The sequence below is a fragment of the Jannaschia donghaensis genome, from assembly GCF_001403795.1.
In the GTDB taxonomy this organism is placed as follows: Bacteria; Pseudomonadota; Alphaproteobacteria; order Rhodobacterales; family Rhodobacteraceae; genus Jannaschia; species Jannaschia donghaensis.
Genome location: NZ_CXSU01000011.1, coordinates 735351 through 818276, shown reverse-complemented (window position 1 = coordinate 818276; position 82926 = coordinate 735351). Strand labels below are relative to the sequence as shown.

General features: G+C 64.7%; 86 protein-coding genes, 2 tRNA genes and 1 pseudogene. 26 read left to right on the top strand and 63 right to left on the bottom strand.

From position 1 onward, the window contains the following. The 6 genes from JDO7802_RS18240 to JDO7802_RS08445 form a co-directional block, all read right to left on the bottom strand. A partial coding sequence (locus tag JDO7802_RS18240; RefSeq protein ID WP_055084463.1) for a hypothetical protein occupies positions 1–201 on the bottom strand: 201 nt, incomplete at its 3' end. Continuing rightward, positions 198–851: an ABC transporter ATP-binding protein gene (locus tag JDO7802_RS08465; protein WP_055084461.1), complete on the bottom strand. Its 654-nt coding sequence runs from the start codon at positions 849–851 to the stop codon at positions 198–200. The genes JDO7802_RS08465 and JDO7802_RS18240, both read right to left, overlap by 4 nt. A gap of 47 nt (positions 852–898) precedes the next feature. Then, positions 899–1651 (bottom strand): proteasome-type protease, encoded by a 753-nt coding sequence (locus tag JDO7802_RS08460; RefSeq protein ID WP_055084459.1) that lies wholly within the window; start codon positions 1649–1651, stop codon positions 899–901. A gap of 139 nt (positions 1652–1790) precedes the next feature. After that, the gene (locus JDO7802_RS08455) at positions 1791–2618 is read right to left on the bottom strand and encodes a transglutaminase family protein (RefSeq protein WP_055084458.1); all 828 of its coding nucleotides are present in this window, start codon (positions 2616–2618) and stop codon (positions 1791–1793) included. Then, the gene (locus JDO7802_RS08450; protein ID WP_055084457.1) at positions 2615–3556 is read right to left on the bottom strand and encodes an alpha-E domain-containing protein; all 942 of its coding nucleotides are present in this window, start codon (positions 3554–3556) and stop codon (positions 2615–2617) included. Before JDO7802_RS08450 ends, JDO7802_RS08455 begins: the two co-directional genes overlap by 4 nt. 55 nt (positions 3557–3611) lie before the next feature. Continuing rightward, entirely contained in the window at positions 3612–5039 is a 1428-nt protein-coding gene (locus tag JDO7802_RS08445; RefSeq protein ID WP_055084456.1) for a circularly permuted type 2 ATP-grasp protein, read from the bottom strand. 342 nt (positions 5040–5381) lie between these two features. Between JDO7802_RS08445 and JDO7802_RS08440 the strand changes: the two genes are divergently transcribed. The 7 genes from JDO7802_RS08440 (at position 5382) to JDO7802_RS08410 (ending at position 17149) form a co-directional block, all read left to right on the top strand. Next, positions 5382–7166 carry an autotransporter assembly complex protein TamA gene (locus JDO7802_RS08440; protein ID WP_055084454.1) on the top strand — a complete coding sequence of 595 codons (1785 nt, stop codon included), beginning with the start codon at positions 5382–5384 and terminating at the stop codon, positions 7164–7166. After that, the gene (locus JDO7802_RS08435) at positions 7166–11722 is read left to right on the top strand and encodes a translocation/assembly module TamB domain-containing protein (protein WP_055084452.1); all 4557 of its coding nucleotides are present in this window, start codon (positions 7166–7168) and stop codon (positions 11720–11722) included. The genes JDO7802_RS08440 and JDO7802_RS08435 overlap by 1 nt, the downstream gene beginning before the upstream one ends. Positions 11723–11724: 2 nt before the next feature. Beyond that, positions 11725–12342 (top strand): paraquat-inducible protein A, encoded by a 618-nt coding sequence (locus JDO7802_RS08430; RefSeq protein ID WP_055084451.1) that lies wholly within the window; start codon positions 11725–11727, stop codon positions 12340–12342. Between the two features lie 62 nt (positions 12343–12404). After that, positions 12405–12965, top strand: a complete 561-nt coding sequence (locus JDO7802_RS08425) for a paraquat-inducible protein A (RefSeq protein WP_245624147.1) — start codon at positions 12405–12407, stop codon at positions 12963–12965. After that, positions 12962–15706, top strand: coding sequence for an MlaD family protein (locus JDO7802_RS08420; protein ID WP_083481085.1), 2745 nt, complete (start codon positions 12962–12964; stop codon positions 15704–15706). Before JDO7802_RS08425 ends, JDO7802_RS08420 begins: the two co-directional genes overlap by 4 nt. A 2-nt stretch (positions 15707–15708) precedes the next feature. Continuing rightward, complete coding sequence (locus JDO7802_RS08415) at positions 15709–16260, top strand: PqiC family protein (protein WP_055084445.1); 552 nt, start codon at positions 15709–15711, stop codon at positions 16258–16260. A gap of 103 nt (positions 16261–16363) precedes the next feature. Next, a complete protein-coding gene (locus JDO7802_RS08410; RefSeq protein WP_055084442.1) occupies positions 16364–17149 on the top strand; it encodes a histidine phosphatase family protein in 786 nt (261 codons plus the stop codon). Positions 17150–17389: 240 nt separating this feature from the next. Here the strand turns inward: JDO7802_RS08410 and JDO7802_RS08405 are convergent. From JDO7802_RS08405 to JDO7802_RS08390, 4 genes are all read right to left on the bottom strand, one after another. Further along, a tRNA-Thr gene (locus JDO7802_RS08405) sits at positions 17390–17462 on the bottom strand. Between the two features lie 55 nt (positions 17463–17517). Next, positions 17518–19131 carry a heme biosynthesis protein HemY gene (locus JDO7802_RS08400; RefSeq protein ID WP_083481084.1) on the bottom strand — a complete coding sequence of 538 codons (1614 nt, stop codon included), beginning with the start codon at positions 19129–19131 and terminating at the stop codon, positions 17518–17520. Positions 19132–19139: 8 nt separating this feature from the next. Beyond that, positions 19140–20408 (bottom strand): COG4223 family protein, encoded by a 1269-nt coding sequence (locus JDO7802_RS08395; RefSeq protein WP_144430560.1) that lies wholly within the window; start codon positions 20406–20408, stop codon positions 19140–19142. A 53-nt stretch (positions 20409–20461) separates the two neighbouring features. Continuing rightward, entirely contained in the window at positions 20462–21148 is a 687-nt protein-coding gene (locus tag JDO7802_RS08390) for a uroporphyrinogen-III synthase (protein ID WP_055084438.1), read from the bottom strand. A 55-nt stretch (positions 21149–21203) separates the two neighbouring features. On the opposite strand from JDO7802_RS08390, the gene tsaD reads away from it, so the two are divergent. The 5 genes from tsaD to pyrF all read left to right on the top strand — a co-directional run bounded on the left by tsaD (position 21204) and on the right by pyrF (position 24718). Then, positions 21204–22280 carry a tRNA (adenosine(37)-N6)-threonylcarbamoyltransferase complex transferase subunit TsaD gene (gene tsaD / locus JDO7802_RS08385; protein WP_055084435.1) on the top strand — a complete coding sequence of 359 codons (1077 nt, stop codon included), beginning with the start codon at positions 21204–21206 and terminating at the stop codon, positions 22278–22280. Next, positions 22277–23227, top strand: coding sequence for an NAD(P)H-dependent glycerol-3-phosphate dehydrogenase (locus tag JDO7802_RS08380; protein ID WP_055084432.1), 951 nt, complete (start codon positions 22277–22279; stop codon positions 23225–23227). Before tsaD ends, JDO7802_RS08380 begins: the two co-directional genes overlap by 4 nt. A 25-nt stretch (positions 23228–23252) precedes the next feature. Next, complete coding sequence (locus JDO7802_RS08375; RefSeq protein ID WP_055084431.1) at positions 23253–23528, top strand: YciI family protein; 276 nt, start codon at positions 23253–23255, stop codon at positions 23526–23528. Beyond that, positions 23525–23944, top strand: coding sequence for an EVE domain-containing protein (locus JDO7802_RS08370; RefSeq protein ID WP_055084429.1), 420 nt, complete (start codon positions 23525–23527; stop codon positions 23942–23944). Before JDO7802_RS08375 ends, JDO7802_RS08370 begins: the two co-directional genes overlap by 4 nt. Before the next feature lie 75 nt (positions 23945–24019). Continuing rightward, the gene (gene pyrF / locus JDO7802_RS08365; protein WP_055084427.1) at positions 24020–24718 is read left to right on the top strand and encodes an orotidine-5'-phosphate decarboxylase; all 699 of its coding nucleotides are present in this window, start codon (positions 24020–24022) and stop codon (positions 24716–24718) included. Here pyrF and JDO7802_RS08360 read toward each other — a convergent pair. The 4 genes from JDO7802_RS08360 to JDO7802_RS08345 form a co-directional block, all read right to left on the bottom strand. After that, positions 24715–24969, bottom strand: coding sequence for a hypothetical protein (locus JDO7802_RS08360; protein WP_055084425.1), 255 nt, complete (start codon positions 24967–24969; stop codon positions 24715–24717). The genes pyrF and JDO7802_RS08360 overlap by 4 nt on opposite strands. A 91-nt stretch (positions 24970–25060) precedes the next feature. Further along, on the bottom strand, positions 25061–25345 hold the full coding sequence (locus tag JDO7802_RS08355; RefSeq protein ID WP_055084421.1) for an NfeD family protein: 285 nt from the start codon (positions 25343–25345) through the stop codon (positions 25061–25063). Further along, positions 25345–26238, bottom strand: a complete 894-nt coding sequence (locus tag JDO7802_RS08350; protein ID WP_055084419.1) for an SPFH domain-containing protein — start codon at positions 26236–26238, stop codon at positions 25345–25347. The genes JDO7802_RS08355 and JDO7802_RS08350 overlap by 1 nt, the downstream gene beginning before the upstream one ends. Before the next feature lie 161 nt (positions 26239–26399). After that, a complete protein-coding gene (locus JDO7802_RS08345; RefSeq protein ID WP_055084417.1) occupies positions 26400–26708 on the bottom strand; it encodes a hypothetical protein in 309 nt (102 codons plus the stop codon). A 100-nt stretch (positions 26709–26808) separates the two neighbouring features. On the opposite strand from JDO7802_RS08345, the gene JDO7802_RS08340 reads away from it, so the two are divergent. Further along, positions 26809–28062 (top strand): DNA polymerase IV, encoded by a 1254-nt coding sequence (locus tag JDO7802_RS08340; protein WP_055084416.1) that lies wholly within the window; start codon positions 26809–26811, stop codon positions 28060–28062. Positions 28063–28065: 3 nt separating this feature from the next. Here JDO7802_RS08340 and JDO7802_RS08335 read toward each other — a convergent pair whose 3' ends face one another. Beyond that, positions 28066–28923, bottom strand: a complete 858-nt coding sequence (locus tag JDO7802_RS08335; RefSeq protein ID WP_055084415.1) for an N-formylglutamate amidohydrolase — start codon at positions 28921–28923, stop codon at positions 28066–28068. Positions 28924–29055: 132 nt separating this feature from the next. On the opposite strand from JDO7802_RS08335, the gene JDO7802_RS08330 reads away from it, so the two are divergent. The 4 genes and pseudogenes from JDO7802_RS08330 (at position 29056) to JDO7802_RS08315 (ending at position 30555) form a co-directional block, all read left to right on the top strand. After that, positions 29056–29130: transfer RNA gene (locus JDO7802_RS08330), tRNA-Val, on the top strand. 67 nt (positions 29131–29197) lie between these two features. Next, positions 29198–29323, top strand: coding sequence for a type B 50S ribosomal protein L36 (ykgO, locus tag JDO7802_RS08325; protein WP_008282420.1), 126 nt, complete (start codon positions 29198–29200; stop codon positions 29321–29323). Between the two features lie 361 nt (positions 29324–29684). After that, positions 29685–30071: pseudogene (locus JDO7802_RS08320) on the top strand (phytanoyl-CoA dioxygenase family protein); the annotation flags it as partial. 67 nt (positions 30072–30138) lie between these two features. Next, positions 30139–30555: a MarR family winged helix-turn-helix transcriptional regulator gene (locus JDO7802_RS08315; RefSeq protein WP_055084411.1), complete on the top strand. Its 417-nt coding sequence runs from the start codon at positions 30139–30141 to the stop codon at positions 30553–30555. Positions 30556–30557: 2 nt separating this feature from the next. On the opposite strand, the gene JDO7802_RS08310 is transcribed toward JDO7802_RS08315, so the two are convergent. After that, the gene (locus JDO7802_RS08310; RefSeq protein WP_055084409.1) at positions 30558–31214 is read right to left on the bottom strand and encodes a peroxiredoxin; all 657 of its coding nucleotides are present in this window, start codon (positions 31212–31214) and stop codon (positions 30558–30560) included. A 201-nt stretch (positions 31215–31415) separates the two neighbouring features. Between JDO7802_RS08310 and JDO7802_RS18695 the strand changes: the two genes are divergently transcribed. Next, positions 31416–31538: a hypothetical protein gene (locus JDO7802_RS18695; RefSeq protein ID WP_275934852.1), complete on the top strand. Its 123-nt coding sequence runs from the start codon at positions 31416–31418 to the stop codon at positions 31536–31538. A gap of 6 nt (positions 31539–31544) precedes the next feature. Here JDO7802_RS18695 and JDO7802_RS08305 read toward each other — a convergent pair whose 3' ends face one another. Genes JDO7802_RS08305 through yghX form a run of 3 tightly spaced genes read right to left on the bottom strand, consistent with a single transcriptional unit; the run spans position 31545 to position 33413 of the window. After that, positions 31545–32198, bottom strand: coding sequence for an RluA family pseudouridine synthase (locus tag JDO7802_RS08305; protein ID WP_055084406.1), 654 nt, complete (start codon positions 32196–32198; stop codon positions 31545–31547). 36 nt (positions 32199–32234) lie between these two features. After that, positions 32235–32483, bottom strand: a complete 249-nt coding sequence (locus tag JDO7802_RS08300; RefSeq protein ID WP_055084404.1) for a hypothetical protein — start codon at positions 32481–32483, stop codon at positions 32235–32237. A 42-nt stretch (positions 32484–32525) separates the two neighbouring features. Then, complete coding sequence (gene yghX / locus JDO7802_RS08295) at positions 32526–33413, bottom strand: YghX family hydrolase (RefSeq protein WP_055084847.1); 888 nt, start codon at positions 33411–33413, stop codon at positions 32526–32528. An 89-nt stretch (positions 33414–33502) separates the two neighbouring features. Here yghX and JDO7802_RS08290 point away from each other — a divergent pair, with 89 nt between their 5' ends. Beyond that, the gene (locus JDO7802_RS08290; RefSeq protein WP_055084402.1) at positions 33503–33973 is read left to right on the top strand and encodes a CreA family protein; all 471 of its coding nucleotides are present in this window, start codon (positions 33503–33505) and stop codon (positions 33971–33973) included. 501 nt (positions 33974–34474) lie between these two features. Here JDO7802_RS08290 and JDO7802_RS08280 read toward each other — a convergent pair. Then, positions 34475–35119 carry a ChrR family anti-sigma-E factor gene (locus tag JDO7802_RS08280; protein ID WP_055084400.1) on the bottom strand — a complete coding sequence of 215 codons (645 nt, stop codon included), beginning with the start codon at positions 35117–35119 and terminating at the stop codon, positions 34475–34477. Position 35120: 1 nt separating this feature from the next. After that, complete coding sequence (locus tag JDO7802_RS08275) at positions 35121–35732, bottom strand: sigma-70 family RNA polymerase sigma factor (protein ID WP_083481078.1); 612 nt, start codon at positions 35730–35732, stop codon at positions 35121–35123. A 237-nt stretch (positions 35733–35969) separates the two neighbouring features. On the opposite strand from JDO7802_RS08275, the gene JDO7802_RS08270 reads away from it, so the two are divergent. From JDO7802_RS08270 to fdhF, 6 genes are all read left to right on the top strand, one after another. Then, entirely contained in the window at positions 35970–37265 is a 1296-nt protein-coding gene (locus tag JDO7802_RS08270) for an NAD(P)/FAD-dependent oxidoreductase (RefSeq protein WP_055084399.1), read from the top strand. After that, positions 37262–38035: a DUF1365 domain-containing protein gene (locus JDO7802_RS08265; protein WP_055084397.1), complete on the top strand. Its 774-nt coding sequence runs from the start codon at positions 37262–37264 to the stop codon at positions 38033–38035. The genes JDO7802_RS08270 and JDO7802_RS08265 overlap by 4 nt, the downstream gene beginning before the upstream one ends. Continuing rightward, a complete protein-coding gene (locus JDO7802_RS08260; protein ID WP_055084395.1) occupies positions 38032–39252 on the top strand; it encodes an MFS transporter in 1221 nt (406 codons plus the stop codon). The genes JDO7802_RS08265 and JDO7802_RS08260 overlap by 4 nt, the downstream gene beginning before the upstream one ends. Next, positions 39252–39818 (top strand): DUF3833 family protein, encoded by a 567-nt coding sequence (locus JDO7802_RS08255; protein ID WP_055084845.1) that lies wholly within the window; start codon positions 39252–39254, stop codon positions 39816–39818. Before JDO7802_RS08260 ends, JDO7802_RS08255 begins: the two co-directional genes overlap by 1 nt. Then, positions 39811–40551: an SDR family NAD(P)-dependent oxidoreductase gene (locus JDO7802_RS08250; RefSeq protein WP_055084390.1), complete on the top strand. Its 741-nt coding sequence runs from the start codon at positions 39811–39813 to the stop codon at positions 40549–40551. Before JDO7802_RS08255 ends, JDO7802_RS08250 begins: the two co-directional genes overlap by 8 nt. A 160-nt stretch (positions 40552–40711) precedes the next feature. Further along, the gene (gene fdhF / locus JDO7802_RS08245; RefSeq protein ID WP_055084389.1) at positions 40712–43489 is read left to right on the top strand and encodes a formate dehydrogenase subunit alpha; all 2778 of its coding nucleotides are present in this window, start codon (positions 40712–40714) and stop codon (positions 43487–43489) included. Between the two features lie 153 nt (positions 43490–43642). Here fdhF and JDO7802_RS08240 read toward each other — a convergent pair whose 3' ends face one another. From JDO7802_RS08240 to JDO7802_RS08050, 39 genes are all read right to left on the bottom strand, one after another. After that, on the bottom strand, positions 43643–45319 hold the full coding sequence (locus JDO7802_RS08240) for a ribonuclease J (protein WP_055084388.1): 1677 nt from the start codon (positions 45317–45319) through the stop codon (positions 43643–43645). Beyond that, a complete protein-coding gene (locus JDO7802_RS08235) occupies positions 45316–46089 on the bottom strand; it encodes a type III pantothenate kinase (protein WP_055084386.1) in 774 nt (257 codons plus the stop codon). Before JDO7802_RS08235 ends, JDO7802_RS08240 begins: the two co-directional genes overlap by 4 nt. After that, a complete protein-coding gene (locus tag JDO7802_RS08230; RefSeq protein WP_055084385.1) occupies positions 46080–46856 on the bottom strand; it encodes a biotin--[acetyl-CoA-carboxylase] ligase in 777 nt (258 codons plus the stop codon). The genes JDO7802_RS08235 and JDO7802_RS08230 overlap by 10 nt, the downstream gene beginning before the upstream one ends. Next, the gene (gene nuoN, locus JDO7802_RS08225; protein WP_055084383.1) at positions 46856–48286 is read right to left on the bottom strand and encodes an NADH-quinone oxidoreductase subunit NuoN; all 1431 of its coding nucleotides are present in this window, start codon (positions 48284–48286) and stop codon (positions 46856–46858) included. Before nuoN ends, JDO7802_RS08230 begins: the two co-directional genes overlap by 1 nt. Positions 48287–48295: 9 nt before the next feature. After that, positions 48296–49843, bottom strand: a complete 1548-nt coding sequence (locus JDO7802_RS08220; RefSeq protein WP_055084381.1) for an NADH-quinone oxidoreductase subunit M — start codon at positions 49841–49843, stop codon at positions 48296–48298. A gap of 6 nt (positions 49844–49849) precedes the next feature. Continuing rightward, positions 49850–51952, bottom strand: a complete 2103-nt coding sequence (nuoL, locus tag JDO7802_RS08215; RefSeq protein ID WP_055084379.1) for an NADH-quinone oxidoreductase subunit L — start codon at positions 51950–51952, stop codon at positions 49850–49852. A 4-nt stretch (positions 51953–51956) separates the two neighbouring features. Then, the gene (nuoK, locus tag JDO7802_RS08210; protein WP_055084843.1) at positions 51957–52262 is read right to left on the bottom strand and encodes an NADH-quinone oxidoreductase subunit NuoK; all 306 of its coding nucleotides are present in this window, start codon (positions 52260–52262) and stop codon (positions 51957–51959) included. Between the two features lie 175 nt (positions 52263–52437). After that, entirely contained in the window at positions 52438–53052 is a 615-nt protein-coding gene (locus JDO7802_RS08205; protein ID WP_055084377.1) for an NADH-quinone oxidoreductase subunit J, read from the bottom strand. Beyond that, positions 53049–53444, bottom strand: coding sequence for a carboxymuconolactone decarboxylase family protein (locus tag JDO7802_RS08200; protein WP_055084375.1), 396 nt, complete (start codon positions 53442–53444; stop codon positions 53049–53051). The genes JDO7802_RS08205 and JDO7802_RS08200 overlap by 4 nt, the downstream gene beginning before the upstream one ends. Then, positions 53441–53947 carry an NADH-quinone oxidoreductase subunit NuoI gene (nuoI, locus tag JDO7802_RS08195; RefSeq protein ID WP_055084373.1) on the bottom strand — a complete coding sequence of 169 codons (507 nt, stop codon included), beginning with the start codon at positions 53945–53947 and terminating at the stop codon, positions 53441–53443. Before nuoI ends, JDO7802_RS08200 begins: the two co-directional genes overlap by 4 nt. A 1-nt stretch (position 53948) precedes the next feature. Further along, a complete protein-coding gene (nuoH, locus tag JDO7802_RS08190; protein WP_055084371.1) occupies positions 53949–54986 on the bottom strand; it encodes an NADH-quinone oxidoreductase subunit NuoH in 1038 nt (345 codons plus the stop codon). 9 nt (positions 54987–54995) lie between these two features. Then, a complete protein-coding gene (locus tag JDO7802_RS08185) occupies positions 54996–55382 on the bottom strand; it encodes a YNQ4 family lipoprotein (RefSeq protein WP_083481076.1) in 387 nt (128 codons plus the stop codon). A gap of 5 nt (positions 55383–55387) precedes the next feature. Continuing rightward, positions 55388–57406: an NADH-quinone oxidoreductase subunit NuoG gene (gene nuoG / locus JDO7802_RS08180; RefSeq protein ID WP_055084370.1), complete on the bottom strand. Its 2019-nt coding sequence runs from the start codon at positions 57404–57406 to the stop codon at positions 55388–55390. Between the two features lie 117 nt (positions 57407–57523). Then, complete coding sequence (locus tag JDO7802_RS08175) at positions 57524–57928, bottom strand: DUF5333 domain-containing protein (RefSeq protein WP_055084369.1); 405 nt, start codon at positions 57926–57928, stop codon at positions 57524–57526. 90 nt (positions 57929–58018) lie between these two features. Continuing rightward, positions 58019–58408 (bottom strand): hypothetical protein, encoded by a 390-nt coding sequence (locus JDO7802_RS08170; RefSeq protein ID WP_055084364.1) that lies wholly within the window; start codon positions 58406–58408, stop codon positions 58019–58021. Beyond that, positions 58405–58797 carry a DUF5333 family protein gene (locus tag JDO7802_RS08165; RefSeq protein WP_055084362.1) on the bottom strand — a complete coding sequence of 131 codons (393 nt, stop codon included), beginning with the start codon at positions 58795–58797 and terminating at the stop codon, positions 58405–58407. Before JDO7802_RS08165 ends, JDO7802_RS08170 begins: the two co-directional genes overlap by 4 nt. Next, a complete protein-coding gene (locus JDO7802_RS08160; RefSeq protein ID WP_055084839.1) occupies positions 58794–59204 on the bottom strand; it encodes an MAPEG family protein in 411 nt (136 codons plus the stop codon). The genes JDO7802_RS08165 and JDO7802_RS08160 overlap by 4 nt, the downstream gene beginning before the upstream one ends. Positions 59205–59288: 84 nt before the next feature. After that, positions 59289–59735 carry a DUF5333 family protein gene (locus tag JDO7802_RS08155; RefSeq protein WP_144430558.1) on the bottom strand — a complete coding sequence of 149 codons (447 nt, stop codon included), beginning with the start codon at positions 59733–59735 and terminating at the stop codon, positions 59289–59291. A 5-nt stretch (positions 59736–59740) separates the two neighbouring features. Continuing rightward, positions 59741–61036, bottom strand: coding sequence for an NADH-quinone oxidoreductase subunit NuoF (nuoF, locus tag JDO7802_RS08150; protein ID WP_055084358.1), 1296 nt, complete (start codon positions 61034–61036; stop codon positions 59741–59743). A gap of 4 nt (positions 61037–61040) precedes the next feature. Next, a complete protein-coding gene (locus JDO7802_RS08145; protein WP_055084356.1) occupies positions 61041–61268 on the bottom strand; it encodes a DUF5337 family protein in 228 nt (75 codons plus the stop codon). 56 nt (positions 61269–61324) lie between these two features. Then, positions 61325–62218, bottom strand: coding sequence for a helix-hairpin-helix domain-containing protein (locus JDO7802_RS18485; protein WP_245624145.1), 894 nt, complete (start codon positions 62216–62218; stop codon positions 61325–61327). A 70-nt stretch (positions 62219–62288) separates the two neighbouring features. Then, entirely contained in the window at positions 62289–63518 is a 1230-nt protein-coding gene (locus JDO7802_RS08135; RefSeq protein ID WP_055084354.1) for an NADH-quinone oxidoreductase subunit E, read from the bottom strand. A gap of 370 nt (positions 63519–63888) precedes the next feature. Further along, the gene (locus tag JDO7802_RS08130; RefSeq protein ID WP_055084352.1) at positions 63889–65133 is read right to left on the bottom strand and encodes an NADH-quinone oxidoreductase subunit D; all 1245 of its coding nucleotides are present in this window, start codon (positions 65131–65133) and stop codon (positions 63889–63891) included. Positions 65134–65323: 190 nt separating this feature from the next. Further along, a complete protein-coding gene (locus JDO7802_RS08125) occupies positions 65324–65929 on the bottom strand; it encodes an NADH-quinone oxidoreductase subunit C (protein ID WP_055084350.1) in 606 nt (201 codons plus the stop codon). Next, positions 65926–66459 (bottom strand): NuoB/complex I 20 kDa subunit family protein, encoded by a 534-nt coding sequence (locus JDO7802_RS08120; protein ID WP_055084349.1) that lies wholly within the window; start codon positions 66457–66459, stop codon positions 65926–65928. The genes JDO7802_RS08125 and JDO7802_RS08120 overlap by 4 nt, the downstream gene beginning before the upstream one ends. 153 nt (positions 66460–66612) lie before the next feature. Beyond that, positions 66613–67521, bottom strand: a complete 909-nt coding sequence (locus JDO7802_RS08115; protein ID WP_055084348.1) for a hypothetical protein — start codon at positions 67519–67521, stop codon at positions 66613–66615. A gap of 76 nt (positions 67522–67597) precedes the next feature. Beyond that, the gene (locus tag JDO7802_RS08110; RefSeq protein WP_055084346.1) at positions 67598–67963 is read right to left on the bottom strand and encodes an NADH-quinone oxidoreductase subunit A; all 366 of its coding nucleotides are present in this window, start codon (positions 67961–67963) and stop codon (positions 67598–67600) included. Positions 67964–68014: 51 nt separating this feature from the next. After that, positions 68015–68713 (bottom strand): SH3 domain-containing protein, encoded by a 699-nt coding sequence (locus JDO7802_RS08105; RefSeq protein ID WP_055084344.1) that lies wholly within the window; start codon positions 68711–68713, stop codon positions 68015–68017. Between the two features lie 92 nt (positions 68714–68805). Beyond that, positions 68806–69927 carry a lytic murein transglycosylase gene (locus JDO7802_RS08100; RefSeq protein WP_055084343.1) on the bottom strand — a complete coding sequence of 374 codons (1122 nt, stop codon included), beginning with the start codon at positions 69925–69927 and terminating at the stop codon, positions 68806–68808. 108 nt (positions 69928–70035) lie between these two features. Continuing rightward, positions 70036–70818, bottom strand: coding sequence for a crotonase/enoyl-CoA hydratase family protein (locus JDO7802_RS08095; protein ID WP_055084342.1), 783 nt, complete (start codon positions 70816–70818; stop codon positions 70036–70038). Between the two features lie 63 nt (positions 70819–70881). Further along, positions 70882–71736: a hydroxymethylglutaryl-CoA lyase gene (locus JDO7802_RS08090; protein WP_055084340.1), complete on the bottom strand. Its 855-nt coding sequence runs from the start codon at positions 71734–71736 to the stop codon at positions 70882–70884. Continuing rightward, positions 71729–72370, bottom strand: a complete 642-nt coding sequence (locus tag JDO7802_RS08085; RefSeq protein WP_055084338.1) for a glutathione S-transferase family protein — start codon at positions 72368–72370, stop codon at positions 71729–71731. Before JDO7802_RS08085 ends, JDO7802_RS08090 begins: the two co-directional genes overlap by 8 nt. Positions 72371–72434: 64 nt before the next feature. Then, the gene (locus JDO7802_RS08080; protein ID WP_055084336.1) at positions 72435–74366 is read right to left on the bottom strand and encodes an acetyl-CoA carboxylase biotin carboxylase subunit; all 1932 of its coding nucleotides are present in this window, start codon (positions 74364–74366) and stop codon (positions 72435–72437) included. Continuing rightward, on the bottom strand, positions 74366–75040 hold the full coding sequence (locus JDO7802_RS08075; protein WP_144430557.1) for a hypothetical protein: 675 nt from the start codon (positions 75038–75040) through the stop codon (positions 74366–74368). The genes JDO7802_RS08080 and JDO7802_RS08075 overlap by 1 nt, the downstream gene beginning before the upstream one ends. After that, a complete protein-coding gene (locus JDO7802_RS08070) occupies positions 75037–75465 on the bottom strand; it encodes an ASCH domain-containing protein (RefSeq protein ID WP_055084332.1) in 429 nt (142 codons plus the stop codon). Before JDO7802_RS08070 ends, JDO7802_RS08075 begins: the two co-directional genes overlap by 4 nt. After that, positions 75465–77069 carry a carboxyl transferase domain-containing protein gene (locus JDO7802_RS08065; protein ID WP_055084328.1) on the bottom strand — a complete coding sequence of 535 codons (1605 nt, stop codon included), beginning with the start codon at positions 77067–77069 and terminating at the stop codon, positions 75465–75467. The genes JDO7802_RS08070 and JDO7802_RS08065 overlap by 1 nt, the downstream gene beginning before the upstream one ends. A gap of 123 nt (positions 77070–77192) precedes the next feature. Continuing rightward, a complete protein-coding gene (locus tag JDO7802_RS08060) occupies positions 77193–77603 on the bottom strand; it encodes a DUF1622 domain-containing protein (protein WP_055084326.1) in 411 nt (136 codons plus the stop codon). Further along, positions 77603–78127: a hypothetical protein gene (locus tag JDO7802_RS08055; RefSeq protein ID WP_144430556.1), complete on the bottom strand. Its 525-nt coding sequence runs from the start codon at positions 78125–78127 to the stop codon at positions 77603–77605. The genes JDO7802_RS08060 and JDO7802_RS08055 overlap by 1 nt, the downstream gene beginning before the upstream one ends. Then, positions 78124–79287 carry an isovaleryl-CoA dehydrogenase gene (locus JDO7802_RS08050; protein WP_055084324.1) on the bottom strand — a complete coding sequence of 388 codons (1164 nt, stop codon included), beginning with the start codon at positions 79285–79287 and terminating at the stop codon, positions 78124–78126. The genes JDO7802_RS08055 and JDO7802_RS08050 overlap by 4 nt, the downstream gene beginning before the upstream one ends. 164 nt (positions 79288–79451) lie before the next feature. On the opposite strand from JDO7802_RS08050, the gene JDO7802_RS08045 reads away from it, so the two are divergent. Continuing rightward, positions 79452–80000: a hypothetical protein gene (locus tag JDO7802_RS08045; RefSeq protein ID WP_055084322.1), complete on the top strand. Its 549-nt coding sequence runs from the start codon at positions 79452–79454 to the stop codon at positions 79998–80000. 75 nt (positions 80001–80075) lie between these two features. Here the strand turns inward: JDO7802_RS08045 and JDO7802_RS08040 are convergent, their stop codons facing one another. The 3 genes from JDO7802_RS08040 to JDO7802_RS08030 form a co-directional block, all read right to left on the bottom strand. Next, a complete protein-coding gene (locus JDO7802_RS08040; RefSeq protein ID WP_055084321.1) occupies positions 80076–80897 on the bottom strand; it encodes a DUF481 domain-containing protein in 822 nt (273 codons plus the stop codon). A gap of 140 nt (positions 80898–81037) precedes the next feature. Next, positions 81038–82207: a DegT/DnrJ/EryC1/StrS family aminotransferase gene (locus tag JDO7802_RS08035; RefSeq protein ID WP_055084320.1), complete on the bottom strand. Its 1170-nt coding sequence runs from the start codon at positions 82205–82207 to the stop codon at positions 81038–81040. Positions 82208–82254: 47 nt separating this feature from the next. Continuing rightward, positions 82255–82926, bottom strand: coding sequence for an HAD-IA family hydrolase (locus JDO7802_RS08030; RefSeq protein WP_055084319.1), 672 nt, complete (start codon positions 82924–82926; stop codon positions 82255–82257).

Sequence of the window (82926 nt, the reverse complement as noted above, 5' to 3'; positions counted from 1 at the left end):
CAGCACGCCTTCCAGACGCGGAAGCGCATCCTGCCCCAGCGTGGCCGCGGCATTGTCGTAGGACAGCCGCGCCTGCGCATTGATCGCCTGTACCCCGACCCAAAGTCCCGTCGCCAAAGCCAGTCCGACGACCAAAGTCAGAAGCTGAACCGGATGCCGCCGCCAATGCGCCAGAAGCGCGCCGAGTGCGGCGCGGTTCACGCCACCTGCCCCGCGCGCAGATGCAGACGCGCGTCCAGCATCCCCGCCAGCCGTTCGGAATGCGTCACCATCAGCAGTCCCGCGCCGGTTTCGGCGACCATGTCGCGCATGAGGCCCATCATCGCGTCGCCCGTCGCCTCGTCCAGGTTGCCCGTCGGCTCATCCGCCAGCACCAGTCGCGGGCGCGCCACCAGCGTTCGCCCGATGGCGACCCGCTGTTGCTGACCGCCCGACAGCTGTTCGGGAAACCGGTGCAGATGGTCGGCAAGGCCCAACCGATCCGCCAATCCCCGAACATCACCGGGATCGCGGTCCGCCAAGCGCGCATGGAATGTCAGGTTGTCGATCACCGAAAGCGACGGGATCAGGTTGAACTGCTGGAAAATCAGGCCGACGGCGTTGCGACGCAGGGCCGCGCGGGTGGCGTCGGACATCTGCGCGATGTCCCATCCCTCGACCTCGATCATGCCGGCATCGGGCACGTCGAGGCCGGCGACCAGATGCAGGAGCGTCGACTTGCCCGACCCGCTTTCGCCAGTCAGCGCCAGCGTACGCCCGCCGTCCAGATCGAAGGAAATGCCGCGCAGCACCGGCTGCGGTCCTTCGCTGGTTTCAAAGGATTTCTCGACGGCGCGCACGGATAGAAGCATGGGCGGACGGTAGCGGTCCGCCCCCCGACTTCAACCGGCAAATCGCCTCAGTCGCGGCCTTCGTCCAAGGTGACGTCGGGCAGGCTGTCGAAGGCGGTGCGCAGCGCGTCGGACCATCCGTCGGACACGGCCCGCCAATCGGCGTCCGTATCCTCCACCCGGCGGGTAAGACCCAGCTTGAGGCTGTCGGTCTCATAGACCTGCAGGTCCAGCGGAGTGCTGACCGACAGGTTGGCGCGGATCGTCGAATCGAAGCTGACCATCAGCAGCTTGATCGCGCGCGCGAAATCCATGTCCGGATCATAGGCCCGCACAAGGATCGGGCGGCCGTATTTCGTCTCGCCGATCTGGAAGAAGGGCGTGTCGCGCTGCGCCTCGACGAAGTTGCCCTCGGGATAAACCATGTAAAGCCGCGTCGGCCCGCCCTTGATCTGACCCCCGAAGATCATCGTGGCGTTGAACGTGGTCGGTGCCGCAGCCTCCGGTCCGCCGCCGCGCTGCTGCTGGATGACGTCCTTCAACGTCTGCCCCACCAGACGCGCAGCCTGGAACATGGTCGGCGCACTCAGGATCGTGGGATCGCGGTCGGAGGGATGCAGGTTCCGCTCCTCCAGAAGGCTGACAACGGATTGCGTCGTGGCAAGGTTGCCGGCGGTCATGAGCATCATGGTCCGCTCGCCCGGCACCTCCCAGGTGTGCATCTTGCGATAGGTCGAGATGTTGTCGACGCCCGCGTTCGTGCGGGTGTCCGACAGGAAGACGAGGCCGCGGTCGAGTTGCAGGCCAACGCAGTAGGTCATGGAAAAGTCCGATCTGAGATTCGCGCCTACAGTTACGTCGGATCGCGCAGTGTCAATGAAAAGGGCGGGCTTTCACCAATCGACAGACGTGCCGCAACGTCCATGGCACCAGTCGCGGGTGCGACGCCGGGCGACCGCCTTATTGCTGCGCCTGAGATACGGTGACGCTGACGTCCATGGCCTCCAGACCCGCGCCGGCCCGGATGCCGGAGATCGGCGCGGCATCGGAATAATCCAGGCCGGTCGCCACCCGGACATAGCGGTCGTCGGGTGAGATCCCGTTCGAGACGTCGAACCCGACCCATCCCAGATCGTCGATATAGGCTTCGGCCCAGGCGTGGGTCGCGTCCTGCTCGTCGCGGTCGGTGACCCGAAGGTAGCCCGAGACGTAGCGGGCGGGCAGGTCCAGAAGGCGCGCGCAGGTGACGAAGATGTGTGCGTGATCCTGGCAGACGCCGCTGCCGGTGGCGATCGCGTCCTCGGCGGTCTGGGTGACGTCCATTGTGCCCGTGTCGTATTTCACCGTGTCCCGGATCGTCCGGCTCAGCGCGTGCAAACGCTCCAACGGGGCTTCGATGTCGCGCAGATCGCGTACCAGGCCCAGCGTGCCGCTGCCGCGTCGGGTCAGGTCCGTCGCGCGCAAAAACATCCACAGCGGCATATAGCCCTGCTGCTGTCCGATGACGCCCAACTGATCCTCGACCATGACCGTGCCCTTCGCGGTGATCGTGATCTCTTTCTGGCCCTCGTCCGCGGCCACGAGTTGCGTGCGGTTGTGGTGGCTGTCTTCGAACTCCAGCTCGACCTGCCCGCCCTGAATTTCGGTTGACCAGTTCAGAACCGTCTGGCCCGAACGGCTCTTGGGGGTCAGGCGCAACTGCTGGAGCGCGTAGAACACCGGATCGGTCCAGCGGTAGGTGGTGGAGTGTCGGATATCGAGCGTGGTCGTCTTCGGTTTGTCGGTCATTGGCTGAACCTGTAATCCCGTTCGATTTGCGCGGCGAGTTGGCTGTTCTGGCTCAGGAACCGTTGCAGGAATTGATGCAGGCCCGTCTCGAAGATCGTTTCGATCGTGGTATGCTCAAGATCCTTACATATCGTATCGGCCAGATCGTGGCTGGGCAGACGGATACCATAGTCGGACTCCAGATACCGCAGATTGTCGCCGATCTTGGCGTAGCAGAACGCAAGGCTGCGCGGCAGACGGCCGTCCAGCATCAAAAATCGCGCGATGTCCGTCGGGCGCCGCGTGCGCCCGTGCAACGCGCGAAACGCGCCTTCGGCGGCAACCGACCGCAGGATCATCTCCCACTGCGCATTATCGAGGGGAGAGCCGACGCCGGCGGCCGACGGCAACAGCACGTAATACTTCACATCCAGCAGACGGGCGGTCGCATCCGCCCGTTCGATGAAGGTGCCCAGGCGGGCGAAGTCATACACGTCGCGCCGCAGCATCGTGCCATGCAGCGCGCCGCGCACGAATGCGGACCGCTGCTTGATGATGCCCAGAACGCGCGGCAAATCCTTGGAGGCCACCTTGCGCGCGAGTTCGTCCTTCAACGTCATCCAGCATTCGTTGACCGCTTCCCAGACTTCGCGGGTCAGGCCGGTCCGCACCAGACGCGCGTTGGTGCGCGCGTTTTCGATGCAGTTGAGCACGCAGGACGAATTGTCTTTGTTGCGCAGCAGCCAGTCGACGACCTGATCGCCGGTAATCTCGTCGTGCGATGCCATATAGGCGTCGTAGGCCGACGCGGTCTTGAGCACGCTGGCCCATTCCCCCTCGGCCCGGTCGGGGCGGGTGAGTGCGATGCGCTGGCCAGTTTCGACCAGACGCGCGATATTCTCGGACCGTTCCATATAGCGGAACATCCACATCAAACCGCCAGCCGTCTTGCCCAACATCAGACGTGTCCTCCGCCGGATCGGATCGCGGCTGGATCGTTCGCGACATGCGCCATCATTCTTCCTCCAGCACCCAAGTGTCTTTGGTGCCCCCGCCCTGGCTGGAGTTCACGACCAGCGACCCTTTCTTGAGCGCCACACGTGTCAGACCGCCGGGCGTGATGTCGATGCCGTTGGGCGACACCAGCACGAAAGGGCGCAGATCGACGTGGCGCGGCGTCAGACCCGCCTTGGCGAAGATCGGACAGGTCGACAGCGACAGGGTCGGTTGTGCGATATAATTGCCGGGCCGGTTTTGCAGCTTTTTGCGGAACTCGGCGATTTCCTTCTTGGACGATGTCGGCCCGATCAACATGCCGTATCCGCCCGATCCGTGGACTTCCTTGACCACCAGATCCTCCAGATTGTCGAGGACATGGCCCAAGCTGTCGGCGTCCGAACACCGCCACGTCGGCACATTCTCCAGCTGCGCCTTCTCGCCGGTGTAGAACTCTACGATCTCGGGCATGTAGCTGTAGATCGCCTTGTCGTCGCTGACGCCGGTGCCCGGCGCGTTCGCGATGGTGATGCCGCCCGCGCGGTACACGTCGAAGATGCCCGGCACGCCCAGTTGGCTGTCGGGGCGAAAATTCATCGGGTCCAGATAGTCATCGTCGACCCGGCGGTAGAGCACGTCGATCGTGCGGTAGCCTTGCGTGGTGCGCATCGCGATGCGTCCGTCCACGACGCGCAGGTCGTGCCCCTGCACCAGTTCGACCCCCATCTGATCGGCCAGGAAACTATGCTCGTAATAGGCGGAGTTGTGGATGCCCGGCGTCAGAACGGCCACGACGGGATCCTGGTCGCATTTGCGCGGGGCGCAGGCCGCCAACGAGGAATGCAGGTTCTGCGGATAGCTGCTGACGCGGCGCACCTTGTTCTTGGCGAACAGCTCCGGGAACATGTGCAACATGGTCTCGCGGTTTTCGAGCATGTAGCTGACGCCCGACGGCGTGCGCGCATTGTCCTCCAGAACATAGAACTGATCCGGCCCCGTACGCACCAGATCGACACCGACGATATGAGTATAGATGCCGCCCGGCGGCTCCACCCCGATCATCTGTTGCAGGAATGCATCGTTGCGGGCGATCATGTCGACCGGCAGAATGCCGGCGCGGACGATTTCCTGACGGTGGTGGATGTCGTGCAGGAAAGCGTTGAGCGCGCGCACCCGCTGCTCGATCCCCTTGGACACCTTCGTCCATTCGCGCGCGGCGATAATGCGCGGCACGATGTCGAAGGGGATCAGACGCTCCGCGGCTTCGGCCTTGCCATAGACGTTGAAGGTGATCCCGGTCAGGCGAAAGACGGCCTCCGCCTCTCGCGCCTTGGCCCTCAGGTGGGCCGGATCTTCCGATGAGAACCAACTCTCGAAGGCCTGATAGGCTTCGCGCACGGACGTATCGGGGCGCAGCATCTCGTCGAACGGTGTATCGTTATCCATCGGGTGACCCTGCGGGCTGCCGCGACAGAAGGCAACCGCACGTTCGAACGGTCCCTGTGAACTCAACCCAAGCGCGTAAAATTTCTGCACTCCGTCCATGTGGCGATCAACGGCTGCTCCTCCGCCCGACCGATGGCATCGCGGCCCTGTCCGGCGGCCGCAGTCGCGTCCACCCCGGTGCCGGCGAACCGCAGATCGGCCCAGTGGCGCGATGTCGCCCTCCAAAGCGGGCACGAACGCTTTCCCCCGAGGCACACCGATGATAACACGGCCAGAACGTTATAGGGACTGACCTTCGAACGGCTCACGTTTCGCCGGCCTGCTACCGAGTTGGACATACAGTTGAGACTGATTGCCGCCGCAGGGATCGCCCTGTCCGTTTTGACCGCGTCCGCGTCCGCCGCTGACCTGTCCTTTACCCTGCCGCCCCAAGACGATCTGCGCGACAGCCTGCGCGCCGCATCCCTGACGAAGACCGCGGTCGACGACGGCGAGACCGAACGGCGCAATTTGGTGGCCGCAGCGCAGGCTGACTACCGCAGGTTGTTGGCCGTCCTGTTCGAAGCGGGCTATTTCGGCCCCGTCATCACGATCGAGATCGACGGCGTCGAAGCGGCGGCCCTTCCGGCGGTCGGGTCGGACGCGCCGGTCGGACGGATCGACATCAACGTGCAATCCGGCCCCCGCTTCCTGTTCCGCCAGGCTGAAATCGCCCCCATTGCCCGCGGCACCGAACTGCCCGACGATTTCGCCCCCGGAGCGGTCGCCGGCACCGCACCGATCCGCCAAGCCGCGCGCGCCGGCGTCGAAGGCTGGCGCGCGGTCGGTCATGCCAAGGCCGACGTCGCGGGTCAGGACATCGTCGCCGACCACCCGGCCGAACGGCTGGACGCGCGCATCACACTCGCCCCCGGACCGAAGCTGCAATACGGTCCGGTCTTCGTCGAGGGAGCCGAAGACGTGCGCCCCGGTCACATCCAGCGGATCGCCGATCTGCGGCAAGGCCAGGTGTTCGACCCCGATCAGGTTCAGGCCGCCGCCCGCCGCCTGCAGCGCACCGGGGCCTTCAGCAGCGTCGCGATCATTGAAAGCGACACCATCGGTCCAGCCTCCACCCTTCCGCTGACGATACAGGTCGTCGAACGCCTGCCCCGTCGCTTCGGCTTCGGTGCCGAGGTTTCGACGGACGAGGGATTTTCCACCAGCGCGTTCTGGCTGCACCGGAATCTGACCGGCTATGCCGACAGTCTCCGGGTTGAGGGCGATATCACAGGCGTTGGCGGCAGTTCGGGCGGGGCGGACTACGGCATCGGTTTTGCCTACAACCGCCCGTCCACCTTCAATCCCGAAACGGACCTGTTCGTGAACGGCCGCGTCGAAAGCCTGGACGAGCCGAACTTCAAGTCCGACAGCGCCTTTCTGGAAGTCGGGGCCCGCCGCATCGTGTCGGATGAATTCCAGTACGAATACGGCATCAGCTACGAATATTCCAAGGACGTCGATGCCTTCGGCGAGCGCACGTTCTCGACCCTGTCCTTGCCGCTGGAGGCGACCTACGACCGGCGCAACGAGGCGCTTAGCCCGTCCGACGGCTATTACGTCGAAGCCGGGCTGCGCCCCTTCGTCGGGTTCGAGGATGCGGGATCGGGCCTCGCCTTCGACGCGGATCTGCGGGGCTATCAGGGGTTCGGCGGCGAAGACCGCGACCGGACCGTGATCGCGGCCCGTCTGCAACTGGGCAGTATCGTCGGCCCGGCACTGGACGAAGTGCCGTCGAATACCCTGTTCTTTTCGGGTGGCGGCGGAAGCGTGCGGGGGCAGGAGTTCCAGTCCCTCGGCGTTGAGCTGGACTCCGGAGAGGTCGTCGGCGGCCGGTCCTTCGTCAACTTTTCGACCGAAGTGCGCCAGCAGGTCACCGAAAACATCGGCGTCGTCGGTTTCGTCGATTTCAGCCTGGTCAGCCCGGATGCAGATTTCGGCGATGGCGACACTCATTCGGGGGCTGGCCTTGGCGTGCGCTACGATACCGGCATCGGGCCGATCCGCTTCGACATCGGCGTGCCGCTGACGGGTCCGGGGGATCCGTCGGGCGTCGAGGTCTATATCGGAATCGGGCAGGCCTTCTGATGAAACGACACCTCCTCCCCCTCGCGCTGCTTGCCGCCGCCTCGCCCGTCTTCGCGCAGGACGAGGAGGACCGCGATCGCGGCTTCATCGTCGGCCTGATCGAGGACAATCTGAATTCGCCGGGCCTGACCGTCCGGTTGAACGGGTTCGAGGGCGCGCTGTCATCCACCGCCTCGATCGAGAGTTTGACGGTCGCCGACGAAGAAGGTGTCTGGCTGCGACTCGAGGACGTCGTTCTTGACTGGAACCGCTCGGCGCTGTTGCGGGGCCGGCTGGAGGTGGAGGAGCTTTCGGCCGCACTGATCGCGGTGGAACGCGCGCCCCTTCCCGCCGAAGGGGTCGACGCCCTGCCGGATGCCGGTGCCTCAGGCTTTTCACTGCCGGATCTGCCCGTCTCCGTGGAGATCGAGGCCCTGCGCGCCGAACGCATCGAACTGGGCGCGCCGTTGATCGGCCAGGACCTTGCCCTGACGCTCGAGGCATCGGCGCGGCTGGTCGACGGGTCGGGTGCCGCGACGATCGAGGCGCAGCGGCTTGACGGCGTGAACGGCACCTTCTCCATCGCCGCCTCCTACGAGGCCGATGGTCAGGTGCTGTCACTCGACCTCGACATCTCGGAAGCCGAGGGCGGCGTCGCGGCGTCCTTGCTTCAACTTCCCGGCGCGCCGGCGATCGATTTGTCGGTACAGGGCGATGGCCCGCTCGACGATTTCGCCGCCGACATCGTCGTGGCATCCGACGGGGCGGAGCGTCTGGCCGGCGATGTCACGCTGACCGGTGTGGACAGCGGACGACAGTTCGAGGTCGATCTGGGCGGGGACGTAACATCGCTTTTCGCGCCCCGCTATCAGGCGTTCTTCGGCGACGACGTCGCGTTGGTCGCGCGGGGCATTCAGCAGGCGGAAGGTGGCCTGGTCCTCGACACGCTGGATTTGCGCACACAGGCGCTGAGTTTGACCGGGGCCGCACGCCTGGGCGCGAACGGATGGCCCGAATTTCTGGACATCGCCGGCGTGATCGAGGCGGAGGACGGCACCACGGTCCTTTTGCCGACGTCCGACAACAGCCAATTACGCCGCGCGGACTTGACCCTGCGCCACGACGCATCCGTGTCCGACACCTGGGCACTGGACCTGTCGGTCCTCGATTACCGGTCGCCCGCCGTGACGCTGGGCGACGGGGAGATCGAGGCGACCGGCGTGCTGAGCCGCGATGCGGACGGCGTGGTCGAAACGGCGACCGCCGGGATCGGGGCGGTGCTCAACGCGCTCGACTTCACCGACCCGGCCATCGCGCAGGCCGCGGGGCCGCGCATCTCGCTCGAGAGCGACATCGCATGGACCGCCGGTCAGCCCGTCAGACTGACCGATCTGATCCTTCGCGGCCCAGGCTATGCCCTGACCGGCGGTGTGGACGTGGACGGCACCGACCCCGAACAACCGCTGACCCTCCGTGTCGACCTGGGGGCCGCGATCGAAGATCTTGCGCGATTGGTTGCCCTGTCGGGGCAGAACCTTTCGGGCGCGGCGAATGCCGGCGTGACGGGCGCGATCGAACCGGTCGCGGGGACGTTCGATTTGAACCTGCAGGCCGTCACGCAGGACCTTGCGCTCGACATCGCGCAGGCCGATGCCCTGCTGGAAGGGGAAACGACGCTGGCGATCGCGACCCGCCGGACCGTCGACGGGACATTCGTAGATTCGCTTCGCCTGTCGAACGACCACCTGACGACGTCAGGGTCCGTCCGGCTTTTGTCCGAAGACTCGCCGCCCTACCTGCAGGGCGAACGCTCGAACGCGGATCTGACAGTCCGGATCGAGGACGGCACGCGCATCGATCCGCGCCTGGACGGCGCGATCGATCTGGCGGTCCAGGCCGATCAGACGGAAGACGGGATCTGGCAAGGTACACTCGACGCGCTGGCCCCCGAAGGCATTACCGTCTCGGCCAGCGGAACTCTGACGGGAGAAACGCCGGACGTGCAGTTTTCGGCCACGGTCCCGCAGATCGAACCCTTCGCCTCCGGCATACCGGGCGGCGTCGCCGTTTCGGGGCGCGCGTTTTCGACGGGCGGTGTCTGGTCGCTCGACGCCGACGCCTCGGGCCCTTACGACCTGACCGCGACGGTCAATGGACCCGTCACTGGCCCCGCGCCGAAAATCGACTTCACCGCCGATCTGCCCGATCTGACCGCCCCCGTCCCCGCCCTTGCCGATATCGAAGCGATGAACGGCCCGGTCGCGCTTCGCGGCACGCTTGCCCAGATCGGTGGTCAGTGGGACATCGATGCCGCCGTGGACGCGCCCGCCGGCATCACCCTGCGCACCAAGGGCCCCCTGACCGGCGCGGACGCGCGGATCGAATTCGCGGGCACGGTCCCGCAGGTGTCGGATTTCGTGGCCGGGATCGAGGGCCGACTGGACCTGGACGGGGCCGTCGCGAAGCAGGGAGAGGACTGGACCGCCGATGTGGACCTGCGCGGCCCCTACAATGCACGGGTCACGGCACAGAGCGTCCTGACACAATCGCCCTTGGCCGTCGATTTCACGGCTGACATCGATGATCTCAGCCCCCTTGCCCCCGTGCCGGGCGGTCTGTCGGTGACCGGACGGGCGGTGCAGACCGACACCGGAGTGACAATCGACGTGGACGGAACCGGGCCCTACGCCGCGACCATCGACGCGACCGTCGATCTGGTGGACGGCGCGCCGACCATCGTGGCGCGTGGTCAGATCCCCGATGCGGGACGATTGGCCCCGCAATTGCGGGGTCCGCTCAACTATGACGTTACCGCGCGGCAGGTCGACGGCCAGTTCGAGGTTTCGGCGGACGTGGACGGGGCCCAGGCGATTTCGGCCAGCGTCGATGGTGTGGCGACCGGACCGGACGCCGATCTGGATTTCCGGCTGAACGTTGGCAACGTCGCGCCCTTCGCGCCCGGCCTGTCCGGGGCGTTGCGCGCCACTGGCCGCGTGTTCCAGCAAGGCGGCAATTGGGCCGTGGACGTGGACGCGGGCGGACCGCTGGGTGCCACGCTGGTCGCGAACGGCGTTCTGACCGGCCCGGCACCGCAGGCGGAGTTCACGCTGGCCGTGCCGGATATCGGACCGCTTGTGCCCGACATCTCGGGGCCCCTGCGGGTCGCGGGCACGGCGCAGCAACGCGGCGAGGCCTGGGCCATCGACATCGATCTGGGCGGACCCGCAGGCACGACGGCCACCGTGGTCGGCGATGTCCGCACCGATGGCACGCTGAACCTGTCGGTCGACGGCTCCGCCCCGCTGGGGTTGGCGAACGGGGCGCTGGCCCCGCGCCGCCTGGCCGGTGTCGCCCGGTTCGACCTGGACGTGAACGGCGCGCCGGGGCTGGATGCCGTCACGGGAACGATCACGACATCGGACGCGGCCCTGTCGATCCCGTCGATTCAGAATGGCTTGGAAAACATCGATGCCACGGTTCAGCTTCGGGGTGGGACCGCGCAGGTCGCGCTGACGGCATCCCCGCAATCCGGCGGGCGGATCGCCGTCGAGGGGCCGGTGGCCCTGTCGGACGGTTTCGATGCAAACCTCGGGGTGGATTTCGACATCGAGCTGGAAGATCCGTCTCTCTATACCGCAGACGTGGACGGGACCCTGCGCATCGCCGGGCCGCTGACCGGCGGGGCGAACATTTCCGGGGCAATTACCATCGACGGCGCGGAAATCTCGGTCCCATCGTCGGGCCTGACGGCCATCGGCGACCTGCCCTCCATCGAACACATCCGCAGCCCACGCCCGGTGCAGCGCACCCTGGCCCGCGCGGGCCAGACGGTGGACGGAAGCGAAGCGGTCGCGGATGAAAACGGCGGGGGCGGTGGACCGGTCTACGGGCTGGATCTGACGATCAACGCGCCGGGCCGCATCTTCATCCGCGGGCGCGGTCTGGATGCCGAATTGGGCGGGACTTTGCGCCTTTCGGGGACGACGGCCAATCCGATCACCGCGGGCGGGTTCGAACTTGTCCGTGGGCGCCTGGATATTCTGGAGCAGCGGTTCGACCTGGACGAAGGACGGGTCAGCTTCCAGGGGGGGCTGACCCCGTACATCCGCCTTGTGGCCGTGACGCAGACCGACACCATCGAGGCCGCCATCGTCGTCGAAGGCCCCGCCGACGCCATCGAGGTCACGTTCGAATCCACGCCCGATGTCCCGCAGGAAGAGATCGTCGCGCAGATCTTCTTTGGCCGGGGCCTGGATCAACTCTCGCCGCTTCAGGCGCTTCAGCTGGCCAATTCCATCGCCGTCCTGGCCGGTCGCGGCAGCGGCGGTCTGTTGGACAACCTGCGCGGAAGTGCCGGATTGGACGACCTTGACGTGACGACCGACGAAAACGGCAACGTCGCGCTGCGGGCGGGCAAATACGTCTCCGACAATGTCTATACGGACGTGCAGATCAATCAGGATGGCGAGGCGACGATCAGTCTGAACCTCGACGTGACGCCCAACCTGACGGTGCGCGGCTCCGCCGGGGCCGAGGGCAGCGGATCGCTCGGCCTGTTCTACGAAAAGGATTATTGAGGATGGAGGCATCGGAAGATCTGGTCTGCTGCCCCGTCTGCGATGCCCTGCACGAGATCGGGGACGTCGAGGTCGATACCCGCCTGCGCTGCGTCCGCTGTGCCACCGTGATCGCCGTCGGGCGGCCCGAAGCCATCGTGCGGATCGTCGTCCTGGCGGCGACGGCCCTGATCCTGATGACGATCGTGGTGTTCTATCCGTTCCTGCAGTTGCGCAACGGCGTCTTCACCAGCCGCGCGTCGGTCTTCGAGACGGTGATGAGCTTTTCACAGGGCGTCATGGCCCCCCTGTCGATCGCGGTCGCATTCTTCGTCATCATCCTGCCGGTCGCCCGGCTGGGCACGATCCTATGGGCCTTGGGGCCGCTGTCGATCGACCGCGCCCCCCTGCCCGGTGCCGCCTTTGCCCTGCGATGGGCGGAAATCCTTAAACCCTGGGCCATGGCCGAGATCTTCATGGTCGGCGTGGCCGTGGCCCTGGTCAAGTTGGCGGACCTCGCCACCCTGTCGATGGGACCGGCGTTCTGGTCGTTCGCCCTTATCGTCTTCATAACGGCCCTCAAAGACACACAGATGAGCAAGCATTCGATATGGTCGGCACTGGACAGCGCGAAAAGCTGAACGCCCTCACGGCGCGGGATGCGGGGCTTGTGGGCTGCCGTCACTGTACCCGCGTCTGGCCGATGGAAACGGAGATCTGCGCGCGGTGCGGCGGCGCGCTTGAAAGCCGGGACCGGACATCGCTTCAGCGGGTCTGGGCCTGGGCGCTGGTTGGGATGTTGTTCTATATCCCTGCCAATCTTTATCCGATGCTGATCACCAAGACCGTCGGCCGCGCGTCCGAGGCGACGATCGTCGGCGGGGTCATCGAACTGATCCACCACCATGCCTATGCGGTGGCAGGGATCGTCTTCTTTGCATCGGTCGTCATTCCGGTCGGAAAATTCGTCGCGATCGGCTATCTGGCCTATGCCGTCAGAAAGCCGCATGGTATCAAACCCAAGCGCCTTCTGCATCTGTATGAAGCCGTCGAATGGATCGGACGGTGGTCGATGATCGACGTGTTCGTCGTTGCCATCCTGGTCGCGCTGGTACAATTCAACCTTCTCGCCACGATCAATCCGGGCATCGCCGCGGTTTGCTTTGCCCTTTCGGTCGTGTTCACGATGCTTTCAGCGCTGAGTTTCGACAGCCGCCGCATCTGGGACGAGATCGAGACCCTTTCCGATGAGACCCCGTCATGAGCGATAGTTCCAATCCAACGACCCCTGCCAAGCCGGTGGCCGAACCCAAAGGCCGCAAACGCCGGGGCATGATCAGTGCCGTCTGGCTTGTCCCGATCCTCGCCATCGTTATCGCCCTAGGCATTGCCTATCAGTCCTGGTCCGAACGCGGGATCCTGATCGAGATCGCCTTTCCGGATGCGTCGGGCGTCACGGCCGGTCAGACCACGCTGCGTTACCGCGAAGTCACCGTCGGCGTGGTGGAGGACATCGGCTTCACCAGCGATTTGAAGCAGGTGAACGTCTATATCCGCGTCAACAAGGAGATCGCGCCCTATCTCGACGGCGACGCATCGTTCTGGGTGGTCCAGCCCGAAGTCAGCGCGCGCGGCGTTCAGGGGCTGAATACGATCCTGTCGGGGACCTACATCGAAGGAACGTGGGACAATCAACTGGGCAACGCGCGGACGGTTTTCGCCGGTGACGAACGCGCGCCCGTCGTGCCGCCGGGGGTCGACGGAACGGCGATCGTCCTGCGCGCCAAGGACAGCAGTCGCTTGGGTCCTGGCGCCCCGATCCTGTACCGCGGGATCGAAGTGGGCGAAGTTGCGGCCCCGCGCCTGACCACCGACGGCACCGAGGTCCGGGTGGATGCCTTCGTCCGCGCGCCCTACGACCGGCAATTGTCCACCGCGACGCGGTTCTGGGATGCGTCGGGCGTGTCCGCCACGATCGGGGCCGGCGGCGTCGACCTGAGGATCGGGTCGATCGCGTCGATCCTGGAGGGTGGGGTAAATTTCGACACGCTGATCTCGGGCGGGGAGGCGATCGGAACCGGCTATGTCTACAATATCTTCGAGGACGAGGATTCAGCCCGCGTCTCGACGTTCGAGACGCCGACGAACCGAACCGTTCGTCTGTCCGCCATCTTTCCGACGGCGGCTTCCGGTTTGGTCCAAGGCGCGCTCGTCCGCTATCAGGGCGTGACCGTCGGGACCGTTGCGGAAATCACAGGCTTCATCCGGCCCGACAGCCCCAATGGCCAGGTCGAACTGCTGGCCGTCATGGCGCTTCAACCGGCGAAGATGGGTCTGGACCAGGTCGGAAACGACCTGACCGCGATCGACTTCATCGACTCCCTGGTTGTGGCGGGCATGCGGGCCAAGCTCGTATCGACGTCGCTTCTGGGGGGCGATCTTGCCATCGATCTGGTGAACGATCCTGACGCCGTGGGCGAACAGCGTCTGCAAATCGGGATCGCCGCCAACCCGCTGATCCCCACCGTCGATTCGGACATCGAGGGGCTGACAAGCAGTGCGGAATCGGTCCTGACACGGATCAACGATCTGCCGATCGAGGAGCTGCTGGCGGCAGCCACCGACCTGCTGAACAACGTGAACCGGATCGCCGGGGACGACGCCACGCGCGCAATTCCGGGCGAGGTTCTGGCCCTTCTGGAAGACGGGCGCGGCCTGGTCCGGGACGGGCGCAGCATCATCTCCTCGCCGCAGGTGGCTTCGGTCCTCCTCGACATCGAAACGATCACCGGCGATTTGCGCGGCATCACCCAGTCCATCGCCGAGCGAGAGATGATCCAGACGCTGGACGCGGCCCTGGTCGCGGCGACGGCCGCCGCAGACAATATCGCAGCAGGCACGCAAAACCTGGGCGCGTTGACCGCCGCCGCCCAGACCACGCTGGAGGGGACGAGCACGCTTCTCAACGATCCCGCCACGCAAGAGATCCCCGGCCTTGCACGCGACACGCTATCGGGGGCCGCCGACCTGGTGAACGGGCCGGAACTGGATGCGATCCTGGCGGACGTTGCGCGGGTCACGGCGGACGTGCGCGCCCTTGTCGCCCCGTTTGAGGGCACCGCCATCGCCGAGACGGTGACCCGTGCGTTGACCTCGATCGAGGCGACGGCCGACAACGTCGCCGCCGGCACTGCAGATTTGGAAAGCCTGCGCCGCCAGATCGACGGTGTGGTCGCCGCGGCCGACGCGCTTTTGGCCTCCGCCGACACGCAGGCATTGCCCGGCGCGGCGCGCGGCCTTCTGGAAGGCGGCCGCGACCTTATCACCTCTCCGGAGGTCGAGACGATGCTTTCCAACCTCAGCGAAGTCACCGGCGAAGTGCGGACCATCACCGCCGAGATTACGCGCCAGGGGGCCGTCGCAGCGCTGACCGTCGCGCTGGAGGCGGCATCGCAGGCGGCGACCAGCATCGCGGCGGGCACCGAGAACCTGCCCCGCATCACCGCCGCGACCGAGCGTGTCCTGACCCAAGCCGAGACGCTGGGCGCGAACCTGAATGTGTTGTCGGGCAAGGCCAACGAGCTGGCGCTGGACGAACTGGTGAATGCTGCCACGGACCTGATGACCACGGCGGATGCGTTCCTGTCCTCGGACGAAGCGGGCGATGTGCCCGTCGTGCTGGCCGACACGCTAGAGGAGCTTCGCCTGACGATCGAGACGGTGCGGACGGGTGGAACGCTCGATACCCTTAATTCCACGCTGCGCTCCGCCTCCGGAGCAGCCGACAGCATCCGCGCGTCGGCGCAGGATCTGCCGGCACTGGTGAACCGCCTTCAGGCCCTGACCCGTGAGGCCACCGGCGTGCTGAGCACCTATGGCGAGGGCAGTCGGGTGAACACCGAACTCTACCAGGCGCTGCGGGCCGCCACGCGCGCAGCCGACGACGTCTCATCACTGTCGCGGACAATCGAACGCAACCCGAACTCCCTGCTGCTAGGACGTTGATCATGACTTCTCTGCCCGCCCGCCTCGCCCCGCTGCTTCTGATCCTGGCTGCCTGCGGGCAGACCCAGTATTTCGCCCCGCCGGCCACGCAATCCGAAGTGCGCGTGAACGTCCGCGCACAGACCGTGCAGGTCAACGAGATCTCGATCCCGGAATACGCGATCAACCAGGAAATTCCGATCCAGCAGCCCGACGGAAGCCTGACGACCGACACCGACAAGCTTTGGGCCGATCTGCCAGACCGGGCGATGCAAGGCGCGTTGACGCGTCATCTCAACACCATCACCGATGCCCGCGTCGCCGCCGAGCCTTGGCCGCTTTCCGGGTTTCCGGAAGTCGAGGTCTCGATCTTCGTCGACGACATGATCGTGCAGTCAAACAGCATCCTTCTTCTGACCGGAACATATGCGATGAAATCCGAGGTCGGGCGCGACAGCGTGGGCAATTTCGCCATCAGCGCGCCGGTGATCGATCTGGACAGCTATACGGCGATCATCGCCGCGCACGAAGCGGCCTGGCAGCAGCTGGCTGAGGTTCTGGCCCGCGATCTTTGATCCGGCCGAACACCCCGCGAAAACGTGATCGCACGCTGCTTTCCCCCGACGGGACTTTCGATGCGGCGATGCTAGGTTCGCTTGAGTTATAAAGGACCACCAGATGCTAAGACACCTTCTCCTGGCAGCGACTTTCGTCGTCGGGCCGTTCACCGCAACCGCTCAGAACCTGGAGGGGCGATTGGTTGGCGACATGACCGGGGCAATCGTGCGCACCACCGGCCTGACCGGCGAGATGTCGGTCACGATGCCCGCCGAAACGCAGGACAGAACGGTAACCGAAGTCCTGCGCTTCGAGCCGTGGCAGATGCTGGATGAATTGTTCCGCGACGATATCGTCCTTGTGATGCGCCATGGGCCCACGGATTGGTCGATGCGCGATGCGTCCGACGTGGCCCCGACGGATTGCGACGATCAGCGCGTGATGACCGAGGACGGGAAAGAGCGCATGCGCCAACTCGGCGTGCTGCTCGTGGCCAATGGCCTCGTCCCGGGGCGGATCATGGTCAGCGAATGGTGCCGCAATCAGGAGACGTTGGCCGCCCTGTCCGAAGGGATGCTGGAGATCGACGACGCCGCGCTCCTGGGTAAACCGATCGAGACCGTGCCCGCGCTGAACCTTCTGCTCTCGCTTCAGGGCGCGCCCAACGTCACCGAAATGCGGCAGATCATCACCAATTGGGACGGGAGCGACGGGACGGGCCCCCTCCTCCTCATCTCCCATTACACCAACATCGAGGAATTGACCGAGTTCCGGGTGTACGAAGGTGAGCTTCTGGTGGTTGATCCCAAGCGCGACAACCGTGTTCTGGGCTATCTGCGGCTGAAGTCGGCCGGACCGGATGCCGGACATTTCCCGGACGACGTGGTCAAGACTGCGGCCGACTGAGCCGCTTCGGAGATACGACCATCATGGCCGCCGCCCGACGCATTCGGACGGCGGCTTTTTTATGGTGACGGCGCGCCCGACATCAAATCGGAGGTCGTCCTGAACTGCATGCGCAATGTGGCGTGGACAAGCGGGTGCCCGCAGGTCCTAAGACGAGTGATCGGGAGCCGCGATGCGCGCCAGTCCAGCCCACTGCGGACGCCCGCATTGGCTGCTCGATGTATCTTCGGGAATCTACGGTGCCGCTGAAGGGATTCGAACCCCCGACCCCATCATTACGAATGATGTGCTCTACCAGCTGAGCTACAGCGGCGACCGTGGCGGCGTCCTAGCAGGGGTCCGGGGCCGTTTCCAGCCCCGAATTGCGATCAATTTCTGGGGGGTGTCGCTGTGGACCCGACGTCGCGCGTCGTGCCCACGTCATCGATCGAAACACCGGGCGCATCCCCCACCGACATGGCCGGCGCGTCGCCGACCTTCTCGTCCAGTTCGACGACAACGACCGAGTCGTCATGCGGTCGCGGCGTCTGCGGTTTGGTGTCTTCGACCAAGGCGATATCCTCGGCCAGAACCTCCGGCACTTCGGCCTCGGGGACGTCCGCGCGAGTCGGGCCCATCAACAGCGGCATCATCTCGGACGGCAGGCTGGCGGGCGTCGCACCCACGGGGGCAGCCGTCCAGGACAGACTGTCGAAGGCTTCGCAGCTTGTGCAGACCGGCAGCCAATCGGCGTGGACCGTGCCGCATGTATCGCAAATCCACTGCGGTCCGCGCGGTGCGCTGATGGCCTTGGCCAGCCAGCCGCGCACGACCGCTTCCGATCCGCCCTCGCCCCGCTCGATCGCGGCCATCAGGGTCAGCGACCGGGTCGTCGGTTCCGTCTCGTAGAGTTTGCCCAGGGCACGCCGCGCGCCGGGAAAGTCTTCGGCCGCAAGATACAGTTCCGTTTCCAGAAGCTTCGACTCGCTGGCCTGCGGAGCCACTTTCAGAAAGGGCTGGAACCGCTTGATCCGGGCGTCCGGGGTCTCGCCGGGTTCGATCTCGGCAAAGGCGGCGGCCAGATCCGGGTGCGGCGTCTTCAGGCGCGCGGCCTTCAGCACCTTGGCGGCCCTGCGCTTCTCGCCGCTTTCGATGTGCAGACGCGCGGCCATGACGGCGGCCGGCACCAGCTCGGGGGACAGACGGTTCGCCTCCAGGATTTCGGCGCGGGCTTTGTCGGCGTTGCCGTCGGCCAGTTGGTTGCGCGCGTCCGCCAGCGACAGGACCGCCTCGCGGCGCTTGTAGACGTCCTTGGGCATATCGCCGGACTTCAGCTTGGCGGACAGGACGCGTCGCGCACCATCCCAATTTTCGTCGCGGGCTTGCAGGCGCAGCAGGGTGTCCTGCGTCTCGACGTGGCGCGGCTTGAGGGCGAAGGCCTTCTCGGCCAGTTTCATCGCCGTTTCGGTATCCCCCGCCTCCAGTTTCTGGCGCATCAGGCCGCGCACGCCGACGAACCGGGTCCGGTCGTGCGTCACGAGGGTTTTCCAGGCTTCCGTGGCGCGGGCCGTCTCTCCGGCCGCTTCGGACGCCTGCGCCACGATCAGCGTCGTGACTTCGGGGCGGTTGAGATATTTCTCGGCTTTCTGGGCTTTCGCAGCGGCTTCCCGCGCCTCACCCGAAGCCAGCGCGATCAAGCTGTCGGACAGGGCGGCGTAACCCTTTCGTTCGCGGTTGCGATCGAAATATGCGCCCAAGGCCGTGTCGTCACCGTTGATGAACTTCAGCGTCGCGATCAAAAGACCGGTCAGCTTGAAAATCACCCACAGCACCAGCATGAGTGCCAGCGCTCCGACGATCAGGACCAGCGGCGGCAGAACGTATTCGACATCGTTGAACCGGATCGTGGCGTCCGCCGACAGGGACAAGACCCACTGCACACCGTAAGCGAGCGCCGCGACGAGCGCGACGAACAAGAGGATCTTGAAAAGCGACCAGAGCATCTAAATCCTCACCCGTCCTGAAGGTAGTCATCGGCGGCGGCAAGCGCCGTCGCGCGGGCATTTGCCCTTTGAATCCAATCGTCGAGAACGGCGCGCGCATCATCTGGCAGCGCCTCGATCTCGGTCAATGCGGCGTCCAGATCGCCGTTCCGGACGGCGGCTTCGGCCCGGCTGAGAACCGCGTCGGGATCATCGCCTTCGCGGGGCTGCAGGCTGCGCGGGTTGAACGCGTTCTGGAACAGCGATCCGACGCCCGCCGCCGGTTCCGACGCGCGGGCCGCCCGCAGGGCATCGCGCGACAGATCCGGGAAGTTGGACATCAGGTCCGCCTGCGACGGTACACCTGTTTCGGCGGACGCCGCCAAAGCCTCTGGCGCATCACCGCCCAGGACCGACAGCGGCTCGGCGTAGGGCGCGCCCGATTGCAGCGCCAGCCTGACCTGGTTGCGCGCCGCCTCCCGCGCGAGGGCTTCGGCCTCGGATTCGACGGAAACGGCAAGGGAATTGGCTTCGGCCAGACCGTCCTCGACGGTTGTGACACGCGCCGTCAGATCGTCGCGCAGCGTCGCAAGTTCGTCGCCCAGGGCCGCGATCCGCGATTGGAGATCCGCCACTGCGGGACCATCTGCACCCGCTTGTTGGCCATTCGCATCGGTCCCGATCGCATCCACGCGGGCGGCCAGTGCGTCAAGCCTTTCTGACAGCGCAGCCTGCGCCGCCTCGACACCGGAAAGATCGACGTTCGGCGCATCTGCGGCTTTCAGCGCGTCGACTTCTGCCGCCAGCGATTCCAGCCGGGTCGGGTCAAAGGACGTCGTCTCTTCGGGGTTTCCCGCCATCAGGGTGGCGATGATGAATCCGATCGCCCCGGCCAGAACGCCCCCAAGCAGGAGCGGGACAAACCCTGCACCGCTGCGTGTCGGCTCCTCGGGGGCGGACGTTGTGGGGGACGTCGGTGCCGCGTCCGACCGTGCGGGACGGGCCAGCGTTTCCTTGACCGGCGGGACCGACGATTTCGACATGGTGGACGGTTGCTCTTTCGACACCGGCGCAGATGTGACCGTTTCGGTCACCGCCGCGGCAGCCGGGGCAGTCGAGTCGGTCGATGTCGCAGCCGCCGGTGGCGTGCCGGGTGTCACCGCGCGCGCGCCTGCCGGATCGGCGCGACGCGACGATGCTGAGCTACTGGTCGTAGAAGCCGGGGCCTTGCCTTTGGAGGCAGAGGCGCGTTTGGCGGTTCCGGTGGTCTTCGAGGGTGTCTTCGTGGTGCGCGCCAAGGCGTGCCCTCCTGGCAGATTCTTTCAATACCTAGACCTTAGGCCCGCCCCCCTCAACCGCCGATCTGCGTTAGCCGCCGTTTGAGGAGCGCGTACATTCCAGCACCGTCAGGCGTTTCACAGATACCGACGGGGCGCACGGGACATTCGGCCGCGACAGCATCGCTAAGGGCCAGCAACCGCAGGTTCGGAACGGCGTCATGCGGACAGGCCATCGCAAAGAGCCGGGCGCTGCGCGGCGAGAAAAGTGGCACAAGGACCGGCCCGTCCCGCAGCAAGGCACGTGCGGATGCTGTCAGATCCAGCGGAGTTTGCCGATAGACGACCCTTTCATCGGCGACGATTCCGCGGCGCGTCAGTCGCCCGACGATATCACCGCGCGACACCTCGCCCCGCAGGTGCGTCAGGTGGGGCGCATCGTTGGGGATAAGGTCGACCAGCGTATCCGCCTGCGCCGCAACCCCCTTCACGTTCAGGCCGATGTCTTCGGCCAATCGTGCCGTGCGCGGGCCGACGACCCACGCGGGACATCCGCGCAGATCCGACCGCCCTGCCAGCACCGCGACCGCATTGGCGGACGTCAGGATAACGCCGCCCGCGATCTCGGGCGGCGGCCCCGTCGGATCGATCCGGAGAAGCGGGGAAACCTCGACCCGTTGCGCGCCCATTTCGCGCAGCGTCCCGACCATGCGCTGCGCATCCGCTTGGGGACGGGTCAGCAGGACGGGACAGGGGTGCATTGTTCCTCCGCAAGCCAGGGCATAGATGACGCCAAGGATTGGACCGGCGGACACCATGGCACAAGAGCTTACCATTCTGGGCCTCGAAAGCTCTTGCGACGACACCGGGGCGGCCGTCGTGCGCATGGCCGGGGGGCGCGGTGACATCCTGTCGAACGTTGTTCTGGGCCAAGATCACCTTCATGCGGCCTTTGGCGGTGTGGTCCCCGAGATCGCCGCCCGTGCCCACGCCGAGAAGATGGATCTGGCGGTAGAGGCCGCCTTGGCCCAGGCGGGTCTGACGCTTAAGGGTATCGACGGCATCGCAGTGACCGCCGGGCCCGGCCTGATCGGCGGGGTGCTGGCGGGCGTGATGTGCGCCAAGGGTCTTTCCGCCGCCACGGGCAAGCCGCTGATCGGTGTGAACCATCTGGCCGGTCACGCGCTGACGCCGCGCCTAACCGACGGACTGTCGTTTCCTTATCTGATGCTGCTGGTGTCGGGGGGGCATTGCCTGTTTCTGCAGGTCGATGGCCCGAATGACTTCATCCGGTTGGGTGGCACGATCGACGACGCCCCCGGAGAGGCGTTCGACAAGGTCGCGCGCCTTCTAGGCCTGCCGCAGCCCGGTGGTCCGGCGGTCGAAGCCTGCGCGAAAGGCATCACGCCCACGATCCGCCTGCCGCGCCCGTTGCTGGACCGGCCGGGCTGCGACATGTCGTTTTCGGGTTTGAAGACGGCTGCGCTGCGCGCGCGCGATGCCATCGTGGCGCAGCACGGCGGGTTGCCGTTGGCCGTCCGCGCCGACCTATGTTCAAGTTTTCAGGCTGCCGTCGGCGATGTCTTGGCGGAAAAATCACGCCGGGCGCTGGCCATGGCCGATTTTACCGCCTTTGCCGTCGCGGGGGGCGTCGCGGCGAACGCGGCGCTTCGCAGCGCGCTGGCCAATGTGGCGAAAGACGCGGGCGTGCCCTTCGTCGCCCCCCCGCTGGCCCTTTGCACCGACAATGCCGCGATGATCGCCTGGGCGGGGGGGGAACGGTTGGCGGCGGGGGATATCGATGATCTCACTCTCGCCGCGCGGCCCCGTTGGCCATTGGACGCGCGGGCGGCCCCGATGCTGGGGTCCGGCAAGCGGGGGGCCAAGGCATGATCGGCATCCTGGGGGCCGGTGCGTTCGGCACGGCCCTTGCCGTCACCTATGCGAAGGCAGACGTCGCGGTGACGCTTTGGGGGCGCGACGCAGCGGCGATCGCCACCGCACGGCGCATGCGACGCTCCGACCGCCTGCCGGGTGTGCCGTTGCCCGATGCAATCGACCTGACCGCCGATACCGGCGCAATCGCGGCGTGCGACGTTGTGATCCTGGCGATTCCGATGCAACGGCTATCGACCGTTCTGGCGCAGATGGACGTGCGCCCGCGCATCGCCGTCGCGGCCTGCAAAGGCGTCGATCTTGAGACGTTGCGCGGACCGACCGCCATCATCGCGGATGCCTGGCCGGGCACGACACCCGCCCTTTTGTCCGGTCCAAGCTTCGCCGCGGACATCGCGCGCGGGTTGCCGACGGCCTTGGCCCTTGGCTGCGCGGACGAAACCGTGGGCGTCGATCTGCAACGAACCCTCTCCACCCCGACGCTTCGCCTCTACCGGACAGACGACGTGGTGGGCGTGGAATTGGGCGGCGCGCTCAAGAATGTCATCGCAATCGCCTGCGGGGCCGCGATCGGCGCGGGGCTGGGGGACTCGGCGCGCGCGGCCCTGATGACGCGCGGTATGGCCGAAATGCTGCGTCTGGCCCCGGCGCTTGGCGCGCGGCCTCAGACGTTGATGGGCCTGTCCGGTCTGGGCGATCTGGCGCTGACCTCCGCCTCGCCGCAGTCGCGCAATTTTGCCCTTGGCCAGGCCTTGGGATCAGGTGCCACACCAGAGGTCGCGACGACCGAAGGGGCGGCGACCGCGCAGGCCGCCCTGCGTCTTGCCAAGCGCCACGGGATCGACATGCCGATCACGCAGGCCGTCGCGGCCCTTGTCGCGGGCGACGCCAGCGTGAAGGATGCGATCCAGACCCTGCTCGACCGTGGATTGACGGCCGAGTGACCCGCCCGACACCCAAGGACACACCATGCTTCACGCCCTGATCTGCACCGATAAGCCCGACCACCTGGAGGTCCGCAAGACCAACCGGGAGGCGCATCTGGCGCATCTCAAGGCCGATCCGCACGTCATTCAGGCCGGTCCCTTCATCAATGCCGCCGGAGAGATGTCGGGATCGCTCATCATCTTCGACACGCCCGACCGCGCCCATGTGGAAGCCTTTGCCGCCGCCGATCCCTATGCGCGCGCCGGCCTGTTCGATGACGTCCGGATCGAAACCTGGAACCGCGTGATCGGCGCATGAACCACTGGCTGTTCAAATCAGAACCGTCGGTCTGGTCCTGGGACGATCAGGTCGCCAAAGGCGACACCGGGGAGGAATGGGACGGCGTGCGCAACTACCAGGCGCGCAACTTCATGCGCGACATGACGCTTGGCGACCGCGGTTTCTTCTATCACTCGCAGTCGGAGAAGGCTGTCGTCGGAATCGTGGAAATCTGCGCGACGGCCCACCCCGATTCCACCACCGACGACGATCGGTGGGACTGCGTCGACATTCGCGCGGTAATGCCGTTCGCGACGCCGGTCACGCTGGCGCAGATCAAGGCCGAACCGGACCTCGCGCGGATGCCCCTGGTGCTCAGCCCACGATTGTCGGTTCAACCGGTCGATCCTGCGGCGTGGGACATCATCTGCCGCATGGGCGGCGTTTCCCCCTGATGCCCCGGCCCGGTCTGGACAAGACGGGCAGCGGCGGCCTAGGGCGCGGCACACGCAAAATACCGGAGATCATCCATGTCCCTGCCCGCCGATGACCGTCTGATCGTCGCCCTCGATGTTCCGAACGCACTCGACGGACTGAACATGGCGGAGCGGTTGGGCGATGCCGTATCATTCTACAAGATCGGCCTTGGGATGCTGACCGGCGGCGGGCTGGCCCTGGCGAACGAGCTGAAGGGGGAACACGGCAAGCGCATCTTCCTCGACATGAAACTGTTCGACATCGGTGCCACGGTAGAGGCGGCGGTCAGGGGGCTTTCGCAGTTCGATCTGGATTTCCTCACCGTCCATGGCGACCCTCACGTGGTCCGCGCGGCCGCACAGGCCAAGGGCGATATGAAGATCCTTGCCGTGACGATCCTGACATCGCTCGATCGCGCCGATCTGGACGACGGGCTGATCAGGGCGGGCGACATCCCCGATCTGGTGCAGGAGCGGGCGGCACGGGCGTTGGAGGCCGGCGCCGACGGAGTCATCGCCTCCCCGCAAGAAGCGGCGCTGATCCGCGCGCTTCCCCAGGCAATCGAAAAACTGATCGTGACCCCCGGCGTGCGTCCCACGGGGTCTGCCCTGGGCGATCAGAAGCGTGTGATGACGCCCCGCGATGCAGTCGTGGCGGGGGCCGATCATATCGTCGTCGGCCGTCCCATCCACGCAGCGGACGACCCGCGCGCGGCGGCGCAGGCCATCCTTGCTGATCTCGCGACAGGCTAATTCGACGTCGCTTGCGGATCGCCCTCGGTCGGTACGACCGCATCGCCGTCCAGCGTCTGCAGCCCGTCCTCTCCGGGAACGACGACACCGTCGATGGCATCGGCCGCAGGACCTTCCGTCGTCGAGGCATAGAGGTTCGGCAGAACGAAGATCACGAGTGCCCCGCCGATCAGGATCGCGACCACCAGGCCGATATAGAATTTCGTCTTCGACTTGTCGGGGACGGGGGCGTCCTTGGGTTCGGAAACCATTGTCTTCTCCTAGATGGGTTAGAAGAAGAACCGGGCAGATGGCATCGGGTTCCCCCCGCGGCATCTGCCCGGCCCTGTCCGGCGGCGCGGATTAGTCGTTGATGTCCTTGTCGAAGGTCTGAACGCTGCCCGACGGTTTTCCGAATCCCGCGCGCAGACCAAGCCACGCCAGCAAGGACAGCACAGCGAAGATCACGGCAAGCCACGCGACCCCATAGGACGAGGCGGCCAACCCGCCAAGAAGACCGGTGAGAAGACCCGCGGACACCACGCCCGCGCCGATCGCAAAGCCCAGAAGAATATATGTGGGTGCGATCACTTCCAGAATACCGAACACCAAGGCCGCCAGCGCCCAGACCCACCAAGTGGCAAGCATCAGCCGCGCCCCTTGAGCATCTTGAAGGCTTCGCCGAAAGCGTCCATCGCGGATGCCGGCACGACGATGGTCTGCGACCCCTGCCCCTTGCCCAGCGCGGTCAATGCCTCCACCTGCTTGAGCGCGACTTGGTATTGCGCCGCCTCCAACCCGTTTTCCGCAATGGCCTGGGCCACGACGCCGGTCGCGTAGGCTTCGGCGTCGGCGGCGATGCGTCGGGCCTTGGCCGTCTGTTCAGCGGCGTAGAGTTCGGCATCGGCGGCCAGTTCGACCGCGCGGCGCGTGCCTTCGGCTTCCGTCACCTGCGCGCGGCGCGCCCGTTCGGCATTAAGCTGCTGCATCATCGCCTCACGCGTCTGCGCGTCCAGGTCCACGTCCAGGATTTCGGCGCGCGTCACCTCGATGCCCCAGTCGTCGACGGCTTCGGCCACCTGGCTCTTGATCTTGGCGATGACTTCGGACCGGTTTGACTGCACCTCGTCCAGTTCCATCATGCCGACCTCGGCCCTTACGATACCGGCCACGGTGGTGGAAATGGCGGCGTCCACATCGCGGATCCGGTACACCGTCTTTTCGGGGTGCAGGATGCGGTAAAAGACACTCGTCTCGATCTGGACCAGAACGTTGTCGCGGGTGATCGCGTCCTGGTTGGCGTTGGGCAGCTGCCGCTCAAGGATGGAGATCTTATGCGCCACCTTGTCGAGGAACGGCACGATCAGGTTGATGCCGGGCCCCAACACGCTGCGCAGGCGGCCGAACCGCTCCACCACGTATTTTTCAGACTGCGGCACGATCCGCACGCCCAGCAGGATGCAGACGATAACAAAGATCGCGATGGCGATCAGGACCGCATTTTCACCCGCGAAATTCAAAAGCTCGGTCTCGATATCCATGGTCGCCTGTTCCCGTCTTCGATGTACCGGGACCGATATAGCCATTGCGCGGCGTTGCGGGACCATCCGCGCGGCAGAAGACCGTCACCTGTGACCGGGGGGCCGCAGACCGATGGCCGGTCGGGCGAAACCCGACCGGCCATGATGTCGACGTGAATGGGTCACTCGGTGGCGGGGACGTCTTCCTCCGCGCCGTCCGCCGGAGCGGTTTCTTCGACCGGGGCGGCATTCTCGTCGATCGAACCGGCGACCGGGGCATCCACACCTTCGACCGGATCGCCGACGGGGCCGGGTTCGGACATGTTCTCCTCACCGCCCGAGAACGCGAAGAACAGCAAAAGCAGCACCAGAATCGCGCCCAGCGCCAGCCACAGCTTGGTATTGCCGCCGCTTGTTTCCGTGTTAGCCACGTGGGCCGTCTCTATCGGGGTCGTCGTCCCTCTCGGGGTCGTCTTGGGGTCGTCGTCCATTCGATCGCTCCTTAGGGGGGTATGGCTGGAGCTTAGCAAACCAATCCGAGGAGTGTGTCGCAGGTTCCCTTGGCGTCCCCGGGCCGGTACAAATCCGCTTATGCCTGCACTTTGTCGCCAATGCCTGACCACGTTCGATGACGCGCCGCGATGCCCTTCGTGCCGCAGCCCGCGCATCACCGCGCACGCGGAGCTTTTCGACCTGAGTATCGCACATATGGATTGCGACGCCTTCTATGCCAGCGTCGAAAAACGCGATCGCCCCGAACTGGCCGACAAGCCGGTCATCATCGGGGGCGGGCGGCGCGGCGTCGTGTCGACCTGCTGTTATATCGCGCGCATCCGGGGCGTGCGGTCGGCCATGCCGATGTTCAAGGCGCTGGAGCTGTGCCCCGACGCGGTGGTGATCAAGGGCCGAATGGATCTGTATGTGGAAGTGTCCAAGCAGGTCCGCGCCCTGATGGAGGAACTGACCCCTGCGATCGAGCCGCTGTCGCTGGACGAGGCGTTTCTGGACCTGACCGGAACCGCCCGGCTGCACGGGGCCCCGCCGGCCGTGATGCTTGCCCGCCTGACGCGGCGAATGCGCGACGAGATCGGGATCACGGGGTCCATCGGATTGTCGCACAACAAGTTTCTGGCCAAGATCGCATCGGACCTCGATAAACCGCGCGGCTTTTCCGTCATCGGCCGGGCCGAGACCGAGGATTTCCTGGCCCCGCAGGCCGTCGGCATCATCTGGGGCGTCGGCATCGTGGGCCAGGAAGCGCTCAAGAAAGCCGGCATCAACACGATCGCCGATCTGAAGCGGTGGGACCGCGCCGATCTGTCGCGGCGTTTCGGGTCGATGGGCGAACGGCTTTGGCATCTGGCGCGGGGTCAGGACCGTCGGTCCGTCAACGCGCGCCGCCCGGTCAAGTCCATCTCCAAGGAAACGACGTTCCACGAGAACACGGCCGATCAGGGCACGCTCGACGGGCATCTGTGGCGTCTGTCCGAACAGGTGTCCGACCGCGCCAAGGCCAAGGAGATGGCCGGTCGTGTCGTGACCCTGAAGCTCAAGCGTGCCGATTTTTCGACCATCACGCGCCGCCACGCCCTGTCGGACCCCACGCAGATGGCCGATCGCATCTACCGCGAGGCGCGCAGTCTGCTGGATGCGACGGGCAACACCGGCCCGGCCCGTTTGATCGGTGTCGGCATTTCCGACCTCGTTCCCGGCGATCAGGCCGACCGGGGCGGCGATCTTCTGGACCCCAATGCCGGCCGCCGGCACGAAGCGGAACGGGCGACCGACGCGATCCGGGCGCGGTTTGGAAAGGATGCGATCCAGAAGGGGCGCGCGTTGCGCTAGATCCTATTCGGCGGCCAAATCTTTAGGGCCCCTGACTTCGGCGGCGAACTGGGCAACCGCCTCGGTCATCAGGTTTCGGACGGCACCGAAATTGGCCGTCCGTTCGACAAGATCCTCGTTGAGATACAGCGAACGATCGATCTCGATCTGGATGGCGTGACGGCCCCGCTCCGGCCGGCCGTAGGCCTGCGTAACATAAGCCCCCGCGAAGGGGGCGTTGCGCGCGACGCGAAACCCCAGATCCTGGAACACCTGCTCCAGGACATCGACCAGGTCGGTGGCGGCCGAGGATCCGAACCTGTCGCCCAGCACGATCTCCGCATGGCGGCCCTGCGGTCCGGACGTCGCGATCGCCTCGTGCGGCATCGAATGGCAATCCAGCAGGATTGCCCGTCCGAACGTGTCGTGGGCCGTGGTCAGCAATTCATCCAGTTTGGTGTGATAGGGTCGCCAGAACCCTTCGATCCGGTGACGCGCTTCGGCCCGGCTGATCTTGCCGCGATAGATGGCGCGCCCCTGCGCGACGACGCGGGGAATCACCCCCAGTCCCGAGCTGACGCGTGGATTCGTCGTCCCGCGCGGAACATTGTGGATGACGGCCGGGTCCAACTCCTCAGCTGCGCGATTGAGATCGAGAAACGCGCGTGGCATCCCCGCCGCCAGAAGCGGCACGCCCAGATGCGGCACACCTTCGACCAGCATGTCGACATAGGCGTCTTCGGACGACCGGATACGACCCTGGTCGAGAACGGTCGTATCCATGAATGCCGCGTCGTAGTCGCGCCCCGAATGAGGCGACGCCACCACGATCGGCGCAGTGACGCGCTTGGGCATCGTCAGTAAAAACGGTTCTCTGGGCATGCGGGCAAAAGCTCCTTGCCGGGCAAGATAGTGCGTTGCACAAACTGCGGAAAGCCCCCTTGCGCGCCATTGTGAAAGCCACTATCCACCGCCCACCAATCGACGGGTCGACATGCTTCGCCCCATCGTGACGGGTGATTAGCTCAGCGGTAGAGCACTTCGTTGACATCGAAGGGGTCACTGGTTCGATCCCAGTATCGCCCACCATTCACCGCCCCGGATCCGGGGCACATACCAACCCGGGGCGTCACCCCCGCAGAGCAGGAGAGCAGCCATGAAGGTTCGCAATTCCCTCCGGTCGCTGAAGAACCGCCATCGCGACTGTCGCGTCGTGCGCCGCAAGGGCCGGGTCTACGTGATCAACAAGACGCAGCCCCGCTTCAAGGCCCGCCAAGGCTGAAGCGGCTGCAGCTTGCACATCGAAGGGCCGCTCCTCCGGGGGCGGCCTTTTCGTTTGCGCCTTGCGGTGCCGTCACGCGCGACCCAATCATCATCTTATGATGGATGACTTTGACCGCGACGGCTACACTTGGATTCGGGGTGCCGTCCCAACCGAAACGGTCGGTCAACTGCACGACCTTGCCGCAACGGATAAGCGTCCGGGCGCGCGGGTGCCTCGCCACAGCCCGTTGTTTCAGGCCGTGAGCGGCGGTCCTTGGATCACGTCCTTTCCTGCACCCCATGCACGATCACGGCCCGTCCGCCTTGTCAGCTTTGCCAAGGAAGATGGGGTGAACTGAGGCGTCCCGTGGCATCAGGACCGGATCATCGCCGTGCGCGACAAAGACGCGTCGGCCCCGGTCACGAACTGGTCGCGCAAGGGCGCAGTGTGGCACTGTGAACCCGACGCAGACTGTCTGTGTCGGATGCTTTTCGTCCGCCTACATCTTGATCATCATACGACGGAGAACGGCGCGATGCAGATCGCAGTCGGCAGCCATCGGAAGGGTCTGGTGCCCGCCGCAGAGGCCGAGGCGACGGCGCAGGCCTGCCCGGTCGTCACCTGCACCGCGGAACCGGGCGATATCCTCGTGATGTCGATGTTGCTTCTGCATCGGTCCGGTGCGGCAACCGACCCGTCGCCCCGCGGTGTTCTGCGTATCGACTATGCTGACGGACCACCGCCCACTCCGCTTCGCTGGGCCTGAGACGCATCCCTGCGAGAGCGATTCTCAATCCCTTGACGTTTCGTCACCGCAGCTTCAACCTGTGGTCATGGCAAAACCATCTTCCCCCAAGCATCTCGCCGATCTCATCGACCGCCTTGCACCGGCCCTGCGCCGGACCCAGGGCAGCGGTACCGACCGCGGTCCGCGGGTGGCCCTGCTGGCGTGCCTGGCCGACGAAGGCCCGTCCACCATGCGCGATTTGGCGACCCATCTGCATGTCTCCCCTCAAGCCGTGACAGGCCTCGTGGATCAGCTGGAGGCCGAGGGCCTGCTGGCGCGCGAACGCCATCCGACGGACCGGCGCAAGACTGTCATCCGGCTCAACGATCATGCCCGCGACAACGTAAAGGCCGCCCGCGCGGTGCGCACGGACGGCCTGTCGAACCTGTTCGACGGCATTCCCAAGGAAGATCGCGCCGCCTTCGCCCGCGTGGCGAAGACACTGCTCGACCGTCTGACCTGAAATCAGGCCGAAGGGTCCTTGGTCGTGCGCAGGTACGGGAAATGCGTCGTGAATTCGCCGAACTTCGCCTTGGCATCCTCGTTGCTGACCGTCGCCGGAATGACCACATCGCGACCCTTTTCCCAGTTGGCGGGCATCGCGATGCCGTGCTTGGCGGCGGCCTGAAGCGCGTCGACGGCGCGCAGGATTTCGGCGAAGTTACGCCCGACGTTCATCGGATAGGTCATCGACAGCTTAAGCTGCTTGTCCGGCCCGATGATGTAGACCGAGCGCACCGTCGCCGTATCGTTGGGCGTGCGCCCGTCGGGCAAATAGGCGTCGGCGGGCAGCATGTCGTAGGCCTTGGAAATCTCCAGCCCTTCGTCGGCGATGATCGGGAAGGTCGCAGGCGTTCCGGCGAACGTTCCGATGTCGCTTTTCCATTTGCGGTGATCCTCGACGCCATCGACGGAAATCCCGATGACCTTCACTCCGCGCTTCTCCCACTCGTCGCTCAGCTGTGCCACGGCTCCGAATTCGGTCGTGCAGACGGGGGTGAAATCCTTCGGATGGCTGAACAGGATGGTCCAGTGATCGCCGATGAAATCGTGAAAGTCGATCGGACCTTCGCTGGTCTCGGCGTGGAAATCGGGGACGGTTTGGTTGATGCGCAAGGACATGGGCTATGCCTCCTCCTGGGAACGGTGTCGTCTGCAACCTAGGGACCCAGTCCCCGGTTTTCCAGACGCCGTCGCCCGTCGGACCGAATGCTGGTCACACGCCGTCGTGCGGCATTTCACACATTACGCGTATTGCACGCGGAGTCCGCGCGGGCATATGGGACGGTCGACACGACACGCCCGTCTGAAGGACGAATCATCATGCAGCCCGCAACCGTTTTCGCGCTCGTGCTTTGCGCGTTCATGCTTCTCGCCTCCGGACTCGCCGCACAAACCATGATGGAGCCGGGCCCGGTGCCGACCAATCCAGTCACCGCGCAGTAAAGCCCGTCAGAACGGACAGGGCGCGTCCAGCCGCATGACCTGACCGGTGATGGGGTGTTCGAACTTCAGACCCTCGGCGTGCAGCATCATGCGCGGCCAGTCGGCGTGATCGTCTGAATAAAACGGATCCCCCAGAATTGGATGGCCAAGTTCCAGCATATGCACCCGCAGTTGATGGCTGCGCCCGGTGCGCGGCATCAGGCGCATCCGGGTGGTTCCATCCTCCAGCGCGATGCGCTGCCAATCGGTGACCGCGTTCTTGCCGGTCTCGTGGTTCACGTGCTGCAACGGGCGGTTCGGCCAGTCGACGATTAGGGGAAGGTCGATGGTTCCCGCCGGGTCCGCCACCGCGCCGGCGACGCGCGCGACGTAGCGCTTCTTGATCCGTTTGACCTCGAACATTCGCCCGATCTTGCGCTGACCTTCCTTGGTCAGAGCGAAGATCATGATGCCCGAGGTGTCCCGGTCCAGTCGGTGGCAGAGCAGCACTTCGGGGAAATCATCTGCCAATCGGGACAGCAGGCAATCGGCCAGATGCTCCCCCCGGCCCGGCACCGACAGCAAGCCATGAGGTTTGTCGACGACAAGCAGGTGATCGTCGCGGTGGATCACGGGGATCGGTCCGGTCGGCGGATCGTAGGGAGTCGAAGGTCCGGTCATCCGGCGCGCTTACCGCGCCACCGCCACAGGCACCAGTCAGACGGTCGCGACGATGACGCCCGTCGTCGCAAGACAGATCAGAAGAACGGGGGTCAGCCCCAGCCAGACACGCCGACGCAGGGCGGTCATCGGATCGGTCAGATAATCGCGCAGCGCCGACGATGACCCGTCGGACGTCTGCATGTCACCAGAGACAGCGCGCCCCGCCATCCCCATCAGGATGCCCGCCGACACGACCGCCCAGGCGGCGAAAACGCAGGATTGGAACGCGAGGAAGAAGAACATCCCCGCGTCCTATCCCTTCGGCAGGACGAAAATGTGGCGCCGTTAGGCCAGATAGACCCGGAACCATGCGATCGTTTTGTCCCACGCGGCTTCGGCCGTTTCCGCGTCATAGCGGGGTGTCGTATCGTTGTGGAAGCCGTGGTTCACGTCGGGCCAGATTGCGGCTTCGTAGACCTTGTCGTTGGCCTCCAACGCTTTCTGCATTTCGGGCCAGCCCGCGTTGATGCGGCTGTCGAGCGCCGCGTATTGGAACAGAAGCGGTGTCTCGATCTTGGGGACGTCTTCGGCGCTGGCCTGACGGCCATAGAACGGCACGCCCGCCGCCAACTCCGGATAGGCGACGGCCAGCGCATTGACCACGCCACCGCCATAGCAAAAGCCGGTCGCCCCCACCTTGCCGTTCGTTCCCTCCAGCGCGGCAAGATATTCGTAGCCCGCGAAAAAGTCGTTCATCAGCTTCTCGCCGTCGACCGTGCGCTGCAGCTCCCGTCCCTCGTCGTCGTTGCCGGGATAGCCGCCCACGGACGTCAGCCCGTCGGGGGCCAACGCGATGAAACCCGCCTTTGCCACACGGCGCGCCACATCGCGAATATAAGGGTTCAGGCCCCGGTTCTCGTGCACGACCAGAACCGTCGCGGGCGGATTTTCGGATGCGGCGGGACGGACAAGATATCCGTTCACCTCTCCATGTCCGTTGGGCGACGGATAGACGATATCCTCCCCTTCGATATCGGCATCGTCTTCCGCGATCTGCTGGGCCAAGGCATAGTTTGGCGACATCGACGCCAGGATCGCCGCGGCGGTCACGCCACCGACGGCCCATTTGCCGGCACGGTCCAGAAATTCGCGCTTGGTGATCTTTCCATGTGCATAAAAATCATACAGGTCGAGCAGATCCTGATCGAAATCCTTGGCGGTCATACGAGTCATGGTCATCATCCCTTTTGTTTGGCGTTGCCGGCAGGACCGTGCCACGCACCGCCCATGGAACCCACGTCGTAAATCGCGCGTTCCGTCGCATGAAATCAATTAATATTCTCGCCGCCGTCGTCTTCGGTACGCTGTCGACCCTTTCCGCAACCGCCGAACAGGTGGGCGAGGTGGGCGTCGATTGGGTCGGAAACGACATCATCATCGACGCCATCCGGGACCCCAAAGTGGAAGGCGTGACCTGCCACGTCGCCTATTTCGACCGGTCCCTGATTGATCGTCTGTCGAATGGCAATTGGTTCGAGGATCCGTCAAACGCCTCCATTGCGTGCCGCCAGACCGGGCCGATCAAGGTCGGAGACATCGACCTGTCGGAAGACGGGGAGCAGGTGTTCCGCGAAAGTCGGTCGATCATTTTGAAGTCGCTGCGCATCAAGCGCATCTTCGACGAAGCGAACCAGACGCTGATTTATATCGCCCACGCGCAGGAACTGACCGAGGGGTCGGCGAAAATGTCGATCTCGACCGTGCCGCTCTACAACGCGACCTTGGCCGACTGACAGCCAGCCACAGGGCGGGCAGCAGAACACCGCAAAGTACGAAGCTTCAGGCCAAAACCCGCCGCAGCGACGTGCTTGCGACCACGCCCAGCGCCCGGCGACCCAGCCGCCCCCCAGGGCACACCACCCGGTGTAGCTGAGCGCTGTCAGCGTCAGGGCCGTCGGCACGATGACCGACATCTGCGCCCAGATCAGGACATCCATCGCGGCGAATTGCGTGACTGCGGCAAGGTCTCCGGCGACCGGCTTGGCGTTCAGGGTCGCAATGGCGAAGGCCCGCAGAAAGATCGTTTGCATTGCCGACACCAGTAAGGCTATCACGCCCAATCCGGCCAGCGTCAGGAACAGCATCGCCTGAAACAGGACCGCCGCGACGCCCCAAAAGGCACGCAGGAAGCCGGCATTTAACGCCGTCAGGATGCAATTGACAGCTTTGGGACCCGGCGAGGTGACGAAAAGTGTCCAGACCCCCACAAAGACAAGCCAGTCGGCGAAGCTCCGTCAGATTTTCAGGAACCGTTGGGCGATCCGCGGTAAAAGGCCCGAGAATTTCAGCGGCGCATCGGTCACCACCAGACAGATGCAATCCTCCCCGGCGGCGGCGACCGGTTGATGTTCGGTCTGCGCATCGGCCACTTCCATGTCACCGCGCCCGAACCGGCGACCGGCATCGATGAACGCGCCCTGAACCACCAGCGTGAATTCCGCGCCGTGATGCCCGTGATCGGGCATCGCCTGCCCGGCCGGAATCGACAGCAGCCGGACGGTCCCCCCTTCGTCCGCCCCCAGAACGGCCTGCCGGACGCCCAAGCCGGCGGATTTCCATCGCACGTCGCTCAGGCCGCCGCCCACCGCATCGCGCAGGGGTGCCGGCAGCACGTCGTCGACCGTCCCGGCCGGTGAAACCGGATCCGGGGTCCCCCCCTTCAGCCGCGCCATCACCGCATCCAGCGATCCGTCGTCCAACGACACCGCCTCCGCTTCGTCCAGAAGGGCACCTCCTACGGCTTCGAATCCGGCAAGGCGCGCCCGCGCGTCGTCATCCAGAGAGACGGCGGTCGCAACCATAAGATCGTGGGATGGCGGAAGGTGACCGGCCGCATATCCCATCAGCAGGTCGTCGGGTATCGGATGTCGGATCGTCATTTCAGGTCCTTCGGTCGTTCGTGTCCGAGGCGGATGCGGGGCAGGGCGCACCGGATCCGTCGGATTGCATCGCATGGCGCAACCGGTCGATGGCCAAGCGGATGCGCGATTTGATCGTCCCCAGCGGCAGGCCCGTGGCGGCGGCGATTTCGGCATGCGTCGCATCGGCGAAATAGGCACGTCGGACCATGTCGCGCTGCGCTGCTGGCAGATCAGCGATGGCCTCGGCCAGGCGATCCGCCTCCTGTGACAGGGCCAGCGCGTCGGCCTGATCGGGCGCGGCCTCCGGCCCCCAGGACAAATCCTCCGGCTCGGGCCGTGTCGACCGGCGGATCAGGTCGATCTTGCGGTTGCGCGCGATGGTGAACAACCAGGTCGAAACCCCGGCCCGTGCTGGATCGTACAGATGCGCCTTGCGCCACAGGGTCACCATCACATCCTGCATGCAATCCTCGGCCATGGCGGGCGTCAGGCCCGTCCGCATCAGATACGACTTTACGCGCGGCGCGAAATGCCGAAACAGCGCTTCGAACGCATCGGTATTGCGGTCCGACCCGACCGCAAGCAGCAAGGTCGCCCAGTGATGTGCGGTTTCAGACGCTGCAATCGTCATGGAACGCTCCGGCCGTGTGGCAAGGAGAGACACGGATCTGCTCATGCGGTTCCTTTGCAGCCACGGGGTCGGCAAACGTTTCGATGCCGTTCATGTTATGTGACATTTACGCCGCCTGCGGTTGCTTGGATCACATTTCATGCCATGTCGACGTACACCGGTTCGGCGGAACATGTGATCCTCGGACGTGAACGGCACGTATCCCTCATACGTGCAAGGAAACGAACAGGATACAGGTTGCCCCTTTCGACGAATTCGACCCCGCCCCGCCGCATCGCCGTCATCGGCGGCGGCATCAGCGGCATGGCCGCCGCCCAGGCCCTCGCCCCCGGAAACCAGGTCGTGTTGATCGAAGCGGAGCCGCGGTTGGGTGGTCATGCGCGCACGGTAACGGCCGGCAAGCGCGGCGATCAACCCGTGGACACCGGGTTTATCGTCTTCAACAAGGTGAATTACCCCAATTTGCTGGCCATGTTCACCGACCTGGACGTGCCCATCGCCGACAGCGACATGTCTTTCGCCGCGTCCATCGACGGGGGTCGGGTGGAATATTCGCTGCAGACCGCCGACACGATGTTCGCCCAGCGCCGCAACCTTCTGTCGCCCAAGTTCCTGCGGATGGTGCGCGATATCTTCCGTTTCAACGCCCGCGCCGCCGATGCAGCCAACGACCCGGATCTGCCGCTGCGCGATTTCCTTGACGATCTGGGTGTGGGACAGGCATTTCGGGACTGGTACATCGGCCCGATCTCGGGTGCGATCTGGTCGACGCCCAGTCAGGACGTCATGGATTTCCCGGCGCAGGCCATGATCCGCTTCTTCCGCAATCACGCGTTGCTGTCGCACACCGGTCAGCATGAGTGGTTCACGGTTCAGGGCGGGTCGATCGAATACGTCAACCGCCTGCAGACCCATCTGGAAGGGGCCGGCGTCGACATTCGCCTAGGGGCCCCTGTGCAAGGCATACGCCGCACCGACGGTGGCGCAGACGTGCGCCTGATGGGCGCGGAATGGGAGGCGTTCGACGATGTCGTCCTTGCCACTCATTCCGACGTGTCGCTGTGTCTTTTGTCGGATGCGACGGCGCAGGAAACGGCGCTGCTCTCCAAGGTCCGGTATCAGGACAACGATGCAGTCCTGCACGCCGATGCGTCCGTCATGCCCAAGCTACGCAAGACGTGGGCGTCGTGGAACTATGCCGAACAGGCGGCGCGCCCCGATCGCATCGGGCTGACCTATTGGATGAACCGCTTGCAGCCGATCCCGATGGACGACCCGATCTTCTCGACGCTCAACCCGCAGCAACCCATTCGGGAGGAGCTGATCTATGACCGCAAGGTTTTCCGCCATCCGGTCTATGACCTTGCCATGATGGCTGCGGTCGACGGCATCCGCGCGCGCAACGGGACTGACAACACCTGGTTCTGCGGGGCGTGGATGAAGAATGGCTTTCACGAGGACGGCTTCGCCTCCGCGCTCGACGTGGTGGCCGGGATGGACCGGCGGCGTGCGATGGCCGTCGCGGCGGAGTGACCCGCATACTCGATCATATTCCCGGGACCACGTTTCACGGGCGGACGGCGGAAGGCGTGACCAATCGGTTCAGCTATGGCGTGGACTATGTCCTGCTCGACCCGACCGACGACGGCCCCCTGCCGAAGCTGTTTTCGCGAAACGCGCACGGGTTCGCGCAGGTCCGCGACCGGGATCACGGCGGCCCCCCCGATCAGGGGCGGGGCATGGACTGGGTTGGCGACGTTTTGGCCGAAGCCCTTCCGACCTTCGATCCGGGCCGCATCCTGCTGCTCGCCCAACCGCGTGTTCTGGGGCATGTCTTCAATCCGGTCAGTTTCTGGTTGATCCACGATAGACACGACGATCTGGTCGCCGTGATCGCCGAGGTGACGAACACCTACGGCGACCGGCATTCCTATCTGTGTCACGCGGACGATCTGTCGCCGATCGACGCCAACACGCAGCTACGTGCCGCCAAGCTGATGCATGTATCACCCTTTCAGCCGGTTGAGGGGGACTACGATTTCCGCTTCGACATCCGCCCGAACCGTATCTCTATTCGGATCGGCTACCGACAGGGCAATGGTACGCTGGTCGCCACGCTGACCGGGCCGCGCCGACCGTTGACGAACCGGGCCCTTATCGGGGCGGCCCTGCGTCGGCCGTTCGGCACACGCCGGGTGCTGTGTCTGATCCATTGGCAGGCGCTAAAACTGTGGTGGAAGGGCGCGACTTTCCGGGGCCGGCCCACGCCGCCCGACAGCGAAGTCTCGGGGCGCGGAACGTGACCGCGGGCCTGCCGCGCTATGCGGGGTTCGCCGCCGTTCTGGCGGCGGCGGGACTGCCGATCTACATCCACGCACCCAAATTCTACGTCGATACCTATGGCGTGACGCTGGCACAGCTGTCATTCGCGTTGTTCGCCCTGCGTCTGATCGACCTCGTGCAGGATCCGTTGCTGGGCCGTCTGGCCGAGGTGACGCGCCGCCGTCGCGGTCCGATGGTCCTGGCCGCCGCCACGGTGATGGCGGCTGCGATGCTGATGCTTTTTGCGGTGCCGCCCGCGTTGCCGCCACTGTGGTGGTTCGCCCTGTCGCTCGCCGCGCTGTTTTCGGCGTTTTCGTTTCTGACGATCTGTTTCTATGCCCAAGGCGTCGCCAAGGCCGCTGCCACGCCGAACGGTCACGTTCGTCTGGCCGGCTGGCGCGAGACGGGATCGCTGATCGGGGTCTGCATCGCCGCCGCCCTGCCGTCCGTTTTGGCCGCTACCGGTGCCGCCTTCACCTGGTACGCGATCGCTTTCGCGGCGGCGACGGGTCTCGCCCTGATCGCAATGTGGCCCGAATGGTCGCCGCGCGGGGCCGCGCCACAGGGCAACGGTCTGCGCATCGTTCTGTCGGATGCCCCCGCGCGCCGTCTTCTGCTGATCGCGCTGGTCAACGCGACGCCCGTCGCGGTCACGTCCACGCTGTTCCTGTTCTACGTCGCCGACCGGCTGGGCGCGCCCGGACAAGAGGGACCGTTGCTGTTGCTGTTCTTTCTATCGGCCGCCGCATCGGTGCCGGTCTGGGGCAAGCTGGCCACCCGGTTGGGGTCGCGTCGCACGCTGCTGATTGCGATGGGTCTGGCCATCGTGACATTCGCCTTCGCCCTGCCCCTGGGCACGGGCGACATATGGCTGTTCGCGGCCGTCTGCGTTGCATCCGGGGCCGCCGTGGGGGCGGATCTGTCGTTGCTGCCCGCTCTGTTCGCCCGCCGAATGGAAATCATCGCGCCGACCGCCGCCGATGGCTTCGGCCTCTGGTCGTTCGTCAACAAGGCCACGTTGGCCATCGCGGCAATCGCGCTGTTCCCGGTGCTGGACGCGGCGGGCTTCGTTCCGGGGGAACAAAACACGACGTCGGCGCTTTGGTCTCTTACATTCCTCTATGCAGGTGTACCGCTCGCCCTGAAAACCCTCGCCCTCGTCCTGATGGCGCGCACCGGTTCGGAGATCGACGCATGATGATGACATTCCTTTTCGTGCTCGCCATCCTGACCGCCCTCGCTCTGGTGGTCGTCGTGCGTAATTTGACCGGTTTCGCATCCCAAACGGGTGCCGAATATGTCGACAACGAACCCACGCTGGACTTGCCCCGCCACCTGTCGGGTCCGATGACCTGCGAGGGGATGATTTTCGGACCCACGGGGCGCGTGACGTCCCGGTTCACCGCCGACATGAATATCGTCTGGGACGGGCCCAAAGGCGTCATGTCCGAGACATTTCAATACGACGATGGCACGACACAGACCCGCGAATGGCATCTGATCGTCGCCGACGACGGCAGCGTCCGGGCGGAGGCGAGCGACGTGATCGGGGCCGGATCGGGCCGGCTTGGCGGCAACGCCCTTGGCCTGCGCTACAAGATCCGCCTGCCCGAAGAAAACGGCGGCCATGTCCTCGACGCGGTCGACTGGATGTATCTTCAGGCCGATGGCGTGATCCTGAACCGCAGTCAGTTCCGCAAATACGGCATCAAGGTAGCAGAGCTTTTCTGCACCATACGACCCAAGGAGAAACCCAATGCGTGATTGGACAGGCAAGCGATACTGGCTGATCGGGGCGTCCGACGGGCTGGGCGCGGCGCTGGCGCACAAGCTGTCGCGCGCGGGGGCCGAGGTGATCCTGTCGGCCCGGTCCGAGGACAAGCTGCGCGCGCTGTCGGACGACTTGCCGGGCAAGAGCAGCGTGGCCCCTTGCGACGCCGCCGATCGCGCCTCGCTGGAGGAGGCCAAGGCCCGGATCGGCGAAATCGACGGCATGGTCTATCTGGCAGGCGTTTACTGGCCCCAGAAGGCGCAGGACTGGAACGGCGAGGAAGTGGAGGCGATGTGCGACATCAACTTCACTGGGGCCGCCCGCGCCGTCGGGACGGTCATCGGCGAAATGGTCGAGCGTGACCGGGGCCACATCGTCCTGACCGGCTCCCTTTCAGGGTTTCGCGGCCTGCCCGGCGCGACGGGCTACGGCGCGTCCAAGGCTGGTGTGATGTGGCTGGCTGAAGGGATGTACGCCGATCTGCGCCACACCGGCGTGACGGTTCAGGTGGCGAACCCCGGTTTCATCAAGACCCGCCTGACCGAAAAGAACGACTTCGACATGCCTTTCCTGATGCAGCCGGAGGAGGCCGCGCAGCACATGTTCGACCTGATGAATGGCGACGATTTCAAGAAGAGTTTCCCGACGGCGTTTTCCTGGCTGTTCCGCGGCGGTCAGTTCCTGCCCGATTGGATGTGGTACGGCCTGATGGCGCGCAAGGACTGACCAAACCGGCCCCTGCGCGCCGTCGACAGGCGGGCCGCCGCGGGACGAGATGTCCATCATCGGAAACCGCGCCCGTCGCTTCGGGGGCGCGCGGCGTCGGGGTTGGGCTTTCGGTCGGCAAACCACGCGCCTAGGATCGTCCCAAACCGGAGGCGCGCCCATGTCCGACACGATCAGGTTCACACTCGACGGCCAGCCCGTCGAAGCACAGCCCGGCTCTTCCATCTGGGAAGTGGCGAACGGTCGTGGCCTGGTCATTCCACACCTGTGCCACAAGCCTGCGCCCGGCTATCGTCCCGACGGAAATTGCCGCGCCTGCATGGTCGAGATCGAGGGCGAACGCACCCTTGCCGCGTCCTGCATCCGGGAGCCGTCGGAGGGCATGGTCGTCACGACGGACAGCGCGCGTGCCAAAAGCGCGCGCAAGATGGTGATCGAGATGTTGCTCGCCGATCAGCCCGAGCGTGCGGTCGCCCACGACACATCATCTCATCTTTGGGACATGGCCGATGCGACGGGCGTCACGACCAGCCGTCTACCGACCTTGGACGCGACGCGTATTCCCCTCCTCGACGACAGCCATGTCGCGATGCAGGTCAATCTGGACGCCTGCATCCAATGCGGCTTGTGCGTGCGGGCCTGCCGCGAGGTGCAGGTCAACGACGTGATCGGCATGGCGGGACGCGGGCACGAGTCCTATCCGGTTTTCGATTTCGACGATCCGATGGGCGAGTCGTCCTGCGTGGCCTGCGGCGAATGCGTCCAGGCCTGTCCGACCGGCGCGTTGATGCCGGGCACGATGATCGGGCCGGATCAGATCGGTGACAGCAAGAATTTCGACGCTGAAACCAAATCGATCTGCCCGTTCTGCGGCGTCGGTTGTCAGGTCTCGCTGAAATCGAAGGACGGCAAGATCGTGAAGGTCGACGGCATCAACGGGCCGGCGAACGAAGGCCGGCTTTGCGTGAAGGGCCGCTTCGGCTTCGATTACATCCACCATCCTCACCGCCTGACCAAACCATTGATCCGGCGGGACGACGCACCGGCCAAGGGGCTGAACGTCGATCCAGGAAACTACGGCGAAGTCTTCCGGGAGGCGACTTGGGACGAAGCGCTGGACGCCGCCGCAAAGGGGCTAAAGGGACGCGGACGTCAGGTTGCAGGCTTCGGATCGGCCAAATGTTCGAACGAGGAAGCCTATCTGTTCCAGAAGTTTATCCGGCAGGGCTTCGGGCACAACAACGTTGATCACTGCACCCGCCTGTGCCACGCATCGTCGGTCGCCGCGCTGATCGAGAATGTCGGATCGGGTGCGGTGACGGCGACCTTCAACGAAATCGAGAATGCGGACGTCGCCATCGTCATCGGCGCGAACCCGGTCGAGAATCATCCCGTCGCGGCAACCTTCTTCAAGCAATTCGCCAAGCGCGGCGGCAAACTGATCGTGCTGGACCCGCGGGGACAGGCGCTCAAGCGTCATTCGTCGCACATGCTGCAATTCCGGCCCGGCGCGGACGTCGCCCTGCTCAATTCGATCATGCATGTCATCGCCGAAGAGGGTCTGGTCGATCGCCAGTATATCGAGGCGATGACCGAAAACTGGGACGCGGAGCGTGAGCATCTGAAAGGCTTTGCGCCCGAAAAGATGGCCGATTTGACCGGCATCGACGCCGCCACGATCCGCGATGTCGCGCGCACCTTCGCCGGGGCGAAATCGGCGATGATCTTCTGGGGCATGGGCGTATCCCAGCACATCCATGGGACCGACAATTCGCGGTGCCTCATCTCTCTGGCGCTTATGACCGGTCAGATCGGGCGGCCCGGCGCGGGCCTGCATCCGCTGCGCGGTCAGAACAACGTGCAGGGTGCATCTGACGCAGGGCTGATCCCGATGTTCCTGCCCGACTACGCGTCGGTGCTGAAAGACGACGTGCGCCAGAAATACGCCGCGCTCTGGGGCGACCAGGGCGGGTTCGACGGAAAGATCGAGGCCGAGAAGGGTCTGACAGTCACGGAAATCCTCGACGCGGTGCACGCGGGCGACATCAAGGCGATGTATGTCTTGGGCGAAAACCCGGCCATGTCGGACCCGGACGTGGATCATGCGCGTGCCGCCCTTGCCGCGCTGGACTGTCTCGTGGTGCAGGACATCTTCCTGACGGAAACGGCGAATTACGCCGACGTCATCCTGCCCGCCGCCGCCTTTGCCGAAAAAACCGGAACGGTGACGAACACCAACCGGCAGGTGCAGATGGGACGTCCCGCCGTAACACCGCCCGGCGATGCGCGGGAGGATTGGGCTATCACGGTCGATCTGGCCAAGCGGTGCGGACTGGACTGGACCTATGCCCACCCCCGCGAGGTCTTCGCCGAAATGAAGCAGGTCATGGCCTCGCTCGACAATATCACGTGGGACCGGTTGGAGCGGGAAGATGCGGTGACATATCCGTCCCTGTCCCCCACTGATCCGGGCCAGGCGATCGTCTTCGGCGATGGCTTTCCCAGGCCCGAAGGACGCGCCAAGTTCACGCCCGCCAACGTCATCGCGCCCGATGAAGTGCCGGATGCAGATTATCCGATGATCCTGACGACCGGCAGACAGCTGGAGCATTGGCACACAGGGTCGATGACACGCCGGTCCAAGGTTCTGGACGCGGTAGAGCCGGAGGCGAATTGTTCGATGCATCCCGGCACCCTGCGCAAACTGGGCGTGGCGCCCGGTGGCTGGGTGCGCCTGTCGACGCGGCGGGGCACGGTGACGCTGATGGCGCGGGCCGACCGGGCGGTGGCACCCGACATGGTGTTCCTGCCCTTCGCCTTCGTAGAGGCGGCGGCCAATCTGCTGACCAATCCGGCGCTGGACCCGGTCGGCAAGATCCCCGAGTTCAAGTTCGCGGCGGTGAAGGTCGAAGCCGCCGATACCGTCGCGGCGGAGTGATCGGATGGAAAAAGGGAAGGACCACAGGCCCTTCCCTTTGGGGAAATACACTCCCCGATCTTGCTTAATGTACGATCCGTGACCCCAAAGCCGTTCGTGGCGCGATGGCGCCGGGATGATATCGGATAACCGACCCCCGACGCCCCTTGGGGATCACTCCGCCGACAGCCGCGTGATCAGAACGGTCACTTCGGGACGTTTCCCGATCTCGTCCTGGGCGACCTTGCGGACGCCCTTGACGATCAGACCTTCTAGCGCTTCGTCGTCATTCGCCGTCCGGGTGTTCACCCGAGCCAACTGACCGGCAAGATGCTCTTCCATGATGTCGGCCAACGACGCCGATCCCCGGACCTGCTCGGGCAGGCCACGAATATCGACCCAGGTGTCCTCCAGGATCTCGTTGTCGTCGTCGACCATCACGGCAACCACCACATGACCGTTCAAGGCCATGCGGATCCGGTCGCGCACGACGCCGTCGAACTGACCCACCAAGGCGGACCCATCCAGATAGGTGCGCCCGGTTTCCACGTGATCGACGACGCGGGGCTCATTGCCCGCAAGGTCGATCATGGTGCCGTTGGGTGCCACGATGCCGATCCGACCGCCGGCGTCGGCGACCTTGGCATGTTCGCGCAGGTGGCGATGTTCACCGTGCATCGGCACGACGATCTGCGGCTGAGTCAGGTTGTGCATGAACTCCAGATCGGGCCGATTGGCGTGACCCGACACATGGTACAGCCCGTCGTCGTCGGTCACGACATCCACGCCCAATTCGGACAGGTTGTTCATGATCCGGGCGACTTCCTTTTCGTTGCCCGGAATCGTCTTGGAGGAGAACAGGAAGGTGTCGCCTTCCTTCAGCTCCATGCCGAAATACTTGCCCCGGCTCAGCTGCGCCGATGCGGCGCGGCGTTCACCCTGGCTGCCGGTGACGATCAGCATCAGGTTTTCGCGCGGAATGTCGGCGGCTTCTTCGGGCGAGATGGTTTTGGGGAAATCCGTCAGGATCCCTTCTTCCCGCGCGGCTTCGGTCATGCGGCGCATGGCGCGACCCATCAGACAGATGGAGCGGCCCGCGGCCTCGCCTGCGATGGCAAGCGATTGAAGGCGCGCGACATTGGACGCGAAAGTCGTGGCCACGAACATGCCGGTGGCCGATTGCACCAGCGGCTTGAGGTTCGGCGCGACTTCAGCTTCGGAGCGGCCTTCGTTCTTGGAGAAGACGTTGGTCGAATCGCACACCAGGGCGCGAACGCCCGGTCGGGCCGCTTCGGCCCAGAGATCGTCACTGAACGGCTGACCCACGACAGGAGAGCGGTCGATCTTGAAATCGCCGGTGTGGATGATGCGACCCGCCGGGCTGTCGATGACGAGCGCATTGGATTCCGGGATCGAGTGGCTGACAGGTAGGAAGCCGACCTTGAAGGGGCCCGCGTCGATCATCTGGGGGAAGGACGGTGCCGTGTGAACGACCTTCGGGTCCTGACCCTTTTCCTGCAGCTTGCGCCGGGCCAGGTTCGCGGTGAACGCGCGGCAATGGATGGGCTTCTTGATCTGCGGATAGAGGTGGCCGACACCGCCCACATGGTCTTCGTGACCATGGGTGATGAACACCGCTTCCAGCCGGTTCAGGTTCTCGGTCAGCCAGGTGATGTCGGGCACGATGATATCGACGCCGGGCGTCGTGTCCATGTCCGGGAAGGCAATGCCCAGATCCACCAGGATCAAACGCTCCTTGCCGGGTTTGCCGTAGCCGTAAACGTAGGCATTCATGCCGATTTCACCCGCCCCGCCAAGGGGAAGGTAGATAAGGCGGTCTCGTCCGCTCATGTGTTTTCCTTATTGTACTTATGGATGACGGTCAGACCGTGCATCGTCAGATCTTCTTCGTAGGCGTCGAACAGGTCTTCGCCCTGCTGGAAAAGAGGTGCCAGCCCACCTGTCGCGATGACTTTCATCGGGCGATCGCGCTCAGCCCTTATTCTTGCTGTGATTTCTTTGATGAGGCCCACATAGCCCCAGAACACGCCCGACTGCATGCAGGCGACGGTGTTGGTGCCCACTACCCGCAAGGGCTGGGTAATGTCCACATGCGGCAACGCGGCTGCGGCCATGTGCAACGCCTCCAGCGACAGGTTGACGCCCGGGGCGATCACGCCCCCGATATAGGCGCCGTCGCTGTCGGCCACATCGAAGGTGGTCGCCGTCCCGAAATCGACGATGATGATGTCACCGCCATGCCGGTTGTAACCTGCGACCGTATTGACCAGGCGGTCCGGTCCGACGGCGGTGCCCGCATCGACGCGGGTGTCGATGGGCAGCTTCGTCTCGGGTTTGCCGACGACCCAGGGCCGCGTGTCGAAGTAGCGGTCGCAGAGGACACGGAGGTTGAAGACCACACGCGGCACGGTCGAGGAGATGATGCAGTCGGTGATGGCGACGTCGATGCCGCGCAAGCTCATCGATGTGCGCAGCCAGGTGTAATATTCGTCGGCCGTGCTTTGATGGTTCGTCGCCCGCCGCCAGGAGTCCACGAAGGCCGTGCCATCCCAGATGGCGAAGACGGTATTGGTGTTGCCGCAGTCGATGGTCAGGAGCATGTGGGCACCTTTGCTTGTCTCGTGTCGAAAAACACATCGCCCGCGGTGATGTGGCGAACGCCCGCGTCCGTCTTCAGGATCAGGTGACCGTCCCCGTCGACGTCGGTGAAGACGCCATGCACCGTCTCGCCCGGCAAGCGCGCGGTCATGGGGTGTCCGACGCGGGCGGCGTAGCGCATCCAATCCTGTCGGATCGGCCCGAATCCCCAAGTGATGAACTGCGCCTCGCGTTCGGCGAAGGCGCGGGCGAGACGACCCAGAAGCGTCGATGGCTCCACCCGCAGGCCCGTCGCCTCCAGCAGGGAGATCGGGGCGACCGCGCCGGGTTCGACTTGGCCCGCATCCGGGGCCGCGATCAGGTTGATGCCGATCCCCATGACCAGAAGGCCCGGCGCAGGACATTCCAGAAGGATACCCGCCAGCTTGCAATCGTTCAGCAGGACGTCGTTCGGCCATTTCAACGACAGACCCGCGACGCCCAGATCGGTCAGCGTATCGTGCAGGGCAAGGGACGCTGTGAAGCTGCGCAGCGCCATCTCCGCCGGACCGCCCGGCGGCTGCCAGACGAGGGAGGCGGCGAAGTTCCCCTTTGGCATGGACCATGCACGCCCGCGACGGCCTTTCGCGGCGGTTTGGCTGCGCGCCATGATCCATGTCGGGATCGCGGGCGCGCGGCGGGCGGCTTCGAGTGAGGTGCTGTCCACCTCCTCCAGAATGACGCGGTCGACCCCGGCGGGCCAATCGGACGCCAACCCGTCTTGCCCCATCAGTTGACCAGCGCGTCCGCCGCCATGGCGGCCAAGGGCTCCAACCCCAGAAGTTCTGGCAGAAGGGCAAGCATCAGAACCGCCGACCCTGCCAATGCGATCATCTGCACCATCGGAACGTCAGGGGCGAAAGGCTCCTCGGCGTCGCCGAAGTACATGAAGAAAACGATCCGCAGATAATAGAACGCGCCGATGACCGACGCCACGACGCCCAAGACGGCAAGCCAGACAAGCTCGGCATCCACTGCCGCCTGCAGCACACCGTACTTGGCAAAGAACCCGAGGGTCGGCGGAATGCCGGCAAGGCTGAACATCAGAACGAGCAGAGCCAGCGCGGCCCCCGGACGGACCTTGGACAGCATTTTGAGCGACGCGATATCGGTGACATCGCGGCCGTCCCGACTCATCGACAGGATGAAGGCGAAGGTGCCGATGTTCATCACCACGTAGATCGCCATGTAGAGAAGCATCGCCTGCACGCCCCCGGCGGTCCCAGCCGCGAGGCCCATCAGGGCATAGCCCATGTGCGCGATCGACGAATAGGCCATCAGCCGCTTGATGTCCTTCTGACCGATCGCCGCGATCGCCCCGACGAACATCGACAGCACCGACAGAAGGGCCACAATCTGCTGCCAATCGGCGACGATGCCCCCGAAGGCGTCGTGGACGACACGTGCGAACATCGCCATGGCCGCGACCTTGGGCGCGGTGGCGAAAAAGGCGGTGACCGGCGTGGGCGAACCTTCGTAGACGTCCGGCGTCCACATGTGGAACGGCGCGGCCGAAACCTTGAAGGCCAGACCGGAGATCATGAAGACCAGACCGAACAAAAGGCCCAGCGGTGCCTCACCAGCCGCCGCCTCGATCACGCCGGGGAACGACAACGTGCCGGCATAGCCGTAGGTGAGCGAGATGCCGTAGAGCAGCAGGCCCGACGACAGCGCGCCCAGAACGAAGTATTTCAGCCCGGCTTCGGTCGACTTGACACTGTCGCGGCGCAGGGACGCGACGACGTAAAGCGCCAGCGACTGCAGCTCCAGCCCCATGTAGATCGTCAGCAGGTTGCCCGAGGACACCATCACCATCATGCCGATGACAGACAGGACGATCAGAAGCGGGTATTCGAATTTCAGCATCCCCGTGCGCGCCAGGTACTCCTGTCCGATGACGAGGACGGCGGCGGCGGACAGCAGGATCGTGACCTGCGCAAAGCGCGCGAACCCGTCCTTCACGATCATGCCGTCGAAGGCGACGCCACTGGCGGACGACAGCGCGATCCAGAGCGCGACGATGGTCAAAACGGCGGCCGTCAGCCAGATCAGCGGTTGGGCCAGCGCGTCCTTTCCGGTGTAGACGGCCCCCAGAAGCGCCCCCATCGCATAGAGCGCCAAGGCGATTTCAGGCAGGATGAGTGTCAGATCGGCTTGCATGGGCGGGCCTCAGTTGTCGACCGTGGCGACATCGGTCGTCAGGACGATATCGGCGGTGGCGAACTCATAGGTATCGACAAGATCGGACACCGAGGGTCCGATGATGTCGGTGATCAGGCTGGGATAGACGCCCAGCAGGATGGTGAAGAAGATCAGGGGCGCGAAAATCGCACGCTCCCGACCCGTCATGTCGGTGATGGAGCGCAGGCTTTCCTTGATCAGGTCGCCGAACATGACCCGGCGGTAAAGCCAAAGCGCATAGCACGCCGAGAAGATCACACCCGTGGTGGCAACCAGCGCGACCCAGGTATTGACCTGAAATACGCCCATCAGTGTCAGGAATTCGCCCACGAAACCCGATGTGCCCGGCAGGCCGACGTTGGCCATGGTGAAGAGCATGAAGACAAGGGCGTAGGCCGGCATCCGGTTGACCAGACCGCCGTAGGCGTCGATCTCGCGGGTGTGCATCCGGTCGTAAACGACGCCCACGCACAAAAACAGCGCGCCCGAGATGAAACCATGGCTGATCATCTGAAAGATAGCTCCGTCGACGCCCTGCTGGTTCGCGGCAAAGATGCCCATCGTCACGAAACCCATATGCGCCACCGACGAGTAGGCGATGAGCTTCTTCATGTCCGACTGCATCATCGCGACGAGCGATGCATAGACGATGGCGATGGCCGACAGCCACAGGACCAACGGGCCCATGACCTCCGACCCGACCGGGAACATCGGCAGCGAGAAGCGCAGAAAGCCGTAGCCTCCCATCTTGAGCAAGATCGCCGCAAGGACGACCGAGCCTGCGGTCGGGGCCTGAACGTGGGCATCGGGCAGCCATGTATGGACGGGCCACATCGGCATCTTGACCGCGAAACTGGCGAAAAAGGCGAGCCACATCAGTGTCTGCATTCCACCAACGACATTCAGGCCCAGAACGCTGAGTGGCGCATAGGAAAACTGATGCGTCAGCAGGGTCGGAATATCGGTGGTTCCGGCATCAACGTACATCGCGATCATCGCGACCAGCATCAGGACCGAGCCCAGCAGCGTATAGAGGAAGAACTTGAACGATGCGTAGATGCGGTTCGCCCCGCCCCAGATGCCGATGATCAGGAACATCGGGATCAGACCCGCTTCGAAGAAAACGTAGAACAGGATCAGGTCGAGTGCGCAGAACACGCCGATCATCAGCGATTGCAGCAGCAGAAGCGCGACCATGTAATCCTTCACCCGGTGCGTAACGTCCCAGCACGATGCGATGACCAGCGGCATCAGGAACGTGGTCAGCATGACGAAGAGTACCGAGATGCCGTCGACGCCCATCTTGTACTGCAGTCCGAACACCCAGGCGCGATCTTCGACGAACTGGAAGCCGGTGTTCTGCGGATCGAACCCGGTCAGGATGAAGATCGACACGAGGAACGTGAAGGTCGTCGCCCCAAGGGCTAGCCACTTGGCGTTGCGCTGCGCGGCCGCATCGTCGCCGCGCAGGAACACGGCAAGGATCAGCGCCGCGACCATGGGCGTGAAGGTGACGATGGAGAGGAGGTTTTCCATGGGTCGCTAGTTCCCCGATGCGATGGTCGTCCAGGAGATCAGGACAACGATCCCGATCACCATCGCGAAGGCGTAGGTGAAGATATATCCCGACTGGGCCCGATTGAGCCACTTGGTCGCGAACGGCACGATGCCCATGGCCAGTCCGTTGATCGACCCATCGATGACGGTGCCGTCCCCCCGTTTCCACAAGAAGGTGCCGAGCCGCTTGAAACCGCGAACGAAGACGTAGTTATAAACCTCGTCGAAGTACCATTTGTTGAGCAGCAGCCGGTGCAACGGTGCCAGGTTCGCGGCCCATTGTCCGGGCAACGATGGGCTGCGGATATAGAACATCCACGCCACAAAGAACCCGATCAGCATTTCGATGAACGGGGAAACCTTGACCCAGGCCGGCACCTCATGCGCTTCGTGGATGATGTGGTTTTCGGGGCCGATGTAGATCGCCCCGTCGCCAGGCGTCTGGGGTGCACGCTCCTGCGGCTCCTCCCCATCGGTTGCTTCGGTGGCCGCATTCGCCACGCCGATCAGCCCGCCTTCGAAGGCCGCCTGCACTTCTGCATTGTCGGAAATGCCGAAGAAGCGGTCGACGGTTTCCTGCGATTTGAAGAACGGGCCATAGAACACCATCCCGGCAAAGATCGATCCGACCGCCAAGACGCCCAGCGGGATCGTCATCGTCAGCGGGCTTTCGTGCGCGTGGTGGTGGGTCCGTTTGTCGCCCCGCGGCTTGCCATAGAACGTCAGGAACATCAGCCGCCAGGAATAGAAGCTGGTGAATACCGCCGAGAGTGACAGGGCCAGGAACGGCAGGCCAAGGGCCCCGCCGCCGGCATAGGCCACCTCGATGATGGCATCCTTGCTGACGAAGCCCGCAAAACCCACAGGAAATCCAATGTAGAGAAGCGGGATGCCGACGCCCGTGATGGCGAGCGTTCCGATCATCATCGCCCAGAAGGTCAGCGGGATTTTCTTTCGCAGACCGCCGTAGTTCCGCATGTCCTGTTCGTGGTGCATGGCATGGATGACCGACCCGGCCCCAAGAAACAGCATCGCCTTGAAAAAGGCGTGGGTCAGCAGGTGGAACATCGCGACCGAATAGGCCCCCAGGCCCGCGGCCACGAACATGTAACCCAGCTGCGACATGGTCGAATAGGCGATGACGCGCTTGATGTCGTTCTGGACCAGCCCGATCGTCGCGGCGACGAAGGCGGTCAACGCGCCCATCACGACGACGAAAGCCATGGCAGTCGGCGCGACCTCCATCAGCGGCGACATGCGGCAAACGAGGAACACGCCGGCCGTGACCATGGTTGCCGCATGGATCAGCGCGGACACGGGGGTCGGGCCTTCCATGGCGTCGGGCAGCCATGTGTGCAGGCCCAGTTGCGCCGATTTGCCCATCGCACCGACGAACAGCAGGAAGGCCAGCAGGTTCGCGGCGTTCCAATCGGTCCACAGGAAGCGGATGGTGGTTTCGGCCAATTCCGGCGTGGCGGCGAACACATCATCCAACGCGATGCTGTCGGTCAGGTAGAACAGCCCGAAAATGCCCAGCAGGAAGCCGAAATCGCCGACACGGTTGACGATGAAGGCCTTCATCGCCGCCGCAGACGCAGACGGTTTGCGCCAATAGAATCCGATCAGAAGGTAGGAGGCGACGCCGACCCCTTCCCACCCGAAGAACATCTGCAACAGGTTGTCGGACGTCACCAGCATCAGCATCGAAAAGGTGAAGAACGACAGATAGGCGAAGAAGCGCGGCTTGTAGACCTCCCCTTCCTGCCACTGCGGATCGTGGTCCATGTAGCCGAAGGAATAGAGGTGGACGAGCGACGATACAGTGGTCACCACGATCAGCATCGTCGCCGTCAGTCGGTCCAACCGGATGCCCCAGTCGGTCGCGAGCGAGCCGCTTTCCACCCAAGTCATCAGGGGGATCTGCTGCGTGGTGCCATCGTGGCCCAGAAACACGACCCAAGACAGGATCGCAGCCAGAAACAACAATCCCGTGGCCACGACCATGGCCGCTTTTTCGCCGATGATCTTCCAGCCGAACCCGCAGATCAGCGCCCCGACGAGCGGGGCGAGGAGGATGATGGTGGTCATTGTCTCAGCCCTTCATCACGTTGACGTCTTCGACGTCGATTGTGCCCCGGTTGCGGAAGAAGCAGACTAGGATGGCAAGGCCGATGGCCGCCTCGGCGGCGGCGACCGTCAGAACGAAGAGGGTGAAAACCTGGCCTGTCAGATCGCCCAGGAAGCCCGAAAATGCGACGAAGTTGATGTTCACGGCCAGCAGCATCAGTTCGACCGACATCAGGATGACGATGACGTTCTTGCGGTTCAGGAAGATCCCGAAGATGCCGATGACGAACAACGCCGCTGCCACCGTCAGATAGTGTTCGAGTCCGATCATGTCCGGTCCCTCCGAGGGCATTCGCCCCGCTCGTATTGTTCTTGTCGTCGGTCCCCTAGCGCCCTTGGCGGGTCAGAGGAAGCCGTAGCCGCCAATCAAGATCACAAGAACGACGATCACGATGATGAGTGTGGTGCGGGACATTACGTCTCCTCCTGGATTGACTTCGGGAAGGTCACAGCCCCTGCCCCGGCTTGACGTCGTGGACGTCCATAGCGGTCGCGGGGTCACGCCACATCTGGTGCAGCACGTTCTGGCGCTTGACGTCCTTGCGGTGGCGCAACGTAAGGGCGATGGCCCCGATCATCGCGACCAGCAGGATCAGACCCGAAAGCTGGAACATGACGAAATATTCGTCATAGAGAATGAGACCCAAGGCCTGCGTGTTCAGGACGGGCGGCGTTTCGATCGCCGAAAGACCGGCGGCCATCTCGACCCCTTCGGCCGTTTCCCAGACGCCGTAGGCGATGGCCAGCTGCATCAGCAGGACCACACCGATCAAACCTGCAAGCGGTACGTATTTCGCCATCTCCGCCTTCAGTTCGGCGAAATCGACGTCGAGCATCATGACGACGAACAAGAACAGCACCGCGACCGCGCCCACATAGACGATGATCAGCAGCATCGCGACGAATTCCGCCCCCAGAAGAACGAACAGACCCGCCGTCGACAGAAAGCACAGGATCAGCCAGAGCACCGAATGAACCGGGTTGCGCGACACGACCACGAACAGACCGGCCGTCACGGTGATGATCGCAAAAAGATAGAAGGCGGCGTCAAGGACGGTCATTCCTCGTCCCCCAGTGCGGCATTGGCCAACTCCATCGCCTTGTTCATCGCGGGCAGCCCCCCGAACAGACCCATCAGGCCGATCGTCTCGGCGATCTCCTGTTTGGTGGCACCCTGTTCGGCGGCCTGTCGAACGGTCAGGCGGATCTGCGCCTCGGCCTGCGCGCCCAGCACGGTCAGGCCGGCCAGCGTCAGCAGCATCTTGGTCTTGGCGTCCAGACCCTCGGGGTTCAGGCCCTTGCCCATGAATTGCTCCACCATTTCGGCGGGCATCGTCGGCCAGAGCTTCTCGAACCCGGTGGGCGTGAAATGCTCGAGTGCAGGGTTCATGGTCTTGGCCATGTCCTGCATCTGGCCCATCCAGGCCGCGAACGGATTCTTGGGATCACTCATCGGTAGGGCGCATCCATTTCGAGGTTCTTCGCGATGACCGCTTCCCAACGCTCACCATTGTCGAGCAGCTTTTCCTTGTCGTAGAACAGCTCCTCCCGCGTCTCAGTGGCGTATTCGAAATTCGGGCCTTCGACGATGGCATCGACGGGGCAAGCCTCCTGGCAGAAGCCGCAGAAGATGCATTTGGTCATGTCGATGTCGTAACGCGTCGTACGGCGCGACCCATCCTCGCGCGGCTCGGCGTCGATGGTGATCGCCTGCGCCGGGCAAACCGCTTCGCACAGCTTGCAGGCGATGCAGCGTTCTTCGCCGTTGGGATAGCGGCGCAGCGCGTGTTCGCCGCGGAAGCGCGGACTTTGCGGCCCCTTCTCGTGCGGATAGTTCAGCGTGGCCTTGGGCGCGAAGAAATATTTGAAGCCCAGCCGCATCCCGTTCCAGATGTCCGCCAGGAGAAAATACTTGATGGACCGGTTCCAGTCGATCTGCTGCGTCTGCTGTGTCATATCAGGCCCCCGTGGCCCAGCGGGCCCAGAACCCGCCGAGCACTTCGTAGCGTGCAAGGAATGCCACCAGAACGACCCAGGCGAGCGAGAACGGAAGGAACACCTTCCAGCCCAAACGCATCAATTGATCGTAGCGGTAGCGCGGCACGATGGCCTTCACCATCGCGAAGAGGAAGAAGAAGAACGCCATCTTGGCAACCATCCACAGCGGCCCGTCGGGCAGGAACGGGATGGGGGACAGCCAGCCGCCGAAAAACAGCAGCGAGATCAGCGCGCACATCAGGAAGATGGCGATGTATTCGCCGGCCATGAATAGAAGGAACGGCGTCGACGAATATTCGACCTGGTATCCGGCGACCAGCTCCGATTCCGCTTCCGGCAGGTCGAAGGGTGGGCGGTTCGTCTCGGCCAGGGCCGAAATGAAGAACAGGAAAACCATCGGGAAATGCGGCAGCCAGTACCAGCCGAAGAAGCCCCAGCCGGTGTCCTGCGCCGCGACGATGGCCCCGAAGTTGAGCGAGCCGGTCGACAGGATCACGCCAATGATGACCAGGCCGATCGACACCTCGTAGGAGATCATCTGCGCCGCGGACCGGAGCGAGCCCAGGAACGGATATTTGGAGTTCGACGCCCAGCCGCCCATGATCACGCCGTACACCTCCAGCGAGGAAACGGCGAAGACGTAAAGGATGGCGACGTTGATATCGGCCAACACCCAGGTCGACGAAAACGGGATCACCGCCCAGGCGATCATTGCCAGCACGAAGGAAATCAGCGGGGCCAGCATGAAGACGAAACGGTCCGCGCCGGCCGGAATAACGATTTCCTTGACCACGTATTTCAACGCGTCCGCCACCGTTTGAAGCGCACCCCATGGACCGACGACGTTGGGGCCGCGCCGCATCTGCACAGCCGCCCAGATCTTGCGATCGCCGTAAACGAGGAACAACAGCGAGATCATCACGAAGGCGACCACAGCCAACGTTTGCGCCAGGATGATCAGGGCGATACCGGGTCCAGTCAGAAAGAATTCGCCCATGTCACGTCCTCATATGGTCGGAATGCCCTTGTCGCGGCAGGTCTCGACCGCCACTTCGGCATCAATCGTTCTCAGCCCCCGAGGGAGCGCTGGCGAAACGGTGTAAACCGCATCTCCGCGCCAAAGGCCACCCTCTTCGACCACGTTTGTCCGCACCTGACGCGCGAATCCGAATCCCCGGATCAGCGCATATTGCGACGCGGCGCATTCGGCGTAATCCAACACATCCTGCGGGTCACGCGCCCCTTCCATCGTCACCAGGAAGTTCACCAGATCGCCTTCCAGCAGCCGCGTCTCGACCCCCTTGTAGTCGGGCCGAAACACATCGACCACGGGCTGCTCCGCGTTTTGGCATCCGGAGACGAGCGCGACAAGAACCAGCGGGACGGCCCGCATGGTCCCTACTCCGCCGCGATCGGCTGATTGTCGCGGTCGCGGGCCAGCTGCGAGAGTTCCGCCATCAACTGGCTGGCGCGGGCGATCGGGTTCGTCAGATAAAAATCGGAGATCGTAACGTCGAAGTCTCCATCGGCCAAGGCAGGCAGGGCCGCCGTCGGCGCGAAGGTATTGACCGCCACCTCGTCGATTTCGGCCAGATGGGGTGCGGTCTTCACCAGGGCGCGGCGCAGCTGTGCGATGCTGTCGAACGACAGCTGCAGCCCGACCTCGGCCGACAGGGCGCGCAGGATAGCCCAGTTTTCCTTGGCGTCGCCCGGCGCGAAGGCGGAGCGCAGGGCAAGCTGCGGGCGGCCTTCGGTATTGACGAACAGGCCCTGCTCCTCGGTCCAGGCGGCCCCGGGCAGGATGACGTCGGCACGGTGCGCGCCCCGGTCGCCGTGACTGCCCTGGTAGATGACGAACTTGCCCGCCGGCACATCCACGTCATCGGCCCCCAGGTTGTAGATGACGTCCGCCGCCAGCGCGGCCTCGACCCCGCCGTCGGTGGTGCAGCCCGCATCCATCGCGCCCACACGCGACGCTGCGGTGTGCAGGATCAGCAGACCGGAGTCCGAATTCTCCGCGATCTGACGGGCGTGGGCGAAGACGTCCGCGCCGTCGTCCCCAGACAGGGCCGCCATGCCGACGATCACGATCGAGGGCGCGGCTCTGGTCTCTTCGCTAACCGTCTGCCCGGAGACCTGCGCCAACGCGGCGCGGCCGGTGCCGACGTGTTCGTAATCGAAGGTCAGATCGACCTTCTTGCCGACCAGGCCGACGTTCGCACCGCGCGTCCACGCCTTGCGCAAGCGGGCATTCAAGACCGGGGCCTCCCGCGCGGGGTCGGTACCGATCAACATGATATTCTGAGCGGTGTCGATATCCTCGATCGCCGCCGTGCCCGCATATTCCGCGCGGCCGGTCCCCAGTTTTGCCCCATCGGTGCGACATTCGGTGACGCCACCCATCTTGTCCATCAACTGGCGCAGGGCAAAGGCGGCTTCGGTTGGAACCAGGTCACCGACGAGGCCCGCGACCTTCGCGTCTTTCATTGCCTTAGCCGCGGCGTCCAGAGCCTCGGGCCAGGTGGCGGACTTCAATTTGCCGTCGACGCGGACATAAGGCTTGTCCAAACGCTGGCGGCGCAGGCCGTCAAAGACGAAGCGGGTCTTGTCGGAAATCCACTCTTCGTTGGTGCCGTCGTGGTTGCGCGGCAGGATGCGCATGACATCGCGGCCCTTGGTGTCCACCCGGATCGACGCGCCCAGCGCATCCATCACATCGATGGTTTCGGTCTTCGTCAGCTCCCACGGGCGGGCCGTGAAGGCATAGGGCTTGGACACCAGGGCGCCGACGGGGCACAGATCGATGATGTTGCCCTGCATGTTCGATTTCAACGTCTCGCCCAAATAGGACGTGATCTCCGAATCCTCGCCGCGTCCGGTCTGGCCCATCTGGGTGATGCCCGCGACTTCGGTGGTGAAACGCACGCAGCGGGTGCAGGAGATGCAGCGCGTCATATGGGTTTCGACCAGCGGGCCAAGATCCAGATCGACGGCGGCGCGCTTGGGTTCGCGGAAGCGCGAAAAGTCGACCCCGTAGGCCATTGCCTGATCCTGCAGATCGCATTCACCACCCTGATCGCAGATCGGGCAGTCCAGCGGATGATTGATGAGCAGGAACTCCATCACCCCCTCGCGCGCCTTCTTGACCATGGGCGAGTTGGTTCTGACGACCGGCGGCTCCCCGTCCTTGCCGGGACGCAGATCCTTGACCTGCATGGCGCAGCTTGCGGCGGGTTTCGGCGGGCCACCAACGACCTCGACCAGACACATACGGCAATTGCCCGCGATGGACAGACGCTCATGATAACAGAAACGGGGGATCTCGACGCCCGCTTGCTCACAAGCCTGGATCAGTGTCATTTCGGCGGGAACCTCGATCTCGGTTCCGTCGATGTTGATTGTCTTGAGGTCGGACATCGCGGTCGCTCCGGTCTGCATCAGCGCGTTTGCACGTTGTTTAGCCCGGTCGGACGGCGGAGGCCAGTGTCGGAAACGTCGCGTGCGAGGCTTTGTCGCCCCCGCCCGTGATGGTTCTCACTTGACGTACATGAGCCGTCCGATGGTCGTTCCGGCGGCAATTTCAGCCCGCGCGACCCGGCAGATGCTGCCCGGATCATTGGTCGAGGCCCCCTTTTGCGCCAACCACTGCCGCGCCTGCGACTTGACCCGCGCTTTTTCACCGTCGTCGTCGACATAGGCCCGGATTTCACCGACGGAATAGCCCAGGGTGCGTGCGCGGTTCACCAACGCGTTCAGCACCAGCAATGACCGTGTGCGACGCTCCCCCAGATCGGGACAGGCATCGCCGATGGCGTCGCCGATGGCGGCGACCAGCACGCCGTTGGCGATTTCGGGATCGGCCCGCAGGGCATCGTATCGGTCGGCGGCGGCGGGCGTTGCCAGAAGCAGGGCGACTGCAAGGGTGCGGGCAATCATCATCGGACCTCGAATGTTTCGTGTCGTCATCAGATGTGCGCCCTTACACGGGCTATTCAATATCAGCGGCCGTGACATCCGATCACAGACGGATCACCGCGAGATGCAGGTCCCCGCCAGGATCAGTGCGCCCGCCTGATCCAGCGGCGTTTCCCCGGCCGGGCGGTCCGGTCCCAGCGTCCAGGTGATTTCCGATCCGCCGAATCGGCGGATGCAATATTCCACGGCTTCGACCCGTCCCGCCTCCGCAGCGGCGGCCAGGTCGCGTCCGGCCCCACGTGTCAGGGTCGTAAAACCGCGATCGTCCGCAGTGACCGAAGAGACGCGGGTGCGAAACCGGATGCCGTCGATCTCGCTTTGGGAGCCGCGCAATCCACCGCCACCGCCGCTGAACGGGGACGATGCGCCGGACGACAAGCTGCCCAGTGTGCCGCATCCCGACAGCGCCAGCGTGGTCGCGATACCCAAACCCAAGATCCTCATCCCTCGACCTCCAGCAACAGGGCACCGATGGCGGTTCCCTCAGAAATTTCGCGCAGCCCGGCGGCGCAAACCGCATCTGACGTGGCCCCGTCGGCGAGATCATGCTTCGCCAGGAACGCATCCTGCAAGACCGCGATCCGGTCCGACGGGTCTTCCATCGCGTCGGTCATCGTCTCGGGCGTGAAGCCATCTGCGTCCAGCGCGTCCAGGACGCGGTCCGTCTCGGTGCGCATCGCTCCGGGATTGATGGACAACACGGGGCAGTTCACGGCCAGTATCTGCGCTGTCGAGGTGGCCATGGCGGATGTGACGAAAATCTCGGGCGCGGGGCGTCTGTCCTGCGCCGCGGCCGGTGCGGCGATCAGAACGAGGGCCGCAAGCCGGATCAAAGCGCGAAAGCCCCGACGATCGCCATCCCGGCAAGGGCCAGGCAGCAGATCAGCCCGACGAACCAGAACGCGGAGCGCAGGGGCTGAATCTCGGTCGCGATGTGAACGATGGCCATCCCCACGCGCGAGGCAAGAAACACGGACGCAAAGATGTTGACCAGCAGCGGCGACGCGCCGACCAGGATCGCGGCAAGCGTGGCGGCAATGAACGGCCCACTGATTTCGATCGCGTTCAGGAACGCCCGACTGCGGCGGTAGGCCGGGTCCGAATAGTCGCGGACCGGATGGCCGCTTTCGGTCCTGCCGCGAGGCGTCCCGAAGGCGGAGGCGATCAGCAGGATGACCATCAAAATGGCCCAGCCGCCAAGAGAGGCGAGGGCATGAGCGTAGGGGGCAATATGTTCCATCATGCGGGGTGGATCACACGAACGTCGTGGGAAAGGCAAGGAACGCCTTCGTGGCCCCGCCCGCGCCCCGCCGCACCGCGCCCGTCAGATCGAGAGGAGTTGCCCGACGGCCGTGCCCTGCGACACTTCCGTCCGGGCCGAAGCGCAGAGCCTGTCGTCGCCGTCCTGCAGCCCCCGACCTTCCAGATAGGAAATCGCGGCCTGCCCGGTCGCCCCCGTATCGACCGATGCCGTCGCCGCCTCGATCTGCGGGCGGGAGTAACCGGCAGCGGTCATTCGGGCGAAGAAGGCTTCGGACGCGGCGTCGGGGCTGCCACCGGCAAGCGTGATGCCCCGGTCGGCGCAGCGCTGGGCATAAAAGGCCGCGACGGCTGTATCCTGGGCGAAGGACTGCGTGTTGGCCTGCAATGCCACCGTGTCGGTGTTCAATGCCACGGCAGGGGTTGCAGCCGGCACGGATGCCGTCTGGCACGCGGCAAGAGCCAAGGCCGTGAACGCCGTCAGGGCGGCCGTCTTCAAGGTGAAGGACAAGAACATCACTCGGCGGCCACAGCCGCCGTGGGGCGCACGCGCTTGTGCTTGATCCGATCCTCGATCTCATCGCGGAAATGCCGGATCAGACCCTGGATCGGCCAAGCGGCCGCATCGCCGAGGGCGCAGATCGTGTGACCCTCCACCTGTTTGGTGACGTCGAGCAGCATGTCGATCTCTTCGACCTCCGCCTCGCCTTTCACCAGACGATCCATGACCCGCATCATCCAGCCGGTGCCTTCGCGGCAGGGCGTGCACTGACCGCAGCTTTCGTGCTTGTAGAACGCCGACAACCGCCAGATCGCCTTGATGACGTCCGTGGACTGATCCATCACGATGACCGCCGCCGTCCCCAGACCCGACTTCTGTTCGCGCAGATAGTCGAAATCCATGATCGCGCTGCGCATGTCCTTGCCCGGAATCATCGGAACCGACGACCCGCCCGGGATCACCGCCTTGAGGTTGTCCCAACCGCCACGGATGCCGCCGCAATGCTTCTCGATCAACTCCTCGAAGGGGATCGACATCGCCTCCTCGACCACGCAGGGCCGGTTCACATGGCCGGAAATCGCGAACAGCTTGGTGCCGGCGTTATTCGGACGACCGAACCCCGCGAACCATTCGGCCCCGCGGCGCAGGATGGTGGGGACGACCGCAATGCTTTCGACGTTGTTGACCGTCGTCGGGCAGCCGTAAAGGCCCGCCCCTGCCGGGAACGGCGGCTTCATGCGCGGCATCCCCTTCTTCCCTTCCAGGCTTTCGATCAGGGCGGTTTCTTCGCCGCAGATGTAGGCCCCCGCGCCGTGGGTCAGGTACAGATCGAAGTCCCAGCCCGAGCCGCAGGCGTTCTTGCCGATCAGGCCCGCGTCATAGGCTTCGTCGATGGCCGCCTGCAGCGCCTCCTTCTCGCGAATGTATTCGCCGCGGATGTAGATATAGCAGGCATGCGCATTCATGGCGAAGGACGCGATCAGCGCACCTTCGATCAGGGTGTGGGGATCGTGGCGCATGATCTCCCGGTCCTTGCAGGTGCCCGGCTCGCTCTCGTCGGCGTTGATGACCAGATATGCAGGACGCCCGTCGCTTTCTTTGGGCATGAACGACCATTTGAGACCCGTGGGGAAGCCCGCGCCGCCGCGTCCGCGCAGCCCGCTGGCCTTCATGATTTCGACGATCTTGTCGCGGCCCAGACCGATCAGGTCCTTGGTGCCGTCCCAATGGCCGCGCGACTGCGCGCCCTTCAGGGACCGGTCGGCCATCCCGTAGATGTTGGTGAAAATGCGGTCCTGGTCTTGCAGCATGTCGTCACTCCTTCTCGCGGCGCAGCCGCCAGATCATCACTGTCTCGTATATCGCCCAGCCCATCGCCACCAATGCGACGGAATCTCCCAGGCCCATGATACGGCGCGACAGGTCGTATTGCGCGCCAAGGGCCTGAAGCACCCCCCACAGAACGAAGACACCGATAATAACACCCGCCACGCGGGCGGAGCGCTTGGCGATCGCCACGTCATGGTCGGAGGGGCCGGTCATTTCGCCCCCTTCAACAGCGACGGCGGGATGCCGTCAAGCGTCCGCGGTGCCGCAGATCAATAGACATCGCCCTTGTCGACACGCGTCGAAAAGGCGGTGGTCTCTCCGGCGGCTAGGGCCCTTGCCTGCGGGACCCATTCGTCGCGCGTGACCCGACCCTTGAACCCTTCGAGATTCTGGTCGACCCAGGCGACCTCCTGATCGGACCAGGATGCGATCTGATCGAAGTGCCAGAAACCCATGCCGTTCAGCATAGTTTCCATCTTGGGCCCTACGCCTTTGATCCGCTTGAGATCGTCCGCCGTCCCGCCGCGCGGCGCGTCCAGCGCTTGGGGTTTGGTTCCCGGCCCGGTGGCGGGTGCCGTCACCGGCTGCTCGGAAATTGCGGCGCGGCTTGCCGCTTCGTTCTCGCGCCGGTCGGTGGCCGATATGGCCCCCTCGCCCACCGGTGTGCCGGTCGCGGCGGGCGACGTGGCCGCGGCGGCACCGCCACCGGTGCCCGCGCTGCCTGCGACCACGGCGGCCGTCGCCGCGGGGGCCGCCTTTGGCGCGACCGGCGCGGTCGCCTTTGGTGTCGTGTCCGGTGTGGCGGGCGCGCTGTTTTTCGACACTGACGTATCCGGGGATACGGTCTCGGTGGCGTCCACCGTCGGGGCCGCGCCCGCGCCCTTGGGCGCAGCCGTGGCGGTCGGCACGGGCGCGTCCGGCCCGACCGGACGTGGGCGCAGATCGACCTGCGGGGCCTGCGGCGGCGTCAGGTCGCGGCCAAAGATGATCGTGAAGATCACCACCAGGATCAGGGCAATGAACCCGCCCCCGAACCCGGCGGCGGAAAACGTCCAATCGCCCATGATCCGAAACAGAAGAAACGCGATGAAACCGGCCAAGGCGGCGATGCCCCAGCTGATCACGACGTTTCCGGTGGTCATGTTCTTGTCATGGTTGTCCATGGATCAACTCCCAGTTTGGGGTCGATCTCAGCGAACATCCCCCCTTTACGCCACGGGAGCAGAGCGCGGCCTACTCCCCCTTGGTCAGCACTTTAGCCTGTTTGACCCATTCGTCACGCGTCACGCGCCCCTTGAACCCCTCCAAGTTCGCATCGACCCATGCGATTTCCGCCTCGGACCAATTCGCGATCTGGTCAAAATGCCAGAACCCTAGAGAATTGCAAAGCTTTTCCAGCTTCGGCCCAATGCCGCGGATGCGTGTGAGGTCATCCGCCGATCCATCCCGCGGCGCGTCCAGACCAGTCGGTTTTTCCCCTTCGATCCCCGGCGCGCCTGATTCGCCCGCTTCGACGATCGGCTTGCGCGCCGCCGACTTGTCCTTGAGCGGGGGGGCGACGGTGCCTTCGTCGGGCGTGCCGATGGCCGTGGCATCGCTGCCGCGGATATTGGCCTTGCCGTCGCTGGCGTCACCGCGCGACCGATTGGCATCCGCCTGCCCCGCCAGTTTGCCGCCCTGCTTGCCGTCGGGGCCTTCCGGGGCCATCAGCGGGTCACGCTCGGCGACCACCGGATCGGGGTCGGCCTGGTTGGCCTTGCCCCAGGGGGCGACCAGCGGCACCTCGGTCCCGTCGATCCGCTTGATCGTGTCGCCGATATCGGTCGCCAGCGTCACGCTCGCATTGCGGTCGTGGTTCATGTTCGCCGCCGCATCGGTCAGCGCGGTCGCACCGCCCAGCGGCTCAGACGTGAACCGACCGTTCTGCGGGCCGGGTTTCGGAACGTTGCCCGCGCGGAATTCGTCCAGCATTTCGCTGAACCGCTCCACCGTCAGGTCTTCGTAATAATCCTTGCCGATCTGGGCCATCGGCGCGTTGGCGCAGGCCCCCAGACACTCCACCTCTTCCCACGACAGCTGACCGTCTTCGCTGATCTCATGCGGGCGCTTGGCGATCTTGTCTTTGCAGACCGCGACCAGATCCTCGGCACCGCAGATCATGCAAGACGTGGTGCCGCAGATCTGGATATGCGCCGTTTTGCCGACGGGTTGCAGCTGGAACATGAAATAGAACGTCGCCACCTCCAGCCCGCGGATATAGGCGAGGCCCAGCATCTCCGAGACATACTCGATGGCGGGCCGCGTCAGCCATCCTTCCTGCTCCTGCGCGCGCCACAGCAACGGAATGATCGCGCTGGCCTGACGGCCCTCGGGATACTTGGTGATCTGCGCGTCGGCCCAGGCTTGGTTGGCCTCGGTGAAAGCGAAGGTCTCGGGTTGGTCTTGGTGGAGGCGGCGTAGCATTAATTCAGTTCCTGCCAGTCTGAGTTTGTTCTGGTAAGGCTCGAAATGAGACCACAGTCATGCCGTTCGGCAAGACTCACATTCATGGTGTTCACTTCCAGTGCTCGCCGCGCGGTATCATCGATCGCGCCAACTTTACATTGGACGTCAACGCGAACGCACTGATCCCTCATTACATAGGCAGTCCGACGAAACAGATACGTGCCCGTCGCATTCGGGAGCATCTCGGGCGTCAGCTGGCTCGCTAAGGCAGAGCAATCATCGTAGAACTCGTAACTTACATATCTCTGAAAATCTCGTGTCGAGGGCACCTCTGCCGTGGAAGCCGCAGAGGTGAAAGCAAAGACTGAAGCTGAAAGAGCAGCTGCCTTCACCGATCAATCTCCCCAAACACCACGTCCAACGTACCAATGATCGCCGCCACGTCCGCCAACTGGTGCCCGCGCGCGATGTGGTCCATCGCCTGCAAGTGCAGATACCCCGGCGCGCGCAGCTTGGCGCGGTAGGGTTTGTTCGACCCGTCCGACACCATGTAGACACCGAATTCGCCCTTGGGAGCCTCGACGGCGGCATAGATTTCGCCGGCAGGCACGTGAAAGCCTTCGGTATAGAGCTTGAAGTGGTGGATCAGGCTTTCCATCGAGGTCTTCATGTCCGACCGTTTGGGCGGCGTGATCTTGCCACGGGCCAGGATGTCGCCCTGCCCTTCCGGCTCGGCCAGTTTGGCGATGGCCTGCTTCATGATGCGCAAGGACTGCCGCATCTCCTCCATCCGAACCAGATAACGGTCGTAGCAATCGCCGTTGTTGCCCGTCGGGATCAGGAAATCGAACTCGTCGTAGCACTCATAGGGCTGCGCGCGGCGCAGGTCCCAGGCCAGACCCGATCCACGCGCCATGACGCCGGAGAACCCCCAGTCCATGACTTCTTGTTCGGACACCACGGCGATGTCGACGTTGCGCTGCTTGAAGATGCGGTTTTCGGTCAGCAATCCGTCGATGTCGTCCATCACGCGCGGAAACTCGTCACACCAGGTGTCGATATCGGCCAGCAGTTCGGGCGTCAGATCCTGATGGACGCCGCCGGGCCGGAAATACGCCGCGTGCAGGCGCGCGCCGCAGGCCCGCTCGTAGAAGACCATCAGCTTCTCACGTTCTTCGAAACCCCAGAGCGGGGGCGTCAGCGCGCCGACATCCATAGCCTGCGTCGTGACGTTGAGGATGTGAGATAGGATGCGCCCGATTTCGCAAAACAGCACACGGATCAGCGATGCGCGACGCGGCACCTGAATGTCGCACAACCGCTCGATCGCCAGACACCAGGCGTGTTCCTGATTCATGGGCGCGACATAATCCAACCGGTCCAGATAGGGCAGGTTCTGGAGATACGTACGGCTCTCCATCAACTTCTCGGTGCCGCGATGCAGCAGACCGATGTGCGGGTCGCACCGCTCCACGATCTCGCCGTCCAGCTCCAGCACCAGACGCAACACGCCATGCGCCGCCGGATGCTGCGGGCCGAAGTTGATGTTGAAATTCCGGATCCGCTGCTCGCCGGTGAGGGCGTCGACGGAGCCGTCGTCATACGTGTTCGTGCGAATGTCGCCGTCCATCATGTCGAAGTCCTACCTACTAAGTCGGCTGATTTCTGCCACACAAAACGGTCGGAAAAATCAAATGAGATCAATGACACGCATCGGATAAATCCAAGAATGCAGGTTTTTTTTGAGAGGCTAGTGGCAAATGTCATTGCCGCAGCCAAGCCTGCAAGCAGTCCGCCAATCTCACCAAGAGGGTCAAACCACATCACTTCGCCTCCCCCTTCTCATCACCCGGAAGCACATACTCCGCGCCCTCCCACGGGGACATGAAGTCGAACTGCCGGTATTCCTGCGTCAGCGACACCGGCTCGTAGACGACGCGCTTTTGCACCTCGTCGTAGCGCACCTCGGTATAGCCCGTCGTCGGGAAGTCCTTGCGCAGCGGATGACCGCGGAAACCGTAGTCCGTCAGGATACGGCGCAGGTCCGGGTGGCCGGAGAAGAGGATGCCGAACATGTCGAACACCTCCCGCTCGAACCAATTGGCCGAGGGGTGGATGTCGATGATCGACGGCACGATCTCCTCCTCCCGCACGAAGGTCTTCAGGCGAATGCGCTGATTCCGGTACATGCTGAGGAAGTGATACACGACACAAAACCGCCGCTCGTCACCCGGATAGTCGATGGCCGTGATGTCCACCAACGACGCGAAGCGGCATTGTTCGTCCAATTTCAGGAAATCCACGAGGGTGGGAATATCGGAGGATGAAACCTCCAACGTCAGCTCGTCGCGGACGATGGTGTGCGACGACACCAGATCGCCCTGGCGGATTTCGATATGTGCGACCAGTTCCTGAAGTTGTTCGGTCATCGCACCAATGTCCCCGTCCGGCGGATCTTGCGTTGAAGTTGCAGCAACCCATAAAGAAGCGCCTCCGCCGTCGGCGGGCAGCCCGGCACATAGAGGTCGACCGGCACGATCCGGTCGCAGCCGCGCACCACCGAATAGCTGTAGTGATAATAGCCGCCGCCGTTCGCGCAGGACCCCATCGATAGAACGTAGCGCGGCTCGGGCATCTGGTCGTAGACCTTGCGCAGCGCGGGGGCCATCTTGTTGGTCAGCGTACCGGCCACGATCATCAGGTCGGATTGGCGCGGGGACGCGCGGGGTGCCGTCCCGAACCGCTCCATGTCGTAGCGCGGCATCGCGGTGTGCATCATCTCGACGGCGCAGCAGGCCAGACCGAACGTCATCCAATGCAGCGAGCCGGTGCGCGCCCAATTGATGATGTCCTCGGTCGAGGTCAGCAGGAAACCCTTGTCCTGCAACTCCCGGTTCAGAAGCTGTGTGGCGTGTTCCTTGTCGCCACCTGCGGTGTTCAATCCGGTCTGCACGCCCATGTCAGCCGCTCCTATCGGTATCTCGCCGGGGCTGGTCTCCCCGACATCCTGCGTCTAGCCCGCGCCCCCCGAAGGGTCAACGCGGCCACACATGGAGATAGGCGGCTTGTCTCGTCCGTTCACCCCGTCAACGCGCGGCGGATCGTCCCGGTTTCAGCCCCAGGGGCCGCGGTTCACCGGATCGGAGGGCGGCGCAGGTGGGTCCTCGGACGGGAAGAGGCGATTGATCGCGTGGATCATCGCATCGTCCGGTTCGAGGGATATGGCCCGCGGTGCCCGCCCTTCTGCCTGATCGCACAGGCAGGTCAGGTGATCGCGCGTGCCGTCGGACAGCCAGAATGCCCAGAGGTTTTCTGCAGGCCATGTCCTGGTTTCCGTGTAGGTCAGGAGGGAGCCGTCGCCGCGTTCGGCATACTCCAGAACCGTCAGCACGGGCTCCGCCTCCCGCTCGGCCATGTGGATGGTGGCGTGAACCGTGTCGGTCGCGATCTCGTCACGCGCCCACGTCGTCCACTCCGCCTGCTCTAGCTTGCCGGTCGCCACGTCGATGTACGGGGCGCGGTTGGTGATGCGCAGCAGGCCGTCCTCCCCGTCCGCATCGACATCGCGGCGATCCGAGCGATGTCCGTCATCGGCCGTCGTGCCCTTGCGCAGCGCATCGACCGAAAGCCGCGACGCACGTGTGCCGTGCAGACGGACCTTCACCGGGAAGGTCCACCAGTTGAAGACCTGTCCCGGAGCCGCGAGCAGTACCGCAACCCCCAACAGCAGGATCGGAAAGAGGATCAGGAGCATTGGGTGAGACGGTTTGTCGGTCAGGATTGGCAAGGCGGCGCAGCCCGCGTAGGCCACGCCCCAGCACAGGCCGAAATACACCGGCTCGAAATGGGAACGGGGAAAACGGACGGCGTGCCACGACCAGAACAGGCCCATTGCGACGGCGTGCAGCACGGCCAGCGGCGCATCCGGCGCGATCAGCAAACCCGGAGCCGCCGAAAGGACCGTTCCGATAACGATCCGACGCCGCAGCCGCCAGAGTCGATAGGATAGGATGCCTGACATGAAGAAGCCTCCGCCGAATGGCGAAGGCTTCTCAGGTGATTACGACGATATTCGGGCCGGACGGTGGCCTGTTCGATCATTCCCAGTCGAGTGCGCCCTTCTTCCATTCGTAGGCAAACCCGACGGTCAGGACCGACAGGAACACCATCATCGACCAGAACGCGGCGTCCGACAGGCCCTGAAACGAAACGGCCCAGGGAAAGAGGAACGCGATTTCCAGATCGAAGATGATGAACAGGATCGCGACCAGATAGAACCGAACGTCGAACTTCATGCGCGCGTCGTCGAAGGCATTGAACCCGCATTCATAGGCCGAGACCTTCTCGGGGTCGGGCGCGCGCACGGCGATGACGGCAGCGGCCAGGATCAGGACCAGGCCGAGGCCCACCGCCACGCCAAGGAACATCATGATCGGCAGGTATTCACGCAGCATCTCGTCCATCGGGGACTCCTGTTCTGTGGCTTCAGCGTTTAATCCGGCCCCGTGCCGCCGTCAACGCGCCCGGTCGCTGGCCGCAAGTGGGGGCACGTCGATCCGGCGCAGGCCAACCAGCGTCATCTTGACCCAGGCGACCGGCCCGCCCTGAACCGAGATGCGGCACCAGCGCTGCGCGGCATCGCAGACGTCGATGACGCCGCCCTGGCCTGGGTCCAGCAGACCGACGACGGGGTTTTCGGTGCCCGGCCCCGCGCGCAAATTCACCGGCCCGGCCGTTACGTTATAGAACGGCGCGTTCGTCGCGAACATGAACGGCACGCGGGCCCCCGGCGGCGCGGGCGGCACGCCGCCGATCATCCCGCGGACCGCGTCGGTGATCGCCCCCGGCAAAGGTCGCGTGCCCACGGGCCCGCCGTCCAGCGTCGTGCTCTCGATCGGCGCGGTGCGCAGCGGCGTGATCGGATCGGACCGCGACAGATCGGATGCGCCGGTCGCCCGCGGCGGGGCCAGGCCGAAGGTGTCGACCCAACCGATCTTGTTGCGTGCCGTCAGCAGGCACCATTTGCCGTCCAGATCGCAACGCCCCCGGTCTGCCACCTCGCCCGGATCCAGGACGTGGATCAGCGGAAACTGCAATCCGGGTCCCGCCCGCATGTCGACGCCGAACTGGCTGGTGTTGCGCAGCGGGTCCGCCACCGCAGGCAGCACCATCAGTGTCACCGCAAGGGTCAGAAGGATTGGAAGAAGGCGCATCGAGGTCCTTTCACGCTGCCGCTCGGGGCCGAACAGCCCGGTCTTCCATGTGGCGACGGGCCAGCCGATATGCGATAGCGGCGGCCGGAAATTCAAAGCATGTTCAAAAGCGCAACCGACGGATCGCCCGTCACGGCCAGCCCGCGCGACCGCTGGAACGCGGAAATGGCGGCGCGGCTTCGCGGTCCGATGACGCCGTCGTCGCCGTCGGTGTCGAACCCCGCGCGCGTCAGCTTGCGCTGCAGATCCTGCCGCTGGTCGATGGTCAGGCCGAAACGGTCGGGGCCGAACGGCTGACGCAGCGGACCGCCGCCAGCGATCCGGTCGGCCAGATGCCCGACCCCCAGCGCATAGGCATCCGAGTTGTTGTAGCGCTTGATGACGCGGAAATTCGGCCCCGTCCGGAACGACGGCCCGCCCCGGTCCGGCGTCAGGTTGCCGCTCGGATCCTCGATGGCCCAGCTTTGCCCGGCCTTCCAGCCTGCGTCGCGCAGGTACGCCGCGGCCGAGGCCAGCGCGTCGGCCGGATCGTCGCTCCAGATGTCGCGGCGGCCGTCGCCGGTGAAATCGACCGCCGATTGCAGATACGACGTCGGGATGAACTGCGTGTGGCCCATCGCGCCAGCCCAGCTGCCCAGCATCCGCTGCGGGGTGATGTCGCCGGATTGCAGGATCTGCATCGCCGCGATCAACTGTTTTTCGAAGAACGCCCCGCGACGACCATCGAAGGCCAGCGTGGACACCGCGCTGACCGTCGGGATGTCGCCGCGCCGTGCGCCGAAATTGCTCTCTACGCCCCAGATGGCGCAGACGATCTCGGCGGGCACGCCATAGCGGCTTTCGATGGCCTGCAGCGTGCTGCGATTACGGGCGAAGGCGGCGCGCCCTGCGGTCACTTTCCGCTCGGGCGCGACGATGGCGATATAATCTTCGAAGCTGCGCTTGAATTCGGTCTGGTTGCGGTCGCGGGCGACGACGCCGGGCACAAAGCCCTGCCCCCGAAACGCGGCCTCCAGCGTCGCCTGCGAAATGCCTTGCGACCGTGCGCGGCCCTTGAACCCCTCGACCCACGCCGACCAGCCGGCATTCGCCCGTGGAATAAGGTCGGGATCAGCGGCGCGAAGGCCGGGGCGCGATGATGTGACGGGCGCGTCCGCACAGGCGGAAAGGGGCGCGACGGCGAGCATTGCGGTGAACGTGCGACGGGTGAACATGCCTGCAGGGTCCTTCTGACGAGGGTTTGGGCATAGTCTAGCGGAGCCGGAGACTCCGGCCAAGCGGACAGATCACATGCGCGCCGGGTTTCGCCGCCGGATCCCGTTTCACTCCACCCACGTCGGCTTGCGCTTGTCGAAAAAGGCCCCCACGCCTTCGGACGCCTCGTCCCCGTTCCACCGCGCCGACAGGGCATCGATCGTCGACGCGATCGTCGACGCGTCGATTACGGGGCCCAGCGACCGGGCCAATCGTTTCGCATCCGCCACCGCGCCGGGTGCGCAGGACAGATAGGGCACAACCTCCGCCTCCACCGCGGCTTCCAGATCGCCCGCCTCCACCGCCTTCGACAGTACGCCCAGATCGACCGCCTCCGCCGCATCGAACCGGCGGGAGTTCATGAAGACGCGCCGCGCCCGACCTTCCCCCATCCGCGCGATCACGTAAGGCCCGATCGTCGCCGGGATCAGCCCCAGCCGCGTTTCCGTCAGGCCGAAAACCGCGCTGTCCACGCCGATCGCCACGTCCGACACGCAGCACAGGCCCACGCCGCCACCAAAGGCCGCGCCGTTCACCCGCGCGATCAGGGGTTTCGGTATCGTGTTAAGCGCCTGAAGCATTCCGGCCAGGCGCTTGCCCTCGGTCGCACGCGCCGCAGGCTCCGCATCGAATTGCGCCCGCATCCAGCGCAAGTCGCCGCCGGCGCAGAACGATCGGCCCGCCCCGGTCAGGACCACGACGCGGCTGTCGTCGCTGCCCAATGTCCGGGCGATATCGGTCAGATCGTCCATCATCTGCGCCGACATGGCGTTGTGCGTGTCGGGCAAATTCAGGATCACCGTCACGACGCCGCGACGGTCGCGGGTCACATCCAGAGTTTCATAGTCCATCGGTCCTCCTAGTCGGGCCTCACGCGCCCGATCTTGTTATGTCTCGTCCAGCGTCGCCAAACATCAGGCGCTTTGCATCGCCCGCGCCATCGCTGCCGCCCGGTCTATGATGTCTGCGTCCAGACCCGTAGCGTGGCCAGCCGCCGTCAGATGGGCCAGCAACGTCTCGGTCGCCACGTTGCCCGCCGCGCCGGGCGCATAGGGACACCCGCCAAGGCCGCCGACGGCCGCGTCAAACACCCGAAGGCCCCGCGCCAGCGCGACATCGACATTTTCCAACGCGCGTCCGGCGGTATCATGGAAATGTCCTGCCAGACGTCCGGCGTCCATCTCACCCAGCACGGCATCCAGCATCGCATCCACCGCGTCCGACGTGCCGCGCCCGATCGTATCGCCAAGGCTGATTTCATAGCACCCCAATTCACGCAGGGCGGAGACGACGGCGGCGACATCGCCGGGCGGCACCGGCCCGTCAAACGGGCAATCCGTCACGCAGGAGACATAGCCCCGCACGGGCATCCCATGATCCCCGGCGGCCCGCACGACAGGCGTGAACCGCTCCAGACTTTCGATGATCGTTGCGTTGAGATTGGCCTTTGAAAACCCCTCCGACGCGCTTGCGAAAATCGCCACCTCGTCCGCCCGCGCCGCCCGCGCGCCGTCATAGCCGCGGATATTCGGCGTCAGCGCGGCATAAGACACGCCCGGCGCACGCGCGATGCCCGCCAGGACCTCTGCGCCGTCGGCCATCTGCGGCACCCATTTCGGGCTGACGAAACTCGCCACCTCGATCCGCCGGAAACCGGCCCCCGACAGCAGGTCGATCAGGGCGATCTTATCCGCCGCCGGAATCATTCGCGCTTCGTTCTGCAATCCGTCGCGGGGCCCGACTTCGAAGATTTCGACCGCGTCAGGCATCGGGCACCTCGTAGAAGTCCTGCCCGTAAAGGCCCGCGCCGTCGTTGGACGCCGCGAAGGCCGACCGTGCCTCGAACCGCGCGACCCAGGCGGCCATCTTGGGGCGATCGCCGACCCGGTGGAACCGCCGCGCCATGACGACGGCCTGACCGACAGCCACATCCGCAGCCGAGAATTCCGACAGAAGCCAGTCGCCCGACAACCGCGCTTCGATGGCGTCGAAGCATTTGCCCACGCGCGCCGCCTCCAGCTTCATCACCACGGGCGACCGCATCCAATCCTCGCGCAGCATCACGTGGCTTTGCGTCAGCGCCGCCGCATGCTGGGAAATCGTTTCGGAAAAATGCACCCAGATCAGCCAATCCGCCCGTTCCGCATCGCCCGGCATGCGTCCAAGATGGCCGAAGCGTTCGCACAGAATTTCGATGATGGCCCCCGTCTCCCAATAAGAGCGCCCGTCCATTTCCAGCGCGGGAACGCGACCGGCCGGGTTGAGGGCAAGGAAATCGTCAGACCGCAACGTCTTGTCAAAGGGCCAGACACGCACATCGAAGTCCGCGCCCAGTTCGTGCAGCAGCCACAGCACCCGCTGCGAGCGGCTTTCGGGTACGTGATGCAGAACGATCTTCGCCATGTCCGCTTCCTTTTTCCGGCTTCAAATACCACGGGGGCGCGAGGGCAGCGCCCTCATCCCGCCGTCAGTCCTCTTGCATCCGCACCAGCGGTGCCCCCGCCTCGACCTGATCGCCGGCTGCTGCAAGCACCTCGCCCACGGTTCCATCGTGCGGGGCCACCAGCGTGTGCTCCATCTTCATCGCTTCCAGCACGATCAACCGCGCGCCCGCCGCGACCTCTGCGCCTGCGTCCACGAAGACCGTCTTCACCAGGCCGGGCATCGGGGCGAGAACCACGCCGGACGCCGCCCCGCCCCCCGCGGCCACGGCCAACGGGTCGGGCACGTCGAAAGAATAGACGTTGCCCCAGAAAACATGGACCATCCCCGGGGCATGGCCGACTTGCGCCGGGACCGTTTCCCCGTCGACGCGCCAACCGCCGTCGCGCGTCACCATGTGTTCGGCGTCGTCGATGGTCACACGGTATCGGTCGCCACCCAATCCCACGACCTGTGCCACGATATCCTCGTCCCGCCAGGTCAGATGCGCCTTCCATGTCAGGGGCATCCACAGGTGCAGGCTCTCGCTGTTCTGGCCCTTGTCCAGACCCAGCGCCGCAAGCGCCGCGATCGATCGCGCGCGCGAACAGGGCACCGGCCGCGCGGCCAAGGTATCCACGTCCCGATCGATCAGGCCGGTGTCCACGTCACCCGCGCGGAAGCCCGCATGCTGCGTCAGGCGGCGCAGGAACGACAGGTTCGTGACCGTCCCTGCAACCTGAGTCTGCGCCAACGCCCGCTCCAGCGACAAAAGCGCCGTCGCCCGTGTGGGCCCGTGGGTCACCAGCTTGGCGATCATCGGATCATACCAAGGGGAGATGGTATCGCCGGCACGCACACCCGTTTCCGCCCGCGCGCCATGTGGAAACCGCAGATGGGTCAATGTGCCGGTCTGTGGCAGGAACCCACCCGCCGCATCCTCGGCGTAAAGGCGGGCCTCGAAACTGTGACCGGTGATGGTCAGGTCTTCCTGCCGCAGCGGCAGACCCTCGCCGCTGGCCACGCGCAGCTGCCATTCGACCAGATCGACGCCGGTGATCGCCTCGGTCACCGGATGCTCGACCTGCAGACGTGTATTCATCTCCATGAAGTAGAACCGGTCAGGGCGCAGCCCGTTGCTGGCGTCCACGATGAACTCGACGGTGCCGGCCCCGGCGTAGCCGATCGCCTCGGCCGCGCGCACTGCAGCACCGCCCATGGCCGCCCGCATCTCCGCGGTCATGCCGGGGGCCGGGGCCTCCTCGATGACCTTCTGATGGCGCCGCTGAAGCGAGCAGTCGCGCTCGAACAGATGCACCGCCTTTTCGCCGTCGCCGAAGACCTGCACCTCGATGTGGCGCGGCGTGGTCACCCATTTCTCGATCAGAACGTGGTCATTGCCGAAGGCCTTCCTGGCCTCGGATTGCGCCGCGTCCAGCGCGTCGGCAAACTCCGCCGGGGCCTCGACCTTCCGCATCCCCTTGCCGCCACCGCCCGCCACAGCCTTGATGAGCAAGGGATAGCCGATCTTTTCGGCCTCCACCGCCAGGTCCCTAGGGTCCTGCCCCGCTCCCTGATAGCCTGGCACGACCGGCACACCGGCCTCGGCCATCAAGTCCTTGGCCGCGTCCTTCAGGCCCATTGCCCGGATCGCAGAGGCTGACGGGCCGATGAACACCAGACCCGCTGCCTCCACCGCTTCCACGAACTCCGGGTTTTCCGACAAGAAGCCATAGCCAGGATGCACCGCCTGCGCGCCGGTTTTGACAGCCGCCGCGATGATCGTATCGCCTTTCAGATAGCTGTCGGCAGGGGCCGCCCCGCCCAGGGACACCGCCTGATCGGCCATCGCGACGTGCCGGGCACCGGCGTCGACGTCCGAATGCACCGCCACCGTTCCAACGCCCAAGCGACGGCAGGTGTCGATGACCCGGCAGGCAATCTCGCCCCGGTTGGCAATCAGGATCTTGGTGAACATCAGTTGCTCCCTGCGATATCGAGACATTCCATGACCGAGACAGGCAGCGGCCAGGCGTCGTAGTCCATGCCCGTCAACCGTCCTCCGGGCTGACCACGCCAGGCATGGCGATACAGGTCCATGTGGAGTTCGACCTTGAGACCGGCCAGCGCCACGTCGACCCGTTCCTGGGTCTCCAAGATCTCGGTTTCCAGCCGCTCCTCCGCGCTGTTGCCCCGCATCCAGCGCGGGCGCGGAATCAGCCCCAGCAGCGCGCGCCCCGTGGCCGATAAGGCCGACGTCGCGAGCCCCAGGACGAAAAGCGCGATTACCCCTTCCGACGGCAGCCATTCGGCCCGTTCCCAGGTGAGCCAGCCGCCGCCGCGGCGCTTGCCCGCGTCCAGCGCGTCGCGCGCCGCATCGAATTCCCGCGCGAAGGCCAAGCGCACATGGCGCGCGAAAGTGCGCCGGTCGAAGTCGTCCCGGCCCGCCCAGATCAGGAGTCTCGGCTGAACGAAGAGCCCTGTGCGCGACCGTTCGACGAACTGCTCGAAGTCGAAGATGAAGAAATAATCCTCGGCATCCGGCGAGTTGTGGATGACATGAACCGGGATATCGACCTTGCGGCCCAGCGACGGCATCCGAACCTCCGGCAGAACGTCCCACACGCGCGATAAGATGCCCTGCCGGCTCACGTGTTGCCCTCCGCGTAATCCTCGACCACGCGGAACCGCTCGCACATGATCTTCATGTCCTCCGACCATCCGCCCGTCCGCTCGAAATACGCGCGGTAAGCCTCGCGCCAGTGGGCCAGATCGCGGAATTCGCCCTGAGCCGCGACGAAGTCTTCGTCCATCTCGGACCAGCACCGGGTTTCCACGGCGACCGTTTCGATCATCACCGCCGGGCGTCCGTCCCATTCCAGCGCCACGTCGCGACGGCCGATTTCAGGCCAGGCGTCGCCTTTTTCGCCGTAGTGGCGTGCCGCCTCGCACGTCGCGGTCTTTTTGCCCGACCGGACCAGCGCCAGGATCTGGTCGCACAATGCCTTGTCGTCCCCGAACCGGAATGTCTCCGCCTCCGGGTTCGCGTCGATGATCTGTTGCAACGTCTGGGTCATCACATGCGGAACACGCCGAAGCGTGTCTCCTCGATCGGCGCGTTGAGTGCGGCGCGCAGCGACAGGGCCAGCACCTGACGCGACTTGCGCGGGTCGATGATGCCGTCGTCCCACAGCCGGGCCGAGGCGTAGAGAGGATGCGACTGCCGGGCGAACATCTCCTCGGTTGGGCGCTTGAACGCGGTCTCCTCCTCGGGCAACCATTCCTTCCCCGCCCGCTCCATCGCGTCGCGCTTCACGGTGGCCAGCACGCCTGCGGCCTGCGGCCCGCCCATGACGGAAATGCGGGAATTCGGCCAGGTCCACAGGAACCGCGGCTGATAGGCGCGACCCGACATGCCGTAGTTGCCGGCCCCGAAGCTGCCGCCCACCAGCATGGTGATCTTGGGCACATTCGTGGTCGCGACCGCCGTCACCATCTTGGCCCCGTGGCGCGCGATGCCCTCGTTCTCGTATTTGCGGCCGACCATGAAGCCGGTGATGTTCTGCAGAAAAACGAGGGGGATGCTTCGCTGTGAACACAGCTCGATGAAATGCGCGCCCTTGGCCGCGGACTCCGAGAACAGCACGCCGTTGTTGGCGACGATGCCGACGGGCATCCCCTCGACCTGCGCGAAGCCGGTGACCAGCGTTTCCCCGAACCGCGCCTTGAATTCGTCGAACCGGCTGCCGTCGACCAGCCGCATGATGACCTCCCGGATGTCGTAGGGCGTCGTCAGGCTGGCGGGCACGACGTCGAACAATTCCTCCGGATCATAGGCGGGGTCGTCCCAGGTCGTATCCGGCAGACCGGATCGCGGATCGCGGTTCAAGTTGCCCACCGCCTGTCGCGCCAGGGCCAGCGCGTGTGCGTCAGTCTCGGCCAGGTAATCCGCCACGCCCGACAGGCGCGTGTGGACGTCGCCGCCGCCCAGATCTTCGGCCGTGACAACCTCCCCGGTGGCCGCCTTGACCAGCGGCGGGCCGGCCAGAAAGATCGTCCCCTGTTCGCGCACGATGATGCTGACATCGGACATCGCGGGCACGTATGCGCCGCCGGCGGTGCACGACCCCATGACGACGGCGATCTGCGCGATGCCCTTCGCAGACATCCGCGCCTGATTATAGAAGATGCGCCCGAAGTGATCGCGGTCGGGAAAGACCTCGTCCTGATTGGGCAGGTTCGCGCCCCCGCTGTCGACGAGGTAGATGCAGGGCAGCCGACATTCCTCGGCAATCTCCTGCGCGCGCAGGTGTTTTTTGACGGTGATGGGATAATAGGTCCCGCCCTTGACCGTGGCGTCGTTGCACACGACCATCACATCGCGTCCATGCACCCGGCCCACGCCAGCGATGGCCCCGCCGCCGGGGGCCGCGCCATCATACATGCCGTGGCCCGCAAAGGCCCCGACTTCGAGGAATGGCGAGCCGGGGTCCAGCAGGCCAGCCACCCGGTCGCGGGGCAGCATCTTGCCGCGGCTCAGATGCCGCTCCCGCGATGCCTCCCCGCCCCCGGCTCCCGCAATTTCAGCGGCGGCGCGCACTTCGGCCAGCGCGGCGTCGTGGGCGGCACGGTTGGCTTTCGCCTGATCGGAATTGGCGATGAGGGCGGAGGTGAGTTTCATCGGGCTGATCCTTGAACGGAGGGACGAGCGATCATCAGTAAGCCTCCGACTGCGTGCGCAGGTCGAGGACGCGGCGGTCCGTGTGGTCTGGCATAGCGAAGCAGAGGAGAAGGGCGACGCGCATCATTCCGCCAGCTCCTTCTTCACCTGTTCGAGTTCGCGGTCGAGGAAGTAGGAGATGAGCGAGCGGATGATGACCAGCAGACCGAGGAAGACGAGGTCGGCCATGGCGAGCGACAAGGCGGTGTGGATGATATCGGAGACGATCAGCAACTCCAGCCCAGCGAGGATGTAACGGCCCAGCTCGACCCGCTCCATATTGACGCCCTTGACCCGCGTTTTCGCATCCGTGCTGAGTTCGGCGCGTACGAATCCGACCGCGAACCGCGTGGCCCCGATCAGCAGGATCACGCAGCCGAAGATGTCGATTGCGACGACGAGGTATTCGAGCCCGTGGACCAGCCAGGCAAGTTGATCGTGCAGCACCGAGCCCTCGCGGACGTAGTCGAAGAAGGAGGTGGGGGCGCTGTCCATCAGTTCGACGTCCGTAGTTCATCTGCCCAGACTTTCGCAATCTGTGCATCACCGTAGGCCGAGAGTGTGTCCAGACCCACGCAGCTATCGGCGATCGAGAATTCGACCGTGCCGATTTTCAGCCCTGTCGAGAAGCTACAGAGGTACCCCATCGGTTCGATGTCGAGAAAGGCAATCTGGGCGGCAGTGCGGCGTTGGTCAGTGAGCGTGCTCGCAGACAGCATCGCAGCTTGGACATCAGAAGTCTCGGCAACGTCCATTGCAACCCGGTGCAGAATCGTTGCCGCATCGATGAGGCAGACGAATGAATCTCTTGCCGAGCTAAATCCATCGAGAAACGTGTTTCCACAGGTTGGGTTACCGATTTGTACAATTCCCAACATCGGTGAGACGCGTGCAGCCGCGCGTTCTTTCGCCATGCAGACTTGCAGCCGTCCAATATCTGCCGGTGTCTGCTGCGCATGGGCCAAAGTCGGCAGACATGCGGCGATCAGACCCCATAGAACGAGCGCGAGCGCCCTCACCCCATCGCCCCCATCAGCTCCCGCCCGACCAGCATCCGACGGATCTCGCTCGTCCCGGCCCCGATCTCCATCAGTTTGGCGTCGCGGAACAGGCGCGACACCGGACTGTCTGACATGAAGCCCGCGCCGCCCATGGCCTGCACGGCCTGGTGGGCCTGCTTCATCGCCTCCTCGGAGGCATAGAGCACGCAAGCCGCCGCATCCTGCCGCGTGACCTGGCCGCGGTCGCAGGCCTTGGCGACCTCGTAGACGTAGGCGCGGGCCGAATTCATCGCGGTGTACATGTCCGCGATCTTGCCCTGCATCAGCTGGAAGCTTCCGATGGGTTTCCCGAACTGCTTGCGCTCGGCCATGTAGGGCATGATCGCGTCCAGGCAGGCGGCCATGATGCCGGTACCGATGCCGGCCAGCACCACGCGTTCGTAGTCGAGCCCGGACATCAGGACACGGGTGCCGCCCCCCTCCTCGCCCAGGATGTTCTCGAAGGGAACTTCGACATCCTCGAACACCAGCTCCGCCGTGTTCGATCCACGCATCCCCATCTTGTCGAAATGCTTGGAGGTGGAAAACCCGGCCATGCTTTTCTCAATCAGGAAGGCGGTTATGCCCTTGCTGCCTGCCTCCGGGTCGGTCTTGGCATAGACGACCAGCGTCGTGGCATCCGGTCCGTTGGTGATCCAGTATTTCGTGCCGTTCAGGATGAAGCGGTCGTTGCGCTTCTCGGCGCGCAATTTCATCGACACGACATCCGACCCCGATCCGGCCTCCGACATGGCCAGCGCCCCGACGTGTTCACCGGAAATCAGACCGGGCAGATACTTCGCCTTCTGCTCGGCCGTGCCGTTGAGCGCGATCTGATTGACGCACAGGTTGGAATGCGCCCCGTAGGACAACGATACCGAAGCCGAGGCGCGGGCAATCTCCTCGACCGCGATGACGTGGTCGAGATAGCCCAGCCCCGCACCGCCGTCCGCCTCGGGCACGGTAATGCCAAGAAGGCCCAACTCGCCCATTTCTGTCCAGAGATCCGAGGGGAAGGTATTCGTCGCGTCGATCTCGGCGGCCATCGGGGCCACCCGCTCCTGCGCCCAGCGGTGGACCATGTCGCGCAGGGCGTTGGCGTCGTCGCCCAGATCGAACTGCATGGTGGCGTTGAACATAGGATCCTCCGGGATGCGGCGCGTGAATTGAACACTTGTTCTATTAATTAGCGCATCGTCCCCGCCCCGTCCATCCCAAGAGACGGGGTATGGATTCCCCTGCTTGACCCTGCGTCGCCCAAGCTGCAGCATCGCGACACGCATTTCAGTCGGAGATTTTAACCATGGCACGCTATTGGGTCGCCTTCTACCGCGGCAAGGGTCGGGTAATGGATTGGGTTATCCGCAAGGCATCCCGTGCGCCGTATTCCCATGTGGAGCTGATCCGGCAGGAAACGCGCCCGCGCGACGGCGAAATCGTCACCTGCGTTTCCGCATCGGCCCGCGACGGGGGCGTCCGGATCAAGGACATCGAGCTGAAACCTGGCAAGTGGAAAGTCTACGAGGTGCCATGGGCGCATCCCGCGTCCTGGGATCGGGCCGAGGTTCATTTGGGCAAGCCCTATGAGCTGTGGATGATGGTCTGGAGCCAGCTTATCAAGTTCAACCGCACGAACCGGGACAAATGGTTCTGCTCCGAACTGGTGGCCCATGCGCTGGGCCTGGCGATGCCCCACGCCAAGTCGCCGTCGGACCTGCTGCGGGCGGTCCATGACAACACGCGGACCTGGAACTATGCCATCGCCCGCCAGAAAGGTCTGGTGGATGCCCCGGTGGCGGCAACCGATCTTGGCCCCGAGGACGAGGAAGAAGCGCCCGGCGCCGTCGGCTGACATCATCCGGGCAGGTCTGCGTCACGACGAAGGGGCGGATCGCTCCGCCCCGTTCGATATTCTGGACAATCGGCCTTAGAAGCCGACGACCAAGGAGATGCCGACGGTGTTGTCGGTGCTCTTGATCCCGTCGGACGGGTCCGAGTCGTACTCCGTGTTGTAGCTGATCCGCGTCGACAGGGTGTCGTTGACCTTGAAGTTGACGCCGAAGTCGTTCGAGACGTTGTAGTCGCTGCTCGACCCCAGAATGTCGGTGTCATTGGTGAGCGAGACCGTATCGCTGAACGCGTAGTAGAAGCGCGAAGAGATCAGGGCGGCTGCCTCGGTCTCGGAATCGCGGGTTACCTGGTCTTCGATGTAGCGGATGCCGGGGCCACCCTGAACGCGCCACGCGACCTGTTCGGTGTTGTAGACCCGGTAGCCCAGACCCAAGCCCAGGAAGGCGTCCTGACGGTTGTCGGTCTGATTGTCGTACTGGTAACGACCAGTTCCGTAGGCATAGACCGTCGGCGTGAAAAAGCGGCTTCCTTCGTAGGTCAGGAAGAATTCTTCCTCGTCGCTTTCGCCATCGGCTTCGCCATACTCGGCCGCGAAGCCGACCAAGTGGTTCCACGAACCCTGCCCGTAGGTCAGGCGACCCGCCAGCGACAGATCGGCCGTGTCGTCGGTGCCCGATGCGGTCAGCGCGGCGGAGCCGCGGAAGCCCTGCACGACGCCGTTTTCGCCGAAGCGTGCGGCATCGTTCTGACGGCCCAGGTCGCGGCGCGCGTCGCGGTCGATGTCATCGATACGGTCGTCAAGCTGGCGGACACCGGTGATGGTGTTCTGCGCGAAAGCCGGAGCGGCCAGGGACAGGGCCAGCACAGTCGTGGCAGCGAGTGTTGCAATCGTTTTCATGTCGAGGATCCCCTCTCAGAGGAAATGTTCCGCCGACAAGATCGGCGGGGCCCTTGAGCCATGAAAGCGGCTATACGGAATTAACTTAGATCAGGGAAATTCATATTATTTGTATTTGAGCCAAGTTCCGCTCATTGACGTCACAAATGTGTCAGTGCTTCGTCGCTTACGATCCGGCCGATCAGATCGCAGTCCTCAAGATCGAATGTCAGCGGCACGCGCATGTCCAGAAGACGGGCCAGAACCACATCTGTGCGCGGCAGGTTTTGCGCCTCGACATAGGCCCAATGATGATGCGCCGAGGTAAAGCCCTGTGCCGTTTCGTGACCGAACCACTTCCAATCGACGCCCCGCGCCGCGCAGCCCGCGATGAAGGCCGGCACCCGGTCCGGATCGTCGGCCAGCAATTGGATGGACGACCCCACATACCGCTCGGGCGCCGGACGCTCGATCACCCGAAGGCCCCGCAAATTGCGGAAGCCCTGCTCCAGCGCCTCATATCGCTCGTTCCAGCGTCTTGCCTGCGTCGGCAGGTCGGCCAGCTGCGGGCGCAGGATCGCGGCGCGCAATTCGTCCATCCGGCCCGACACGTTGGGCATCGCACCCTTGTGCCGCGCAAAGACCTCTTCGTTCGGGGCGGTGCCATTTCGCGCGTAGAGCATATAGCTGCCCGACAGCAGGATCATCCTGGCGGCCAGATCCGCGTCGTCGGTGACGATCAGGCCGCCTTCACCGGCGTTGACGTGCTTGTAGGTCTGGCACGAAAAACACCCGATCGCGCCCCAGCGCCCCGAAGGCGTGCCGTTCCAGGCGGCCCCCATCGTATGCGCGCAATCCTCGACCACCTGAACGCCGGCGGCGTCGCAAATCGCCATCAGCCGGTCCATGTCGGCGATGTGACCGCGCATATGGCTCAGCATCAGGACGCGGGCCTGACCGGCCTTCACCTCCAGATCGTCCAGATCGATGCACAGGTCGTCCCCGACCTCGACCAGAATCGGCCTGGCCCCGACGGCGGCAATCGCACCGGGCACGGGGGCAAGGGTCCAGCCGTTGGTCAGCACCGCGTCGCCCGGCCCGATGCCAAGTGCTCGCAACGCGCAGCCCATCGCATATCCGCCCGATGCGACGGCCAGCGCATGGGCCGCGCCGGTCTGCTGCGCGAACTCCGCCTCCAGCGCCGAAACCTCGGACGGGTCGGCGCCGTAGCGGTGCAACGCACCCGACCGCATCACCCGGACCGCCGCCGCGATCGCGACCTCCGGGATCGGTTCCTGCCGGGTGAAAGGCTTGGTGAATGTGTCCATCATCACTGGTAGGGGCGGGGATGCCGCCGCGTCAATGACGCCGGCGGAGCCTAGAGGCCGACGACCGCCAGCGCCGAATCCAACTGATCGAAATGATGCAGCAATGCGTCCGGGCGCAGGTCCGCCACCGATCCGCCCGCAGGGGCGAAGGTGACCAGGATGCAGGGCACGCCCGCCGCCGTCGCCGTCTTGCGGTCGGTATCGGTGTCGCCGACCAGAACGGTGCGGGCCTTGTCGCCCTCGCACCGGCGCAGGGTTTCCCAAAAATGTTCGGGGTCGGGTTTTCGCACCGGCAGCGTGTCGGCCCCCACCAGCGCATCGAAATGATGATGGGCGTCCAGCGCATCCAGAAGCTGACGGGCCAGGCCCTCGGGCTTATTGGTACAGATGCCGACCGCATCCCCGCGATCGCGCAGCCGGGCCACCGCGTCCAAGGCACCGGGATAGAATTGCGTGTGTTCCGCGATGTTCGTGCCATAGGCGTCGAGCAGGGGCTGGTACCCGGCATCGACCAGATCCTCGTCGATCTCGCCCAGCCGCGACAGACCCAGGCGCAGCATGGCCCGCGCGCCCGTCAGTGCCGTGGCTTGATCGACCGGGGCCGCCGGGTCGAGCCGCGCGTCGGACCCCAGATGCGCAAAGGCGACATTGGCCGCGGCCAGCAAATCGCCGGACGTATCGGCAAGTGTCCCATCAAGGTCGAAGATCACGCAACGTTTCAT

Excerpts from the sequence above, each read along its gene's own strand:
- JDO7802_RS08435 (WP_055084452.1), top strand. The coding sequence starts at position 7,166 with ATGAAACGACACCTCCTCCCCCTCGCGCTGCTTGCCGCCGCCTCGCCC.
- JDO7802_RS08315 (WP_055084411.1), top strand. The coding sequence starts at position 30,139 with ATGGCAAAACCATCTTCCCCCAAGCATCTCGCCGATCTCATCGACCGC.
- JDO7802_RS08105 (WP_055084344.1), bottom strand. The coding sequence starts at position 68,713 with ATGCGCCTTCTTCCAATCCTTCTGACCCTTGCGGTGACACTGATGGTG.
- pyrF (WP_055084427.1), top strand. The coding sequence starts at position 24,020 with ATGTCCCTGCCCGCCGATGACCGTCTGATCGTCGCCCTCGATGTTCCG.
- JDO7802_RS08460 (WP_055084459.1), bottom strand. The coding sequence starts at position 1,651 with ATGACCTACTGCGTTGGCCTGCAACTCGACCGCGGCCTCGTCTTCCTG.
- JDO7802_RS08100 (WP_055084343.1), bottom strand. The coding sequence starts at position 69,927 with ATGTTCACCCGTCGCACGTTCACCGCAATGCTCGCCGTCGCGCCCCTT.
- nuoH (WP_055084371.1), bottom strand. The coding sequence starts at position 54,986 with ATGGGCGAATTCTTTCTGACTGGACCCGGTATCGCCCTGATCATCCTG.
- JDO7802_RS08380 (WP_055084432.1), top strand. The coding sequence starts at position 22,277 with ATGATCGGCATCCTGGGGGCCGGTGCGTTCGGCACGGCCCTTGCCGTC.
- JDO7802_RS08255 (WP_055084845.1), top strand. The coding sequence starts at position 39,252 with ATGATGACATTCCTTTTCGTGCTCGCCATCCTGACCGCCCTCGCTCTG.
- JDO7802_RS18485 (WP_245624145.1), bottom strand. The coding sequence starts at position 62,218 with ATGGACAACCATGACAAGAACATGACCACCGGAAACGTCGTGATCAGC.
- JDO7802_RS08160 (WP_055084839.1), bottom strand. The coding sequence starts at position 59,204 with ATGGAACATATTGCCCCCTACGCTCATGCCCTCGCCTCTCTTGGCGGC.
- JDO7802_RS08125 (WP_055084350.1), bottom strand. The coding sequence starts at position 65,929 with ATGACCGAACAACTTCAGGAACTGGTCGCACATATCGAAATCCGCCAG.
- JDO7802_RS08335 (WP_055084415.1), bottom strand. The coding sequence starts at position 28,923 with ATGCCCAGAGAACCGTTTTTACTGACGATGCCCAAGCGCGTCACTGCG.
- nuoI (WP_055084373.1), bottom strand. The coding sequence starts at position 53,947 with ATGACACAGCAGACGCAGCAGATCGACTGGAACCGGTCCATCAAGTAT.
- tsaD (WP_055084435.1), top strand. The coding sequence starts at position 21,204 with ATGGCACAAGAGCTTACCATTCTGGGCCTCGAAAGCTCTTGCGACGAC.
- nuoN (WP_055084383.1), bottom strand. The coding sequence starts at position 48,286 with ATGCAAGCCGATCTGACACTCATCCTGCCTGAAATCGCCTTGGCGCTC.
- JDO7802_RS08420 (WP_083481085.1), top strand. The coding sequence starts at position 12,962 with ATGAGCGATAGTTCCAATCCAACGACCCCTGCCAAGCCGGTGGCCGAA.
- JDO7802_RS08205 (WP_055084377.1), bottom strand. The coding sequence starts at position 53,052 with ATGACCGTCCTTGACGCCGCCTTCTATCTTTTTGCGATCATCACCGTG.
- JDO7802_RS08030 (WP_055084319.1), bottom strand. The coding sequence starts at position 82,926 with ATGAAACGTTGCGTGATCTTCGACCTTGATGGGACACTTGCCGATACG.
- JDO7802_RS08050 (WP_055084324.1), bottom strand. The coding sequence starts at position 79,287 with ATGTTCAACGCCACCATGCAGTTCGATCTGGGCGACGACGCCAACGCC.
- JDO7802_RS08375 (WP_055084431.1), top strand. The coding sequence starts at position 23,253 with ATGCTTCACGCCCTGATCTGCACCGATAAGCCCGACCACCTGGAGGTC.
- JDO7802_RS08300 (WP_055084404.1), bottom strand. The coding sequence starts at position 32,483 with ATGTTCTTCTTCCTCGCGTTCCAATCCTGCGTTTTCGCCGCCTGGGCG.
- JDO7802_RS08350 (WP_055084419.1), bottom strand. The coding sequence starts at position 26,238 with ATGGATATCGAGACCGAGCTTTTGAATTTCGCGGGTGAAAATGCGGTC.
- JDO7802_RS08230 (WP_055084385.1), bottom strand. The coding sequence starts at position 46,856 with ATGGGGCAAGACGGGTTGGCGTCCGATTGGCCCGCCGGGGTCGACCGC.
- JDO7802_RS08090 (WP_055084340.1), bottom strand. The coding sequence starts at position 71,736 with ATGCCTGACGCGGTCGAAATCTTCGAAGTCGGGCCCCGCGACGGATTG.
- JDO7802_RS08415 (WP_055084445.1), top strand. The coding sequence starts at position 15,709 with ATGACTTCTCTGCCCGCCCGCCTCGCCCCGCTGCTTCTGATCCTGGCT.
- JDO7802_RS08040 (WP_055084321.1), bottom strand. The coding sequence starts at position 80,897 with ATGAAAACGATTGCAACACTCGCTGCCACGACTGTGCTGGCCCTGTCC.
- JDO7802_RS08115 (WP_055084348.1), bottom strand. The coding sequence starts at position 67,521 with ATGTCAGGCATCCTATCCTATCGACTCTGGCGGCTGCGGCGTCGGATC.
- JDO7802_RS08355 (WP_055084421.1), bottom strand. The coding sequence starts at position 25,345 with ATGCTTGCCACTTGGTGGGTCTGGGCGCTGGCGGCCTTGGTGTTCGGT.
- JDO7802_RS08425 (WP_245624147.1), top strand. The coding sequence starts at position 12,405 with ATGGAAACGGAGATCTGCGCGCGGTGCGGCGGCGCGCTTGAAAGCCGG.
- JDO7802_RS08235 (WP_055084386.1), bottom strand. The coding sequence starts at position 46,089 with ATGCTCCTGACCATCGACTGCGGCAACACCAATACCGTCTTCGCCATC.
- JDO7802_RS08135 (WP_055084354.1), bottom strand. The coding sequence starts at position 63,518 with ATGCTACGCCGCCTCCACCAAGACCAACCCGAGACCTTCGCTTTCACC.
- JDO7802_RS08185 (WP_083481076.1), bottom strand. The coding sequence starts at position 55,382 with ATGCGGGCCGTCCCGCTGGTTCTTGTCGCGCTCGTCTCCGGATGCCAA.
- JDO7802_RS08045 (WP_055084322.1), top strand. The coding sequence starts at position 79,452 with ATGGCACGCTATTGGGTCGCCTTCTACCGCGGCAAGGGTCGGGTAATG.
- JDO7802_RS08240 (WP_055084388.1), bottom strand. The coding sequence starts at position 45,319 with ATGAGCGGACGAGACCGCCTTATCTACCTTCCCCTTGGCGGGGCGGGT.
- JDO7802_RS08085 (WP_055084338.1), bottom strand. The coding sequence starts at position 72,370 with ATGGCGAAGATCGTTCTGCATCACGTACCCGAAAGCCGCTCGCAGCGG.
- JDO7802_RS08400 (WP_083481084.1), bottom strand. The coding sequence starts at position 19,131 with ATGCTCTGGTCGCTTTTCAAGATCCTCTTGTTCGTCGCGCTCGTCGCG.
- JDO7802_RS08310 (WP_055084409.1), bottom strand. The coding sequence starts at position 31,214 with ATGTCCTTGCGCATCAACCAAACCGTCCCCGATTTCCACGCCGAGACC.
- JDO7802_RS08110 (WP_055084346.1), bottom strand. The coding sequence starts at position 67,963 with ATGGACGAGATGCTGCGTGAATACCTGCCGATCATGATGTTCCTTGGC.
- JDO7802_RS08175 (WP_055084369.1), bottom strand. The coding sequence starts at position 57,928 with ATGATGATTGCCCGCACCCTTGCAGTCGCCCTGCTTCTGGCAACGCCC.
- JDO7802_RS08430 (WP_055084451.1), top strand. The coding sequence starts at position 11,725 with ATGGAGGCATCGGAAGATCTGGTCTGCTGCCCCGTCTGCGATGCCCTG.
- JDO7802_RS08120 (WP_055084349.1), bottom strand. The coding sequence starts at position 66,459 with ATGGGCGTGCAGACCGGATTGAACACCGCAGGTGGCGACAAGGAACAC.
- JDO7802_RS08390 (WP_055084438.1), bottom strand. The coding sequence starts at position 21,148 with ATGCACCCCTGTCCCGTCCTGCTGACCCGTCCCCAAGCGGATGCGCAG.
- JDO7802_RS08445 (WP_055084456.1), bottom strand. The coding sequence starts at position 5,039 with ATGGATAACGATACACCGTTCGACGAGATGCTGCGCCCCGATACGTCC.
- JDO7802_RS08170 (WP_055084364.1), bottom strand. The coding sequence starts at position 58,408 with ATGAGGATCTTGGGTTTGGGTATCGCGACCACGCTGGCGCTGTCGGGA.
- JDO7802_RS08275 (WP_083481078.1), bottom strand. The coding sequence starts at position 35,732 with ATGACGATTGCAGCGTCTGAAACCGCACATCACTGGGCGACCTTGCTG.
- JDO7802_RS08360 (WP_055084425.1), bottom strand. The coding sequence starts at position 24,969 with ATGGTTTCCGAACCCAAGGACGCCCCCGTCCCCGACAAGTCGAAGACG.
- JDO7802_RS08080 (WP_055084336.1), bottom strand. The coding sequence starts at position 74,366 with ATGTTCACCAAGATCCTGATTGCCAACCGGGGCGAGATTGCCTGCCGG.
- nuoL (WP_055084379.1), bottom strand. The coding sequence starts at position 51,952 with ATGACCACCATCATCCTCCTCGCCCCGCTCGTCGGGGCGCTGATCTGC.
- JDO7802_RS08065 (WP_055084328.1), bottom strand. The coding sequence starts at position 77,069 with ATGAAACTCACCTCCGCCCTCATCGCCAATTCCGATCAGGCGAAAGCC.
- JDO7802_RS08220 (WP_055084381.1), bottom strand. The coding sequence starts at position 49,843 with ATGGAAAACCTCCTCTCCATCGTCACCTTCACGCCCATGGTCGCGGCG.
- JDO7802_RS08450 (WP_055084457.1), bottom strand. The coding sequence starts at position 3,556 with ATGTTGGGCAAGACGGCTGGCGGTTTGATGTGGATGTTCCGCTATATG.
- JDO7802_RS08035 (WP_055084320.1), bottom strand. The coding sequence starts at position 82,207 with ATGATGGACACATTCACCAAGCCTTTCACCCGGCAGGAACCGATCCCG.
- JDO7802_RS08280 (WP_055084400.1), bottom strand. The coding sequence starts at position 35,119 with ATGACGATCCGACATCCGATACCCGACGACCTGCTGATGGGATATGCG.
- JDO7802_RS08095 (WP_055084342.1), bottom strand. The coding sequence starts at position 70,818 with ATGGACTATGAAACTCTGGATGTGACCCGCGACCGTCGCGGCGTCGTG.
- JDO7802_RS08145 (WP_055084356.1), bottom strand. The coding sequence starts at position 61,268 with ATGACCGGCCCCTCCGACCATGACGTGGCGATCGCCAAGCGCTCCGCC.
- JDO7802_RS08305 (WP_055084406.1), bottom strand. The coding sequence starts at position 32,198 with ATGACCGGACCTTCGACTCCCTACGATCCGCCGACCGGACCGATCCCC.
- nuoK (WP_055084843.1), bottom strand. The coding sequence starts at position 52,262 with ATGATCGGACTCGAACACTATCTGACGGTGGCAGCGGCGTTGTTCGTC.
- JDO7802_RS08345 (WP_055084417.1), bottom strand. The coding sequence starts at position 26,708 with ATGGACGACGACCCCAAGACGACCCCGAGAGGGACGACGACCCCGATA.
- JDO7802_RS08250 (WP_055084390.1), top strand. The coding sequence starts at position 39,811 with ATGCGTGATTGGACAGGCAAGCGATACTGGCTGATCGGGGCGTCCGAC.
- JDO7802_RS08200 (WP_055084375.1), bottom strand. The coding sequence starts at position 53,444 with ATGAGTGATCCCAAGAATCCGTTCGCGGCCTGGATGGGCCAGATGCAG.
- JDO7802_RS08290 (WP_055084402.1), top strand. The coding sequence starts at position 33,503 with ATGAAATCAATTAATATTCTCGCCGCCGTCGTCTTCGGTACGCTGTCG.
- JDO7802_RS18695 (WP_275934852.1), top strand. The coding sequence starts at position 31,416 with ATGCAGCCCGCAACCGTTTTCGCGCTCGTGCTTTGCGCGTTCATGCTT.
- JDO7802_RS08410 (WP_055084442.1), top strand. The coding sequence starts at position 16,364 with ATGCTAAGACACCTTCTCCTGGCAGCGACTTTCGTCGTCGGGCCGTTC.
- fdhF (WP_055084389.1), top strand. The coding sequence starts at position 40,712 with ATGTCCGACACGATCAGGTTCACACTCGACGGCCAGCCCGTCGAAGCA.
- JDO7802_RS08455 (WP_055084458.1), bottom strand. The coding sequence starts at position 2,618 with ATGACCGACAAACCGAAGACGACCACGCTCGATATCCGACACTCCACC.
- JDO7802_RS08370 (WP_055084429.1), top strand. The coding sequence starts at position 23,525 with ATGAACCACTGGCTGTTCAAATCAGAACCGTCGGTCTGGTCCTGGGAC.
- JDO7802_RS08465 (WP_055084461.1), bottom strand. The coding sequence starts at position 851 with ATGCTTCTATCCGTGCGCGCCGTCGAGAAATCCTTTGAAACCAGCGAA.
- nuoF (WP_055084358.1), bottom strand. The coding sequence starts at position 61,036 with ATGCTGCAAGACCAGGACCGCATTTTCACCAACATCTACGGGATGGCC.
- JDO7802_RS08070 (WP_055084332.1), bottom strand. The coding sequence starts at position 75,465 with ATGACCCAGACGTTGCAACAGATCATCGACGCGAACCCGGAGGCGGAG.
- JDO7802_RS08060 (WP_055084326.1), bottom strand. The coding sequence starts at position 77,603 with ATGGACAGCGCCCCCACCTCCTTCTTCGACTACGTCCGCGAGGGCTCG.
- JDO7802_RS08130 (WP_055084352.1), bottom strand. The coding sequence starts at position 65,133 with ATGATGGACGGCGACATTCGCACGAACACGTATGACGACGGCTCCGTC.
- nuoG (WP_055084370.1), bottom strand. The coding sequence starts at position 57,406 with ATGTCCGACCTCAAGACAATCAACATCGACGGAACCGAGATCGAGGTT.
- JDO7802_RS08340 (WP_055084416.1), top strand. The coding sequence starts at position 26,809 with ATGCCTGCACTTTGTCGCCAATGCCTGACCACGTTCGATGACGCGCCG.
- ykgO (WP_008282420.1), top strand. The coding sequence starts at position 29,198 with ATGAAGGTTCGCAATTCCCTCCGGTCGCTGAAGAACCGCCATCGCGAC.
- yghX (WP_055084847.1), bottom strand. The coding sequence starts at position 33,413 with ATGACTCGTATGACCGCCAAGGATTTCGATCAGGATCTGCTCGACCTG.